115 protein-coding genes and 1 other annotated feature (1 of these 116 running past the window's edge) are annotated in these 115,343 nt (G+C 30.4%); of the genes, 87 read left to right on the top strand and 28 right to left on the bottom strand.

What is annotated here, in order from left to right; genetic code table 11:
• The 7 genes from treR to O3884_RS02580 form a co-directional block, all read left to right on the top strand.
• Positions 1 to 524, top strand: the 3' portion of a protein-coding gene (gene treR / locus O3884_RS02610; protein ID WP_060913493.1) for a trehalose operon repressor. 199 nt of this gene lie to the left of the window's left edge; the window shows 524 of its 723 coding nt (coding positions 200–723); its start codon lies off the left edge, out of view; its stop codon occupies positions 522 to 524.
• A 305-nt stretch (positions 525 to 829) separates the two neighbouring features.
• Positions 830 to 1,210 (top strand): class Ib ribonucleoside-diphosphate reductase assembly flavoprotein NrdI, encoded by a 381-nt coding sequence (gene nrdI / locus O3884_RS02605; protein WP_294681534.1) that lies wholly within the window; start codon positions 830 to 832, stop codon positions 1,208 to 1,210.
• The gene (nrdE, locus tag O3884_RS02600; protein WP_294681536.1) at positions 1,197 to 3,287 is read left to right on the top strand and encodes a class 1b ribonucleoside-diphosphate reductase subunit alpha; all 2,091 of its coding nucleotides are present in this window, start codon (positions 1,197 to 1,199) and stop codon (positions 3,285 to 3,287) included. Before nrdI ends, nrdE begins: the two co-directional genes overlap by 14 nt.
• A 24-nt stretch (positions 3,288 to 3,311) precedes the next feature.
• On the top strand, positions 3,312 to 4,280 hold the full coding sequence (nrdF, locus tag O3884_RS02595; RefSeq protein ID WP_294681538.1) for a class 1b ribonucleoside-diphosphate reductase subunit beta: 969 nt from the start codon (positions 3,312 to 3,314) through the stop codon (positions 4,278 to 4,280).
• A gap of 9 nt (positions 4,281 to 4,289) precedes the next feature.
• A complete protein-coding gene (locus O3884_RS02590) occupies positions 4,290 to 4,856 on the top strand; it encodes a histidine phosphatase family protein (RefSeq protein ID WP_294681541.1) in 567 nt (188 codons plus the stop codon).
• Between the two features lie 89 nt (positions 4,857 to 4,945).
• A complete protein-coding gene (locus O3884_RS02585) occupies positions 4,946 to 5,509 on the top strand; it encodes a histidine phosphatase family protein (protein ID WP_294681543.1) in 564 nt (187 codons plus the stop codon).
• A gap of 105 nt (positions 5,510 to 5,614) precedes the next feature.
• Positions 5,615 to 5,843, top strand: a binding site (T-box leader).
• A 65-nt stretch (positions 5,844 to 5,908) separates the two neighbouring features.
• Positions 5,909 to 6,826 carry a homoserine O-succinyltransferase gene (locus O3884_RS02580; protein ID WP_294681544.1) on the top strand — a complete coding sequence of 306 codons (918 nt, stop codon included), beginning with the start codon at positions 5,909 to 5,911 and terminating at the stop codon, positions 6,824 to 6,826.
• 54 nt (positions 6,827 to 6,880) lie between these two features.
• Here O3884_RS02580 and O3884_RS02575 read toward each other — a convergent pair whose 3' ends face one another.
• Genes O3884_RS02575 through efeO form a run of 5 tightly spaced genes read right to left on the bottom strand, consistent with a single transcriptional unit; the run spans position 6,881 to position 11,589 of the window.
• Positions 6,881 to 7,075: a twin-arginine translocase TatA/TatE family subunit gene (locus O3884_RS02575; protein WP_294681546.1), complete on the bottom strand. Its 195-nt coding sequence runs from the start codon at positions 7,073 to 7,075 to the stop codon at positions 6,881 to 6,883.
• Positions 7,075 to 7,788, bottom strand: coding sequence for a twin-arginine translocase subunit TatC (gene tatC / locus O3884_RS02570; RefSeq protein ID WP_294681548.1), 714 nt, complete (start codon positions 7,786 to 7,788; stop codon positions 7,075 to 7,077). Before tatC ends, O3884_RS02575 begins: the two co-directional genes overlap by 1 nt.
• Before the next feature lie 10 nt (positions 7,789 to 7,798).
• Positions 7,799 to 9,505: an FTR1 family iron permease gene (locus tag O3884_RS02565; protein WP_371451435.1), complete on the bottom strand. Its 1,707-nt coding sequence runs from the start codon at positions 9,503 to 9,505 to the stop codon at positions 7,799 to 7,801.
• On the bottom strand, positions 9,474 to 10,709 hold the full coding sequence (gene efeB, locus O3884_RS02560; RefSeq protein WP_294681551.1) for an iron uptake transporter deferrochelatase/peroxidase subunit: 1,236 nt from the start codon (positions 10,707 to 10,709) through the stop codon (positions 9,474 to 9,476). Before efeB ends, O3884_RS02565 begins: the two co-directional genes overlap by 32 nt.
• Position 10,710: 1 nt before the next feature.
• Complete coding sequence (gene efeO, locus O3884_RS02555; RefSeq protein ID WP_294681553.1) at positions 10,711 to 11,589, bottom strand: iron uptake system protein EfeO; 879 nt, start codon at positions 11,587 to 11,589, stop codon at positions 10,711 to 10,713.
• Positions 11,590 to 11,982: 393 nt separating this feature from the next.
• Here efeO and O3884_RS02550 point away from each other — a divergent pair, with 393 nt between their 5' ends.
• The 6 genes from O3884_RS02550 (at position 11,983) to O3884_RS02525 (ending at position 16,736) form a co-directional block, all read left to right on the top strand.
• Positions 11,983 to 12,684 (top strand): nicotinamide mononucleotide transporter family protein, encoded by a 702-nt coding sequence (locus tag O3884_RS02550; RefSeq protein ID WP_294681556.1) that lies wholly within the window; start codon positions 11,983 to 11,985, stop codon positions 12,682 to 12,684.
• 324 nt (positions 12,685 to 13,008) lie between these two features.
• Entirely contained in the window at positions 13,009 to 13,935 is a 927-nt protein-coding gene (locus O3884_RS02545; RefSeq protein WP_371451432.1) for a helix-turn-helix transcriptional regulator, read from the top strand.
• A 48-nt stretch (positions 13,936 to 13,983) separates the two neighbouring features.
• Entirely contained in the window at positions 13,984 to 15,036 is a 1,053-nt protein-coding gene (locus O3884_RS02540; protein WP_294681560.1) for a hypothetical protein, read from the top strand.
• Between the two features lie 2 nt (positions 15,037 to 15,038).
• The gene (locus O3884_RS02535; protein WP_294681562.1) at positions 15,039 to 15,227 is read left to right on the top strand and encodes a hypothetical protein; all 189 of its coding nucleotides are present in this window, start codon (positions 15,039 to 15,041) and stop codon (positions 15,225 to 15,227) included.
• Positions 15,228 to 15,287: 60 nt separating this feature from the next.
• Positions 15,288 to 15,710 carry a hypothetical protein gene (locus O3884_RS02530; protein ID WP_371451429.1) on the top strand — a complete coding sequence of 141 codons (423 nt, stop codon included), beginning with the start codon at positions 15,288 to 15,290 and terminating at the stop codon, positions 15,708 to 15,710.
• A gap of 87 nt (positions 15,711 to 15,797) precedes the next feature.
• A complete protein-coding gene (locus O3884_RS02525) occupies positions 15,798 to 16,736 on the top strand; it encodes a hypothetical protein (protein WP_371451428.1) in 939 nt (312 codons plus the stop codon).
• 53 nt (positions 16,737 to 16,789) lie between these two features.
• Here O3884_RS02525 and O3884_RS02520 read toward each other — a convergent pair whose 3' ends face one another.
• Both O3884_RS02520 and O3884_RS02515 read right to left on the bottom strand, forming a co-directional pair.
• A complete protein-coding gene (locus O3884_RS02520; RefSeq protein ID WP_371451426.1) occupies positions 16,790 to 17,524 on the bottom strand; it encodes an HAD family hydrolase in 735 nt (244 codons plus the stop codon).
• Positions 17,525 to 17,599: 75 nt separating this feature from the next.
• Complete coding sequence (locus O3884_RS02515; RefSeq protein WP_371451424.1) at positions 17,600 to 19,291, bottom strand: M3 family oligoendopeptidase; 1,692 nt, start codon at positions 19,289 to 19,291, stop codon at positions 17,600 to 17,602.
• A gap of 255 nt (positions 19,292 to 19,546) precedes the next feature.
• Between O3884_RS02515 and def the strand changes: the two genes are divergently transcribed.
• Together def and O3884_RS02505 are read left to right on the top strand one after the other, a co-directional pair.
• Complete coding sequence (def, locus tag O3884_RS02510) at positions 19,547 to 20,101, top strand: peptide deformylase (RefSeq protein WP_294681574.1); 555 nt, start codon at positions 19,547 to 19,549, stop codon at positions 20,099 to 20,101.
• A 98-nt stretch (positions 20,102 to 20,199) separates the two neighbouring features.
• Positions 20,200 to 20,634, top strand: coding sequence for a YehR family lipoprotein (locus tag O3884_RS02505; protein WP_294681576.1), 435 nt, complete (start codon positions 20,200 to 20,202; stop codon positions 20,632 to 20,634).
• A 42-nt stretch (positions 20,635 to 20,676) separates the two neighbouring features.
• On the opposite strand, the gene prfB is transcribed toward O3884_RS02505, so the two are convergent.
• The gene (prfB, locus tag O3884_RS02500; RefSeq protein ID WP_371451422.1) at positions 20,677 to 21,795 is read right to left on the bottom strand and encodes a peptide chain release factor 2; all 1,119 of its coding nucleotides are present in this window, start codon (positions 21,793 to 21,795) and stop codon (positions 20,677 to 20,679) included.
• Positions 21,796 to 21,953: 158 nt separating this feature from the next.
• Positions 21,954 to 22,397 (bottom strand): DUF1307 domain-containing protein, encoded by a 444-nt coding sequence (locus O3884_RS02495; RefSeq protein WP_371451420.1) that lies wholly within the window; start codon positions 22,395 to 22,397, stop codon positions 21,954 to 21,956.
• A 281-nt stretch (positions 22,398 to 22,678) separates the two neighbouring features.
• On the opposite strand from O3884_RS02495, the gene hrcA reads away from it, so the two are divergent.
• The 7 genes from hrcA to O3884_RS02460 all read left to right on the top strand — a co-directional run bounded on the left by hrcA (position 22,679) and on the right by O3884_RS02460 (position 30,963).
• Positions 22,679 to 23,692 (top strand): heat-inducible transcriptional repressor HrcA, encoded by a 1,014-nt coding sequence (gene hrcA / locus O3884_RS02490; protein ID WP_004263317.1) that lies wholly within the window; start codon positions 22,679 to 22,681, stop codon positions 23,690 to 23,692.
• Positions 23,693 to 23,705: 13 nt separating this feature from the next.
• A complete protein-coding gene (gene grpE, locus O3884_RS02485; protein WP_003143977.1) occupies positions 23,706 to 24,278 on the top strand; it encodes a nucleotide exchange factor GrpE in 573 nt (190 codons plus the stop codon).
• Between the two features lie 380 nt (positions 24,279 to 24,658).
• On the top strand, positions 24,659 to 26,482 hold the full coding sequence (dnaK, locus tag O3884_RS02480) for a molecular chaperone DnaK (RefSeq protein WP_371451417.1): 1,824 nt from the start codon (positions 24,659 to 24,661) through the stop codon (positions 26,480 to 26,482).
• 76 nt (positions 26,483 to 26,558) lie between these two features.
• The gene (gene dnaJ / locus O3884_RS02475; protein WP_294681590.1) at positions 26,559 to 27,710 is read left to right on the top strand and encodes a molecular chaperone DnaJ; all 1,152 of its coding nucleotides are present in this window, start codon (positions 26,559 to 26,561) and stop codon (positions 27,708 to 27,710) included.
• Positions 27,711 to 27,985: 275 nt separating this feature from the next.
• Positions 27,986 to 28,933 carry an HD domain-containing protein gene (locus O3884_RS02470; protein ID WP_371451415.1) on the top strand — a complete coding sequence of 316 codons (948 nt, stop codon included), beginning with the start codon at positions 27,986 to 27,988 and terminating at the stop codon, positions 28,931 to 28,933.
• A 17-nt stretch (positions 28,934 to 28,950) separates the two neighbouring features.
• A complete protein-coding gene (locus O3884_RS02465) occupies positions 28,951 to 30,012 on the top strand; it encodes a hypothetical protein (protein ID WP_371451414.1) in 1,062 nt (353 codons plus the stop codon).
• Positions 30,013 to 30,102: 90 nt separating this feature from the next.
• Positions 30,103 to 30,963: a S66 family peptidase gene (locus O3884_RS02460; RefSeq protein WP_371451413.1), complete on the top strand. Its 861-nt coding sequence runs from the start codon at positions 30,103 to 30,105 to the stop codon at positions 30,961 to 30,963.
• A 17-nt stretch (positions 30,964 to 30,980) separates the two neighbouring features.
• Here the strand turns inward: O3884_RS02460 and O3884_RS02455 are convergent, their stop codons facing one another.
• Positions 30,981 to 31,844 carry an NAD(P)-dependent oxidoreductase gene (locus tag O3884_RS02455; RefSeq protein ID WP_371451411.1) on the bottom strand — a complete coding sequence of 288 codons (864 nt, stop codon included), beginning with the start codon at positions 31,842 to 31,844 and terminating at the stop codon, positions 30,981 to 30,983.
• Positions 31,845 to 32,006: 162 nt separating this feature from the next.
• On the opposite strand from O3884_RS02455, the gene O3884_RS02450 reads away from it, so the two are divergent.
• The 4 genes from O3884_RS02450 to O3884_RS02435 all read left to right on the top strand — a co-directional run bounded on the left by O3884_RS02450 (position 32,007) and on the right by O3884_RS02435 (position 35,040).
• Positions 32,007 to 32,909: a 1,4-dihydroxy-2-naphthoate polyprenyltransferase gene (locus O3884_RS02450; RefSeq protein WP_371451410.1), complete on the top strand. Its 903-nt coding sequence runs from the start codon at positions 32,007 to 32,009 to the stop codon at positions 32,907 to 32,909.
• A gap of 86 nt (positions 32,910 to 32,995) precedes the next feature.
• Entirely contained in the window at positions 32,996 to 33,502 is a 507-nt protein-coding gene (locus O3884_RS02445; protein WP_271965992.1) for a YceD family protein, read from the top strand.
• A 32-nt stretch (positions 33,503 to 33,534) separates the two neighbouring features.
• A complete protein-coding gene (gene rpmF, locus O3884_RS02440; RefSeq protein ID WP_003147267.1) occupies positions 33,535 to 33,711 on the top strand; it encodes a 50S ribosomal protein L32 in 177 nt (58 codons plus the stop codon).
• A 222-nt stretch (positions 33,712 to 33,933) separates the two neighbouring features.
• Positions 33,934 to 35,040, top strand: a complete 1,107-nt coding sequence (locus O3884_RS02435) for a Gfo/Idh/MocA family protein (RefSeq protein WP_371451408.1) — start codon at positions 33,934 to 33,936, stop codon at positions 35,038 to 35,040.
• A gap of 65 nt (positions 35,041 to 35,105) precedes the next feature.
• Here O3884_RS02435 and asd read toward each other — a convergent pair whose 3' ends face one another.
• The 3 genes from asd to thrC form a co-directional block, all read right to left on the bottom strand.
• A complete protein-coding gene (gene asd, locus O3884_RS02430; protein WP_371451407.1) occupies positions 35,106 to 36,182 on the bottom strand; it encodes an aspartate-semialdehyde dehydrogenase in 1,077 nt (358 codons plus the stop codon).
• An 88-nt stretch (positions 36,183 to 36,270) separates the two neighbouring features.
• Positions 36,271 to 37,152: a homoserine kinase gene (gene thrB, locus O3884_RS02425; RefSeq protein ID WP_371451405.1), complete on the bottom strand. Its 882-nt coding sequence runs from the start codon at positions 37,150 to 37,152 to the stop codon at positions 36,271 to 36,273.
• Entirely contained in the window at positions 37,152 to 38,624 is a 1,473-nt protein-coding gene (gene thrC / locus O3884_RS02420) for a threonine synthase (RefSeq protein ID WP_371451403.1), read from the bottom strand. Before thrC ends, thrB begins: the two co-directional genes overlap by 1 nt.
• A gap of 257 nt (positions 38,625 to 38,881) precedes the next feature.
• Here thrC and O3884_RS02415 point away from each other — a divergent pair, with 257 nt between their 5' ends.
• From O3884_RS02415 to O3884_RS02405, 3 genes are all read left to right on the top strand, one after another.
• Positions 38,882 to 40,036 carry a homoserine dehydrogenase gene (locus tag O3884_RS02415; RefSeq protein ID WP_371451401.1) on the top strand — a complete coding sequence of 385 codons (1,155 nt, stop codon included), beginning with the start codon at positions 38,882 to 38,884 and terminating at the stop codon, positions 40,034 to 40,036.
• Between the two features lie 137 nt (positions 40,037 to 40,173).
• Positions 40,174 to 41,481, top strand: a complete 1,308-nt coding sequence (locus O3884_RS02410; protein ID WP_371451399.1) for an aspartate kinase — start codon at positions 40,174 to 40,176, stop codon at positions 41,479 to 41,481.
• 72 nt (positions 41,482 to 41,553) lie between these two features.
• Positions 41,554 to 42,192 carry an NAD(P)H-dependent oxidoreductase gene (locus tag O3884_RS02405; RefSeq protein ID WP_371451397.1) on the top strand — a complete coding sequence of 213 codons (639 nt, stop codon included), beginning with the start codon at positions 41,554 to 41,556 and terminating at the stop codon, positions 42,190 to 42,192.
• 52 nt (positions 42,193 to 42,244) lie between these two features.
• Here the strand turns inward: O3884_RS02405 and O3884_RS02400 are convergent, their stop codons facing one another.
• Positions 42,245 to 42,880, bottom strand: coding sequence for a YigZ family protein (locus O3884_RS02400; protein ID WP_371451395.1), 636 nt, complete (start codon positions 42,878 to 42,880; stop codon positions 42,245 to 42,247).
• 152 nt (positions 42,881 to 43,032) lie between these two features.
• Between O3884_RS02400 and O3884_RS02395 the strand changes: the two genes are divergently transcribed.
• The 3 genes from O3884_RS02395 to O3884_RS02385 are packed head-to-tail and all read left to right on the top strand — an operon-like array spanning position 43,033 to position 44,885.
• The gene (locus O3884_RS02395) at positions 43,033 to 43,350 is read left to right on the top strand and encodes a PadR family transcriptional regulator (RefSeq protein ID WP_040464235.1); all 318 of its coding nucleotides are present in this window, start codon (positions 43,033 to 43,035) and stop codon (positions 43,348 to 43,350) included.
• Positions 43,343 to 43,951 (top strand): DUF1700 domain-containing protein, encoded by a 609-nt coding sequence (locus O3884_RS02390; protein WP_371451393.1) that lies wholly within the window; start codon positions 43,343 to 43,345, stop codon positions 43,949 to 43,951. Before O3884_RS02395 ends, O3884_RS02390 begins: the two co-directional genes overlap by 8 nt.
• Entirely contained in the window at positions 43,944 to 44,885 is a 942-nt protein-coding gene (locus O3884_RS02385) for a DUF4097 family beta strand repeat-containing protein (RefSeq protein ID WP_371451391.1), read from the top strand. Before O3884_RS02390 ends, O3884_RS02385 begins: the two co-directional genes overlap by 8 nt.
• Before the next feature lie 111 nt (positions 44,886 to 44,996).
• On the opposite strand, the gene O3884_RS02380 is transcribed toward O3884_RS02385, so the two are convergent.
• Positions 44,997 to 46,274 carry an LCP family protein gene (locus O3884_RS02380; RefSeq protein WP_371451389.1) on the bottom strand — a complete coding sequence of 426 codons (1,278 nt, stop codon included), beginning with the start codon at positions 46,272 to 46,274 and terminating at the stop codon, positions 44,997 to 44,999.
• Between the two features lie 199 nt (positions 46,275 to 46,473).
• Between O3884_RS02380 and mutM the strand changes: the two genes are divergently transcribed.
• From mutM to O3884_RS02350, 6 genes are all read left to right on the top strand, one after another.
• The gene (gene mutM / locus O3884_RS02375) at positions 46,474 to 47,331 is read left to right on the top strand and encodes a bifunctional DNA-formamidopyrimidine glycosylase/DNA-(apurinic or apyrimidinic site) lyase (RefSeq protein ID WP_371451388.1); all 858 of its coding nucleotides are present in this window, start codon (positions 46,474 to 46,476) and stop codon (positions 47,329 to 47,331) included.
• 16 nt (positions 47,332 to 47,347) lie between these two features.
• A complete protein-coding gene (locus O3884_RS02370; RefSeq protein ID WP_371451386.1) occupies positions 47,348 to 48,196 on the top strand; it encodes a YitT family protein in 849 nt (282 codons plus the stop codon).
• Positions 48,197 to 48,265: 69 nt separating this feature from the next.
• Positions 48,266 to 48,598: a hypothetical protein gene (locus tag O3884_RS02365; protein WP_371451385.1), complete on the top strand. Its 333-nt coding sequence runs from the start codon at positions 48,266 to 48,268 to the stop codon at positions 48,596 to 48,598.
• Positions 48,599 to 48,660: 62 nt separating this feature from the next.
• Entirely contained in the window at positions 48,661 to 49,212 is a 552-nt protein-coding gene (gene rnmV, locus O3884_RS02360; RefSeq protein WP_060913534.1) for a ribonuclease M5, read from the top strand.
• Positions 49,212 to 50,072: a 16S rRNA (adenine(1518)-N(6)/adenine(1519)-N(6))-dimethyltransferase RsmA gene (gene rsmA, locus O3884_RS02355; RefSeq protein WP_371451382.1), complete on the top strand. Its 861-nt coding sequence runs from the start codon at positions 49,212 to 49,214 to the stop codon at positions 50,070 to 50,072. Before rnmV ends, rsmA begins: the two co-directional genes overlap by 1 nt.
• A 10-nt stretch (positions 50,073 to 50,082) precedes the next feature.
• On the top strand, positions 50,083 to 50,364 hold the full coding sequence (locus O3884_RS02350) for a nucleotide pyrophosphohydrolase (protein ID WP_294683026.1): 282 nt from the start codon (positions 50,083 to 50,085) through the stop codon (positions 50,362 to 50,364).
• Positions 50,365 to 50,474: 110 nt separating this feature from the next.
• Here O3884_RS02350 and O3884_RS02345 read toward each other — a convergent pair whose 3' ends face one another.
• Positions 50,475 to 51,689 carry an MFS transporter gene (locus tag O3884_RS02345; protein WP_371451380.1) on the bottom strand — a complete coding sequence of 405 codons (1,215 nt, stop codon included), beginning with the start codon at positions 51,687 to 51,689 and terminating at the stop codon, positions 50,475 to 50,477.
• 796 nt (positions 51,690 to 52,485) lie between these two features.
• Between O3884_RS02345 and trpX the strand changes: the two genes are divergently transcribed.
• The 7 genes from trpX to O3884_RS02310 all read left to right on the top strand — a co-directional run bounded on the left by trpX (position 52,486) and on the right by O3884_RS02310 (position 59,020).
• Positions 52,486 to 53,490, top strand: a complete 1,005-nt coding sequence (gene trpX, locus O3884_RS02340) for a tryptophan ABC transporter substrate-binding protein (protein ID WP_003143973.1) — start codon at positions 52,486 to 52,488, stop codon at positions 53,488 to 53,490.
• Between the two features lie 152 nt (positions 53,491 to 53,642).
• Positions 53,643 to 54,518 (top strand): ABC transporter permease, encoded by an 876-nt coding sequence (locus O3884_RS02335; RefSeq protein WP_371451378.1) that lies wholly within the window; start codon positions 53,643 to 53,645, stop codon positions 54,516 to 54,518.
• Positions 54,519 to 54,521: 3 nt separating this feature from the next.
• The gene (locus O3884_RS02330; RefSeq protein ID WP_371451377.1) at positions 54,522 to 55,295 is read left to right on the top strand and encodes an ABC transporter ATP-binding protein; all 774 of its coding nucleotides are present in this window, start codon (positions 54,522 to 54,524) and stop codon (positions 55,293 to 55,295) included.
• A gap of 245 nt (positions 55,296 to 55,540) precedes the next feature.
• Positions 55,541 to 56,206, top strand: a complete 666-nt coding sequence (locus O3884_RS02325) for a response regulator transcription factor (RefSeq protein WP_371451375.1) — start codon at positions 55,541 to 55,543, stop codon at positions 56,204 to 56,206.
• Positions 56,196 to 57,539 (top strand): sensor histidine kinase, encoded by a 1,344-nt coding sequence (locus O3884_RS02320; protein WP_371451374.1) that lies wholly within the window; start codon positions 56,196 to 56,198, stop codon positions 57,537 to 57,539. The genes O3884_RS02325 and O3884_RS02320 overlap by 11 nt, the downstream gene beginning before the upstream one ends.
• A 267-nt stretch (positions 57,540 to 57,806) precedes the next feature.
• Positions 57,807 to 58,379, top strand: a complete 573-nt coding sequence (locus O3884_RS02315; RefSeq protein WP_371451373.1) for a PepSY domain-containing protein — start codon at positions 57,807 to 57,809, stop codon at positions 58,377 to 58,379.
• 83 nt (positions 58,380 to 58,462) lie between these two features.
• Positions 58,463 to 59,020 (top strand): PepSY domain-containing protein, encoded by a 558-nt coding sequence (locus O3884_RS02310; protein WP_371451372.1) that lies wholly within the window; start codon positions 58,463 to 58,465, stop codon positions 59,018 to 59,020.
• 112 nt (positions 59,021 to 59,132) lie between these two features.
• Here the strand turns inward: O3884_RS02310 and O3884_RS02305 are convergent, their stop codons facing one another.
• Together O3884_RS02305 and O3884_RS02300 are read right to left on the bottom strand one after the other, a co-directional pair.
• Positions 59,133 to 59,660 (bottom strand): hypothetical protein, encoded by a 528-nt coding sequence (locus tag O3884_RS02305; protein ID WP_371451370.1) that lies wholly within the window; start codon positions 59,658 to 59,660, stop codon positions 59,133 to 59,135.
• 13 nt (positions 59,661 to 59,673) lie between these two features.
• Positions 59,674 to 59,991 (bottom strand): hypothetical protein, encoded by a 318-nt coding sequence (locus tag O3884_RS02300; RefSeq protein WP_294683017.1) that lies wholly within the window; start codon positions 59,989 to 59,991, stop codon positions 59,674 to 59,676.
• 185 nt (positions 59,992 to 60,176) lie between these two features.
• Between O3884_RS02300 and upp the strand changes: the two genes are divergently transcribed.
• The 9 genes from upp to O3884_RS02255 all read left to right on the top strand — a co-directional run bounded on the left by upp (position 60,177) and on the right by O3884_RS02255 (position 67,421).
• Entirely contained in the window at positions 60,177 to 60,806 is a 630-nt protein-coding gene (gene upp, locus O3884_RS02295; RefSeq protein ID WP_003144032.1) for a uracil phosphoribosyltransferase, read from the top strand.
• Between the two features lie 156 nt (positions 60,807 to 60,962).
• Positions 60,963 to 61,691, top strand: coding sequence for a F0F1 ATP synthase subunit A (gene atpB, locus O3884_RS02290; RefSeq protein ID WP_060913548.1), 729 nt, complete (start codon positions 60,963 to 60,965; stop codon positions 61,689 to 61,691).
• A gap of 77 nt (positions 61,692 to 61,768) precedes the next feature.
• Positions 61,769 to 61,984, top strand: a complete 216-nt coding sequence (gene atpE / locus O3884_RS02285) for a F0F1 ATP synthase subunit C (RefSeq protein ID WP_003143965.1) — start codon at positions 61,769 to 61,771, stop codon at positions 61,982 to 61,984.
• A gap of 53 nt (positions 61,985 to 62,037) precedes the next feature.
• A complete protein-coding gene (gene atpF / locus O3884_RS02280) occupies positions 62,038 to 62,562 on the top strand; it encodes a F0F1 ATP synthase subunit B (protein ID WP_371451367.1) in 525 nt (174 codons plus the stop codon).
• Complete coding sequence (atpH, locus tag O3884_RS02275) at positions 62,562 to 63,101, top strand: ATP synthase F1 subunit delta (protein ID WP_371451365.1); 540 nt, start codon at positions 62,562 to 62,564, stop codon at positions 63,099 to 63,101. The genes atpF and atpH overlap by 1 nt, the downstream gene beginning before the upstream one ends.
• Before the next feature lie 27 nt (positions 63,102 to 63,128).
• Positions 63,129 to 64,631 carry a F0F1 ATP synthase subunit alpha gene (gene atpA / locus O3884_RS02270; protein WP_060913551.1) on the top strand — a complete coding sequence of 501 codons (1,503 nt, stop codon included), beginning with the start codon at positions 63,129 to 63,131 and terminating at the stop codon, positions 64,629 to 64,631.
• 34 nt (positions 64,632 to 64,665) lie between these two features.
• Positions 64,666 to 65,538 carry an ATP synthase F1 subunit gamma gene (gene atpG / locus O3884_RS02265; protein ID WP_294683013.1) on the top strand — a complete coding sequence of 291 codons (873 nt, stop codon included), beginning with the start codon at positions 64,666 to 64,668 and terminating at the stop codon, positions 65,536 to 65,538.
• 39 nt (positions 65,539 to 65,577) lie between these two features.
• A complete protein-coding gene (gene atpD / locus O3884_RS02260; protein ID WP_294683012.1) occupies positions 65,578 to 66,993 on the top strand; it encodes a F0F1 ATP synthase subunit beta in 1,416 nt (471 codons plus the stop codon).
• A 20-nt stretch (positions 66,994 to 67,013) separates the two neighbouring features.
• Positions 67,014 to 67,421 (top strand): F0F1 ATP synthase subunit epsilon, encoded by a 408-nt coding sequence (locus O3884_RS02255; protein WP_371451363.1) that lies wholly within the window; start codon positions 67,014 to 67,016, stop codon positions 67,419 to 67,421.
• Positions 67,422 to 67,571: 150 nt separating this feature from the next.
• Here the strand turns inward: O3884_RS02255 and O3884_RS02250 are convergent, their stop codons facing one another.
• From O3884_RS02250 to O3884_RS02240, 3 genes are all read right to left on the bottom strand, one after another.
• A complete protein-coding gene (locus O3884_RS02250) occupies positions 67,572 to 70,838 on the bottom strand; it encodes an amidase family protein (RefSeq protein ID WP_371451361.1) in 3,267 nt (1,088 codons plus the stop codon).
• Between the two features lie 232 nt (positions 70,839 to 71,070).
• Positions 71,071 to 73,188 carry an amidase family protein gene (locus O3884_RS02245; protein WP_371451359.1) on the bottom strand — a complete coding sequence of 706 codons (2,118 nt, stop codon included), beginning with the start codon at positions 73,186 to 73,188 and terminating at the stop codon, positions 71,071 to 71,073.
• A 211-nt stretch (positions 73,189 to 73,399) separates the two neighbouring features.
• Positions 73,400 to 74,248 (bottom strand): 5'-nucleotidase, lipoprotein e(P4) family, encoded by an 849-nt coding sequence (locus tag O3884_RS02240; RefSeq protein ID WP_004263342.1) that lies wholly within the window; start codon positions 74,246 to 74,248, stop codon positions 73,400 to 73,402.
• A gap of 425 nt (positions 74,249 to 74,673) precedes the next feature.
• Here O3884_RS02240 and O3884_RS02235 point away from each other — a divergent pair, with 425 nt between their 5' ends.
• The 10 genes from O3884_RS02235 (at position 74,674) to O3884_RS02190 (ending at position 84,440) form a co-directional block, all read left to right on the top strand.
• Positions 74,674 to 75,930, top strand: a complete 1,257-nt coding sequence (locus O3884_RS02235) for an ABC transporter substrate-binding protein (protein ID WP_371451356.1) — start codon at positions 74,674 to 74,676, stop codon at positions 75,928 to 75,930.
• Positions 75,920 to 76,789 carry an ABC transporter permease gene (locus O3884_RS02230; protein ID WP_371451354.1) on the top strand — a complete coding sequence of 290 codons (870 nt, stop codon included), beginning with the start codon at positions 75,920 to 75,922 and terminating at the stop codon, positions 76,787 to 76,789. The genes O3884_RS02235 and O3884_RS02230 overlap by 11 nt, the downstream gene beginning before the upstream one ends.
• On the top strand, positions 76,782 to 77,564 hold the full coding sequence (locus O3884_RS02225) for an ABC transporter permease (RefSeq protein ID WP_371451352.1): 783 nt from the start codon (positions 76,782 to 76,784) through the stop codon (positions 77,562 to 77,564). The genes O3884_RS02230 and O3884_RS02225 overlap by 8 nt, the downstream gene beginning before the upstream one ends.
• A complete protein-coding gene (locus tag O3884_RS02220) occupies positions 77,552 to 78,193 on the top strand; it encodes an ABC transporter ATP-binding protein (RefSeq protein WP_371451350.1) in 642 nt (213 codons plus the stop codon). Before O3884_RS02225 ends, O3884_RS02220 begins: the two co-directional genes overlap by 13 nt.
• Positions 78,193 to 79,047, top strand: a complete 855-nt coding sequence (locus O3884_RS02215; RefSeq protein ID WP_371451348.1) for a nucleoside hydrolase — start codon at positions 78,193 to 78,195, stop codon at positions 79,045 to 79,047. Before O3884_RS02220 ends, O3884_RS02215 begins: the two co-directional genes overlap by 1 nt.
• A 409-nt stretch (positions 79,048 to 79,456) precedes the next feature.
• Positions 79,457 to 81,121 (top strand): ABC transporter substrate-binding protein, encoded by a 1,665-nt coding sequence (locus O3884_RS02210; protein ID WP_371451346.1) that lies wholly within the window; start codon positions 79,457 to 79,459, stop codon positions 81,119 to 81,121.
• 50 nt (positions 81,122 to 81,171) lie between these two features.
• On the top strand, positions 81,172 to 82,140 hold the full coding sequence (locus O3884_RS02205; RefSeq protein WP_371451344.1) for an ABC transporter permease: 969 nt from the start codon (positions 81,172 to 81,174) through the stop codon (positions 82,138 to 82,140).
• Between the two features lie 17 nt (positions 82,141 to 82,157).
• Positions 82,158 to 82,958 (top strand): ABC transporter permease, encoded by an 801-nt coding sequence (locus tag O3884_RS02200; RefSeq protein WP_371451343.1) that lies wholly within the window; start codon positions 82,158 to 82,160, stop codon positions 82,956 to 82,958.
• An 8-nt stretch (positions 82,959 to 82,966) separates the two neighbouring features.
• Positions 82,967 to 83,773, top strand: coding sequence for an ABC transporter ATP-binding protein (locus tag O3884_RS02195; RefSeq protein ID WP_371451342.1), 807 nt, complete (start codon positions 82,967 to 82,969; stop codon positions 83,771 to 83,773).
• A 1-nt stretch (position 83,774) separates the two neighbouring features.
• Positions 83,775 to 84,440 carry an ATP-binding cassette domain-containing protein gene (locus O3884_RS02190; protein ID WP_371451340.1) on the top strand — a complete coding sequence of 222 codons (666 nt, stop codon included), beginning with the start codon at positions 83,775 to 83,777 and terminating at the stop codon, positions 84,438 to 84,440.
• Between the two features lie 92 nt (positions 84,441 to 84,532).
• Here the strand turns inward: O3884_RS02190 and O3884_RS02185 are convergent, their stop codons facing one another.
• Complete coding sequence (locus O3884_RS02185; RefSeq protein WP_371451338.1) at positions 84,533 to 86,293, bottom strand: glycerophosphoryl diester phosphodiesterase membrane domain-containing protein; 1,761 nt, start codon at positions 86,291 to 86,293, stop codon at positions 84,533 to 84,535.
• Positions 86,294 to 86,517: 224 nt separating this feature from the next.
• Between O3884_RS02185 and O3884_RS02180 the strand changes: the two genes are divergently transcribed.
• From O3884_RS02180 to O3884_RS02090, 19 genes are all read left to right on the top strand, one after another.
• A complete protein-coding gene (locus O3884_RS02180) occupies positions 86,518 to 88,020 on the top strand; it encodes a sucrose-specific PTS transporter subunit IIBC (RefSeq protein WP_371451336.1) in 1,503 nt (500 codons plus the stop codon).
• Positions 88,010 to 89,320 carry a GH32 C-terminal domain-containing protein gene (locus O3884_RS02175; RefSeq protein WP_371451335.1) on the top strand — a complete coding sequence of 437 codons (1,311 nt, stop codon included), beginning with the start codon at positions 88,010 to 88,012 and terminating at the stop codon, positions 89,318 to 89,320. The genes O3884_RS02180 and O3884_RS02175 overlap by 11 nt, the downstream gene beginning before the upstream one ends.
• A 1-nt stretch (position 89,321) precedes the next feature.
• Positions 89,322 to 90,260: a carbohydrate kinase family protein gene (locus O3884_RS02170; protein WP_371451334.1), complete on the top strand. Its 939-nt coding sequence runs from the start codon at positions 89,322 to 89,324 to the stop codon at positions 90,258 to 90,260.
• Between the two features lie 119 nt (positions 90,261 to 90,379).
• Positions 90,380 to 90,961 carry a methyltransferase domain-containing protein gene (locus O3884_RS02165; protein ID WP_371451333.1) on the top strand — a complete coding sequence of 194 codons (582 nt, stop codon included), beginning with the start codon at positions 90,380 to 90,382 and terminating at the stop codon, positions 90,959 to 90,961.
• A gap of 27 nt (positions 90,962 to 90,988) precedes the next feature.
• Positions 90,989 to 91,132: a methyltransferase gene (locus O3884_RS02160; RefSeq protein WP_371451332.1), complete on the top strand. Its 144-nt coding sequence runs from the start codon at positions 90,989 to 90,991 to the stop codon at positions 91,130 to 91,132.
• 360 nt (positions 91,133 to 91,492) lie between these two features.
• Complete coding sequence (locus O3884_RS02155; RefSeq protein ID WP_274460044.1) at positions 91,493 to 92,170, top strand: response regulator transcription factor; 678 nt, start codon at positions 91,493 to 91,495, stop codon at positions 92,168 to 92,170.
• Entirely contained in the window at positions 92,163 to 93,389 is a 1,227-nt protein-coding gene (locus O3884_RS02150; protein WP_371451331.1) for a sensor histidine kinase, read from the top strand. The genes O3884_RS02155 and O3884_RS02150 overlap by 8 nt, the downstream gene beginning before the upstream one ends.
• Before the next feature lie 207 nt (positions 93,390 to 93,596).
• Positions 93,597 to 93,863 carry a hypothetical protein gene (locus O3884_RS02145; RefSeq protein WP_371451330.1) on the top strand — a complete coding sequence of 89 codons (267 nt, stop codon included), beginning with the start codon at positions 93,597 to 93,599 and terminating at the stop codon, positions 93,861 to 93,863.
• Between the two features lie 158 nt (positions 93,864 to 94,021).
• Complete coding sequence (locus O3884_RS02140) at positions 94,022 to 94,477, top strand: DUF4064 domain-containing protein (protein ID WP_371451329.1); 456 nt, start codon at positions 94,022 to 94,024, stop codon at positions 94,475 to 94,477.
• A gap of 524 nt (positions 94,478 to 95,001) precedes the next feature.
• Entirely contained in the window at positions 95,002 to 95,388 is a 387-nt protein-coding gene (locus O3884_RS02135; RefSeq protein WP_371451328.1) for a hypothetical protein, read from the top strand.
• 16 nt (positions 95,389 to 95,404) lie between these two features.
• Entirely contained in the window at positions 95,405 to 96,352 is a 948-nt protein-coding gene (locus O3884_RS02130) for a polyprenyl synthetase family protein (protein WP_371451327.1), read from the top strand.
• Positions 96,353 to 97,519: a tetratricopeptide repeat protein gene (locus O3884_RS02125; RefSeq protein ID WP_371451326.1), complete on the top strand. Its 1,167-nt coding sequence runs from the start codon at positions 96,353 to 96,355 to the stop codon at positions 97,517 to 97,519. It begins immediately after the preceding gene.
• Between the two features lie 38 nt (positions 97,520 to 97,557).
• On the top strand, positions 97,558 to 98,313 hold the full coding sequence (locus tag O3884_RS02120) for a GNAT family N-acetyltransferase (protein ID WP_371451325.1): 756 nt from the start codon (positions 97,558 to 97,560) through the stop codon (positions 98,311 to 98,313).
• Positions 98,314 to 98,533: 220 nt separating this feature from the next.
• Positions 98,534 to 99,472: a serine hydrolase gene (locus O3884_RS02115; RefSeq protein ID WP_371451324.1), complete on the top strand. Its 939-nt coding sequence runs from the start codon at positions 98,534 to 98,536 to the stop codon at positions 99,470 to 99,472.
• Positions 99,473 to 99,715: 243 nt separating this feature from the next.
• On the top strand, positions 99,716 to 101,176 hold the full coding sequence (locus O3884_RS02110) for a DEAD/DEAH box helicase (RefSeq protein ID WP_371451323.1): 1,461 nt from the start codon (positions 99,716 to 99,718) through the stop codon (positions 101,174 to 101,176).
• Positions 101,177 to 101,349: 173 nt separating this feature from the next.
• Positions 101,350 to 102,726, top strand: a complete 1,377-nt coding sequence (locus O3884_RS02105) for a polysaccharide deacetylase family protein (protein WP_371451322.1) — start codon at positions 101,350 to 101,352, stop codon at positions 102,724 to 102,726.
• Between the two features lie 146 nt (positions 102,727 to 102,872).
• Positions 102,873 to 104,141: a competence/damage-inducible protein A gene (locus O3884_RS02100; RefSeq protein WP_371451321.1), complete on the top strand. Its 1,269-nt coding sequence runs from the start codon at positions 102,873 to 102,875 to the stop codon at positions 104,139 to 104,141.
• Positions 104,142 to 104,212: 71 nt separating this feature from the next.
• Complete coding sequence (locus O3884_RS02095; protein WP_371451320.1) at positions 104,213 to 104,509, top strand: DNA topoisomerase IV; 297 nt, start codon at positions 104,213 to 104,215, stop codon at positions 104,507 to 104,509.
• 188 nt (positions 104,510 to 104,697) lie between these two features.
• On the top strand, positions 104,698 to 106,866 hold the full coding sequence (locus tag O3884_RS02090) for a hypothetical protein (protein WP_371451319.1): 2,169 nt from the start codon (positions 104,698 to 104,700) through the stop codon (positions 106,864 to 106,866).
• Between the two features lie 45 nt (positions 106,867 to 106,911).
• Here O3884_RS02090 and O3884_RS02085 read toward each other — a convergent pair whose 3' ends face one another.
• Positions 106,912 to 107,238, bottom strand: a complete 327-nt coding sequence (locus tag O3884_RS02085; RefSeq protein ID WP_371451318.1) for a thioredoxin family protein — start codon at positions 107,236 to 107,238, stop codon at positions 106,912 to 106,914.
• 272 nt (positions 107,239 to 107,510) lie between these two features.
• Between O3884_RS02085 and gorA the strand changes: the two genes are divergently transcribed.
• Both gorA and O3884_RS02075 read left to right on the top strand, forming a co-directional pair.
• Entirely contained in the window at positions 107,511 to 108,863 is a 1,353-nt protein-coding gene (gene gorA, locus O3884_RS02080) for a glutathione-disulfide reductase (protein ID WP_371451317.1), read from the top strand.
• 132 nt (positions 108,864 to 108,995) lie between these two features.
• Complete coding sequence (locus O3884_RS02075) at positions 108,996 to 109,730, top strand: DUF4097 family beta strand repeat-containing protein (RefSeq protein WP_371451316.1); 735 nt, start codon at positions 108,996 to 108,998, stop codon at positions 109,728 to 109,730.
• Between the two features lie 56 nt (positions 109,731 to 109,786).
• Here O3884_RS02075 and O3884_RS02070 read toward each other — a convergent pair whose 3' ends face one another.
• From O3884_RS02070 to cysS, 5 genes are read right to left on the bottom strand one after another with little or no spacing between them, the layout of a single operon-like run.
• On the bottom strand, positions 109,787 to 110,311 hold the full coding sequence (locus tag O3884_RS02070) for an NYN domain-containing protein (protein WP_371451315.1): 525 nt from the start codon (positions 110,309 to 110,311) through the stop codon (positions 109,787 to 109,789).
• Between the two features lie 21 nt (positions 110,312 to 110,332).
• Positions 110,333 to 110,773 (bottom strand): GNAT family N-acetyltransferase, encoded by a 441-nt coding sequence (locus tag O3884_RS02065; protein ID WP_371451314.1) that lies wholly within the window; start codon positions 110,771 to 110,773, stop codon positions 110,333 to 110,335.
• The gene (gene rlmB, locus O3884_RS02060; protein ID WP_294682832.1) at positions 110,766 to 111,581 is read right to left on the bottom strand and encodes a 23S rRNA (guanosine(2251)-2'-O)-methyltransferase RlmB; all 816 of its coding nucleotides are present in this window, start codon (positions 111,579 to 111,581) and stop codon (positions 110,766 to 110,768) included. The genes O3884_RS02065 and rlmB overlap by 8 nt, the downstream gene beginning before the upstream one ends.
• Positions 111,565 to 111,996, bottom strand: coding sequence for a Mini-ribonuclease 3 (locus O3884_RS02055; protein ID WP_294682834.1), 432 nt, complete (start codon positions 111,994 to 111,996; stop codon positions 111,565 to 111,567). Before O3884_RS02055 ends, rlmB begins: the two co-directional genes overlap by 17 nt.
• Positions 111,981 to 113,378, bottom strand: coding sequence for a cysteine--tRNA ligase (gene cysS / locus O3884_RS02050; protein ID WP_371451313.1), 1,398 nt, complete (start codon positions 113,376 to 113,378; stop codon positions 111,981 to 111,983). The genes O3884_RS02055 and cysS overlap by 16 nt, the downstream gene beginning before the upstream one ends.
• A 248-nt stretch (positions 113,379 to 113,626) precedes the next feature.
• Here cysS and O3884_RS02045 point away from each other — a divergent pair, with 248 nt between their 5' ends.
• A complete protein-coding gene (locus O3884_RS02045; RefSeq protein WP_371451312.1) occupies positions 113,627 to 114,505 on the top strand; it encodes a YitT family protein in 879 nt (292 codons plus the stop codon).
• A 168-nt stretch (positions 114,506 to 114,673) separates the two neighbouring features.
• Positions 114,674 to 115,321: an ATP-dependent Clp endopeptidase proteolytic subunit ClpP gene (gene clpP / locus O3884_RS02040; RefSeq protein ID WP_314092081.1), complete on the top strand. Its 648-nt coding sequence runs from the start codon at positions 114,674 to 114,676 to the stop codon at positions 115,319 to 115,321.
• Positions 115,322 to 115,343: the final 22 nt, after the last annotated feature.

Raw genomic sequence — 115,343 nt, 5'->3', positions numbered from 1 at the left:
TTGATGTTCATAGATATAGACTACCAGTAACAGGGCTTTTAAGTTTTAAAGAACGTCGACAATTTCAAGACGTTGAAGCAACTACTAAGGTAATAGTAAATGAAGAAGTTGAGGCTCCAGATTTTCTAGTACGCCTTGGTCTTGTGAAACGTGGAGAAAAATTAATTTACTTAGTTCGCCAAAGAATTGTTGATGGCGAAGCAGTAATATTAGATAAAGATTATATTAGAAAGAGTGCAATTGGAGAATTACCTACAGACCGTGTAGAAGAATCATTATATGAATATTTAGAAAATGACTTAGGTATAAAAATTTCATATGGAAATAAAGATTTTAAAATCGAACCGGTTAGTGAAGAAGATTCTACATATATTGATTTAAATGGTCATAAACATATCGCAGTGTTACGAAGTGATGTATATACGGAAGGAACTGATTTTCTTCATTATACAGAAAGTCGTCATAGAGTCGATAAATTCCATTTCTCAGAATTTGCTAGAAGAAAATCTAATAGAATTAATTAAATTATTAATAGAAGAGAACTTTGAACAATATTATTTGTTCTGAGTTCTTTTTTGCAAAATTTCAAGTGAAAAATTCTTAAGTAATTTTTTTTACTATAATATTTTTCACTATAATTTTGTCTAAAAGTTAATAAATGAACTAATGAAATATTAAATAAGTATAGAAATTTTGAAAAATATTTTCATGGATTTTCAAAGCAAAATTAATCGTTGAAAAAATGAAAAATAGAGTGTATAATAAATATATGTTTGAAATTTCCAGGAAATAATCCTCGGAAATATTTTTGTGGGAGTGTGAGGAAATAATGAAGATTATTGTTTATTCATTGACTGGAAATTGTAAAAGATTTGTAGACATGTGTGAGATTCCCAAAGAAGATGTAATTTATTTACAGGATATTGATTTTGATGTGGATTTCGATTATATCCTTATAACACCAACATTTGGCTTTGGAGAAGTACCGGTTGCGGTTGCTAGTTTTTTAGAAGAGAACCATAATCATTTAAAAGGTGTTGTTGGTAGTGGAAATAAAAATTGGGGTGAACGATTTGCCAATGCTGCTGAAATTATTAGCAGTGAATATAACATTCCGTTACTAATGAAAATTGAATTACATGGTAATAAAAAAGATATAAGTGAATTTAAAAAAATATATTTGGAGAGTGTAAAGAATGGAGAAATTTAACCATATTGAACTAAATAATGAAGTAACAAAAAGAGGCGATAATGGATTTTTCAAATTAGAAAAAGACGTGGAAGCTATTGAAGAATTTCTTCGTGAAGTAGACTTTCGTACAAAGAAATTCAGTTCAGAGATTAAAAGACTTAGATATTTAGTAGAAGAGAATTTCTACTATAATATCTTTGATAAATATATTGAAGATGAAATTTTAGAATGTTTAGAATTAGCTGCGAACTTCAAGTTTGAATTTAAGAGTTATATGGCAGCAAGTAAGTTCTATAAGGACTATGCATTAAAAACAAATGATAAAAAACAATATTTAGAAAACTTTAACCAACACGTATTTATAGTAGCTATGTACTTAGCTGATGGTGATGTAGCTTTAGCGAAAGAGCTTATGATTTCAATGCTTGAACAGAGATTACAACCAGCAACACCAACATTCCTAAACTCAGGAAGAAGTCGTCGTGGTGAGTTAGTATCATGTTTCTTATTAGAAGTAGGTGATTCACTTAACTCTATTAACTACATCGATTCAACTGCTAAACAACTTTCAAAAATTGGTGGGGGAGTTGCGATTAACTTATCGAAACTACGTGCACGTGGTGAAAGTATTAAAGGTATTAAAGGGGTAGCTAAAGGTGTTATTCCTGTAGCTAAATCCTTAGAACAAGGTTTTGCATATGCAGATCAACTTGGACAACGTCCAGGAGCAGGTGCTGTGTACTTAAATATCTTCCACTATGATGTATTAGAATTCTTAGATACTAAGAAAGTTAATGCCGATGAAGAATTACGTCTTCCAACGATTTCTACAGGTATTATCGTACCATCATTATTCTTTGATTTAGCTCGTGAGAATAAAGATTTCTATATGTTTGGGCCTCATTCAATTTATGAAGAATATGGTTTAGTGTTAGATGATATTGATATTGCTAAATACTATGATAAATTTGTAGCGAATGAAAATATTATGAAGCGTAAATTTGATGCTCGTGATATGCTTAACTTAATAGCACAAACTCAATTACAATCAGGATACCCATACTTAATGTTCAAAGATAATGCTAATAAAAATCACGCACTTCGTGAAATTGGACAAGTTAAGATGAGTAACTTATGTACTGAGATTTTCCAATTACAAGAAACTTCAGTAATTAAAGATTACGGTGAAGGAGATATCATTAAACGTGATATTTCTTGTAACTTAGCGTCATTAAATATCGTTAATGTAATGGAAAGCAAAAAAATTAAAGAATCTATTTACTCAGGTATGGATGCATTAACATTTGTAAGTAATTCTACTAAAATCAAAAATGCGCCAGGTGTAGTAAAAGCTAATGATGAATTCCACTCTGTTGGATTAGGAGCTATGAACCTTAATGGATATTTAGCGAAAAACCTGATAGCTTACGAGAGTGAAGAAGCAAAAGATTTTGCTAATGTCTTCTTCATGATGATGAATTACTATACATTAGAACGTTCAATGCAAATTGCTAAAAAACGCAATGAAACATTTAAAGACTTTGAAAAATCAGATTACTATAATGGAAGTTACTTTACAAAATATATTGAAAATGACTACTTACCTGTAACCGACAAAGTGAAAGCACTATTTGAAGGGATTTATATTCCAACAAAAGAAGACTGGAGAAGTCTAAAAAATAGAGTAAAAGAAAATGGTTTATATCATGCATATAGAATGGCTATTGCACCAACTCAAAGTATCTCATATGTTCAAAACTCAACATCAAGTGTATTACCAATTGTTGATAAAATTGAACGTAGAAGTTATGGTAATGCTGAAACATTCTACCCTATGCCATACTTAAGTCCAAAGACTCAGTGGTTCTATAAATCTGCATTTACTATGGACCAAATGAAACTTATTGACTTAATGTCAGTTATTCAAGAACACGTAGACCAAGGTATTTCTGTGATTTTATTCGTAAATTCTGATATTACAACAAGAGAACTTGCAAGATATTATATTTACGCACATCACAAAGGATTGAAATCACTATATTACACAAGAAACAAACTACTTTCAGTAGAAGAATGTACTTCTTGTTCTATATAGAAAAGAGAGGAAAAATTACTAATTATGAAAGCAGTAAACTGGAATAAACAAGATGACTTAACTTTCATGTATTGGCGTCAAAATATTGCACAATTTTGGGTTGATACTGAGTTTAAAGTGTCAAAAGATATTAAAAGTTGGAATGAAGATTTAAACGATAAAGAACGTGAAGCTTATAAAAAAGTATTAGCTGGTTTAACTGGTCTTGATACTCAACAAGGTGATAAAGGTATGCCACTTGTATCTTTACATACTGAAGATATGAGAAAACAAGCTGTTTATAGCTTTATGGGAATGATGGAGCAAATTCATGCGAAAAGTTATTCTACGATCTTTACATCATTAATTCCTTCACAAGAAACAGACTACTTACTAGATGAGTGGGTTCCAAGCAATCCAGAACTTCAATTTAAAGCGAAATTAATCGAAGACTATTATATGAGATTATTTAAGCCAGAAGTGCCAACATATGACTTATACATGGCTCGTGTAGCGTCTGTATTCTTAGAAAGTTATATTTTCTACAGTGGATTCTTCTATCCATTATATTTAGCTGGACAAGGTAAAGTAACTACTTCTGGAGAAATTATTCGTAAAATCTTATTAGATGAAACTATCCACGGAAGCTTTACAGGATTCGATGCTCAAGAAATCTTTAGAACTCTTACTCAAGAAGAGCAAGAACGTGCTGAAAAAGAAATGTATAAACTACTATTAGATTTATATGAAAATGAGTTGAAATATACTAAAGATATATATGATGAAATTGGTTTATATGAAGAAGTAAAAGATTATGTTGAATATAATGCTAACCGTGCATTAGCTAACCTAGGATATCCTGGATACTTCGAAGATAAAGAAATCAATCCAATTATTGAAAATGCGATGAATACAAATACTAAGAACCATGACTTCTTTAGTGTTAAAGGTGATGGATATGTAGTTAGTATGAATGTTGAATCAATCGAAGATGAGGATTTCATTTTTGAATAGGTAAATGATATGAAAATTTTATTAGTTAGACATGGTGAAACAAACTATAATAAAAACAGATTAATCCAAGGCCATAGCGACATTGAATTAAATGAGACTGGTAGAAATCAAGCGACTTCTGCAGGAGAAAAGCTAACGAATCACAATATTGATTATGCTTTTAGTAGTCCTTTGAAAAGAGCAGTAGAAACAGCAAGACTTATGCTTGATAACTCTAATAATAGTCAAAATATTTCTAAAGTGATAACTACCGATGAGCGTTTAATCGAAAAATTCTTTGGAGATTTTGAAGGAAGTACATTTGAGGAGTATTTTACTGCGCTTGAAAATAATCAAGGTTTAGAGTCAGTTGAAAAAGATGAAGATGTTTATGAGAGAGCTAGTTCATTTTTTACTGAAAAATACTTAGATCATAAAGATGATACAATTTTAGTAGTTTGTCATGGCGCATTAATTCGTGTATTTTTAAGAACATTAGGATTATATCCTGAGTCTAATATACTAATTAATAATACTGCATTAAATGTGGTACATTATGATGGACATGAGTTCGTATTAGAGAAATTTAATATTTAAAATTATTAAGGGAACGGCTAAGAAATCATAGTTTTATAGAAATTGATTTAATTGGTCGCTCCCTAATTTTTTAATAAGGAGATGAGATTATGCGTATTATTTTAGCAAGACATGGAGAAACAGATTATAATAAAAATAAATTAGTTCAAGGTCATACAGATATTCCTTTGAATGAGGAAGGAATTCGTCAAGGGATTGCTGCAGGGAAAAAAATAGAAGGATATACTATTGATATTGCGTATAGTAGTACTTTAGGAAGAGCGTTTGATACTGCTAGATATATGTTAGACAATTCAAATAGTGAAGATAATAAAAAATTAGCTGTAATTAAAGATAAAAGATTAATTGAGAAGTCATACGGCGAGTATGAAGGAGTCTCTTTTGCCGAGTATGGAGCTGGTCTTAAGGCTGGAGAAACAAGAGGAATGGAACTAGATTCTGATGCTGCTGATAGAGTAGAAGCATTCTTTAAAGAAAAGCATGCAGAACACCCAGATAAAACGATATTAGCAGTATGTCATGGTGGTTTAATTCGTTCTTTCTTAACTCAAAAAGGTATTAAAGAAGTTGGACGTGGAGTTATAGTGAATACTTCAGTTAGCGTCCTTGAATACGATGGTAATAAATTTGAACTTGTAGAGTTTAATAAATAAGTTTAGTTTTTTTTCTCAAAAATAATATCCAAGAGATTTATATTTTTGAGACGCTTTCTATTGACAAATAGTGTTAAATTCTTTATACTATTAAGTAAATTAATATGTAAAACATTGAAGAGATAAGTAGATTATAATTGATTCAAAACAGAGAGCTTTCGGTCGGTGTAAGAAAGTAAGATGAGATGTAATTGAAAATGGTCTCGGAGTAATAATTATCTAATAGGTAATTACGTTAGTGCGCGATATAGCACAGCGGTATGAACACGTACCGATTAAGGTGGATATTTATATCCATAAACATGGGTGGTAACACGATAAACTCGTCCCTATTGCATTAATTTGTAATAGTGGCGAGTTTTTTTATTTAAGATAAAGAATAGTTAAGGAGATAATACAATGCCAATATGTATTCAAAATGAATTACCGGTAAAGAATAAATTATTAGAAGAAGGAGTAGTCGTAATAGAAGAGAATAGAGCTAAAAATCAAGATATACGACCATTGAAAATTCTAATTTTGAATCTGATGCCTAAAAAAGAAGAAACTGAGCGTCAATTACTAAGACTTTTAGGTAACTCTCCGCTTCAAATTACAGTAGAATTTCTTCATACGACAAGTCATATCGCAAAAAACACAGCACAGTCTTACTTAGAGAAATTCTATAAAACATTTGATGAAGTGAAAGATAAATATTATGACGGACTTATTATTACAGGAGCACCTGTTGAACAATTAGAATTTGAAGATGTAAATTACTGGGGAGAACTGAATAGCATTTTTGAATGGAGTAAGACTCATGTCTTTTCAACATTAAATATTTGTTGGGCAGCTCAAGCTAGTTTATACTATCACTTTGGTGTTAAAAAAGAACAAGTAGATGATAAGATATTTGGAGTTTTTGAACATGATGTTCTTATAGAAAATCATACATTAACACGAGGATTTACAGATACTTTCTTAGCCCCTCATTCTAGACACACTAAAATTGAAGAAGAGAAACTACCTACTATTTCTGAACTTGATGTATTAGCGAGATCAGAAGAGGTTGGGACATTAATCGCTGCGACTAAAGATCTTAGAAAGGTTTTTGTAACAGGGCATATAGAATATGATGCAGATACACTTCATAATGAATATGTACGTGATAAGAATAGTAATCTTCCAATCGAAGTTCCTGTGAATTATTACCCAGGAAATGATGATACGAAGGCACCTAAAAATAGATGGCGTGGAGTGGCTTACTTATTCTACCACAACTGGTTAAACCAAGTTTATCAACAAACACCATATGATTTAACAGATTTAGGAAAATAATATAAAAGAAATAGACTTTACAGATATGCTTAAAACATATTGTAAAGTCTTTTTCTAGTTATCTTTTTTTTCGTCTTTTTTATCTGAGTTTTCCTCTTCTGTCAGTCCCGAAATTGATTTTTTAAATGATGTGAACATTTTTCCAATTGATTCTCCAAGTTCAGGTAGACGTTTAGGACCAAAGATTATTAGAGCAGCTATAATAAGTACTATAACTCCAGGAGCTCCTATATCACGTAAAAATCCCATTACTTTTCACCTCTTTTGTTGTATATATACTTGCTAATAATAATGCTAATTTCATAAATTAAAATTAATGGTATTGACATAACGATATCACTTATAAAGTCAGCAGGTGTAATAACTACTGCTATTACAATTAGTATAAAATATGCATATCTTCTATTTCTAGTTAAGAAGGTAGGTGTTAATATACCTAATGATGTTAGGAATGCGACAATAACAGGAAACTCAAAAAGTATCGCTATCGGTATTGTCGTATTAATGACGAATGATAGATAGTTTTGAGCTGTTAATTGAGTATTGAATAAATCATCTCCTATAGAAAGAAGCACATTTAAGATAGCAGGAGTTACTAGAAAGAACCCGAAAGCTAATCCTACTGAAAAACAAATGAATACCGCCGGTATATAAGCTAGTAATGCACGAGCTTCTCTTTCTTCTAATGCAGGTTTTATAAATGCCCAGATTTGATAACAAATAAATGGTATCGAGAATGTGAAGGCACAAAGTCCTGCAAGAGTTAGATATATCCATAGTATATCATTAGGTCCAAGAACAATCAATTTATTATTAAAATTACTAGTTAAAAATTTATAAATATCCGCTGACCATAATAAACTAACTATGAAAGAGACAATAAAAAACACAAGGCTTAGTATTAGTCTCTTTCTAAGTTCGGTTAGATGATCCACGGTAGAAACTTTATCTCCATATTTCATCGCGAGTTACCTATTTATTTTTAGATTTTTCATAGAATATGCTAATGGCTACAACAATAATATAAATAAGTTGAGCTATTACTACTTCAAAACTAGGATAAATTCCTAAAATTTCAATAGTAGGTAGATAATCTATAATGTGATTTGATAGGATATCAGTTATTTGTAAAGCATGTATACTTACTCCAAGCATTTTGAATCCTAGAATGTATATTAACCAAGATAACACTAGGAATACTTTGCTGATAGATAATTTTCCAGAAGCTTTAACCATGATTATACCGATAATTATTAAAGCGACAATAGCTAGTACTATCCCGATTAGTAGGTTAGCAGTAGTGATTAATGGCATAATACCAGCATAGAATAAAATAGTTTCTGCCCCTTCACGGAAAACAGCTAGGAAGCTAAGTGTAAACATAGAAATAAAGCTTCCAGTAGAAAGTACTAGATTTAACTTTGTATCCATATATTTCTTCCATGCTTTTACAGAACTTTTACTATGTAGCCAGATTCCTATACCTATCATCATGATTACTGCGAATATACCAACAACACCTTCGATGATTTCACGGTTAGTACCAGATGATAGAGCAGGGAATGAGTATTTTAAAATAACGGCTGCTAGTATACTAGTAAGGATACCTACTAAGGCACCTGCATAAATCCAAATTAAGCCTTTTTTCTGTTTAGCAGCTTTTAATGCGCTTGCTAAAGATAAGACAATTATTAATGCTTCAACACCTTCACGAAGTAAAATTAGCATAGAATCTATAGCAGTATAGTTAGATTTTGTATCGATTTTAGAAAGCTCTGAGATTAAGTTCTTAAGCTGATCTTGATACTTTTGTTCACTACCTTTAACCATAATGATAGGAGTTTCGCTCTCTACTTTTGTATATAGTGAAGCGTTACGTGTACGTACTTCTCCTTCAATAACGGGCCATACTTCAATGAATTTCTTCATTTTCTGTGAACCTTGGGCTTTGTTACCTTCTTTAAAGGCTGCAAGACTATCTTCAAGAAGTTTTATCCCTTGATCAAGCGTTTTAACTTCTGAATTTTGTTCTAGTTTTTTTCCAGCAAGGAAATCGTCTAGGTAAGTTTTTAAATCTGTTAAATATAATTTTGTAGTTTGATAGTCATAAGGCTCAACTTCCATAGAACTACGTAGAAATGACATTGTTGTTTCTACTTTTCCGTAGTAAGCAGGTTCAAGTGTTCTTACGATACCTTCATTACGAACCCAAGCAGCATTATATTTAACATATTCTGCTTTCATAGTTTCAACATCTTTAGTGTCAATTGCCTTTTCTAATTTATCGAAAGCGGGGTAAAGTTTTGTTTTAAAAGCTTTTTTCTCGGCTTCAACGTCTAAAGGATTTTGTTCATTTTCAAAAGCAAGTAGAGCAGTTGATAATTCTCTAAGTTGCTCTTCATTTATATCATTTGATTTTAATGTTTGTTTAACTTTTTTTCCAGCTTCAGAATCTGAATTCTTCGTTATTTCAAATTCTGTTTTAAATTCTTCAATTAATTTTTTAGCTTTGTCTTGTTCGTTATTTTTTATTGCAGTATTAGCATCGGTAATTTTTATAAAAAGATTACTGTACGATTCTTTCGCTACGATATTTTTTAGAAATGGTGAACTAAAACTGAAAAGTACTATAAAAGCTAAAATAATTTTAGTCAAATAGTTTTTGGCCAATATATTCACCCTCCTTAATTCCTCCAAAACATGCGAATAAACCACTTCCGATGTGAGTTATATATTCATTCATCTTATCTTCGTTTCCTAAACTATTTTGAATAGTAATAAATTGTTTTGGGTCTTTTTGGAAAGAGATAAATAGTAGACCAGAATCGAATTGTCCTGTAGTTTCATTAATACCGTCTGAATAAGAATAAGAACGTCTTAATAATTCTACGCCAGGTTTATGTGCTAAGTGGACGTGTGAAGTTACAGGAATTAAAGGTTTCCCATCTGGACCTTTTTTATTAAGATCAATTGGTGCGAATTCATCAGTTTCTCCGAAAGGAGCACCACTATCTTTATATCTTCCAAAAGTATTTTCCTGTTCATTTAGACTTGTTCTATCCCATGTCTCAAGGTGCATTTGGATACGTCTAACGGCCATGTAGCTACCATCTTTCATCCAGTTGTCCTTATCGCACCATACAATCTTATCAAATTGGTCTTCTTTAGTTGCATTAGCAGTACCGTCTTTAAATCCGAAAAGGTTACGCGGTGTTTCAAGACGATTACCAATAGCAGCAAAACCAGATTGACTCCACTTCATAGTTACAGTAGAGCGAGCCTTTCTAACCAGGTTACGTACTGCATGGAAGGCTACCTGTTCATCATCTGCACATGCTTGAATACAAATGTCCCCACCTGTATATTTTTCTTTTAGTTGTTCTCTTGCGAAAGGAGGTAAGTCTTTAAATTCTTCAAGACTTTTATTCTCTAAGTTCATTTTCTTTAAGAAACTTGGACTAACTCCAAATGTCAGAGTTAAACGATAGGGGTTTAACCCTACCGTTTCTCCAGTATCTTTTGGTGGTAAATAATGGTTTTTAAGGGCGGGTTCAACTAGTTCACCGTTCATTAATTTTTCACTATATTTAGTCCATTGCTTAAACATGTCGATTACATCATCACGCTTAGTTGAGTGTAAATCTAGTACGACAAAATAAACACATTTTTGCATAAGAGTAGTAATTCCAGCTTGGTGTTTGCCATAGAATGTAATTTTTTCTTCTCCATCAGCTATAGCTCGGTTATTCTCAGCTTTGTTTGCGAAAAATCCACCAAGAGCAGAAGCTCCAACAACTGCTCCGGCTCCAGTCATTCCTGCTTTTTTCAGGAAATCACGTCTTGTTATTTTTTTGTCAATCCATTTTTTACCAGATTCTTCCATATTACTTAGCCTCTTCGTCTAAAATTACACCCATTTGAGAAAGTGGTTCTCCTAATTTTGTTACTGCTTCAGAAAGTTCTTTAGTATTTTCTTTAGTTAAGTCAGTGTATAGTTTGTAGTGTTTTTCATCAGTTTTATATTTGTCTAATAAGCTGTTTATTGTAGCGAATTTTTCAGTTAAATCCTTAGCTAATTTACTATCTTTTTTCTCGATTAAAGGTTTGAAAATCTTAAAGATTTCTTCAGCACCTTCGATGTTAGCTTTAAAGTCGTATAGGTCAGTGTGAGAGTAAATTTCTTCTTCTCCTGTGATTTTTTGTGTTGCAACTTCGTTAAGTAAGTCAACAGCTCCAGTTACCATTAAATCAGGAGTAACTTCAACAGTAGCGACTTTAGCTTTTAATTCTTTAATGTCTTTTACTAGTTGGTCTGCGTATTCTTCAGTACCTTTAGTAGTATTTTGTTCCCACATAATTTTTTCGATTCTGTGGAATCCACGCCATCCTTCTTCTGTTTTGTTTTCTTCTAGGTAGTCAGCAAGACGGAAGTCGATATTCACATCTAGTTCACCAAAACTTTCTGCGATTGGCTCTGAACGCTCATAAGCCATACGAATTACAGGATATTGTTTTTTAGCTTCTTCAAGATTTCCAGCTTTAATAGTTTCAGCGAATTTTTCAGTATCTTTAAGTAGAGTATCTACTTGGTTTTCTACGAATTTTTTATAAAGCTCAGTAGCTTGTTTAAGTTGTTCTTTTGTACCTTTAGATGTATCAACTTGAGCAGTTTTGTTTTCTTCTTTTTTATCAGTTTTAGCAGCACATCCGCTAATAACGATAGTACCAGCCATAAGGGCCATAAATAATTTATTTTTCTTCATTAATAAATATACTCACTTTCAGATTTTTTCTACTATAAATTATAATCATTATCAGTTAGAAAGTAAAGTGATAAGAAACAAATTGATATAAAAAGAAAAGTTTTACATGGTGAATAAAATAGTTATAAGGAAACTAAATAATACAATTTCTTTTTTTATGCATCAGATAAAAGTTTAAGATAAAGAGCAATGATGTATTTAATTTTTAAAAATATATTTATGTTACATAATAGTTAAGCGAAAATGCGAAAATTTATTGATTGAAAGTGGAAAATGTTTGGTGTATAATGAAAGTAGATTTTTAGTAAGCGTTATAAAAAAGCTACTAAGAACCTAAAAAATTAAGGTTACATTAACTTAATGTGATACATTTAAAAAGGAATAAAAGGCTTTATGAAACAAAAATTAAAAATATTCGCAACATCAAAATGGTTTGATTTACTAGGGGTTGTTTTAGTAATTAGTATTGCTATTGCATCAGGTTATTTAGCAACGAGATTAGATAAATTCGTTGATTGGGGTCCATGGACTGCACTCGTACCATTTGGACTTATTTCTGTAATTAATGTTGGTATCTCAATGCTATCTACAAGATTTACAGGAAAATTAAGTAAACTTGGTAACTACTTAGGTATTATTAATGCCGTATTATCAGGAGTTATTGATTATATCCTAGGTAACAAAGCTGCGATTATCACATACCCTGTAACATTTTTAATCTATTTGGGTGCGATTTATGTATGGAATAAATCTACAGATAAACCAAATACAATGTCAAAAGCAAAATTATATACAGTTTTAACAGCAATTGCGATTCTTTCATTTGTATTCTCATATGCTACAAACTACATTGGATATCATGGTAAGATGAGTACTCTTGCATATATAACTACAATTGCATTTGCATTCTCATTAATGGGTAATGGATTAAATACATTTAAGCTAACTACACAATGGCCATTCTGGTTACTATATAATATTGTTCAACTTACAAAAGCAGTAGTTCAAGGAAACTTCGCTAACGTTGGTAAATATATTTTCTATATCATTAATAGTGTTGGAGCACTATTTGTGTGGAAAGATTCTGAAGAATAAAATAAACTACAATTATATATTTAAAGCTGTTGACAACTGTAATGATGCAGGAGTCAACAGTTTTTTTATTTGATAATAACATTTAGAATTAGATTATTAGTGGTAATTTGAAATGAAAAGACTGAAATTGTATTTAGAATAAAATAAAAAAATCATTTTTTAAAAAAAATGGACAAAATATGTCTAATTTTCAATGTAAAATATGTTTATATAAAAGGGTTATTATTATTAAACAATCATAAGAAAATAGGTTGAAAGTGAATATTTAATAATGTATAATGAAAAATAAGACTTTAAGCGGTTGATGAGGAAGAGGCGAATAATTTGAGTGATTCAAGAGATAAGAAGTTTCGTGGATTAGAAATATACGATAGACTTAGACGAGGCGAGAGGCTGGTAAAAGAAAACTTAGCTAATGAATATGGAGTTTCTCTTAAAACTATTCAAAGAGATATTGATGAATTGCGTGATTATCTTTTTGAGAAGAAAGAAGAGATTGGAGAATTTGAAATAATAGTAAAGAACAAAGAGTATATTTATACAGCTGTTAGCGAAAGCGATAATACTCTTACTCAACAGGATATCTTGGCGTTAAGTAAGATTTTATTAGAAAGTAGAGCATTTAATAAAAAAGAGATGTCTTTATTACTAAAGAAATTACAGAATCAATTAAGTCGTGAAAGTAAGATACATGTAAGAGAGTTGATTAATAATGAAGATTATTATTACACTGAACTTCAACATGGAAAAGATTTACTAGAGGTATTGTGGAGTCTGTCGAATGTAATTAGAGAAACAAGAGTTATAACCTTTGATTATACTAGAATGGATAAGAAACAAACTAAAAAAGAAGTACGCCCTATTTCTATTATGTTCTCAGAATTTTATTTTTATTTAATAGCTTATGGAATAACTAGTGAAGAAGATGTACCACTAGTCTTTCGAATAGATAGAATGAGTAATATTAAATATAAAGATGAAACTTTCTATATTCCATATAGAGACAGATTTGAGGACGGGGAATTTCGTAAGAGAATCCAGTTCATGTACGGAGGAAAACTAAAGAAATTCACATTTGAGTTTAGTGGTCCATCACTTGAAGCAATGTTAGACAGATTACCAACAGCAAAGGTCATAAAATCAGAAGATAAAGTTCATACGATTGTGGCAGAAAGCTATGGTGATGGAATAAAAATGTGGCTTAATAGCCAAGGAGATAACGTAAAAATATTAGAAGAGAGAGAGATTTAGAGATAATATTTGTGAAATATCTGGTATTAATATGTACGGAGGAAATTAATGGATAATAAAGATGTAGTTATAGATGTTAAAGCTAAGGAAATTATAAAGGATGATGGCAATGAAATTATAGTCGAATATAGTGAAGAGAATAGTCGTTATATAGACAATGTAGGTTTGAAAAAATACTTTAATAAGAACAAAAATACTATTTTGAAAAAAATGGAAAATATACTATATGAGGCACCAGTATTTATTAATACTTTAAAAGCTATGATTCCTAAAGAATCTCTACAAGCTGTGCTAACAGATGATCAAAAAGAAAAATTAAAAAAGGGAGCAATAGAGTTTGTTACTAAAAAGGATGGTTCACTAATAGCTAAATTAAGAGATTGTGATACGAAAAAAATGGTTGCTAATATAGAATTAAAACAATTTAAGGAGTTCCCAAAATTTAATGAAGCCTTAGCAGATTATACTGCTCAATTAAAAATGAAGGAAATTGCCGAAGAAATTAACCAAATTAAGTTAGCGGTGGAAGAGGTGCGAGTAGGTTTAGAAAATGACAGACTAGCATTAGCTTATAGTTGTCAACAAAAACTGATTCAAGCCATGGAGATAAAAAATGAAATTTTAAAACAACAAGCATTATTAAGTGTTATACATTCTGCAGAAGATTCAAGAAATCTATTAATGCTTAGTCAAAGTTCAAATTTAAAATTTATAAGTGAACAGCCTGAAAGCACTATTGGAAAATTTATTAGAGGATCAAAACAAGAAGATATAGATATGAGAATTTCAGAAATAAGAGAAAATTTATCTGCTTTAAATATAACATCCTTAGTTTCGGCGATAGGATATCAAGTTTTAGGTGAAGAAGAATCAATGAAAAAGAGTTTGAATTATTATAGGAATTATCTAGATAAATCTTATTTTAAAGTTGAAGGATTGATTGAACGACTAGATTCTATGGACTCGTTACCTGAAAATTATTGGACGAAGAAAGTGCCAAGTTTAGAAGCTAATATTAAAGAATTATCTTATAATAGTGAAAATAAGTTATTAATTGAAGAAAAATTAGAAGATAATATATTTTATATAGAAGGAGAATAAAGGTGTCAAAAATATGTAAAGGAAAAAATTGTAATAAATTATTAAAAGAAGGATATAAATATAATAAATGTGAAGCGTGTCGAAATAAAAACAATGGAAAAATAAAGACTATAATAAAAGGAGTTACTGCAGCAGGAGCGGTAGTAGTTCAAATAGGTCTATTAGCTTTAAACGCTAAAAATAAAGAGTAGTTTTTCCCACATTCTGTCCAACCTCTTTAATATACTAAGTATATTAAGGAGGTTTTTTATATGGATACAATTAATTTTACTACTTTAACTAATGTAGAAAGGATACTATTAACAGCTGATTTTGACTATTATCTAAAAAAGTATAATTCTAATATTCCTAAAATAAGAAATGAGATAAATAAGCTACTGAGAGGAAAGGAATTATCGGTTTTAGATCGTGTAAATTATAGAATTTCATTTAGTTATGATTGTGATATATATTTTAGGGAAGAGTTCTTAAAAATTTTCTCTATAAAAAAGTTTTATAAGTTTTTTGGTTATAAGATATACTACAAAAATATTGTAGGGCTAGATTATAATCATAATAAAAAAGAATGTACTATTAAATATTTTAATAAGGGAAGAGTATATGAATTAAAATTTTCTGCATATCTAGAGCAATATAAGATATTATCAAACTTATATAAAAATATTGTATGTTAATTTACTTCTAGTAAAATATGATTTTCTATGAGATAATAATTTTATAAACCACAGAATTGGGATATTTTATATTAGAGGAGAATATATATGAAAAAAAGTATTGCTATATTTTCAAGTGTTATTGTTACACTTATCATTTGTGCTACAGCTTACTATTTTATGTTTGGTAGCGGAAAAGATAAGAAGGTAAAAGAAGAGTATCAAAAGTATGTTGATATGATTAATATCAGTCATGATTTTGAAGCTGGAGCAAAAGGCTTAGAAACTTTAACTACTGATGTTGCTCAAAAGGTTATTCCAACTATCAAGACTGATATAAAAGTTGCAAAAGAGGTTAGAAATACTTCTATCAGTCTAAACGATAAAAAGGTTGACGAAGCAAAGGATAGTTTAGATCGTGCTAAAAAGCTTGATACAAATTCAAACTTTTCAGCTGCTATAAACTGGTTAAATGCTGATATTGAAAACTATAAGAGAGCAGAAGAAGAGATAAAAAATATTAAATTGGATGTGAACTTTAACAAGGATCTTTCTCAAATATTAGAAAAATATAAGTTCAATAATAATAGTTTAAAACAATTGTTAAGTGATGTGGGTAATAAGCTTTATGATAAAGCTCAAGAAGCCGCTCAAAAGGCTAAGGAACTTGCCGAAAAAGCAAGAGAGTTTGAACGTAAGAAAAAAAGATCTGATGTAGAATTAGGTGGTCCGAATCCTGCGTTATTAAATGATAGTAATTCATTGCCTGCAGATGCTCAAGGAATAGGTGGAGCAACAAGTGAAGAAGGAGCTAGAAAAATGAGTTCTGACCTTGTTAATCGATATAAAGGATATCTTCTAAAAAAATATAATGGAGAAAAAATTGAATGGTCTGTAAATGGCAAGAGCTTCAAACTTATTAAGGAAGATGGAAGTAAGATTACTTTTACTACTCAACCTCAGCTTTATAAAAGAGTAGGAAATAGATTGGTTTCTGGAGTTAATCTTAATAGTGAAGAAGGTTCTGAATTCCTATATAATACTTAGAATTAATAAAAAACTCAAGGTATGACATAATGTCGATTACCTTGAGTTTTCTTCTATATTTCTACAATATCTATATTAGCTTTTGTTTTATAAATAACGTCTTTACGTTCAATAAGAATAGTAGCTTTTTCAGATAGTTCTGGATTTTCTTTGATTTTACTTAGTAATTCACGACTCGGGTTCATGGCTACCGGATTGCCAACACGTCTTAACATGTTGTAATCACCATTGGTATCTCCATATGCGAAAGATTGATCAAGATCAATGTTATATTCTTCAACTAATCTATCTATAGTTTTGTTTTTACTATCTGCATCCCACATTGGAATTACTTCACCTGTAAATTTCTCATCTTCTATAATGTATTTACTACCTATAGCTAAAAATGCATGATGCTTTTTACCCATCGCTTCTACAAGGTAATCAGGACTTCCCGAAATGAAGATGATAAGGTGTCCATTTTTCTTGTGTTTTTCTATAATATCTCGTGTGAATTTATATACACGATCAGCTTTAAGTTTCATTACTTGTTCAGTCGCGAAGTCGATATATTTTTTATGAAGACCTGTAATTGCTTGTACATATGCTTCAGAAACACCGAAAAGGTAGTTATCATAGTCTTCAAATCTCTTATCCCAGTTAATGTAGCTATCTTTTACACCATTTAACCAATATTTTTCATCTACAACTTCATATTTTATTAATTTTTTAAAATGTTCTGTCATTAGAGAATCTCTATAAAGAGTTCCGTCAATATCAAAAAATGCCGCTATCTTTTTTTCTTTCATATTTTATCCTCCTAATATTAAAAATAAAATTATTTCTATAAAGTTAAAGACGAGATTTACTCGCCTTTAACATTACTAGAATTTTGTTGCATCGACAGAGTCAATGTATTTTCTAAGTTCTGGAACAATATTTGAAATAGTTCCGTCTTCGAATGGATTTTCTAAGTTAGCTTCTTTTACTAACTCTAAGAATGGTTTAGTACCACCTAGTTTACATAGGTGTAGGTATTCTTTCCATGCTTTTTCTCTATTTTCGTTAGCTTTTTTCCAGAATTGGAATGCGCAAACTTGAGCTAGAGTGTAGTCGATGTAGTAGAATGGGACACTGAATAAGTGACCTTGTCTGTAGAAGAATAGTCCTTCATCAAGTTCTGGAATATCTTCATAGTAACGAGATGGTAAGTATTTTCTTTCGATTTCTAACCATTTCATACGACGTTCTTTTGGAGTTAGCTCTGGATTTTCGTATACTTCATGTTGAAATTCATCAACAGTAACACCATATGGTAAGAATTTGATTGATGTTGCCATGTGGTAGTATTTGAATTTCTCTGTTTCATCTTGGAAGAATAAGTTCATCCAAGGCCAAGTTAAAAATTCCATACTCATTGAGTGGATTTCGCAAGCTTCATATGTTGGCCAAACATAATCTGGCATGTGATGTCTACTTTGGAAAACTTGGAAAGCATGTCCAGCTTCGTGAGTTAGAACTGTAACGTCATGAGGTGTTTGGTTAAAGTTAGCGAAAATAAATGGTGCTTTGTAATTTGGAATAAATGTACAGTAACCACCACCAGCTTTTCCTGGTTTTGTATCTAAATCTAATAAGTTATTTTCAGTCATAAATGTGAAGAATTCATCAGTTTCAGGTGATAATTCTTTATACATAGTTTTAGCATAGTCAACAAGTGTTGGACGATCCCCTTTTGGAGTAGGGTTACCTGATTTGAATGTTACACCTTCATCGTGGAATGAAAGTTTTTCAAGTCCTAGACGGTTAGCTTGAGCTTTTTTAAGTTCCTCAACTACAGGAACGATTTCCTCAAAAATTTGTTTTCTGTAGTTTGCTACGTCTTTTGCATTGTAGTCTGTTCTGCGTAAGCGTAGGTAAGCGACCTCTACAAAGTTATCAAATCCAAGTTTTTTGGCGATACGAGTACGAACTTTAATCATTCGGTCATAAATGCTATCGTATTGTTCTAAGTTTTCTTTAAAGAATTTAGCTACGGCTTGGTTAGCTAATAGACGAGTTTCACGGTTAGCGTCTTGTGTGTATTTAGCCATACCACTTAAGTTGTGTTCACCACCATCAAATGGAATTTTAGCGCTTGAAGTTAGTTTAGTATATTCTGAAGAAAGTTTGTTTTCTTCTTTTAAATCTTCAATGATTTCATCGCTAAATACTTTTAGAGAAGTTTCGATTAGATTGAAGTAATGTTCTCCAATTTCTTTTTTCAGTTCTTCTTTGAATTTTGAATTGAATATTGCTTCGTCAAATTTGCTGTAAAGAGAATCTAATTCAGGACCAAATTCGTCCCAGAATTCTTGTTCAGCTTCATAAAATTTATCAGTTGTATCAATTGTTACACGAATCTCTGATAATTGTGCCATAGTACTTACGTCATCACGAAGTTTATTATATTCATTAAAAATTTCTAGTGTTTCTTCGGCACTATTTGCAGAGTTTAATCTTTCTACTAATGTTTTTAATTGTTCTTTTAATTGATCTGTATTTGGTCTTGTATATTGGTAATTTTCAAAAGTCATAATACACCCTCCTAAAAATTTCATTTATAAATTATCAATAATATTATCATATCACGAAATTAATAAAAATACAAAAATAAATTTCAGAAAACTTTTTAATATAGAAAGAAAATTATTGTGATATTTTGTGTGAAATTAATATTAAAATACTGTAAATAAGGAAACTTTGACCTTTGACATTCTTGTTTATTTATGAAATAATTAAGTATGTACGAAGATACCGTAATAAATAATTAGAAATAAAGGAGAAAAGATTTGATTACAACTAAAGATATAATTATTGATCCACACGCAACACTTAGAGCACGTGCTGAAGAAGTAAAAAGTCCGATTTCAGACGAAGACAAAGCAGTTTTACGTGGATTATTAGAGTATGTTATTGCTTCACAAGATGATGAAAAAGCAGAAAAATTAGGACTAAAACCTGGAATAGGGTTAGCTGCACCGCAAATCAATGTTTCAAAAAGAATGATTGCAGTGCACATTCCAGATGAGGAGTTCCCAGAAGACACAGTTTCTTATGCACTATACAATCCAAAAATCATCTCAAATTCAGCAGCAAAATGTTACTTAGCTGGTGGAGAAGGGTGTTTATCTGTAGATAAAGATATCAAGGGATATGTTCCTCGTTATTCAAAAATTAAAGTAGTTGGTTATAATGAAAATGATGAGAAAGTTACTTTAACTTTAACAGATTTACCAGCAATTTGTTTCCAACACGAAATAGATCACTTAAATGGAGTTATGTTCTACGATCATATTAATAAAGAAAATCCATTTGATGTTCCAGCAGAATACGAAAAACTATAATAACAAAGAGCGATACAAATTTGTATCGTTTTTTTTGTTTTTATTGGTTTTAAACTGTGGTATAATATTGTTATCTAAAGGATAGGAGAGTTTATAAAATGAAAAAGATATTACAAATTATATCAGTTTTTTTATTAGTATTTTTAGTAGGATGTTCTGAAAAAGAAGGTAGTAAGGTTTATGTTAAGAAACAACCTGGTGTACAAATGGAAATTACACTTTACTATAAAGGTGATGTTGTAACAAGACAAACAGCAAAAAATATTATTACTTATTCTGAATTAGGACTAACTAAAGAAACCTTTAAAAAACAAGCGGAGAAACTAGGAGAAAAGTTCAAAGGTATAAAAGGTTTAGAAGACAAGGTTGATTATCAAGATAAATTTGCTATAGAAACTGTAACAGTTGATTATTCTGTAGCTGATATTAATGAATTAAAAGGTCTTCCATGGCCAAGTTCTGGAGATAAAAAAGTAAGTCTGAAGAAAACAGAAGAAAAACTTATAGAAGAAAGATTTGATGAGAAAAAATAAAAAATAATAGACCTATCGGTACACACCGGTAGGTCCATTTTTCTATAATATCTCTTTTTCTTTCATATTGTAATGTAGATAAGCATCGATAAAGTCAATTATCTCACCATCCATTACTTTATCTACTGTAGATACTTCATAGTTTGTTCTGTGATCTTTTACCATTGTATATGGAGTAAATACATAAGAACGAATTTGTGATCCCCAACCGATATCCTTTTGTTCACCACGAATTGCTGCTAATTCTTTTTCTTTTTCTTCTATTTCACGTTGATATAGTTTTGATTTTAAATTTTTCAACGCAGCATCTTTATTTTGTATTTGACTGCGTTCAGATTGTGATTGAACGACAATACCAGTAGGAAGGTGAGTGATACGAACGGCAGAGTCAGTAGTATTAATATGTTGACCACCAGCACCTTGAGCACGATAAGTATCAATTTTTAAATCTTCATTATTAATTTCTATATTGATTTCATCTTCATTAAATTCTGGAATTACATCAATTGAAGCAAATGATGTATGTCTTTTTCCTGATGGATCAAAAGGTGAGATACGAACAACTCTGTGAACTCCTTTTTCTCCTTTTAATAAACCATACGCAAAGTCACCCTCAATTTTTATTGTTGCTGATTTAACTCCAGTGATGTCACCAGATTGATAGTTTAAGTAGCTGTATTTTAATCCTTGCTTTGTGAAGAATCTTTCATACATACGTAACATTAATTCTGACCAGTCTGTAGCATCAGTACCACCAGCCCCAGCATGTATTTCTAGTATAGCGCTGTTGTTATCATATTCTTCTGAGAATAATAATCTAAAGCTAAAATCTTCAACGCTTGATTTAAGATTGACTACTGTTTCTAGTAAATCTTGATAAATTTCTTCATCATCTTCATCTTTTAAAAAGTCAACCATTTCTTCAGAGTGCTCTAAATAGTCTATCATTTCACTAAATTCATCAAGTTCTTTTTTTATACTTTTTGATTCCGTAACTAGTAGACTAGCTGCTTCGCTATCATTCCAAAAATCGGCCTCTAGCATCATATTTTCAATTTCAGCAACTCGTTCAGTTTTATCTTCTATTTTTAATGAAGTTTTAAATTCCGTTATTCTTTTGTTAATTTCTTCGAGTTCTTTTCTAAGTTCAATAAGTTCCAAAATTTTTACCTCTATTAACTTCTTTCGTTTACTTATTATACAAGAATTTTATTGAAGATACAAGGAAGGTAGGAGAAATCACGCTATATTTTATAAGAAAAAAGTGTTTATCAGCAAGATTAAAAGTCCTAACTGATGAACACTTTATTTATTAGATATTATTTTTTCTCTATAGCACCATTTTTCTTAAGGTTTTCTTCTATGTAGCTTAGTTTTCTTTCTTCATCTAAAGAAGATGTTTTGAAATGCAAGCGATCCTTATCTTTTTCGAAGTTTATTTTAGTAAAATCTAAATCCCAAGTAATAACTACTTTTCCATCTTTCTTTTCAATAGTGTAAGAAAGTCCATTGATATCTTTATTCTCTTGGTCGATAGATGTCTTTATACTATTGTAGGCTGCTTCTTCATCAGTTCCTAGGTCAGTGATATTAGAAATAGTTTTTAATCTATTAACAACCTCTCCTTTATAAGTTAATGTTGTTTCATTTTCTTGATTATTTCCATATTTTGTAGTAAATACTTTTGTTTTTTCACTTGAGCATGCTGTTAGTATAAGTAGAGAAGATAAAAGTATAGTGCAAAGTCTAAATATTTTCTTCATTATAAAAAACTCCTTTTCTATTGATTAACCTTTATTATATCATAAGTGATGAGAATTTTTGAAGGGTGTTCTTCTTATTATTTGTTTCAATATAAACTTTTTAAGACTCATTTAAAACATGGTATTGCAAGGTTTTTCTTACATGGAAAACAGAAAGGTCAAAAAAAGTCAAAAATATTTTAAAAAATCTATTGACTTATTTTGACCTTAATGATATTATTATATATGTGATTAGCAGTCAGATAGTTAGAGTGCTAAAACACAAAATTGGAGAATAGGTGATGACGATGTTAATAGATAGACAAGTACTCATTCTTCAATCTATAGTCGAAAATTTTATTACGACTAATCAACCTGTAGGTTCTAAGCAAATTGCTCAAAATATTGATTTCAGTTCGGCAACGATAAGAAATGATATGAGTAAATTAGAAAAAGAAGGGTTGATTAAAAAGACTCATATTTCATCAGGTAGAGTACCTTCGGAAAAAGGTTATCGCTATTATGTAGATTACATAAAAAAAGATTATGAATTATCAAATAGTGAGAATGAAAAACTTAAACAACTCTCTGGTGGTGATATAGTATCGGAAAATAACTATTTAGAAAAGAATGCAATAGTCCTATCAGACTTAACGGATTGTACGGCGGTCATATTAGCTCCGACAAAAACGGATAGGCGCATTAATAAGATAGAGGTTATTCTTCTAAGTAGTCGTAGTATTCTCGTTATATTAGTAACAAACATAGGAGAAGTATTCCAACAAAACTATAAACTTGATGCGGATTTCACTGCAGAAGATATAGCGGAGATTAATAAACTTCTTCAAAGTTACTTCTATGATGTGGATATGGCAACAGCTCACGTAATGATTCACGGTGAGTTAGAAAAATATCTAAAGAATAAAGTTAACAACTACGATATGATAGTGGTAGCTTTAAATAGATTGTTGCAGAATAAAATTAAAAAGACTGTAGCATTAGGGGGTAAGTACAATTTACTTAAACAACCCGATATAGACAATGTAGAAAAATTAAAAGAAGTAGTATCGCTCTTAGAAGATGATAAGATAGTCGAGCTTCTAGATAATAATGAAGTAACAGACAAACCATCTATTAAAATAGGAACTGAGCTTAAGCTTGGGAATATAGATGATCTTTCGTTAGTGTCTAGTAGTTATAACACATCTAAAGGTCAAGGTGTAATAGCCGTGTTTGGACCAAAGAGAATGGACTATTCAAAAATCATGACACTTATAGCTTGTGTTCGTGATAATTTAAATAATAATTTGAAATAATTAGGAGGTAGAGATGGCTACTGAAGAACAAAAAGAAACTCTACAAGAAGAAGTAACAACAGAAGAAACTGTTGAGACTGAAGAAACGACAGATTTAAAAGAAGAAGTAGTTGAAAAAACTGCTGAAGAATTACTACAAGAACAAATTGAAAAACTGCAAGAAGAAGTAAAAGCTTCAGAAGATAAATACTTACGACTTTATGCAGAGTTTGAAAACTTTAAACGACGTAAAAATCAAGAAATTGACACTATAAATGCTTATAAGAGTCAAAAAGTGATTACAGAAATCTTACCAAGTTTGGATAACCTAGAACGCGCTTTACAAGTTGAATCAACTAATGAAGAAGTACAAACGGTTCTTAAAGGTGTACAAATGGTATACGAAGGATTACAAGCAGCGCTTAAATCAGAAGGTGTTGAACTAGTAGAAACTGAAAATGCTCAGTTCGATCCAAACTTCCACCATGCAGTAATGCAAGGAGAAGAAAGTGACAAAGAGAGCGGAGTAATCTTAGATACATTCCAAAAAGGTTACAAACTAAAAGATAGAGTAATCAGGCCAGCAATGGTTAAAGTAAACTCGTAAAGGCTACATCGTTAGCATTTCAAGTATTGTAAATACGAAGAAATGGTTACGAGGAAGCTTCTCAGAGATACTCAAAGAATAAGGAACGCAGAGACGAAATGATTTGAAAGTATCGACTGAGCCTTAGTTTTTTCGAATCTAGAAGGTGAAGAAAAAAGTTAGGAGTAAGAATCGCACAGCTACACCAAGAATGAGGAACGAAGTGACGAAGTGATTGGTATGTAGCCACTGCGTCAAAGAATAAGGAACGCAGAGACGAAATAATTTAAAAATATCGACTGCGCAAGTAAAAGTAACATTAGACTTTGTTAGAGTGAATAGATCATTTTAACAAATAAATTTGAAAATATAGTTATTATAAATTTAAGGAGGACAAGAATATGTCAAAAATTATAGGTATCGACTTAGGAACAACTAACTCATGTGTATCAGTATTAGAAGGTGGGGAAGCTAAAGTAATCCCTAACCCAGAAGGTAACAGAACTACACCTTCTGTAGTAGCATTCAAAGGTGATGAAATTCAAGTAGGGGAAGTAGCAAAACGTCAAGCAATCACTAACCCTAACACAGTAATTTCTATTAAACGTCACATGGGTACAGATTACAAAGAAGATGTAAATGGTAAAAAATACTCACCACAAGAAATCTCAGCAATGATCTTGCAAAACTTAAAAGCAACTGCTGAAGCTTATTTAGGTGAAAAAGTAACTAAAGCTGTTATTACAGTACCAGCATACTTCAACGACGCTCAACGTCAAGCAACTAAAGATGCAGGTAAAATCGCTGGATTAGAAGTAGAACGTATTATCAACGAACCTACTGCAGCAGCATTAGCATACGGATTAGAAAAAACAGATGTAGATCAAAAAGTATTAGTATTTGACCTTGGTGGTGGTACTTTCGACGTATCTATCTTAGAATTAGGAGATGGAGTATTCGAAGTATTAGCTACATCAGGAGATAACTTATTAGGTGGAGATGACTTCGACCAAGCTATTATTGATTATCTTGTAGAAGAATTCAAAAAAGAACAAGCTATCGACTTATCTCAAGATAAAATGGCAATGCAACGTCTTAAAGATGCAGCAGAAAAAGCTAAAAAAGACTTATCTGGTGTAACTTCAACTCAAATTTCATTACCATTCATCTCAGCAGGAGCTAACGGACCAGTTCACTTAGAAAACACATTAACTCGTGCTAAATTTGATGAGCTTACTCACAGCTTAGTAGAAAGAACATTAATTCCAACTCGTCAAGCACTTAAAGATGCTGGATTAAAACCTAGTGAAATCGATCAAGTAATCTTAGTTGGTGGATCTACTCGTATTCCAGCAGTACAAGAAGCTGTTAAAAAAGAAATGGGTAAAGAGCCTCATAAAGGAGTAAACCCAGATGAAGTAGTAGCTATGGGTGCTGCAATCCAAGGTGGAGTAATTACAGGTGATGTTAAAGACGTAGTATTACTAGACGTAACTCCATTATCATTAGGTATTGAAACAATGGGATCAGTTATGACAGTATTAATCCCAAGAAATACTACAATCCCAACTTCTAAATCACAAGTATTCTCTACAGCTGCAGATAACCAACCAGCAGTAGACATCCACGTATTACAAGGTGAACGTCCAATGGCATCTGATAACAAAACTCTTGGAAGATTCCAACTTTCAGATATACCACCAGCACCACGTGGAGTACCTCAAATCGAAGTTACATTCGATATCGATAAAAATGGTATTGTAAATGTTACAGCTAAAGATCTTGGAACTCAAAAACAACAAAAAATCACTATTGAATCAAGTAGTTCATTAACAGATGAAGATATCGATAGAATGGTTAAAGAAGCAGAAGCTAATGCTGACGCTGATGCTAAACGTAAAGAAGAAGCTGATGTACGTAATGAAGCTGATCAACTTTCATTCCAAGCAGATAAAGCGTTAGAAGAAGCTAAAGATAAAGTAGACCAAAGCTTATTAGATAACATTAAAGCTAAAAACGATACATTAAAAGAAGCTATTAAAAACAATAACTTAGAAGAAATTAAATCTGCTAAAGATGAATTAAACAAAGCTGTTCAAGAAATGACTATGAAACTTTACGAACAAGCTAATGCTGCAGCAGGAGCTCAAGGTGCAGATGCAGGAGCAACTTCATCAAACAACGATGATGATACAATCGATGCAGACTTCACTGAGAAAAAATAATTAAATAAATAGTCCAAGGGCTGGTAGCGTTATGCGCTAGCCCTTTGTTAAATAATTAATTATAGGAGAGATTAAGATGGCTAAAAGAGATTATTATGAGGTGCTTGGCGTAAGTAAAAGCGCAAGTGCAGCTGAAATTAAAAAAGCATATCGTAAATTATCAAAACAATATCACCCAGATATCAACAAAGAGCCAGGTGCAGAAGATAAATTCAAAGAGATTTCTGAAGCATATGAAGTACTGAGTGACGATACTAAAAAAGCTCAATATGATCAATTTGGTCACGCAGCATTTGAAGGTGGAGCAGGCCAAGGTGGATTTGGTGGCTTCGGTGGAGGTTTCTCTGGATTCTCAGGTAGTTTTGATGATCTTGGAGATATTTTCTCAAGCTTCTTTGGTGGAGGAGGATCACGTCGTAATCCAAATGCTCCACGTCAAGGAGAAGACTTATTACACCGTATTCGTATAAGTTTTGAAGATGCTGTATTCGGTACGAAAAAAACTATTAAAGTTCGTAAAGATGTAGAATGTGATCATTGTCACGGAAGTGGTGCAAAAGATTCTTCATCTGTAAATACTTGTCACAGATGTAATGGTAGTGGACAAGAAGCGGTAATTCGAGATACTCCATTCGGACGTGTGCAGAGTCAACATACATGTTCAGAATGTCAAGGACGCGGTAAAATTATTAAAGATAAGTGTGCGCACTGTTTCGGTAAAGGATACAATAACCGTGAAGTAGAATACGATGTTGAGATTCCAGAAGGAATTAGCTCAGGACAACGCGTTCGTCTTCGTGGTAAAGGTGGAGCAGGAGAAAATGGCGGTCCAGCAGGTGACTTATTCATAGAGGTAATCGTTGCTGAAGATTCATATTTCCACAGAGAAGGTGATGATATCTATACAGAATTGAAACTTTCTCCAGCACAGGCTGCTCTTGGTACAAAACTTGATGTACGTACTTTAACAGGTGAGATTGAACTTAATGTTCCAGCAGGAACACAGCACGGACGTAAATTCCGTTTAGCAGGTAAAGGGGTTAAGAGTGTAATGGGGCATGGTCAAGGAGATCACTTTATCGTGGTATCTATTGAAATTCCTAAAAACTTATCAACTAAAGAACGTGAGTTATACCTTGAACTTGCAAAATTAAATAATGAAAAAGTTGAAGAAGATGAAAGCTTTTTAGATAAAGTTAGTAGAAAAGCAAAAGATCTATTTGACTAATAAAGATAAAGAAGATCTAAATTACAAAAAAGTATATATGAAAATTCATAAATACAGTGGTCTATTTATATAAAATCTTGCTTTTAAAAAGCATTATAGATATTCAATAAATTTTTTGGAGTGACTCTGAAAAATCAATTTCTTTGAAATTATGATTTTTTAGTCACTCCTTTTTCGTTTTGTTATGTAATCTACCATATTTATTTGAATTTTTTTGTAATACAAAGTAAAATATAAGATGGATATAAAATATACTAGAAAGAAGGAGTGAGGATATGTTCATAAACGAATTTAAAACTGATCAAGAAATTAGTATGTTTTTATTATTGGATAATGTTGTTCGTGGAGTAGCGTCAAGTGGGAAACCATATTTAACACTTTATCTAAAAGATAAAACAGGTAGTATTGATGGTAAGATTTGGGAAGTAAAAGAAGAAGATAGTGACAATTTAAAAGCTGGTAAGATGATACATGTAGAAGGAACTTTACTAGATTATCGTGGTAAGCTTCAATTAAAAATAAAAAACTATAGAATGGCAACTGACAGTGATAATATAGATATTCAAGATTATATTCAAACAGCACCTGTTCCAAAAGATGTAATGATAAATGAGTTAAATTACTTCTTAAAAGAAATAGGAAATGATAATTTAAGAACTGTAACAATTGAGTTGTTAAATAAATATAAAAAACAATTTATTAGTTATCCTGCAGCTAAATCAATGCACCATGATTTTTATTCAGGTTTGATTTATCATACTACAACGATGTTAAAAATAGCGAAAGCTTTAGTAGCTATCTATCCATCATTAAATAAAGATTTATTATATAGTGGAATTATTTTACATGATTTAGGAAAAACTATCGAGCTAAGTGGACCTGTAGGAACGTCTTATACATTAGAGGGAGAACTACTAGGACATATAGTTATTATGAGTGATGAAGTAGCTCGTATGGCTGATAAATTGGGAATTGAAGCTGAGGAAATTACACTTTTAAGACATATGATTCTTGCTCATCATGGTAAATATGAATTTGGTTCTCCAAAACTACCAATGATTAAAGAGGCTGAGATTATTCATTTTATCGATAATATCGATGCTAGAATGATGATGTTCGAGAAAAACTTAGCGAATGTTGAACCTGGAACATTTAGTGATAAATTATTCGGTTTAGAAGGAAGACACTTCTATGTGCCAACGTTCGATAGAGAAAATAATTAAGGAAAAGAGAAAAATATATGAATAAAGGAATAAAGTATATATTAGGTTTTGCGGCGATATTTGTCGCGGCAGTAATATGTGTATTTGGAATTATCAAATACGAAGAAATGCAAGAGAATTCAGCATCTAATAACAGTTCAAACTTAGGAAGTGCTGATGGTAAAAAATTAGATAAAGAAACAACAATAATTATTGAAAAAATATCTTCTTTAAATGATATTGATGCACTTAATTCAGAGTTACATTTATCACAATCAGTTGTTGATATTTTGAAAAAATATGCTCCGACTGTGTATTATACAGTTGATAATAGTGACGGCTTTGATAAAATTTATTTCCGCTTAGGTGGATACATTATGGATCGTAATGTAAGTGGTATTAATGAAATTATTGGTTCTTATAAAATTGATGATGGGAAACTAACATCAACAGGTGACGATTTAGGTAAAGTGGGATCTAAAATCAATGGTGATGATTTAACATGGAAGCAACTTAACTTAAATAATAAAGTTCACGACAAAGATGCTGCAAAAGCTGTAGCTGATAAATTCTTCTCTGTTAGTCTTGGAGGAGGAGTAGACAGTATGTTAGGTATTTTTGCATATTCTTCTGATTTTAGTAAGCATGTTAAAGATGCTCAATTAGGACTTACAGTTGTTCCAATGTCATTAGCTGAAATCACTGATATGTATAATGCTGCAACTCCAGATACATATAATGCTGATCAGGTTTATAAAAAAGTTTCAGGACTGAAAGAAGCTAAGTATAGAGAAGTTGATGACAGCTATAAAGGGAATGAATCTAAGTATAATAAGAGTATTGGTAATGGAGAGGTTCTTTACTTCAAGAAAGATAAAATGTATCTAGCAGCCTTTGGAGGAATTGGTGGAGCTATGGGAATGACCTTAACGTCACCAGATAAATGGACTGAAGAAGGAGATAGAATAATAATCCCGTTAATAAATAATTTTGAAGGCGGAAGAATTAAAGGGAAAATGGTTCTTCGATTAAATAATAAAGTATATGAAGGTGGTCAAAGCCGTTCTAAATACTATATTGAAAGTCGAACAGATAATTAATATAAAAAAATTAGTGAAAAGATGGGATTTACTCCTGTCTTTTCTTATGCATATTAAAATAATCTTTATGATGAGGAAAATTAGTAAGGTATGATATTAAATAGAAATGACAAGATAGCGTTGGTAGTATGTTCAAATGGAAAAAATATTGAAGATGATGGTAGATTACAAAAATTAGAGGATATTTTAGTAGAGATAGGCTTAGTACCTGTCTTTACTAAATATATCTACAAAGATAGGTTTGGATGTGGAGCTAAAGCAGAAGTTCGAGCTGAGGAGTTAATGTCTTTCTATAAAAATAAAGAAATAAAAGCAATTTTTGATATTTCTGGGGGAGATATTGCAAATGAGGTATTAGATTATTTAGACTATGATGTAACAAAAAGAAATTATAAACCTTTCTTTGGTTATAGTGATTTAACAACAGTCTTAAATGCTTTGGGTAGCCAAACAAATGAAGTGAATTACTTGTATCAAATACTAAATATTATAGAGAGTGAAGAAATCAAAACTAGCTTTGAAAATACTTTTATGAAAAATGAACAGACTCTATTTAATGTTGAATGGAAATTTCTACAAGGAAGTAGAATAGAAGGTGAAGTGATCGGAGGAAATATTAGATGTTTCTTAAAACTAGTTGGAACAAAGTATTTTCCCGAAGTGGAAAATAAAGTGTTATTCATAGAAGGATTAGGAACTTCTATAGAGGGATTAGCAACACATCTTGCCCAGTTAAAGCAAATCGGAGTCTTTGATAAAATTTCAGGATTATTAATAGGAACTTTTACAAAAATTGAAAAAGAAATTTCTGTAGAAGAACTATTTGAACATATTCAAGAGTATGTACCGTCTTCTTTAGCGATAGCTAAAACTCAAGAAGTTGGACACGCGAGAGACTCTAAAGTACTAAAAATAGGAGAAAAGATATATATTAAAAATGAGTTGATCTAGCAGATCAACTCATTTTTTTATAGTTTATACCATTTAGAAATTGCTTGAGTTCCGTTTGTGTTGCGAACTTCTTCTTCTAATTCATTGTAAATTTTATATGCTGTTTCAAGTCCAGGAAGATTGATGTTCATTTTTTCACATTCTTCTAAAGCTAGTTTCATATCTTTAATAAAGTGATGAGTAAAGAATCCAGGTTTGAAGTCTCCATTTAGAATACGTGGTCCGTATGAAGTCATTGAGAAGCTTCCTCCAGAACCTGTTGATACTGTTTTGAAGAACGAGTCTAAGTCTAAACCGACCTCTTTAGCGAATTTAAAGCTCTCAGCTACAGAAATCATAGTTGTAGCTATTGCAATCTGATTAGCAAGTTTTGTATATTGCCCTTTACCAGCTTCACCAAAATAGGTAATATTTTTACCTAGTTTTTCAACTAATGGAAGAACAACTTCTTCGAATACTTTCTTATCTCCACCAGCCATGATTGATAGAGTAGCATTTCTTGCACCAACATCTCCACCTGTAACAGGAAGATCAAGTGCATATGCACCAACTTTTAGAAATTCATTACTAATTTTTTCAGCTAGAGTAGGAGAAGAAGTCGTCATATCTACAAATACTTGTCCTTTTTTAGCTGTTGTGATAAGTCCATTTTCACCTAAATAAACTTCCTCAACATCTTTAGGATAACCCACTATTGTAAATACAACATCAGCAAATTTAGGTGCGTCTTTAATTTGATTAAGAAGTGTAGCTCCACGTTTTACTAAGTTGTCAGTTTTACTCTTTGTTCTGTTATAGACGTAAAGTTCATGACCTGCATCTAATAGATGGCCAGCCATGCTTTCCCCCATAACTCCAGTTCCAATCCATGCAATTTTCATAGGAAATGCCTCCAATAAATAGTTTTATGTTCTTTAATTATATCATAAATCGATGAAAACGTTATGCTAAATGATTATAGTATAGAAGGAAAGATATTTAATATCATAGCACTTAAAAATATGGTATAATATTCAAGGTAAGAAGATAACTAGGAGGATATTGTGAATAAAAGTAAATTAAAAGAATTTTTTATGTGTACAAGACCACATAGTTATCCAGCATCAATAGCACCGGTTTTATTCGGCGCTACTTATGCTTTAGGATATGAGATTAAGTTTTCAATTTTAAAATTTATATTGTTTTTACTGGCTTGTTTGTTGATTCAAGCGGCAACCAACTTGTTTAATGAATACTATGATTATAAGCATGGATTGGACAAGGTTGATTCCGAAGGTATTTCTGGCTCGATAGTCAAGGGGGATCTGAGCCCTAGAGAAGTTATGGTAGGAGCCTTGGTATTATATGCATTAGCTTTTGTACTGGGATTAATTTTAACTTTTATGACTAGTTTTTATGTATTATTAGTAGGGTTAGTATGTATGCTTGCTGGATATTTTTATACAGGTGGAAATTATCCTATAGCTTATTCTCCTTTTGGAGAGGTTGTTTCTGGATTCTTTATGGGGACTATAATAATTGCTTTATCATTTTACTTCCAAACTGGATTTGTAAATGCTGATATTATTGTAGTTTCGTTACCTCTGTTCATCATGATTGGGGCTATTTTATTAGCAAATAATATCCGTGACTTAGACAATGATAAAGAATCAGGAAGAAGAACTTATGCGATTCTAGTTGGAAGAAATAATGCGATTAAAACAATGGCAGCTAGCTTTTTCGTAGTATATTTATTAAATGTTTTATTTATAGTTACTAAATATGCTTCGTGGTGGAATCTACTGGTGTTTGTTACTATTCCTTTAGCGATAAAAATCATTAAAGGTTTTAGTGCGAATAATCACAAAAAAACAATGGCACCGTATATGGTACTGACAGCTAAGTTAACGATTTTTATAGGATTCATAATGTCGTTAGCGAATATACTGAAATATTTAATCAATTAAAAAATAATAAAAAGAGTCAACTTTTTTTGTTGACATCTTAAACTAAAAGATATATAATAAATAATGTGTTTATGAGGTGATATTTAATGAAATGGTTAAGATCTTCGTTATTCAAAAATAATAGTGATACTTTTGTTTTTGAAGAAAATATAAATGTTAAAGTAGCACACTATGATAGCTCTCTAAAAGATATTAGAGACGTTGTTGTTAGTGGAAAATTAACTCGAGGTGGACAAGATAAAATCTATGCCGATCTATTAATTAAAGGTAACTTCGAAATGATTTCAGGAAAAACACTAAAAGAAGTTGTTGTTCCATTTGAAATTGAAGAGAGAGAAGAATACGTTGATAAGTCTGTATTTGCAGGTGAAGAGGTATTCGATGTTAATTTAATGGATATGTATATTGATTTAACACCTTTAGTGAATGAGCTTATAATTTTAAATATTCCAATAACTACTTCTGATGAAGAAGAGCTAGAGATGGTTTCTGGTAATGACTGGGAATTGGTTTCTGAAGAATCTTTAACTGATGTTAAAGAAAAGAAAGAATCACCGTTTGCAGCTCTTAACGGACTATTTAAAGAACAATAAGAATTATTTAAAATAATTGGAGGAAATTAACTATGGCAGTTCCTTTTAGAAGAACATCAAAAACAGCTAAAAGAAAAAGAAGAACTCACAAAAAACTATCTGCACCATCAATTACTATCGATGCAACAACTGGTAACTACGTAATGGGTCACCGTGTTGATAGAAAAACTGGTATGTACAAAGGTAGACAAGTTCTAGACGTTAAATAATTTAAATATTACCAACCCCTAAGGAGGTGTCCTTAGGGGTTTTTTATGTTTAAAATTAAGGTAGAAAATGAATATATGAGATTTGCATCTGAAGATTTAAATTTATATTAAAAATGAACAGATAATAAATCTTTAAATTTGTATTAGTAAGTTGTATAATAAATATAAGGACATATAATATTATTTCTTAATTGTTTAGGAATATGAAAAGAGGGGTTTGATATGATAAATTATGGAATTGTCGGAACAGGTTATTTTGGTGCAGACTTAGCGCGCTCATTAGAGAAAATAAAAGATGCGAAGGTAACTGCAGTTTTTGATCCGGAAAATGGGGAGAAAGTTTCTAAGGAACTGGAAGCAGAGAATTGTTCAACTTTAGAACAATTGGTAACAAGAGAAGATGTAGATTGTGTTATCGTCGCAACACCGAGTAATTTACATCGTGAGCCAGTATTATTAGCCGCTAAGAATGGTAAACATGTATTCTGTGAAAAACCAATCGCTTTATCTTATGAAGATTGTAAGGTTATGGTTGAAACTTGTCGAGAAAATAATGTGATTTTTATGGCAGGTCATATTATGAACTTTTTTAATGGAGTACATCACGCAAAAGAATTGATTAAGCAAGGGAAAATAGGAGATGTAATATTTTGTCATGCAGCAAGAACAGGATGGGAAGAAAAACAAGAAACTGTTTCTTGGAAAAAAAATCGATCACAGTCTGGAGGACACTTATACCATCACATTCATGAACTTGATTGTATTCAATTTATTATGGATGGTCTACCCGAGCAAGCAACTATGATAGGTGGAAATGTATGTCATGTTGGCGAAAATTTTGGTGATGAAGATGATTTCTTAATAGTTAATCTGGAATTTTCTAATAAACGATACGCAGTACTTGAATATGGGAATGCTTTTAGATGGGGTGAACACTATGTCCTTATAGAAGGTACAAAAGGAGCTATAAAATTAGATTTATATAATACTAGAGGTACTTTAAGAGTAGTAGGAGAAGGAGAGAGTTATTTCTTAATCCATGAATCAAAAGAAGATGATGATGACAGAATGGCTATTTATACAGGTAGAGGAATGGACGGAGCAATAGCTTATGGAAATCCTAATGTACGTTGCCCTCTTTGGTTACAAAGCTGTATAGATAAAGAAATGTTGTATTTGCATAATATTTTGAATGGAGAAAAAGTATCAAAAGAATATGAAAAACTATTAAATGGTGTCGCAGCTCTAGAGTCAATTGCGACTGCTGATGCATGCACATTGTCTTTAAAAGAAAATAGAAAAGTAAAGTTGAGAGAAATAGTAAAATAGAAACTAAAAGACTAATAATAACAAATACTCCAAGAGAAGTTCTCCTGGAGTATTATTTTATAATATTAATCTAAGTATCCTAATTTTTTGATTAGTTCTGCAGTTAGTACAGCTCCACCAGCTGCTCCACGTAATGTGTTGTGAGAAAGTCCTACGAATTTGTAGGCGAATAGGTTATCTTCACGTAAGCGACCTACAGTAATTTGCATACCTTTTTCATTGTCACGATCAAGTACTGGTTGTGGACGATCGTTTTCTTCATAGTATTTAATGAATGGTGTTGGAGCTAATGGTAAGTCGTATTTAGCAATTTCAGGAACATGATTTTTAATTTTTTCAACTAAAGTTTCTAGTCCTGGATCATTTTCTAAATTGAATGATACACAAGCTAGGTGTCCGTCAAGAACTGGAACACGAATACATTGAGCTGATAGTTTCATAGAGTTATCTGGAACGATTTTTCCATCAACTACTTTACCGAAGATTTTAAGTGGTTCTTTTTCACTTTTCTCTTCTTCTCCTCCGATGTACGGAATGATGTTTTCGATCATTTCAGGCCATTCGTTGAAAGTTTTACCACTTCCTGAGATAGCTTGATATGTGCAGATAGATGCTTCTTTAACACCGTATTCTTTAATTGCTTCAAAGATAGGTACATAACTTTGAATTGAACAGTTAGGTTTTGTAACGATGAATCCTTTTTTAGTTCCAAGACGTTCTCTTTGCGCAGGAAGAACATCAAGGTGAGCTGAGTTAATCTCTGGAATAATCATCGGTACATCGTCTTTGTTTCTATTTGCAGAGTTGTTAGAAACAACAACTACTTCGCGTTTAGCATAGTCTTCTTCAAGTTTGATTAAAGATTCTTTATCAAGGTTAATTGCACAGAATACCATGTCAATTCCTTCAGAAATTTCATCAATTTTGTATAAATCTTCAACAACTAATTCTTTAGTGTATTCAGGTACAGCGTGGTCTAATTTCCAACGGCTTTCCATAAGCTCTCCATATTTTTTGCCGGCAGAACGAGGTGATGCTGCTAATTTAACCACGTCAAAGTATGGGTGATTTTCTAATAATACTAATAGGCGTTGACCTACCATTCCTGTTGCCCCTAATACGGCCACTCTTGATTTTTGCATAATAAATTTCTCCTTTATTTATATAAAATTATTTCAAAAAGAACTTCCTCTCTGCAATAGAAGAAGAAGTTCAAAAATTTTTAGCATATTAATTTAGAACTACTGTTCCTTCTTTATCAACTTTTAGTAAAATTGCTTGCCAGTTATATTTTAATTTAGCAAGTTCAGTTTTAATTTTTTCTATATTGTTAGTATCGCTAACTATATTCATAAGTGTAGAACCACTTCCAGAAATGAAAAATGCTGAACTATCAATTTTCTCACAAATTTCTCTAACTTGGTGATATTCATGTATTATTTCTTTTCTATAAGGTTCGTGGATTTTATCTCCCATAACCTTTTTAAGAAGTTCTAAATCATGAGTTTCAAATGCTTTAATAACAGATCCAATACGTGACATTGAATAAATCGCATCTTGAAGTTTGATTTCTTTTGGCATTACCTTTCTAGCTTCTTCAGTAGAAGTTTCGAAGTTAGGAATTAATGCTAAGAAGTTAAATCTTTCATCGACTTCATATCTTACAGTTACCGCTTCTTTACTATCAGTAGTACAAGATGAACTTAAACTTCCGAAAATAGCTGGTGAAACATTATCAGGATGTCCTTCAATTTCGTTAGCTATTGTAAAGATTTCTTGTTTATCAATAGGTGTATCTGTTAATAAGTACGCACCATAAATTCCAGCAACTACACACGTAGAGCTACTACCTAAACCACGACTAATAGGTACATCATTATCGATTGATATTCTAACACCTGAGATTTCTTTGTTTAACTTTTTAAGTGTAGTTAGTAATGTTTGATAAACTAGGTTATTTTCATTTGAAAAACGTTCTTCAAATCCGACGAATTCTAGACCGCTGTCTAATTTTTCGAATTTAAATGTAGTGTAAAGTGTTAAAGCAACACCAAGGCTATCAAATCCACATCCAACATTCGCAGAAGTGGCGGGAACACGAACACTTACCATTATAGATCACCTAGTTTCTCTAAGATGTATTTTTTCATATCTTCTTTATTAATTACATCTTTGTGTCTAATTTCTTTTTTATCAAGATCTCTTAAGTTTTCAGGGATAACAACTTTTGTTTTCTCATTAAGTTTATTCATAAGAGTAAACTCATCTTCACCTTGAGTTTCAAATAGAGAAGAGTAGACACTTTCTGTGAATTTATATGGAGATGCTGTTGATAATACGATGTTAGCATGTTCATCATCTAAGTTCTCAAGAAGAACCTTATAAGCTACTGCAGTGTGTGTATCTAATAGGTAGTTATCTTTTTCATAGATAGCTTTGATAGTTTCTTTAGTTTGTTCATCATCAGCAAAGCCAGCTTGGAATTTATCTTTAATCTTAGCAAGAACATCACCAGTAACTTCGAAGCGACCAGTCTCTTTTAAATCTTTCATTAGCTTAGCGATATATTCATTATCACAACCACTTACGTAGTAAAGTAGACGTTCTAAGTTACTAGAAATTAAGATATCCATACTTGGTGATACTGTTTTTAAGAAATCTCTATTCTTATCATATACACCAGTCGTTAAGAAATCATAAAGCACGTTATTGTTGTTACTTGCACAGATTAATTTGTTAACAGGTAAACCGATTTGTTCAGCATAGTAACCAGCAAGAATGTTACCGAAGTTACCAGTAGGTACAACAAAGTTTACTTTATCGTTTAATTTAATTTTATTTGTATTCACTAAGTCTAGGTATGAAACAACGTAGTAAACTACTTGAGGAATAAGACGTCCGATGTTGATTGAGTTTGCACTTGATAATTTAATGTTTTTAGAAAGTAATTCTTTTTTGAATTCTTCATCAACAAATAGTTCTTTAATTCCACTTTGAGCATCGTCAAAGTTTCCGTGAATTGCACAAACTTTCGTATTCTTTCCTTCTTGAGTTTGCATTTGTGTTTTTTGTACTGTACTTACACCATCGTTAGGGTAGAAGACCATGATTTTTGTTCTATCTACATCCTTGAAACCTTCTAAAGCTGCTTTACCAGTGTCACCACTAGTTGCAGTTAGAATAAGAATGTCATTTTTATCTTCTACTTTAGTAAGTGCAGTTTTTGTTAGTTGTGGAAGAAGTGATAGACCAACATCTTTAAATGCACTAGTAGGTCCGTTGAATAATTCAAGGATATATCCATCTTTTAACACTACTAGAGGAGTTATGTTTTCATGAGAGAATTTACCTCTATATGCTTCTTCAACACAGTTTTTAATTTCTTCATCACTGAAATCAACAAAAAGTCTTAGGACAGCTTCAGCCACTTCGTAATAACTCTTTCCGATTAGTTTTTCTAAGTCTAATTTATTCTTTCCTAAATCTCTTAAAACGAAAAGTCCACCTTCTTCACTTAAACCTTGAAGAATAGCTTCGCTTGGATTTAATTTTCTATTAATATCTCTTGTACTTTCGTAAATCATTTAAAATCTCCTTGCTTTATCGTTGTATATATGATACAATGTTCTTTGTAAAAATACAAGTGTTTTTTATAAAAAGAACTTTTTATTTTTTTTATAACTATAATTTTACACCATAATAGGTTATAAAAACAGTCAAAATAATCAAAAAATTGAAATTTTTTGAAAATTCTTGATATTAAATAATTGACATAAAAAAATTACTTGTTAGACTTTTAAATATAATTGAAAATAAATATTGAATTTAGGAGAAAATAATTATGAAGATAGCGATTTTAGGATATGGAACTGTAGGTAGTGGAGTGTACGAGATTATTACTAATGGTAAATCATCGGAGCTTGAAAAAATAGAAGTAAAAAGTGTCTTCGCTAGAAGCCGTGATAAAATGCATCTAGCTACTGATGATATTAATGAAATTATTAATGATGAAGAAATTTCGGTAGTTGTTGAATGTCTTGGAGGGCTTAATCCTGCGTATGACTTCATCAAGAGATCTTTAGAGAATGGGAAACATGTAGTTACAGCAAATAAAGCTGTTGCTGCTAAATATTTAGATGAATTTGTTGAATTAGCTGAGAAAAATAATGTGAAGTTTATTTTTGAAGCTAGTGTAGGTGGAGGGATTCCTTGGCTTGTAAACTTAGAAAGAACTAGACGTGTTGATGATGTAAAACGTGTATATGGTATCTTTAATGGAACAAGTAATTTTATTCTTGATAATATGTATAGAAATAATCAAGAATTCGATTCTACACTAAAAACAGCACAAGAGTTAGGGTATGCAGAAGCTGATCCAAGTGCCGATGTTGACGGTGGGGATGTCGTGAATAAGATTATCTTAAGTAATGCACTTGCTTTTGATATTCATGTTCAACCTGATTTTCCTACATATTCTATGAGAAATATTACTAAAAATGATATTGACTATTTAAAACAATATGATTTAGCTGTTAAATATATTGGAGAAACAAATGTAGAAGATGGTAAGTACGAAACTTCTGTAATGCTTTCTATTTTTGGGAAAGAATCTCAAGAAGCGGCAGTACCTCTAAATAACAATATTATTTCTCTAGATGGATCATTTATTGGAGAACTTAAGTTTTATGGACAAGGTGCAGGGAAATTCCCAACAGGGAATGCGATTGTTCAAGATATAGTTGATATTAATGAAGGATCAACAAGAGTTGATGTTGTAATTAAGAATAATCTATCTTATTCAGAAGAATTGACTAGAAGAAATTATTTAGTTCGTTCATCTGTAGAATTATCAGGGGAATTGATAGAAAGTGTAGAAGAATATAAAGGTAACTTCTATGTTAAAACAAAAGAAATTTCATTAAAACAACTTACTAATTTAGTTGCTGAGGTGAAAGAAAAAGATAACAAATTTGTTGTTGCTAAATTTCATAAATAATCGTTATATAAAATAAAATGATTATTAGAAATAAAATTTAGATTTTTCAGAAAATTCATTGATTTTTTTGTAAATAGTTATATAATATATATTAGTGATAAATTATACAAATAACATTGATAGAAAAAGGAGAAAAGATGGTTAGAGTATCAAAATTTGGTGGGAGTTCGGTAGCGAGTGCTGAACAGTTTAAAAAAGTAAAAAATATTGTGGAGTTAGACGATGCACGTCGTTTTGTTGTAGTAAGTGCTGTAGGGAAAGCAAATAAAGAAGATAATAAGGTAACAGATTTATTATACCTATGTTATGCACATACTAAGTACAATATAAATTTTGATAATATCTTTAAAATGATTGAAGATAAATTCGTAGCAATCAAAAATGAATTAAACTTAAAATTCGATATTGAAGGAGAACTGGCTAAGTTAAAAGCGGAGATTAGTAAAGGAATTGATGAAGAGTACCTAGTAAGTCGTGGTGAGTATTTAACAGCTTTATTAATGGCTGAATATTTAGGATATCACTTTGTAGATGCTAAAGACTTAATTTTCTATAATTATCAAGGTGAGATTGACTTTGAAAAAACTCAAGAAGCTTTTGATGCTGTTGTAAAAGAATATGATCGTCTTCTTATTCCAGGATTCTATGGAAGTAGACCAAATGGAGAAATTAAGATTATGACTCGTGGTGGAGGAGACGTTAGTGGAGCGATTGTTGCTAATATCGCAAATGCTAGTGTTTATGAGAACTGGACTGACGTATCAGGAATATTAATGGCAGATCCTCGAATTATTGAAAATCCTCACGAAATTAAAGTTATTAGTTATACAGAACTTCGTGAACTTTCATATATGGGGGCAAGTGTTCTTCATGAAGAAGCAATCTTCCCAGTTCGTGATAAAGATATCCCTATCCAAATTCGCAACACAAATGACCCAACTGCTGAAGGAACTATTATCTCAGATAATAAACACCTTGACGAGAAACAAATTGTTACAGGGATTGCAGGGAAAAAAGATTTCTCTATTATTACAATTAAAAAACGTCACATGGCAAATGAAGTTGGCTTAATTGGGAAAGCTCTTAAGATTTTTGAAGACTTTAATGTTAGTATTGAGCATATTCCTAGTGGAATCGACTCATTCTCAGTAGTTGTTGAAACTGGTAATGTGAGACCATTTATTCATGAATTAGTTGCAAAAATTAAAGCAGTTCTTGAAGCAGACGAAGTGAATGTTACTCACGAAATTTCACTTATCGCTACAGTTGGTGAGAGAATGAAAAATACAAAAGGATTATCTGGCAGATTGTTCAAAGCTTTAGGGGAGGCTGGGGTAAATATTGCATTGATTTCACAAACTAATGATGAAATTAATATTATCGTAGGTGTTCATAACGATGATTATGAAAAAACTATAAATACTATTTATTCAGAATTCAAATAATATTAATAGCTTCTTGTCTAACTTTAGATGAGAAGCTATTTCTAATAATAAATTATTTTTTGAGGTGAAAGTATGAAAATTTTACAGATTATGTGCCATCCAGATTATAATGGAGAGCATAGAGTTTCTAATATTTTGGCGAAAATTGGTGAAGATAAATTAATTGAAAAAGGTTTTAGTAGTATAGAAAAGATTAATTTATATGATCCGAGTATTCATATTCCGGTCATGGATAAGTTTATGTTCAATTATGAAGGAGAAAAATTAACAGAAAAAGAACAATATGATAAAATTAGGCAAAAAGAGATTCTAAATCAATGGAAAAATGCTGAAGCAGTTTTTATTTATATGCCGCTTCACAATTTTAACGTAGTATCGAAATTTAAAGATTATATTGATAATATAGTAATAGTAAATGAAACTTTTAAATGTGAGGTAGAGTCTTTAATAGGATTAGATGATTCTAATAAACAAATAACCTTTGTCATAACAAGTGGGGGAGAATTTGATAAGCATATTCAATATACTAATCTGGACTTTGCAGTTCAATATGTCAGGGGAATATCTAGCGTAATAGGAATAGATAAAGTAAAAGTTCTAAGAGTAGAAGGGTTAGATTTAGCCTTTAATAATAAAGAACAGTTAGTTAAAAAAGCTATTTTCGATTTGAACGAGTGGATAGAAGAATTTTCGAGAAAGAATAAAAAATAAGCTAAGAAGGAATAAGAGACTGTATAATATGGTTTCTGATTCCTTCTTAGCTTTATTTAATATCAAATTCTAGTTGTTTCTCTTTTGATGATAGAATTTTGAATTGGCCGTTTGTTAGGTTAGCAATCCAATTTTCAAAGTTATTATAATCTTCCTGCATAACATATATCGTATAAACAATTTTGTCGGTATATTCTAGGTTGTTTACGATAAAATTAGTTTTTCCAATTTCATACTCTATTTTTCCGTTTAGACTATAATCTAGCTCTAGCCTAACTTCGAATGCATCTTTTCGTTCTACTAATGTTGCATTTTTTAGTGCATTAATTACACCACCACCGTAGGCTCTAACTAAACCACCGGTTCCTAGCTTAGTTCCACCGTAGTATCTGATAACTGTTGCACAAACATTTTTTATTTCATTTTTTACTAGTACATCTAACATCGGAGCTCCAGCAGTTCCACTTGGTTCACCATCATCGTTAGCACGAGTAATTTCGTTATTGTCACCATATACATAACAAGAACATACGTGTGTAGCATCGTAGTGTTTTTTCTTCATTTTTTGAATAAATTCTCTAGCTTCTTCTTCGCTATTGATTCTAATTAGATGAGTAATAAATGTAGATTTTTTCTCAACAAATTCATCGTATGAATCTTCTTTAATTGTAATGAATTTCTTCGTCATAGTACCTCCCTATAGATTTTAGTTTTATAATATACTTTATTAATTATGATGTATTATAAATAAAATGTCAATAATTAGAATGTATTTCTCATCATACTACTTGACAAATTATACTATGCAATGTATAGTATAATGTGAAAGGAGATATTTGTATGGAAGCTCAATTAAAAAGAGGTTTATTGGAAATATGTGTTCTTGCTACTTTACGTAATTCTGAATCATATGGGTATAAAATTATAAAAGATGTTTCAAATGTAATTCCTATATCGGAATCAACGTTATATCCAATCTTAAAACGCTTGGAAGCAAACGATTGTGTTACCTCATATTCGGTGGAACATAATAGTAGACTAAGAAAATATTATAAAATTACAGATGTTGGTCTTAATAAAATTCAGGAATTTCTTATAGACTGGAAAGTAATAAGTAATGCACATAAATATATATTAGGAGATGAAAAACATGAATAAGACACAGTTTTGCGCTCTTTTGGGAAATAAATTAAAACCATATTTATCGCCAAAAGAGATGTATAAAACACTCAATTTTTTCGAAGAAATGATTGATGATCGTATTGATGAGGGCTTAAGTGAAGAAGAAGCTGTATCACAATTAGGGGATATTAATATCATCGTTGATCAAATTTTAGATGAACATAATATTGAGAAAAAACAAACAAAACTAGTATGGAGGTTTGTACCACGAAAAATCCCTACAGAGCTCGGCTTTATTATTACCGTATTATTACTTCCTGTTTGGATAACTATATTTGCTCTAGGTACTAGTCTTTTTATAGTTATTCTATCTATAATATTCAGTATTGTACTTACTATTATAGCTATTTTCATTGGTGGAATCTTATTAATATTAAAATCCCCATTTTATCTTATTTATGAAAGAAATATTTCGTATTTCTTAGATACTTTAGGATTTGGATTTGTTAATACAGGGATCGGTTTAATTGGTATTTATTGGTTGCTAAAAATGCATAAAAAATCGCGTCGAGATGGTGTAAGCATTAGAACAATTTTCGTGAAGATTTTCAAAAAAGAGGTGTATATAAATGAATAAATTTATAAAAATTTCTATTAGTTTTATAATTTTTGGACTAGTATTGATTGGATTAGCAACTTACTTAAATAATGGTCATATACCTAGATTTTCTTCTAATTCCGAGAAAAAGAATTATTCAGTCTCAGTTAATGATGTTAAAAACTTAGATATAGATATCATTGATTCTGATGTAACTTTAGAAGAAAATACTTCTTCTAAAAATATAGAAATAGAATACTATACTGCTCTAGAACGTAAAGTTAATATAGAGCACATAGGAAATAAGTTGTCTATAAAAGAAAATAAAAATATTGTTGGTATTAATTTCAATATTTTTTCAGAAAAAAGAAAACTTATTATAAAAATACCTAAATCTTCTAATATCGATATCAATTCAGTTAATAAAATAGGAGATTATTTTATCAAGAATCTAGATATTAAATCTCTTATAATTAATAGTAAACTAGGTGATGTATATATAACTAATATTTCAGCTTCAGATGCTGATATTAAATTAGCAACTGGAAATTTAAATATAGATAACTTAAATAGTAAAAATAATTCTCTAAAAATTAATGTTGCTACAGGAAATGTTAAATTAAATAATATTAATGATTTAAAAGATATTAGTGTTGATAATAAAACAGGAGATACAGATCTGTCATCATCAACAATAAAAAATATTAATATAACAAATAAACTAGGAAATATTAAGGTAAGTAATCTTCCTAGTGAAAGTTCAGACAATATTAACTTAAAAACAACTACTGGTAATATTACTTTAAGTAATCTTACTGCAAATAATTCTATTACTCTTAAGACTACTACAGGTGACATCATAGCTGAAATAAATGACGATGAGTCAAATTTCACAAATAGTTCAAATAAAAAGAAACAGTTATTCACTTCTTCGGAAACTGGAACTGTAAATGTAAAATTTTCAAATAAATAATTAATATCCCATCAAAAATAGTTTTTGATGGGATATTAATTATTCTTGATTATTATTTATGCCAGTATATTGATGGGCATTTGTTGTAGCAGTAGTTGTATTATTTTGTTGCTAATTACTATTGTTAGCATTATTTTCAGTATTACCATTTTCATCAGGTCTGTTTTCATTACTTACGGTAATATCATTTTTTAAATCTTCTTTAGTAAGTCTTTCCGGAAGATTTGCTAGTAAGTCTTCAGGTGACATTATTGTAAGATTAGTAGCTTGATATGTTTCTGGTAAGCGAAGATTATCTATTTTATATTCTTTAAGTCCGATTGCAATATGTCCTTGATAATATATATTTAATAGATCAGTCGCTTTCGGAAGCGGTAAATCAAGATTACTTCTTAAGGCAGATGAAGCGTACAGAAGTGACAATGGACGTGGATAGTAATAATATACTCCGTTATAAGTCACATCGTAACCATCAATTCTATGTGATACAATCTCGATATCATCATTGATAAACATCTTAATAGCTGAAGAAATTTGAGTTGTAGTTAAGTTATGTTCTACATTATCACCAGCAATATTTATAACATCGTTAATTTTTGATAGCGCGTTTAAACTTTTTGCTTTATCAATAAGAGCGTGGATAGCCTGAAGTTGACGTTGACCACGTTCGATATCACTATCATAATATCTACTACGTGTAAATGCAAGTGCTTGTTCACCGTTCAGTGTATGCCAACCTTTAGTTAATTTAACAGTATTTTCTTCACCATTGGCATTTTGCTCATCCATGTCAAATGGAACATATAAATCAATTCCTCCAAAAGCATCAACAGTTTGTTCGAATGCTTTAAAGTTTATTAATACATAGAAGTTAATCGGTGTATGTAATAAGTTTTCTACTGCATTAGTAGTTCCTTTAACATCATTATAAGCATGAGCATGAGTTATTTTATCATAGAAATAAGCACTGTCATTATGTTCGTCATCTTTTTCTCTCATAAGACTAAGTGAATCACGTGGGATACTTACCATATCCATACGTTTTTTATCTTTATTCACAGTCGCTAAGATCATTGAATCTGTTCTACTATCTTCGCGTGTCTGCCCCTGAGCTTTACGATCATCATTCATATCGATACCTAGGATTAATACTGAGAATTTCTTGAAGTTAGGATCAACTTCTTTAAGATAATCTACATTCTTATACCCTTTTTGAGCAGAACTAGAAAAGTTATAAATTGTATATGCGGTAAAGCCGCCAATCCCAAGTATTAAGAATGTTAAAATTGCATATAATATTTTTCTAAGACCTCTTTTTTTAGGAGGTTCGCCTCCGTTTTTGTAAGAGGGTGTACTAATTCTTTTTCGTCTAGACATTTTTTCTTCCATTTAATATTAGACCCCTTTTTTTCATTTAACTTTTTTATTATACTACATAATAAGCCTTAACGCTATAATAATGCGGAAAAATAATGAAAAAAAACTGATAATTTTGTATACTGTGACTTGAAAGAAAGTTGGAATTCTTTGAAATTTTCAAATATTTGTATTAAAATAAAATAATAAGTACAAAAAATAGGAGTGCATTATGCCAGAATTACCAGAGGTTGAGAATATAAAATTTGGACTTGAAGAAGTAGTAATAAATAAGAAAATTGTAAATATAAAATATTCTAATGTTGTTGAAGATAGTCATAAATCAGGTAAAATGGCTATTGTTAAACAGGAACTTAGATCTTTTTCAGATAGTGTCAAAGGTAAAGAAATTGAAAAGTTATCACGTAGAGGAAAGTATTTATATTTTACATTAAATGAAGGATATATTATTACTCACTTTGGAATGACAGGGGCATTCTTTTTAGTTAAGGATATAGCTGAAATTACCAACAAAAATTATTATAAACATCAACATGTAATCTTTGAATTATCTACTGGAGAAAAATTAGTCTATAGTGATATTAGAAGATTTGGCGAACTTAGGTATATTGATGATATAACGAAATTTAAACCATTTGTAAATCTTGCGCCAGAGCCATTTGATAAAAAAGCCAAAAAATATTTCTTAAATAAATTGGAAGAAAATAAATATAGGGATCAATCTATAAAAGCACTACTCTTAGAAGGAAATGTATTTTGCGGTTGTGGTAATATCTATGATTGTGAGGTATTATACCGTCAAAAACTTCATCCACTAACAAAAGCAAGTGAACTTTCTAAAAAGAAGAAGGAAAGTTTATTTAAAGAATTGGTTGATATTTTGGATTTTGCAATTAAAGAAGGTGGTTCTACCATTTCAGATTATGTTCATGCTGATGGTGGAGAAGGGAATATGCAAAACTTCCACCAAATTTATGGGAAAAAAGTTTGTCCTCTAGGACATGAGGTGGAAAATGTAACAATAAAAGGACGTTCAAGTCACTTTTGTCCTACTTGTCAAAAAAAATAAATAAAAAGGAGAATCAATGGAAAGCAGAATAGAATTTTTAAAGAAATATATAAGTATAATTATTGGATCATTAATTTTTGCAGCGGGATTAGAATTTTTCTTAATTCCAAATAATATATTAGATGGTGGAGTAATTGGGGTATCTATTATTGCACGTCATTATTTAGGATTACCACTTGGGATTTTCATACTAATCTTTAACATACCATTTCTATATTTGGGATATAAACAGATAGGTAAAGGATTCGCAATCGCTTCTATTTTTGGAATTGTTATCTTATCTTTTGCAACTTCATATTTTCATAATTTTCCACCACTTGTTACAGATCCATTCTTAGCATGTATTTTCGGGGGGATAATACTTGGGATAGGAGTAGGATTAGTTATTAGAAATGGAGGTACGTTAGATGGAAGTGAGATGTTTTCTATCTATGCTACTAAAAAATTACCGATTTCTGTAGGTGAAATGGTCCTTGGGATAAATGTTATTATCTTTATCGCGTCTGGGTTTGTATTCACATGGGAAGCGGCATTATATTCTATGATAAGTTACTTCGTTGCATCTAAAGTAATGGATATCGTTATTGAGGGGCTTAATGATTCTAAATCGGTTATGGTTATTACGAGTAACTATCAAGTAATAAGTCAAGAAATTCAAGACAGATTAGGTCGCGGTGTAACTCTATTACATGGAGAAGGTGGTTATTCAGGGCAAGAAACAAAAATCATCTTTTGTGTAATCACTCGTATTGAAGAATCAAAACTTAAAAAAATAGTCTTTAGAAATGATAAGAATGCCTTTCTATCGATTGGAACAGTTAGTGAAGTAAGTGGAGCTAACTTTAAGAAAAAAGATATACACTAATAAATTTCCTTTGCAGGTTTTTCTGCAGAGGATTTTTTATGATATAATTAGTATAAAGAGGTGGGGATTATGGAAGAATTATATAATTATCTTAATAAGAGTGAGAAGGTTTATTTGTTAGAAAGAAGAAAAACGGTTAAATTTTGGCATATACTATTAGACCTTGTGGGCCTTTTATATTTGGCTGGCTCATATGGGAGTGATAAGACTTACGATTGCTACTTGGTTAAGTTTGAAAAATATTGGGAAATATTAGTGTGTAAAAAAGGAAAAGCACTAGAGAAAATTAAGCTTAAAGATAAATTTGAAATAAAAAAGAACTTTCTTTGTGATGGTTATAAGTATAAAGTTCACCATGAAATTACACATGAACTACATAACTATTTGAAATATTCGTGCTAGTATGAGCAAAAATTGTCTAAATATGTTATAATAGACTGATGAATTTTTTAAAGGATAATAAAATGAAAATCAAAGAAATAATAGTAGTAGAAGGAAGAGATGATACTAATAGGGTAAAAGAAGCAATAGATTGTGATACATTTGAAACTAATGGATCTGCCCTAACTAAGAAAAAAATAGAACGTCTAATCTTTCTAGAAAAAACAAGAGGATTAATAGTTTTAACGGATCCTGATTATGCGGGAAAAAGAATTAGAAGTATTATAGAAAAAAATATCCCTACGGCGAAACATGCATATATTTCAAATAAAAAAGCCGTAGATAGTAAAGGAAAAATAGGAATAGAAGCTGCGAGTAAAGAAGATATTATAGCGGCTATAAAAAATCATTATACACCGATGGATGAAGTGAAAAATGATATAAGTAATGAAATATTGATAGAGTTAGGTTTAGTAGGAGGATCTACTTCAAAAGTTCTAAGAGAAGAACTTTGTGAAAGGTTAAATATAGGATATACCAATGCTAAACAATTACTAAATAAACTTAATATGTATAATATTTCTAAAGAACGTTTATTAGATGAAATGACAAAAATAAGTAAAGGATTAAAATAATGATAGGAACACCTAAGAAAACTTTTGAGATACTAAAAAAACATGGATTCACGTTTAAGAAGAGTTTAGGACAAAACTTTTTAATAGATGCGAATATCTTAAATAGAATTGTTGATGGAGCTGGAGTAAATGGAAATGTAGGAGTAATAGAAATTGGACCTGGGATTGGTTCTCTTACAGAAGCGCTAGCTAAAAAAGCTAAAAAAGTAATTTCATTTGAAATTGATGGTAGACTTTTACCGATTTTATCAGAGACACTTGCTGATTATCCTAATGTTGAGATTATTAATAATGACATCTTAAAAGTTGATGTTGATAAGATAATCGCTGAGAAAATGTCAGATTGTGAAAAAATTATGGTAGTAGCAAACTTACCTTACTATATTACAACTCCAATTTTAACTCATTTAATCGAGAATACTGAGAAAATTGATGGTTATGTAGTTATGATGCAAAAAGAAGTTGCTAATAGACTAAATGCGAAGGTAGGAACAAAAGATTATAACTCATTAACAATTTTATTAAATTACTATACTGATGTTGAGTATCTATTTACTGTACCGAAAAAAGTATTTGTACCAGCACCAAATGTTGAAAGTGCAGTTGTAAAAATTATGACAAAAGAAACTCGCGAATTTGAAACTGATGCTAAGTTTTTTAAATTCGTACGTTCATGTTTTGTACAACGTAGAAAGACTTTATTAAATAACTTAATTTCAAGTTATGGTAAAGATAAAAAACAAGACTTACAAAATGCTTGTGTGGACAGTGATATTGAGCCAGGTAGAAGAAGTGAAACTCTAAGTTTAGCAGAATTTTATAATCTATATAATAATTTAATAAATAATAGCTTAATCTAAAGGGTAAAACATGGAAGAATTAAAAACTATAATAACCGAATTTAGAGGAAAAAGAGGATGGGAAAAGTATGATACTTTAGAAAGGTTCTCTAAAAGTATTTCAATAGAAGCGGCAGAATTACTAGAACATTTCCAGTGGAATGAGGAAGGAGATAATATTCAAGAGATAAAAGATGAATTGGCAGACGTGCTTATCTATGCTCTTGCAATGTGTTATCACCTAAATGAAGATCCTAAGAAGATAATTAAAGAAAAACTAGTTGATGTCGCAAGACGATATCCAGAAAAATAAAGAGGAAGAGGTGTGAGTAATGCTCATACCTCTTTTATGCAATATGAAAATTAATCTATATAAAAAAAGTAGCCCTTCATTAGGACTACTTTTTAAAGTTTTTAATATTACTATCGACTAGTTTTAGTTTTTAAGACGCGTACTTCTTTACCTTTGTAGAACATTGCGTAAAGAACTGTTACTCCGATTGTGATAACTGCACATAGAATATAAATTCCTTGATATGATAAAACTCCGTGAACAGTACCTAGAGCGTAAGGTCCAAATCCAAGACCAAGATCTAATCCAATAAAGTAAGTAGAAAGTGCAATTCCGACTTTAGTAGAATCAACAAGTTTTAAACAAACAGCTTGTCCATTTGACATGAATGTTCCATAACCTAAACCGATTAACGCACCAGAGAATAGTAACATGAAGCTACCATTTGTGAAACTTAACATTAATAATCCTAAAGTTAAGAATACAAAACTTGGATACATAACAGCATTTTCACCACGAGCATCGAAGATACGACCTGCAAATGGACGAGTAGCTGTAATAATAAGTGCATATACTACAAAGAAGAAAGCTCCTGCAGTAGATAAGTTTAAGCTATCAGCATAAATTGATAAGAATCCTAGTACACTTGAATATGCTAAACCTATTAAGAAGGCTACAGTAGAGATGAATAATACTCTGTATTCAATAAATGTATTTAATGACCAACTGTTTAGTAATTTTTTTTGTTTTTCATCTAATTGAATATTTTTTACTGGGAATAAGAAACAAGCAATTGTAACCGCAACTGATAATACAATTGCTAAGATGATAACTGCGTTGAATCCAGTAATTGGTAATAATAACATACCGATAAATGGTCCGATAGCAGCGGCTAAACTTGTGCTTAAACCGTAGTAGTTAATACCTTCACCATTACGTGTTTTAGGAATATATGCTGTAACAATTGCGTTTGCTGCAGTAGAAATAGTTCCGTAAGCAAATCCATTTAAGAAACGAACAGTATCTAAAATAATAATGTTTGATGAAATTAAATATGCAGCAGTTGTAATTAAGTAAATTAAAGCACCAAATCGTAAGATTTCTTTACGACCGATGATTTCTAATTTCTTACCGATATAAAGACGAGCGACAAGTGTTCCAATAATATAAATACCTGCGGCAAAACCTGCTTGTGCTGCAGTAGCACCTAATTCAGCAGTTGCATACTTAGCTGTAATAACTACAAAACAATAATAAATTAAAAATACGATAAAGTTAATTGTAGTTATTGTAATAAATCCTTTGTTAAATAATTTTTCTCTTTCTATAGCTGAATGGCTATCCATAAAAATTCTCCTAACTTATTTTTAATAACATATATTAATAATACTCCTATGAAAATGTATTTTCAAGTGTAAATTTTCATAAAATTGATATATTTTCAATTTTATTTTCATGGAAAATACAATTAATAAGAAGTAATATATCCGCTATATATAACAGTATTATCAATGGTTTAGGAGGTGTATTAATTTTAAAATACTAATTCTATAGTTATGAAAACGACTTATTTTCATGGTTTTCAAAAATGAGTTTGAATGTGAATTAATATAAGTAATACAGAAATATTAAATAAAGTTGGGTTAATATATTTATAATATTTTTTTTTGAAAATAGTTTATCATGAGGGGATTAAGTAGTATAGTTTTACATAATGAAATATTGTATTTTTTGAATTATCAGAATTTTTATATTTTTTTTGAAAAAATATATTGACAATAAAAAAAAGTGTTGCTATAATGTAAACAAGAATTAAACGTAAAGGAGAAAAAAGATTTATGAAACTGTATCAAGTTGACACGCTACAATTAAATATTCGTTGGCAAAGCCACTAGATACTGAGTCGATCTTGTTTCTTTTTAACATAGATACGGCTCTCAGGTGAGAAGTAAGTATCTATGTGGATTATTTGTGATGGAAAAATCGAGGCCACATAGAAATATCTAGGTGGTTTTTTATATTATTAAAAATTATACGTAAGGGCCACTAGATATATGCTAGTGGTCTTTTTATATAGATACGCTTCTAAAATTTGATTACAAAAAATATTATTATAGATAAAAGTAAAAGGAGATTATTAAAATGAAAGTAAATAAAATTTTTGTAGCATTCGCGGTATTATTAGTTTGTGTATTAGGTTATGGATTCTTCTCTAGTAAAAAAGGTGAAGAAACTAAAAAAGTTGATAACAAAGAAGTGAAAGTAGGGGTACTTCAATTACTTAGTCACCCAGCTCTTGACCAAATTTACAAAGGTTTAGAAGATGGACTGAAAAAAGAAGGATATGAAGTTGGTAAGAATTTAAAAATTGATCTTCAAAATGCTCAAGGTGATCAAAGTAACTTAGCAAGTATGGGTCAAAAATTAGTTACAGATAACAACGATATTTTAGTAGGTATCACAACACCAGCTACTTTATCATTATCAAATGCAACTAAAGATAAACCAATCATCATGGGTGGTATTACATATCCAGTTGAAGCAGGATTAATTAAAGCTGAAGATAAACCAGGAAACAACATTACTGGTGTTAGTGATAGAACTCCGATTAAACAACAACTTGAAATCATGAAAAAAGTTTTACCTAACATGAAAAAAGTTGGTATTCTTTATACAGCTAGTGAAGATAACTCTGTAAAACAAGCTCAAGAAGCTGAAAAATTAGCTAAAGAATTAGGATTAGAAGTTAAAGTTTCAACAGTAGCTAATACAAATGATATTCAACAAGTAACAGAAAGTCTTGCTTCACAAACTGATGCAATCTTTGTTCCAATTGATAACACAATCGCTAGTGCAATGGCAACAGTAGTAAAAGTAACAGACGCTAAGAAAATTCCGGTATTCCCATCTGCAGACACAATGGTAGCTGATGGAGGACTTTTAGGACTAGGTGTTGACCAATATCAAATCGGTGTTGAAACAGCTAAAGTTGTAGCTAAAGTATTAAAAGGTGCAGATACTAAAGATATGCCAATCGTACTTGCTAATGAAGGGGTTATCTACCTAAATGAAGCGAAAGCAAAACAATTAGGAATTGAAATTCCAAAAGAAATTAAAGATAAAGCAAAAGTAGTAGATAAAAAATAATATTATTGATATTATATTATTAAGAAGCTATTTGAATTATGAATAATTAAAAGGAGCGACTCATCAAATCAATAGAAAAAATTATTGTTTATGAGTCGCTCTAAATTATATAAAATCAAATTAGAAGAAATATTAAATAAAAGAGGTGCAGGATGGATTTATTTATTTCAGCGATTTCTCAGGGGATGCTGTGGGGAATATTATCGCTTGGATTGTTTATAAGTTTTAGAGTTTTAAATATTGCGGATATGACTACTGAAGGTGCGTATCCTTTAGGAGCAGCTGTCTGTGTTATTTGTATACACAATGGAATTAACCCTATTGTAGCTACATTAATTTCTATAGTGGCAGGTATGTTAGCAGGGCTTGTTACTGGATTCTTAATTACCGTTTGTAAAATCCCAAGTTTACTTGCAGGAATTTTAACAATGACTGCATTATTATCGGTGAACCTTAGAATTATGGGTAGACCAAATTTAAGTTTAATCAATAAAGATACAATTTTCAGTAAGATTCAAGGATTAAACTTACCAACTCATTATGATACTGTATTTGTTGGAATTATTCTTTCTGGATTAATTATTATCGCTATGTCTTTATTCTTTTCAACGGAATTAGGTCAGAGTTTAATTGCAACAGGAGATAATGAGAAAATGGCAACAGCATTAGGTATTTCTACAAAAACAATGACGATCTTAGGATTAATGCTTGCTAATGGAATTATTTCTTTAGCTGGTGCGATTTTAGCACAAAATAACGGTTATTCAGATGTAAATAGTGGGATTGGAGTTATAGTAGTAGCTTTAGCAGCAATCATTATAGGAGAAGTAATCTTCAAAGATGTATCTTTCACAACAAGATTAATTTGTGTAATCTGTGGTGCGATAATTTATAGATTACTGTTAGTAGGAGTGTTAAAATTAAATATTATTGGAGCAAATGACTTTAAACTGGTTTCAGCTCTAGTAATTGCTATATTCTTAACTCTACCTCAATTAAAATTAAAAGCTAAGAGAAAGGATGCGTAGAAAATGTCATTTATAAAAATTAATAAAATAGATAAAACATTCTTTCCTGGAACTATTAGAGAGCAACATGCTTTAAAAAATGTTAGTCTTGAAATAAAAGATGGTGATTTTATTACTATTCTTGGTGGAAATGGAGCAGGAAAATCAACTTTTCTTAATGCCTTAGCGGGTTCGTTCTCACTAGATGGTGGAGAAATCTTAATAGAAGGAAAAGATGTAAGTAATATAGTAGAACACAAGAGAGCAGGATTCATAAGTAGAGTTTTCCAAAATCCACTTGATGGAACAGCTCCTCGTATGACTGTTGCACAAAATATGTCTTTAGCACTACGACGTGGTAAAGTTAGAGGTTTTAAACCTGGGACTACTAAAGAAGATAGAAAACTTTTTAAAGAGTTACTAGCGACTTTAGACTTAGGACTTGAAGATAGATTAGATAGTGAGATGGGATTGTTGTCTGGAGGGCAACGTCAAGCTATTGCACTTTTAATGGCGACTATGACTACTCCAAAACTTTTACTTCTTGATGAACATACTGCAGCATTAGATCCTAAAACTCAGAAAAAAATAATGGAACTTACTCGTGAGAAAATTGAAGAGAAGAACTTAACAGCTTTAATGATTACTCATAATATCCAAGATGCGGTAAAATACGGTAATAGAATAATAGTGCTGCACCGTGGTGAATTAGTTCGAGATATTAGCAAAGAAGAAAAAGAAAAACTAGATGCAAAAGCATTATACGAGTTACTTTATAACTTGGAAGAAAGTGAATAGAACCTTATGGGGGTGACTTAACAAAATTGAGTTTAAGTCGCTCCTTTTTTCATTTTAGATTCATCTTTTTACTTTATAATCTATAGTAAATGAAATTATAAAAGGGTTGCCTCAAAAGACCTGAATTTTAACAAAGTGGCTCAACAAAATCTTATTTCTTAAGGAATCACGATTTTGAGTCACTCCCTTTACATTTATATGTGAATTAAGTAAAATATAGTAGAAATTTAGTTAAGGAGATTATTATGAAAATACTTGTTGTTGAAGATGAACGCGATTTGAATAGAATAATTACTAAGCATTTAAAAAAGAATAATTATAGTGTAGATAGTTGTTTTGATGGTGGGGAAGCATTAGATTTTGTGAGTTATAGTGAGTATGATTTGATTATTACCGATATAATGATGCCGAATGTTGATGGTTATGAGTTTATAGCGAGACTTCGTGAGAGCAAAAATCATACACCTGTTATTATGTTAACTGCTAAAGATACTTTAGAGGATAAAATTGTTGGTTTAGATAGTGGAGCTGATGATTATATAGTTAAGCCGTTTGAATTTGATGAATTACTTGCTAGAATAAGGGTTCTAATGAGACGTAACTATGGTCTAGCAACTAATGTTATTCAAGTCGACGATGTTGTACTTGATATCTCCAAAAAACAAGTTACTAGAAATGGTGAGAATATAGGATTAACAGGTAAAGAATATGAGGTATTAGAATATCTTATGAAAAATAAAGAGAGTATTCTAAGTCGTGATCAGATTCTTAATCATGTATGGGATTATGATTATGACGGGGCTTCTAATATAGTAGATGTTATTATAAAAAATATTAGAAAAAAATTAGATAACGGTACAGATAAGACTATTATTTACACTAAAAGGGGGCTAGGATACTTTGTTAAATAAAATTAAGAAATTATCGATATTTCCATTTAGAAAAGTATCATTAACTTTCAAAATCACTTTATGGTATACAACATTTATAGTTTTATTAATAGGATCACTGATAGTCGGGACATTTTTAGTTAGTGATAGTGTTGTTGAAAAAAATAGTGAAAAGAAATTGATAGAAGAGGTAGCTGAAATCTCAAGCGGATCTGATAAGTTTACCCCATATGAAGATGGTGTCACGTTATCAGTCTATGATAAAGATGGAAATCTCATTGCAGGTTCTGTACCTAGAAATTTTAAGGTTAATGATTTTAGTCTAGGAGTTATTTCTGAATATAAAGATGTAAATAATAATAAGTATTTATATTATGATTCAGAAACTAGTTCTGCTAGATTAGGGAATGGGAAATATGTGAGAGGTATAGTGCAAATTACTAATAACATTAACGGTTGGATATTACCGTTAATAATTGGTGTGGGTAGTCCATTTGTCATTTTAGTTATAATGTATGGTGGATACTTGATAATAAGGAGTTCATTGAAACCTGTAAGAGATATGACCGAAACTGCGGATGCTATCGCAAAAAGTAATGATCTTAGTAAAAGAATTTCTATAGAAAATGGAGCTGATGAAGTTCACAAGTTAGGTAAAGTTTTTAATGAAATGTTAGAAACGCTAGAAAATTCATCAAAAAGAGAACGCCAATTTAGTTCTGATGTGTCACATGAACTTCGAACACCAATTTCTGTAATAATGGCAGAAAGTGAATATGGAGCTAAATATACAGATTCTGTAGAAGATGCTAAAGAATCGTTTGATGTAATTGAAAGACAAAGTAAGAGAATGACTTCTATGATTAATCAAATTTTAGAATTATCTAGATTAGATAGTCGTTTAGAGATTCCAAAGGAAGAACTTCTTTTATCTGATAAAATAAAACATACATTAGAAGACTACAAAATTTTATTTGATAATAAGAATATTAAGTTATCTATTAGTATAGAAGAAAATATCATAGTTCATGCTAATGAAGCTTTAATTATGAGAATGATAGATAACTTATTGTCTAATGCTTTAAAGTATGCGGAAACAGAAGTAACAGTTTGTCTAGCCAAAAGAAATAGAATAATTCTTGAAGTTGCTGATGATGGAATAGGAATAAATGATACTGAGAAAAAACATATTTGGGATAGATTTTATAAAGTAGATAAATCTAGAACTACAACAGAGGATAATTCTTCGGGGTTAGGATTATCTATTACGAAAAAAATAGTAGAATTACATGATGGGAAAATAGCGGTATTAGATAATAAACCAAAAGGAACAAAATTTGTAGTGAATATATAAGAATAATGAAGCACATCTTTAAAATAGGAAGGTGTGCTTTTAATATAATAGAAATTCAAAATTAATGAAATCTTCATTTAGCGTTCATAAAACGAAGATATAATAAAAATATCGAAATTGATGAATAAAAATGAAATCTTCATTTAGCATTCATGAAACAAAGATATAATAAAAATATCAAAAGGAAAGGATAAAAATGAAATCTTCATTTGAAATTCATAAAAGAAACATAAAATAAGAATATAAATAAAAAGAGGTAAATTAAAAATGACTAAAAATATTAATAACAACGAAATCGAAACAATTGAAGGAACTTATGTTGAAACTATCGAAAATGATAACCAATATAATGAGCAACCTAAAAAAACAAAAAGAAACTTTTTAAAACCATTAATTATCGGAGCTTTAGCTGTTGTAGTGACAAGTGGAGTTGGAGCTTATGCTTATGATAAATATGAAACTGCGCAAAGAACTAAAATTCAAGATGCTTACTCAAATATTAAGTTGAATACAGGAAATCAAACTAATTCAAATGACAATAACAATAGTGGAAATAATAGCTCAAATAATAATACTCAAAATAACAATTCACAACAAAATACTCAAAATGTAAAATCACAACAAGAAATTCGCTCAATTGTAGCAGATGCAATATCGGTACCCGAACAAAACATTAACTTTGTAAAAATCAAATCTAAATACGAGGATGATTATGCACCACAAAATAATGGAGTATCTTTATATGTTTATAAAGTTGAAGCAAAAGCTAACGGATTAGAGTATGATGTGGTAGTAGATGCTGTTTCAGGAAAAGTGTTAAAAGTGAAAATTGATGACTAGAAAAAATAGTATTTTAATCTTCATCTAAGATTCATAAAAGAAATTTATAATAAAAATATAAAGAAAAAAGAGGTAAATGAAAAATGACAGAAACTAAAAGAAAAAGAAACTTTTTAAAACCATTAATTATTGGAGCGATAGCTGTAGTAGTAACGGGTGGGGTAGGTGCTTATGCATATGATAAGTATGAAACAGCACAAAGAGCCAAAATTCAAGAAGCATACTCGAATGTAAAAATGAATGTCGGAAATCAGATAAATCAAAATAATAATAACGGAAACAATAATAACAATAATAACAATAGTAACAATGGGGAAAATGGGGCAAACAGTAATTCACAAAATACTGACCAATCTTCTAATGTTCAAAATAATAATAACAATAATAGTACTCAACAAAATGTACAAAATGCAAAATCACAACAAGAAATTCGCTCTATAGTAGCACAAGCAATTTCAACGCCAGAACAAAATATTAATTTTGTGAAAATCAAACCTGAGTATGAGGATGACTTTGCATACCAAAATAACGGAGCACCTTTATATGTTTATGATGTAGAAGCTCGTGCAAATGGGTTAGAATATGATGTGGTAGTAGATGCTGTATCAGGAAAAGTACTAAAAGTAGAAATAGATAACTAATAAAAAAATAAACTGATAATCTAGAAATAAAATCTAGGTTATCAGTTTTTTATATTTATAGAAGCAGTTTTACATATAAATTAAACGCTATTTTCACTTCTATAATATTCATTTATTTTTTGTTATTGTTATAAACATAATAGCCAATAAAAATAGCGACTATTAAATATAAATTAAAATTAGGATTAGCAATATAAAATAGCATTGCCTTATAAGATAGACGCATTAGTAATCCTTGAATAATCGATGGTGCAAAAAGTAAAACTAGGATTATAGAATTATCCATCTTTCTTGCTAATAATATTATAAAAATTAATATTAGCAGAAGAATTAGTATTGCTAAATACCTATTTACAATAATATTAAATGCAGTTGGAAATTTGAAAGGATTAAAAAATATCAATAAAGCTATTAATAATACCAATATTGTAATTATAGTATTTTTAGTGCGTTCATCAAGTTTGCTTCTGTTAGTATACATAAAAATATAACTTAGATAGAATCCACCAAAAATTAAGACTCCAACAATAGCTGCTTCTAATAAATTTAAAGCCATGAAAGGATTAGCTAATATTGGTGATAGATAAAAAAGTATATATATACCAGTTGCTATTAGTAAATTACGTTTAAAAATAGTCATATGATCTCCTTATTTATTTTATTAATGCAGTTAAAGCATAGGCAACAAAAGAAAATACTATTATAAGAAGTATTAAAACTAAAGCACTTGAATTAAATATAAAAAATAAAGGAAGTGCTAAAATAATGCTTAGAAGCGGTGTGTAAATTGTTCTCTGTCCTAGGAAGGTAACTAACATTGTGATTGCAAATGAAGAAAATCCATAAGCTAATATCAAAATAAAACCAGCTTTATCACTAGTTCCATTATAAAATTTCAAAAAAAGTAGGGGAACAATATAGTATAAAATACTAGTCAGTAAAAATGTCCCTAATAATGTTTTTCTTTGCATGATAAAATCTCCATAAATATTGTTTATATTATTGTAATATTTTATATAGTATAAGTCTAGTAATATAACAAAACTAATAAAAAAATATTTATTGAATGGAGCAAAATATTTTCGGATATCCCTTGTTAAAATGAAATAATTAGAGTAAAATAAATATAATAATAATACAAAGGAGAACTATAATTATGTCAAAAGTTCATGTTTTTGATCATCCATTGATCCAACATAAATTATCTTTCATTAGAGATAAAAGAACGGGTTCTAAAGACTTTAGACAACTTACTAATGAAGTAGGTTCTTTAATGGCTTATGAAATCACTCGTGATCTTCCACTTGAGGATGTTGAAGTAGAAACTCCAATCCAAACGACTACTTGTAAACGTCTTGCAGGTAAAAAGATTGTATTCGTTCCAATTCTACGTGCAGGATTAGGAATGGTAGATGGATTAATGAATTTAATCCCATCTGCGAGAGTAGGTCACGTTGGGCTATATCGTGATCCAGAAACTTTACAACCACATGAGTATTTTGTTAAAATACCTAGCAATCCAGAAGAACGTCACTTTATCGTTGTTGATCCAATGTTAGCAACTGGTGGTTCAGCGATTGCCGCAATCGACTCATTAAAACAACGTGGGGTTACTGATATTAAATTTATGTGTCTAATAGCAGCACCAGAAGGTGTGAAAGCATTACACGATGCTCACCCAGATGTAGATATTTTTATCGCTGGTTTAGATGAAAAACTAAATGATCACGGATACATTGTACCAGGATTAGGGGATGCTGGAGACAGAATATTCGGAACTAAATAATAGTAGATTATTTTTAATTAAATCATATAAAATTTAAGAAATCGCTAGCAAATATTATAAAATCATATTATAATATGATTATGTATTTCTAATTTTTTATATTACAACAGATTTAGAAATCTAAAAGTTACTTAAGAAAAGAGGTGAGGGGAATATATGGAAAAACACACATATCTTATTACCAAATTATTTGGCTATGATATAACGGTTAATATTCCTAGTGTAATCACAACTTTAATAACAGTATTACTTACCTTTGTTATTGTGATGTTTCTAACTAGTAGAATAAAATTAAGACCAGATAGTAAACGTCAAAATGCGGTTGAATTACTTGCGTATTTCGTTAGTGATAATGTCATCAAAGGTAATGTTAACTGGAAAAAATATGGTAAAGGATTATGGGCGACAGCTCTAACAATTATTTCACTTGTTGCAGTAGCAAATACTATAGGTGTTTTAATAGAAGTTAGTTACAATGAAGTAGTCTATGTCAACTCTGTAACTGCGGATCCAACATTTACTTTCTCTCTTGCATTATTAGTGATTGTCTTTACTCATTTTGCAGGAATTAAGTATAAAGGAGTTAAACACTATTTTGGTACATATACTTCTTCAGGTATAGGTATTACACCTTTCAAGGTTATTGAAGAGTTCACAAACTTAATGACTTTTTCAATGCGTTTATTCGGTAATATCTATGCAGGTGAAATATTATTAGCACTATTAGCTACACTTACAACAGTAGGATTCTTTGGTGCAATAGCTGGTATGGCAGGATTAGTGGTATGGAAAGGATTCTCTCTATTTATAGGATTTATCCAAGCATACATCTTTACTGTCTTAACATTCATTTATTTATCACATAAAATTAGTGATGAACACTAATTTGAAAAATGCACTAAAAGTGCAAAAATCTAATAATTAATAAAATTCATTTATTATCCAAGGAGGAAAATATAATTATGGTAGAATTAATTGGAGCAGGTTTAGCAGCAGGTTTAGCAGCAGTTGGTGCTGGTATCGGTAACGGATTTTTATTCGGTAAATTTATCGAAGGTGTATCTCGCCAACCAGAATTAGAGTCAAGATTAAAATCAAATGCTTTCGTATTATTCGCACTTGTAGAAGCAGTACCTATCTTAGCTATCGTTATTTCATTCGTTATCTTAGCTAAATAATTTAGTATAATACTGTAAACAAAAGAACTATGAAGAATAGGAGCATTTAGTAAATGGAAAATTTAGTATTTTTAGCTACTGAACACTCTTCTCATCAAGGTTTTAATCTAGGAAATATGGCTATTAACATTGTAGCTGTATTAATCTTATTAGTATTACTGAAAAAATTTGCTTGGGACAAACTTATTGATATGTTAGATGAGCGTCAAAGACTAGTTGAAGGTCAACTTGATGATGCTGCTAAAAATCAAAAAGAAGCACTAATTTTACTTGAAGAAAATCAAGAAAAATTAAAAAATGCGCAACAAGAAATCAAAGTTATGATGGAAGATGCTCGTGAACAATCTAAGATTGAAAAACAAGCTATTCTTGAAGAAGCGCGTAAACAAGCAGAACAATTAAAAGTAAATGCTCAAAGGGACATTGAGGACGAGAAGAAAAGAGCACTTGAAGAAATCAACAAACAAATCGCTGATTTATCAGTGCTTGTAGCTTCGAAAATTTTAGAAAAAGAATTAGATGGCTCAACACAAAGTGAATACGTTGATAAAGTCATTAAAGAGGTAGGGGTGAAATAATGAGTAAGTCAGTATTAGCTAATAAAATTGGATATTCATTATTTGAAGTTGCAAAAGAAAATAACACACTAGAAGAAGTTTCTTATGAGTTAAAGGAAGTTGCAAAAGTAGTTAATGGGAACCCTGATTTTGTTACATTGATGAACAACCCTAATTTAGAAAAAATAAAAAAAATTAACTTGATTGATGCATCATTTGCAGGAGTAAATAAATATGTTGTGAATGTTGTTAAAATCTTAGCAGGTAATCTGCAAATCTCATTAATTAATTTCGTTTTAGAACAATATACTGAACTGTTTAATAAACATTCAAGAAATGTTGTTGTTAAAGCTGAATCAGCTTCACCTTTAACAGAAGAACAGTTAGAAAATCTAAAAGAAAAAATTAAAAATGAGTTACAACTAGAAAATGTAGAAATTAATAATTTTGTAGATGAAAGTCTGCTAGGTGGTTTAAAACTTACTTATAATAATAAAGTAGTTGATGCTACTATTAAGGCGAAATTAAATGCTATAAAATCAAAAATTTCTTCAATCTAGAAGAAGTTGAAACAAGGAGGGACATAAATGGCTATTAAAGCTGAAGAAATTAGTTCATTACTAAAATCACAAATAGAAAATTATCAGTTTGAAGTTAAGTCAACAGATGTCGGTACAGTTATAGAAGTAGGGGACGGTATTGCTCGTGTATACGGTCTTAATGAAATAATGAGTGGTGAGCTTGTAGAGTTCACTAAAACAGGGGTTATGGGGCTTGCTCAAAACCTTGAAGACACAAATGTTGGTATCGTAATTTTAGGTCCAACTACTGATATTAAAGAAGGAGACGAAGTTCGCCGTACTGGACGTGTAATGGATGTACCTGTAGGTGAAGAACTAATTGGACGTGTAGTTGATCCATTAGGACAACCAGTTGACGGTCGTGGGCCAGTTAACACTACAAAACGTCGTCCAATTGAATCTCCAGCAGTAGGTGTAATGGGACGTAAATCAGTATCTGTTCCATTCCAAACTGGTATTAAAGCGATTGACGCATTAGTACCTATCGGACGTGGACAACGTGAGCTTATTATCGGAGATAGACAAACAGGTAAAACTGCAGTTGCTATCGACTCAATCTTAGCTCAAAAAGGACAAGATGTAATTTGTATCTATGTAGCAATAGGACAAAAAGAATCTACAGTACGTAGTGTTGTAGAAACTCTTAAAGAACACGGTGCTTTAGACTACACTATCGTAGTAACAGCATCAGCATCTCAACCAGCACCACTTCTTTACATCGCACCTTATGCAGGGGTTGCAATGGCAGAAGAATTTATGTTTAATGGTAAAGATGTAGTAATCGTATATGATGACTTATCTAAACAAGCAGCAGCTTACCGTGAGTTATCATTACTATTAAAACGACCACCAGGTCGTGAAGCATATCCAGGGGACGTATTCTATCTACACTCACGTCTTCTAGAACGTGCTGCTCGTGTAAATGAAGATTTCGGTGGAGGAAGTATCACAGCACTACCATTCGTAGAAACTCAAGCAGGTGATATCTCTGCATATATTCCAACAAACGTAATTTCGATTACAGACGGACAAATCTTCTTACAATCAGATTTATTCTTCTCAGGTATTAGACCAGCGATTAACGCCGGACTTTCAGTATCTAGGGTAGGGGGATCTGCTCAAATTAAAGCGATGAAAAAAGTATCAGGTACTTTACGTCTTGACTTAGCATCTTACCGTGAGTTAGAAAGCTTTGCTCAATTCGGTTCTGACCTAGATCCAGCGACTCGTGAAAAACTAGAACGTGGTAAACGTACAGTTGAAGTTTTAAAACAAGACTTACACAAACCAATTCCAGTAGAAAAACAAGTTATGATTCTATATGCTTTAACTCACGGATTCCTAGACGATGTAGAAGTTAAAGATATTCACAGATTTGAACAAGAATTATATTCATACTTAGATGCTCATGAAAATGAAGCAGTTAAGCACATTATTGAAACAAAAGACTTACCATCAACAGAAGTTATGGATGAAGTAATCGCTGCATTCAAAAAAACTTTTGCCTAAGATGATAAGTAGTAGAGTAAAGGTGGTGAACTAATTGGCGTCACTAAGAGATATAAAAAACAAAATCAATTCTACTAAGAAAACTAGTCATATTACAAAAGCGATGGAGATGGTTTCAACATCTAAGCTTTTAAAAGCACAATCAAACACGCAAAAATTTAATCCATACATGCAAAAAATGCAAGAAGTGATGGGGACAATTTTTGGAAAAAGCTCTAGTATTAAACACCCTATGTTAGAAAAAAGAGAAGCTAAGAAAACTCTTTATGTGGTAATTACTAGTGATAGTGGTTTATGTGGAGGATTCAACTCAAACGTTATTAGAAACTTTGTTAATACTGTTAATGAAAGACATACTAATAGCGAGTATGGTATTGTTGCTATAGGTAACTATGGTGCAGAATTCTTCAGAAAAAATGGCTATAATGTAGTTGATAGTTATAGAGATATACCAGATGAGCCAAGTTTCACTCAGGTTAAACAAATTACTAATAAAGTTGTAGGGTACTTTATTGATAAAGAATATGATGAAATTTATTTACATTATAACCACTTTGTTAGTATGATCCAACAGGTTGTTACTGAAAGTAAAGTTCTACCTATTGACAATACAGACAAATTTGCAAATTCTGAGGAACAACAACCTACAGGAGCTTACGAATTTGAGCCTGGTGAGACAGCAGTACTAGATGTAATACTACCTCAATATGCTGAAAGTATGATTTATGGAAGTATATTAGATAGTAAAGCTAGTGAGCATTCTGCAAGAAAAACAGCAATGAAAAATTCGACTGATAATGCAGGAAATATTATTGATACACTTACGATTAAATACAATCGTGCAAGACAAGCTGCAATCACACAAGAAATTACAGAGATTGTAAGTGGAGCAGCAGCAACAAAATAGTAATGAGAAAGGAGAAGCTATTAAGTTAGCATACAACATATGAATAAAGGTTATATTCTCCAAGTTATGGGACCTGTAGTAGATGTTAAATTCGAATCAGGGCATATGCCAAATCTATTAAACGCTTTAGAAGTTTACATAGAAAAAGGCGATGGGAAAAAAGAAAAATTAGTTCTTGAAGTTTCTCTAGAAATTGGTGATAACGTAGTAAGAACAATCGCTATGTCATCTACTGATGGATTAAATAGGGGAGCAGAAGTAGTAGATACAGGAGCACCAATTACAGTTCCTGTAGGTAACTACACATTAGGTCGTGTATTCAACGTTTTAGGTGAAGCAGTTGACCACGGTGAAGAAGCAGGAGCAGAAGTTCGTAAAGATTCAATTCACAAAGAAGCTCCAACATTCGAAGAATTATCAACTCACGTTGAGGTTCTTGAAACAGGTATTAAAGTTATCGACTTACTTGCGCCATATATTAAAGGTGGTAAAATCGGTCTTTTCGGTGGTGCGGGAGTTGGTAAAACAGTTCTTATCCAAGAACTTATCAACAACGTTGCGCAACAACACGGTGGATTATCAGTATTCACAGGTGTAGGTGAGCGTACTCGTGAAGGAAATGACTTATACTATGAAATGAAAGATTCTGGTGTTATTAACAAAACAGCCATGGTATTCGGACAAATGAACGAACCACCAGGTGCTCGTATGCGTGTAGCATTAACAGGATTAACAATGGCGGAATACTTCCGTGATGAAGAAGGACAAGACGTACTTCTATTCATCGATAACATCTTCCGTTTCACACAAGCAGGTTCTGAGGTTTCTGCGTTATTAGGACGTATGCCATCAGCCGTTGGTTACCAACCAACACTTGCTACAGAGATGGGACGTTTACAAGAACGTATCACATCAACTAAAAAAGGTTCTGTTACATCTATCCAAGCGATTTACGTACCAGCCGATGACTATACTGACCCGGCTCCAGCGACTACTTTCGCTCACTTAGATGCAACAACTAACCTTGAGCGTGCGTTAACAGAGATGGGTATCTACCCAGCCGTTGACCCACTTGCTTCTACATCAAGAGCATTAGCTCCTGAAATCGTAGGAGAAGAACACTATCAAGTTGCGACTAGAATTCAAAGAACTCTTCAAAAATATCGTGAATTACAAGATATTATCGCCATCTTAGGTATGGATGAGTTAAGTGATGAAGATAAGAAAACAGTTGATAGAGCACGTCGTGTTCAATTCTTCTTATCTCAAAACTTCCACGTAGCTGAACAATTCACAGGTCAACCTGGTTCATACGTACCAGTATCTGAATCAGTACAAGCATTCAAAGGAATCCTAGATGGTAAATATGACCACATTCCTGAAGATGCATTCCGTCTAGTTGGTGGAATTGAAGACGTATTAGAAAAAGCTCGTAAACTAGGAGTAGAAGTATAATACAAATAGGAGGTAAATAAATGAATACTTTAAGTGTAAGCATTGTTACTCCTAATGGAGAAGCTTATAGCGCTAAAGAAGCTTCTATGGTTGTATTGGGAACTACAAGTGGACAACTTGGTGTAATGGCTAACCATGTTCCTATGGTTGCATCATTAAAGATTGGGCCTCTTAAAGTGATTTTTCCCGATGGACGTGAAGAATATCTAGCTGTAAGCGAAGGATTTGTGGAAACACATAAAGGCGAAGTAACTATTATAGTTCAAACAGCAGAATTAGGTAAAGATATCGATGTTGAACGTGCTAAAAGAGCATTACAACGTGCAGAAGATCGTCTTGCTAAAAAAGAAGAAGGTCTTGATGTAAGACGTGCAGAACTAGCTTTAGCTAAAGCTTGTGCTCGTCTGAAGGTAGCTGAACAATTATAAGAAAAAATGTAGTTCATATTTATTATGGACTACATTTTTTGGTTATATACTAAGATCGCTTCATATTATGATCTGAAATTTATAAAGAAATAAAAAACCTCGGAATTTAGGTTTCATAATAAAACTTATTTCCGAGGTTTAATATTTCAATTAATTATTTTTTCTACGTTTTAATAATCCAACTATAGCAAGAAGTGATAGTCCAATTGCAGTTAGAGATTTACCTGTAGTTTCACCAGTTTTTGGAAGAGTTTTTGGAGTATTAGTAGGAGTTGAATTTGCTCCTCTAGTGTCTATTACTGTGAATTTTTTCTCTTCTTGAACAGCTGATGAATTAATATCTTTTTCGCTTGAAGCAAATGCTGTTTTAATTTTAGCAACAATTGCGAATTTACTAAAGTGATCAACTGTAAATTGTAAACTATTGTTGGCTACAGATGAAGGAACAAGTTCAATAGAATTGTCTTCTTTAATATGATAAACTAGTATATCTTTGTCTTGTTCGCTTTGAAGTAAAGCAACTTTTACTGTTCTTGGAACATCAAGTTTTACTGTTTTATTATCTTTTTGTAATTCTAAATCTACAACTCTAATTGATGTAATATCTTTTTTGTTTTTAAAATTGTTGTTTGCATCAGCAATAATTTTATCTTTTAAGTCTTCTAAGTTTACATCTTTTGTGATATCTTTTGCTTCAAAAGTAATGTCCTTAGCATCTGCTGGATTTAAATCTACGCTAATATTTTTATTTTTTGATTTAATAGTAACAGTAACTGTATTGTTACTAATGTTTAGTTCTGGTAGCTCTGTGACAGTAGGAGCATCAGTAGTAGTGCTGAACTCAGAAACATTACCATCTTTATCAACAACAACTTTATTACCATTTTCAGAAAGACCATTGATTTTGCCAGTGAAAGGTTTAAGAGCATCAGCTACAGGAGCAACAGTAGGAGTATTGAATTCAGAAACATTACCGTCTTTATCAACAACTACTTTATTACCATTTTCAGAAAGGTCATCAACTTTACCAGTGAAAGGTTTAAGAGCTTCAGAGGTAGGAACATCAGTAGGAGTATTGAATTCAGAAACATTACCATCTTTATCAATAACTACTTTATTACCATTTTCAGAAAGGCCATCAACTTTACCAGTGAAAGGTTTAAGAGCATCAGCTACAGGAGCAACAGTAGGAGTATTGAATTCAGAAACATTACCGTCTTTATCAACAACTACTTTATTACCATTTTCAGAAAGGCCATCAACTTTACCAGTGAAAGTATTAGCAGTTTCAGAGGTAGTCGCATCAGTAGGTAGGGAATACTCAGAAACATTACCATCTTTATCAACAACTACTTTATTACCATTTTCAGAAAGGCCATCAACTTTACCAGTGAAAGGTTTAAGAGCTTCAGAGGTAGGAACATCAGTAGGAGTATTGAATTCAGAAACATTACCGTCTTTATCAATAACTACTTTATTACCATTTTCAGAAAGACCATCGATTTTACCAGTGAAGGGTTTAAGAGCATCAGCTACAGGAGCGTCAGTCGGAACAGAATACTCATATTTTGTACCATATTCATTTTCTCTGACTTTATTTCCATTTTCAGGTATTACTGTATTTCTCACAGCAGGGTGTAATATGAATTGATTATTGTCTTGGAATAATTGTCCCATTTCAAGAAGAATCTTCTCTGAATTGTTTCTTCCTGCAAACATAACTCCAAGAGGAAGGTTGTTTTCACTCTTATAAACTGGTAATGAGATAGAAGGGTTTCCTGTTAAATTGAATAACCATGTAAATGGAGTTCTTCTCATCATAGGTTCCCATTGTTTGACAAGTAAATCGAATCTTTCTTTTGGATCTTTAATATTATTGATATTATAAAGTTTTTCTTCAACTGCAGGATCGACATATGGATCTATTTTTTTATCATTAGATGGAGCTGTAACAGCATTTGTTGCCATTAAGAATAAATCATATTTTTTATAGAATTCGTTCATTTGATTTATATATTCTGTGGCAGGTTTAGCTGAAGTTACATCAGTATTAGCAGTTTTTCCCCTAGAAGAAGATGTTCCTAATGCATAGGTAGCAGGATCTAAATCACGTTTGTTTTCTTCTGTTGCAGTTTTTGCAGGGACAGTATATGCTCCACCAATTGCACCTATTGTATATGTTCTAATACCTTCATAACCATTAATAGGAAATTCATTTACTTCTTCAACTGTGAAGCCTTGTTTTCTTAGGAACTCCACGGCTTTTAGAACAGCTTTCTTACCATCTTCACTTAATTCAACATCTTTTAATGGTGTTTTAAGTGAATAAGCAATTTTTAATTTTTTTAAATCAGTTGGAACTTCTTCCAGCGTTTTCGGTTTACTAATTTGTGTTTTATCAAAATAAGTTTTGGCGTCTTCAATTGTTTTTACTAGAGGGAATTTAACTACATGTCCAGTTGGTTTTAGACCAATTAATCCAGTCCATGAAGCAGGAATACGAATTGATCCCCCAGCATCACTTCCACTTGCGATTGAAACCATACCACTGGCTACAGCTCCAGCACTTCCTCCTGAAGAGCCTCCAGTATTACGACTAGGATCCCAAGGATTACCTGCGGGTCCAAATAATTTAGAATCTGTAATATTTCTAGTTCCTAATTCAGGATAGTTAGTTTGACCAAGTATAACAAATCCTAGTTTTGCGAATTCTTTTGCTACAGCTCCACTGAATTTTGATACTTTTCCCTTGTTAAAATAGACACCATTTGAAGCATCACCATCTTTTACTTGATCTAATCCTTTAATAAGTGTTGGAACACCCAAGAATGGTTGTTCTTCCCAGTTTATAGGATTTGCAGCAAGATTACCTGCTTTAATTCTATCATCTATTTCTTTTGCAGTTTTATATGCTTCGTCAACTAAAGCATTAGGTATTTTTCCATTTTCTGTAGTAAGAACAGCGTTTAATTTAGGATTTTCTTCTGCAATAACTTTGTAAGCTAAGTCAACAAGTTCTGTACTAGTAACTTTTTTCTCACGAATTAGTTTTGCAAGTTCAAGAGCGCTTTTTTGTTTATATTCAGCTACAGTGAATGGAATTGTTGGTTTAGAAAGTTCTTTGCTTTCAACACTAGCACTGTTTGTTGAATCATTGTTACTTGAAGTAGGTTCTACATTGTTACCTGAAGTAGCAGCACTAGCAGATGGTGCTACAGTTACATTATTAGTAGTATTGTTATCAGTATTACTCACAACAGTAGGTTTTTCATTCGTACTAACTGTATTAGTCACATTAGCCGGTGCTGTAGTTTTATCTTCACTAGCTTTAGCTTGATTATCGTTAGCTATTACTGGAAATAAAGTAGCAGCTGCAAAGGCAGGTATAAGTACGTATTTAATTTTGTTTTTTTTCATTTTTAGCTCCTATTTTAAATAATTGTTAAAACCTTGAAAAAGCTTTCTACATACAATTATACTCCGATACTAATTATCAATCAAGAAAATAATTTGATGAAATGAAAAAAATATTAGTGTGGTTTTCTATTTAGATAGTGTATCATTTGAGGGAGAGAAAAACATTTTTTGAAAATAAAATAAATACGGTTAATTACTTGAATTAACCGTATTTGTATGTATTTACTTAATACTAATTATTTTTTTTACGTTTTAATAATCCTATTAAAGCAAGGAATGAAAGTCCAATTGCTGATAGGAAGTTGTTTGTGCTTTCTCCTGTATTTGGAAGAGTTCTAGGAGTTGAATTTGATTTAGTTGAGTTTGTATTTACTACTTTTTTCTCTTCTTTAACAGAAGTAGATTTTGAATTTTCAGATTTACTTGGGGCAGTAATATCTCCATTGTTGATATTTAATGTTGGTAATTCTGCAACAGTTGGTGCGTAAGTTGGAACTGCATATTCAAATTTAGTTCCATCTTCATTTACTCCTACTTTATTTCCATTTTCTGAAACATTTGTACTTCTAATAGCTGGATTCATTTTGAATTGGTGTTTATCTTGGAAGTATTGACCAATTTCTAAAAGAATTTTTTCAGAATTATTTTTAGCCGCGAACATAACTCCAAATGGTAGATTTTTATCACTTAGATATGTTGGTAGTGAAATCGCAGGATTTCCAGATAAGTTAAATACCCAAGTATATGGAGAACGTCTAGTCATTGGTAACCATTGTTTAGTTAATAAATTAAATCTTTCTTTTGGATCTTTAATTTTGTTAATATTATATAGTTGTTCTTCAACTTCTGGATCTACATAAGGATCAACCTTTTTGTCATTTGATGGAGCGGTAACTGCGTTAGTTGGAACTAAGAATAGATCATATTTTTTATAAAATTCATTCATTTGATCTATAAATGTAGATAATGGTTTTACTGAAGAAATATCAGTGTTAGCATTTGGACCCATATAAGAAGATGTTCCTAATGCATAAGTCGCAGGATCTAGTTGACGTTTGTTTTGTTCTGTTACGTTTTTAACAGCGGCAACATAACCTTCTTCACCAACAGCACCTACAGTATATGTTTTAATTCCTTCGTATCCATCGATAGGAAATTCTTTAACTTCTTCAACAGTAAATCCTTCTTTTCTTAGGAAGTCAACTGTTTGTAAAATAGCTTTTTTACCAACTTCACTTAATTCAAGATCTTTAAGTGGAGTTTTTAGAGTATATGCAATTTTTAATTTTTTAATGTCTTTAGGTGGTTCGATTAATGTATCAGGTTTGCTAATCTTAGTTTTATTAAAGAATGCTTTAGCATCTTCGATAGTTTTTACTAGAGGGAATTTAACCACATGTCCAGTTGGTTTTAAACCGATAAGACCAGTCCATGAAGAAGGAATACGAATAGATCCTCCAGCATCACTACCACTAGCTATAGGTACCATACCACTAGCTACGGCTCCAGCACTACCACCTGAAGATCCTCCAGTATTACGGCTAGGATCCCATGGATTACCAGCAGGTCCAAATAATTTTGAATCAGTAATATTTCTAGTACCAAGTTCAGGAGTGTTAGTTTGTCCAAGGATAACAAAACCTAATTTAGCAAATTCTGTGGCTACAGGACCACTCTTATCTGCTATTTTTCCTTTATTTAGATATACCCCTTTAGTATAATCACCATTTTTTAATTCATCAAGACCTTTGATTAAAGTTGGAACACCTAAGAAAGGTTGTTCTTTCCAATCTACAGGATTAGCAGCTAGTTTACCAGCGCTAATACGATTATCAATTTCTTTAGCTGTTCTATATGCTTCATCAACAATAGCTTTTGGAATTTTCCCATTTTCTGTTGTTAGTACAGCATTTAATTTAGGATTTTCTTCTGCAATAACTTTATAAGCTATGTCAACAAGTTCTGTACTAGTAACTTTTTTCTCACGAATTAATTGAGCAAGTTCTAAAGCACTTTTTTGCTTATATTCAGCTACAGTTAATGGCGCTTTTGTTTTAACAGTTTTGTTGTTAATAACACTTGCACTATTAGTTGTTTGATTGTTATTTACAGTTGTTGGTTTTACACTGTTAGCTGGACTAGCAGAAGTAGTAGGTGTTGTTTCTGCAACATTATTAGTAGTAGGAACACTAGCAGGTTTTGCACCAGTAGTTTCTGGTTTACTAATAGTTGAAGGTGTAGCAGATTTATCCTCATTAGCTTTTGCTTGATTATCGTTAGCTAAAACAGGGAATAGCGCTGCAGCTGCAAATGCGGGTATAAGAACGTATTTAATATTATTTTTTTTCATTTTTAACTCCTATTTTAAAATAAATATTTAAATAAATGATTGAAGCTTGAAAAAGCTTCCTAACTACGATTATACTCCGATAGTGAGTATCAATCAAGTAAATAATTTCCTAAAATACAAAAAAATATAAGTGACTTAATAATATTTTTTTATAATCATATCTTAAGTCACTTATATTTTTTATTTAAATTAATTTGTTATTGTTCTTAAATTAGTATCCTTTTAAGGCGTTCATACGAGCTTCAGATTGTCCTTTACCGTCTTTTTTCTCACCTTTGTATACTGCAGATTCCCATGATCCGTACATAGGGTTAGGGAAGATGATGAATTTATCACCAAATTCAGCTTTTAATTGTTCGAACATTTTATCTCTGTCCTCTTCTGATTTAGTTGAGAATTCAGCGAAGTCAACTAAGTTATCCCCAAATAACATAACAAGGTTAGTGTGTTTTAAAACTTCTTGACGACGCCCTTCTTTAGATTTATCACCTTCTTTTTTGAACATTAGGTGATCGCGACCTTGAACAGGTAGTCCTTGTGCTTCAAGGTTTTTAATAGTCGCATCTACTTGAGCATCTGTTCTATCTGAGATGTAGTAGATTTGAACTTTGTTTTTATCTGCAAATTGTAAGAATTCTTTAGCTCCAGCTACAGGTGTCGCTTCTGCTTTTTGAACCCATTCATCCCATAATTTAGGATTAAATGCAGTTCCATCTTTTATCATTTTTACTTGGAATGGAATGTTGCTTAATACTGTTTCATCAATATCTAATACGATAGAATAAGGTTTATCAGTAGGCTGTTTTAATAATTCTTTTAATTTATTAGTAGCAACGTTATAACCTTGTTGGTATAATGCGTCTACTTCAGCAGCGTTCTGATACCATAGTGATCCCATTGTATTTTCTCTTGATCTAAGTTGATCGTAAGTAAGAGTTATTTTATTATCTCCACTCTTATTTTCTTCTTTTTTTTCTTCAGTTTTTTGTGCGCATCCAGTTGCAAGAACAACTGTAGCTAATACTGAAGAAATAGACATAACAAGTTTTTTATTTTTCATAATATATATAGCTCCTTTTGTTATCTACATATACAAGTATATTGTATAAATATAAAAAATTCAATGAGAATTTATTTTTAAAAAATTCATAAATTAAATATTTTTTTATAGAAAACAAAAGTTATCTAAGAAAACGCTTTATAAAATGATAATTAAATAAAAATAATAATATTATTTTTTTAGGTGGTTAATTAGCTAATCTTAGAAAAATTATTTATATTCTAAAATATATAAATAATAGTGAAATATTGCTGAGAAAGAATAATAAAAATCATTAAAATAGCTAAAAAGTAGGAAAATATATACTTTTAGGTCTTTTTAATTACTTTATTTACATATTGTAAAATTAAATTGTTTATTGTACCATATAATTGTACGAGAAAAGAAAATGTTTTCTCAACAAAATAAGAAAGGAATAATATATTATGAAAAGAATATTTAAGTATGTTGCTATGTTGCTTACAGCGGTATTAGTTGTTCTAGGGATAACTGCTTGTTCGCCAACTAGCAAACAAAGTACAGAATCTACTCAGGTTCAAGATTTAAGCTTTGATCAATTAAAAGAAAAATCAAAAGGAACTACAGTAAACTTCTACGGTTATGGAGGAAGTGAACTGACTAATAACTGGGTAGATAAAGAACTTGCTCCAATGGTGCAAAAGAATTATGATATTAAAGTTAATCGTGTTGGAATGAACATCGATGAAGTGTTGAATCTTATGATTAATGAAGATAAAGCAGGGAAAAAAGATGACGGAAGCGTTGATTTAATTTGGATTAACGGTGAAAACTTCTACACTGCTAAAAAGAATAATTTATTATTTGGACCATTTGCTAATAAATTACCTAACTTCGAAAAATATATTGATGCAAACTCAAATGATGTTAAAAGCGATTTTGGTTATCCAACAGAATTTTACGAAGTTCCTTATGGTAAAGCACAATTTGTTATGATTTATAATTCGGACAAAGTAAAAGAAGCTCCTACAAGTTTAGAAAAATTAAAAGAGTATGTTAAAGCTCATCCAGGAAGATTCACATATGCAGCTATGCCTGATTTTACATCTTCAGCATTTGTAAGAAATGTAATTTCAAATACAGTAGGTTATGAACAATTTATGACTATGGAAGCTGATTATGAAACAGTTAAAAAAGCTGTTAAACCAGCGATGGATTATTTAAAAGAAATCAAACCATATTTATGGAATCAAGGTAAAACATATCCAGCTGATACTCCTGCTTTAGATAATATGTTTAAAGATGGTGAAGTTGACTTTACAATGAGTTACAATCCTAATTCAGCGTCTGCAAACATTGAAAAAGGAACTTTCCCTAAATCAACTAAAACATTCTTATTTGATAAAGGAACTATTGGAAATACGCACTTTGTTGCAATAGCTAAAAATTCTAAGAATAAAGCTGGTGCAATGTTAGTTGCTAACCAAATTATTTCTGCTGAAGCACAATTATCTAAATACAACCCATCTGTATGGGGAGATATGCCTGTATTCGATATTAATAAATTGAGCAGTGCAGAAAAGAGCCAATTAGATGGAATTAAACTAGGTGTCGCTACTTTACCACAAAGTGAATTAGTTAAAAAACGTATTCCAGAAATGCCTGCAAAACTAGTTCCAATCTTTGAAAAAATTTGGGAAGAAGAAGTTTTAAATGCTAAATAAAAAAACAAAAATTATAGTTATGGTAATTCCTGCCATAACTATAATTTTATCCATATTATTATTATCGTTATATACAGGAATAAGTCAAAGTTTAGGGTATTTCCCTGAAATAGGCATGACAGATATAACGTTAGATTTTTATAAAAAAATACTGCAATCCAAAACCTTTTTACTGAGTATTAAATTTACTTTTATATATTCTTTTGTATCAGCTATTTTATCTATAATAATAGGAATATTAATATCAATAATTATTAATAAATATAACAGTAAATTAGCTGAAAGAATAATGAATATCCCAATTGTTGTACCTCATATGATATTTGCATTAGTCGTTATTCAATTATTATCACAAACAGGCTTGGTTTCTAGATTAGTGTATAGTATGGGGTTATTGAATAGTCAGGAAAGTTTTCCAATGTTATTATTTTCTGAAAATTCTATTGGAATAATAATATGTTATTTGATAAAAGAAATACCGTTTGTTACTGTAACATTAGTTGCTGTACTGAGAAGAATAAATAGTGATTATTACAAACAGGCTAGAAGTCTAGGTGCATCTAAATTTAATGTCTTTAAGAAGATAACATTGCCATTAATGTTACCAAATATATTTTATATGTTCATTATTGTTTTTATATATGCATTTGGTGATTATGAAGTACCACAACTATTAGGTCCTAGTTCTCCTAAGTCACTAGCAACACTGAGTTATAATGCATATACTAATCCGTTATTGAGTGATAGACCGGAAGCGATGGCATATAATATGGTAATTTTTGGTATTGGTATTATTTCAACAATCGTAATGATATTTATATTTAAAAAAATGGTTAAAGTTGGTGAAATCAATGATTAAAAAGATTTTAGAAGGTAGTATAATTATATTTTTTTCAATATTATTGTTACAATTTGTAGCATGGGCATTTGTTGAAAATTGGAATTACCCTAATATTTTTCCAAGTGAAATTTCATTTAGGATGTGGGATACGGCATTAAGTCAAAAAGAATTATCTATTCTTGGGTTTAGTGTATTACTTTCGATAACAGTAACATTTCTTAGTGTAGTCATTGCTTATCCAATAGCAAAGGCTTTAGCATTATACGAGATTAAATATAAGGGAATTATTAGGTTTATTTTGATAATACCATTTTTAATTCCTATGACCTCAATATCGATGGGTATTCATCTATCATTTATCAAGTTAGGTATAGCAAACAATGTAATTGGAGTAATTTTGTTAGAATTATTTGTATGTATACCTTATGCCGTTTTAGGACTTGAACCTATAATAAAAATTGTAGGGGATGATATAGAAAAACAAGCAAGAAGTTTAGGTGCTAGTAGTTTCATGACATTTAGAAAAATTACACTTCCACTTATATCACCAGGTCTGGTAATAACGTCCACTCTAGTATTTTTAGTATCTATTAGTCAGTATTTTGTAGTGTCTTTAATAGGAGGGGGTAGTGTTAAAACATATACCTTAATTATGTTCCCTTATATTTATGCTAAAGATAGACATATTTCATCAATTTATGGAATAATCTTTTTAGTAACATGTATGATTGTAATTATGGTGTTTAGATCCGTGATAAGTTGGATATATAAGGAGAAAAAATGGAAATTTTAACTTTAAAAAATATAAGTTTTTCATACAAGGATAAGGTGATTTTTGATAATTACAATTTTGTGATGAATAAAGAAGAGATTATAGCTATGATTGGTCCATCAGGTTGTGGTAAATCAACCCTGCTAAAAATAATAAATGGATTAGAGACGGACTATAGTGGAGATGTGCTTTTGGATGGAGTTAATGTAAATAACATTCCTGTAAATAAAAGGGATATTGTTCTAATGTTCCAAGATAATTTATTATTTCCACATATGACAATTTTCGAAAATATTGAATTCTCACTTAAAATGAAAAAGTATCCTAAACATGAAATTAAAAAAATGGTAGAGGAAGTTGCGAAGGATATTCATTTACAAGATAAGTTAAATAAGTATCCTAAAGAATTATCAGGAGGACAGCAAAGGAGAGTTGCTTTAGCACGAGCGGTTATTTCAAAACCAAAATTATTGCTGCTAGATGAACCTTTTACTGGATTAGATAAAGAGATTAAATTAGAGATTATGAATTTAGTGAAGATTATAAGAGAAAAATATAATACCTCAATAATCTTTGTTACTCATGATTTATCTGAAGCGGAATATTTAGAAGCGAAATACATTGAGTTTAAACAAGGAGAGAGTCTTTAATGAAAGTAATTTATGATTGTGATAATACCATGGGGATTAACTATAGAGATATTGATGATGGATTAACTTTGCTGTATCTTTATAAAAATCCTAATGTTGATTTATTAGGCGTTTCACTTACTTTTGGGAATGATATTTTAGACAAGGTAATAGAAAGCACAAAGGTATTAGTTTCTAAGTTTAATATAGATGTTCCAGTTTATTTTGGGAATAAAAATGAGGAGAATTTTTTAGAAAATTCTGCAGCAAAGTATATTGTAGAAGAAACGAAAAAATATCCAAATGAAGTTACAATTTTGGCAACTGGATCTTTAAAAAATATTGCTGATGCGTATCTTTTGGATAATAAAGTATTTGAAAGAGTAAAAAATATTGTTATTATGGGAGGTATTACTGAACCATTGATAATAAATGGAAAGGTAATGAATGAATTAAATTTATCAGTATCCCATAATAGTTCATTTGAGGTACTTTCAAACGTGAAGAGTCCAGTTATCTTAACGGGAAATACTTGTTTAGACTCTAAATTATTCTTAGATGAAGTTAAGAGTATAATTTCATCTTTTAAAGGCTATAGTGTAGAATTATATGAAGAATGTAAACAATGGATAGAATATCATAGTCAAGACTATAATATTGATTATATAATAATTTGGGATCTATTAACTGCGGTTTATGTCACTAACCCTGAAATTTTCGAGCATGAAGAGCACCAAGTAGAGATAAATAGGGATTATTTAAAATTTGGTTTCCTAAAAATAGCAAAATGTAACACTAAGAAAATAGTTATACCGAAATTAGAGGATAGAGAAAAATATATTGAGATTGTAAAAAAAACATATGAATTGAAATAAATGTGAAAAATCTATTGTTAAGTAATTTTAACAGTAGATTTTTATTTTTTAATGGATTAATTTTGAACAGTCTAAAATAATATGATTACAAAATTTAATTTAATATAGAAATTGTTTAAAGTATGACATAAAAAAATTATTATTTTTCTAAATATATAAATAATGTAATTTTGTTTGATTAATAATTTGATAATATCAATAATATATGATAAAAAATGTAAAATATCGCCTTTATAAATAGAGATTATGTATACTAACGAGTATTGAAAGCGTATTTAAAATATTGTATTATAAAAGATGTATAATATAACTAATAATTACTAATAAAATTTAATATTTAAAAATTTTTAAAAATATAAGTTAAAGTAATTAAAGGATATTATAAATTAAAATAAAGAGGTATTAAATTATGAATACAAAAAAAATAATTACTTTAATAATGATGGGGGCATTAACTATAGGTACAGTTGGATGTGCAAATAATAGTAACAATGGAGCAACAAGTGGAAAGCATAGAGATACTATTGTTTATGGGATTTCTACTTCTCCTTCTGGTGTATTCAATCCATTATTAGCAGACTCAAAATATGATGATGCTGTAGATTCAGTTGTTTATAGCTCGCTATTAAAATTAGACAAAAATCAAAATGTAGAGCCTGATTTAGCTGAAAGTTATAAAGTATCTGATGATAATCTAAAAATCACATTTAAATTAAAAAAAGATTTAAAATGGAGTGATGGTCATAAATTAACGGCAGAAGATGTTAAATTTACATTGAAATCACTAGCTCACAAAGACTATCAAGGTGCAAACTATAATTTTGTTAAATCAATTGTAGGGGCTGAAGACTATAACACAGGGAAATCAAAAGAAATTCAAGGTATCAAAGTAGTAGATGAAAGTACAATTGAATTATCATTTGTTAAAACATATGCACCAGCATTAATTAATATCGGAACAACAGGAATTATTCCAGAGCACATTTGGAAAGATGTTGAACCAGGTAAATGGAAAACAGCAACAGATAAGTTGAAAAAACCTGTGGGAAGCGGGCCGTATAAATTAGAATCATTTACAGAAGGAAGCGAAGTTAAATTTGTAAAAAATGATAATTATTATGCTGGAAAACCAAAAACAGAAAAACTAGTTTATAAAGTAGTTAACGATGATACAGTAGGAGCAGAATTGAAAAATGGAGGAGTAGATATAGCTGATGTTTCTAATTTGAAAGATGCTGATAGAAAAGAGTTAGAAAAAAATAAATTTGTGATGAAAAAATATGCTAATAATCTATTCCAATACATGGGAACAAATTTAAGAAATAAAACTCTTCAAGATAAGAATATTAGAGAAGCATTCATCTATGCTTTAGATAGAAAATCTATGGTAGATAAACTATTAGAAGGTAATGGTACATTAGTTAATACACCTATGTTATCTTCATCATGGGCATATCCTAAAGCTGAAAAACTAGAAAAATATGACTTTAATGTTAAAAAAGCTAAAGAATTGTTAGAAAAATCAGGATATAAAGATACAAATAACGATGGTTATGTAGATAAAGATGGTAAAAATCTGGAACTCACTTTAGATGTTCCAACAGGAAATAAATTAAGAGAACAAACTGCTCAAATTATTCAAGAGAACTTAAAACAAGCAGGGGTTAAAATTAATATAAATACTATGGAATTCAAAGCGTTAATGCAAAAAGTAGTTGCAAATCACGAATTTGAGTTATATATGATGGGAAACAACTTACCTGCTGATCCAGATTTAACATCTTATTGGAGCTCAAAAGCTGTAAGTGATGTTAAAGGTAAAGAAGGATGGAATATATCTGGATTGAAGAGTGCAGAAGTAGATAAATTCTTAGAAGATGGTATTAGTTCATTTGACATAGAAAAACGTAAAGCCGCTTATGAGAAATTTGGAATTTACATGAATAGAGAGCTTCCATGGATTTATTTATACGAACAAAATATCGTTAAAGCATTTAATCCAAAATTAAAAGGTTTCGAACCTTCAACATTAAGAGACTTTTCTGACGCAGCTAATTGGGAAATAGAAAAATAAAAAAATGAGAACAAGAGGATGTGTCTGCATCCTCTTGTTAGTAATTAGAGGTGATATATTTGTTAAAGTATATTTGTAAAAAATTAATATTGTCCATTTTTGTTATATTTGGAATATCATTAATAATATTTGTTTTAATAAATTTGCAACCAGGAAATCCGTATAGCTCAATGATTAATCCGAATGCCTCACCAGAAGTTTTTGAAAATATACTTAGGAATTTGGGATATTATGATCCATTGTATATTAAATATTTTAAGTGGTTGGTTAATATGTTAAATGGCGAGTTTGGATATTCGATAAACTTTTCTCGTCCAGTAACAGAAGTAATATTTAATAGACTTCCTAATACATTGATATTATCAGGCGTATCGATAATATTTACGCTTATTATTAGTATATTACTAGGATATGTTTCAGCTGTAAAAGAAAATAGTATATTAAATAAGTGTATATCAATTTTTAGTTTTATAGGTATATCAATTCCTACATTTTTTGTCGGATTACTTGCTATAAAATGGTTATCTTATGATTTAGGGATTTTTCCAACTTCTGGAATTTCAGATGTCAGGGAGAATAATGAAGGGCTTGCTAGAGTATTTAATGTATTATACCATACGATATTGCCTGCACTAGTATTATCATTAACTCAAGCAGCAAGTTTCACACAATATATAAAAGAAGAGTTTATTTCAGTAAAAAATAGTGACTATATATTGATGGCGATATCAAAAGGAGAGTCATATAAAAGGGCTATGATTACTCAAGGATTCAGAAATATGTTAAATCCAATTTTAACTTTATTATTTATACAAATTCCAACGCTATTTTCGGGAACGTTAATAACAGAAACTATATTTGTTTGGCCTGGTATCGGAAAATTAAGTTATGATGCAATACTAAATCGGGATTATCCTTTAATAATGGGAATACTCTTTATTGCTTCAATAATAATTATAGTGTCTAATTTAATAGCGGATATTTTATATGTTATTAATGATAAAAGAATAAAGTATTAGGAGGTATAACATAAAATATGAAAAATAAATATTTGTTATATATAGGAATGTTAACTATGGTAACAATAATACTATCTACAATAACGCTACCTTTTATGATTTCATTGGATTTTGAGAAAATAGATTTGTTTAGTTTGAATACGCCTCCATCAAAAGAGCATTTATTAGGCACAGATTCATTAGGTCGTGATGTATTTTCTAGGATTGTTTATGGTGTAAGGGTCTCCTTATTGGTAGGTGTACTTGCGACATTTTTCCAACTTATAATAGGTGTAGTGATAGGTGTTTTTGGAGGATATTTTAAAGGGAAAATTAGTTTATTTATATCAATAATTATTGATGTATTTATGAGCTTTCCTTTTTTAATAATTGCTATTGTAATTTCTTCTATTTTAGGGCCAAGTATAGTAAATGTAATTATTATAATTAGTATTTTTCAATGGACTGAAGTAGCAAGGATAGTACGAGCAGCAGTTTTAAAAGTTTCTGAAGAAGATTTTGTAAAAAGTTCTAGGATCATTGGTTTTGATTTTATAAGAATTATTAGATTTCATGTAATTCCAAATATTTTGAAACAAATAATTGTAGCATCTACTATAGCAATGGCTAATGCTGTATTGATTGAAGCTTCGTTAAGTTTTTTAGGATTGGGTGTAAAACCACCAATGCCTAGTTTAGGAAATATATTGGAATCTGCTCAAAATATAACAGCTATTCAAAATTATTGGTGGCAATGGATTCCTGCCGGGATAATTACAGTTCTTATTGTTTTTAGTATAAATTCAATTGGTAGAGGTTTAGAACAGATATATAAGTAGGAGGGAAAATGTTAGAAGTAAGAGATTTAAAAATTAAATTAAATGATAAGATATTGGTAGAAAATATAAATTTTGAGTTAGAGTCTGGAAAAGTTCTTGCATTGGTAGGAGAATCTGGAAGTGGTAAGAGTATTATATGTAGAAGTATACTGGGATTAAATAAGTATATGAATGATGAATTAATCACAGAAGGGAAAATATTCTTTAGAGGTATGGATTTATTAGAGATAAAAGAAAAGGAATTTTCTAATATAAGAGGTAAGGAGATATCTATGATATTTCAAAATGCAATATCTACATTAAATCCACTTAGAAAAATTGGGAATCAAATAGCGGATATTTTCAATATTCATTCATCCTTATCAAAAGCTGAAATTAAAAGTAATGTTTTAAATTTATTAAAAGATGTAAAATTAGAAAATTACAAGGATGTATATAATATGTATCCTCATGAATTAAGTGGAGGCATGGCTCAAAGGATAGTTATAGCAATTGCAATAGCACTAAAACCCAAACTTATTATAGCTGATGAACCAACCACTTCTTTAGATTCGAGAACACAAGAAGAAATTTTGAATTTATTATTAGGTCTTTCTAGAAAAAACAATACCGCTATATTATTTGTAAGTCACGATTTAGAAGCGACTAGATTAATAGCTGATGAGATAATCTTACTGAAGAATGGAGAGATAATAGAATCACAAAATGTATATAATTTTTTCAATTCACCTAAAAGTTCATACGCTAAAAAATTATTAGACTGTACAATTTTGAAAAAGTTACCTAATAATAGATTTTATACAGGAGATGATTAGAGTGCTAAGAGTAGAGAATATATGTAAACAATTTAATGGTAAACAAGTATTATCTAATATATCATTTTTACTAAAGAAGAATGAAATATTAGGGGTATCTGGTGTTTCAGGTATTGGGAAATCGACTTTAGCTAAAATATTAGTAAATATTGAAGAGATGGATAGTGGAAGAGTATATTATAATGATGAATTAATTCTTAGTAATTCTTTTTCTATTTTTCAAGATAAAAAAAGAGGGAAAAGAATCCGCAAAGAAATACAGTATATATTTCAAAATCCATATTCATCGTTAGATAAAAAACAAAAGATAGGAAGGATATTAGAGGAAAGTATACAGGTGCAATTCTCATTAACTAAAACTGAAGTATTAAATAAGATTAATGAGTTATTAAATAAATGTAACTTAACAACAGATATATTATCAAAATATCCTCAAGAATTAAGTGGAGGACAATTACAACGAATCAATATAATAAGAGCATTGTTATTAGAACCTAAGATATTAATTTGTGATGAAATAACAGCTTCTTTAGATGTATTTATTCAAAATGAAATTTTGAATCTGTTATTAGATTTAAAAGATGAATATAACTTAAGTTACTTATTAATTACACATAGTAATGTTATTTTGGATAAATTTTGTGATAGAGTTATCGAATTAAAATAACTGAGTATAAAATATTAAAAGAGTATTAAAAAATCACAGGATAATAAAAATCATCGACTGAAATATTATGATAATTTCAGTCGTGTTTGTTATTAAATATTGATTAGTCGTAATATTTTATCGTAATAGGAATAATTATTTTCTAGAATATCTTTTTCATCTTTCACAAGTTCAGGTTCATCGGTAATTATTCCATCAGCGGGGCTTTGTAAGTATCTAGTTATTAGTGCTGAGTCATTGATTGTCCATACAAAAACTTGCTTATTTTCTTTTCTAGCTTGTTCCACTAGACGATCTCTATATGAGAAATCTTCTATTACGAAAAAGTCAACATTACTATGGTGAAAATTTCCGAATTGAAGAGGAATAACATAACCAGTTTCCAAGTTTGGTGCTTTTGTTTCTAACTCTTCCATAACTTTAGGATTTAGTGACATAAATTTATAATTTTCAAGTTTTAACCTCTTTATTTCATCAATTAATATGTCTATATAATTAGATGGTTCTGCTCCATGAGGTTTAAGTTCGATTACAAGCTTCATGTTTAATTCTTTCGCTTTATTTACAAATTCTTCTAATGATGGAATTTTACTAGTATAATCACCTTGTTTAATTATTAGACCTACTACTTCATCAAAATTCATATCTTGAACTCGCTTATTCAATCCTGCAAGTCTTTTTAAATTATAATCGTGCATAACTACAAATTTATTGTCTTTTGTTAGAATAATATCAAATTCTACGTAATCAGCACCAACTTCAGCCGCCCCTTCAAGTGCTTCTATTGAATTCTCTACACCTTTAGCAACATATCCACGGTGAGCTATAGTCTCAATGTTTTTGTTAACACCGTTTCCGTACATATTAAAACCATTCACAAGAACCGCAACAACTATAATTACTGTGGTCAATGTTACTACCAATCTTGATTTTTTCTTGTTCTCATTAAGATTATTAACAAGTTTTTCGGATATCTCATTATGATCTATTAGAACAGTTATTAATGAAGTTATAACCGTTACTTTTGATATTACACCTAAAAAGAAGATAATTCCACTTATCGAAGAGAAAAATAGTGTTTGTATAATTGAATTATTACCGTCATTATCTAAATAGATACAAATGTATGTAATTACACCAGTTAAAACTGCAGCAATTAATAAATATATTATTTCAAATAATAGTATAGTTAAGACAAGTTTTCTTTTGCCAGTTTTTGTAAGTTCCCAACTTCTTTTTATACTATCCAGTATATTTTCATCTCCGACAGCAGTTAGTGGAAGGGTGAAAATTAGTCTAAGATTCAGGTAAGCAAAAACTATCATAATTAATCCCCATACAATAAGTCCACTGTTAGTTTTCATAATTTCACTACTTATAAACTTTGGTATAAATAAATTCTTTGCAAGAACAGATTTCACTCCAAGATTTATCGTAGGTATAGTTATTAAAAAGTAGAATATAAAGAATAAGGTTTGAAAACCTGCAAGATTTTTTGTCTTAGTCCACGCATTGTCTAATATGCTTCGAAATGAATATTGTTTTTCTGTTAATTGACCATAGATGGTAAAGGTTAGTATAGAAAACTCAATAAACATAAAAAATGCTACAATAAGAACTAGTAAGTTTAAAATCACAAAACTATAGGGATTAGTAAGGATATGTAAAATATTGTTCTTATCTAAATGTTCTTCGCCTGCAAGTGTAAGAGCGAGTTGGAAGATTCTAGATATAAGCCATAAACCACAAATAAGCATTAGCTGAATAATTGCGGCAATAGATATATATGTAAATTTATAGCGATTTATATTTTTTAGTACATTGGAAAATAAATTATAAATCTTAAAATCCATGATAACCTCACTTTCTATAGTATTTTTATGCTATTTGATTATATCAAAATTACTAGTCTCAAGCAAGGATAAGAAGCTTTAAAAAATATTCATGGTAACGTTACTTTTTTCTCTTGACATTTATATTAGAAGAGGTGTACAATAAAAAAGTAACGTTACCATTATTGTTTGGTAAATGTTAAGAGTCATTATATAAATTAAAAAAATACAAAGGAGAAAGAACTATGGACTTAAAAAAAATTGTTAAAGAAGTTGTTGAACATAGTGGTGGTGAGGAAAACTTACGCTCGGTTGTTCACTGTGCAACTCGTCTTCGTTTAGAATTAAACGATGAAAAAAAATACAATAAAGAAAAATTAGAAGATATTGAAGGTGTTAAAGGTGTATTCTTTAACAATGGTCAACTTCAATTAATCTTCGGAAGTGGTCTTGTTCAACAAGTATACGCTAAGTACAATGAGGTATACAAAGGTGGAGCTTCAAGTGAAGAAGAAGGTGAAAAAACTACTTCTAAAAAACCAAAAGGGAATCCACTACAACGTTTTGTAAAAATGTTAAGTGATATTTTCGTTCCGATTATACCAGCAATCGTTGCTGGTGGTCTTTTAATGGGGATTAACAACGTATTAACAGCTAAAGATTTATTCTACACTGGTAAATCAGTTATTGAAGCTAACCCAGGTATTGCAGGTCTTGCTGATATGGTTAACGTATTTGCAAATGCACCGTTCGTATTCTTACCTGTATTAATTGGTTTCTCTGCTACTAAACGTTTTGGAGGTAATCCATATCTTGGGGCAGCACTTGCTATGTTAATGGTTCATCCGGATGTAATGAATTTTTATGTATTTGGTAAATTAGATCCATCTACAAACCAACTTCTTGCTCCAGCTTTAGATATCGTTAACCAAAGTGGTCAAGCAGTTGATGGTCTACAAAGACTTACAACTCTTCAATACTGGGATGTATTCGGATTTAAGATTGCTAAAGTAGGATACCAAGGAACTGTATTACCAATTCTAGCAGCTGCTTGGTTATTAGCGACAATTGAAAAATTCTTACGTCGTGTAACTCCATCATGGTTAGATAACTTAACTACACCATTAGTTTCATTATTTGTAACTGGATTCGTAACATTCGCATGGATGGGACCTGTTCTTCGTGAAGCTGGTACTTTACTAGGTCAAGGATTACAATGGTTATACATGCAAGGTGGATTCGTAGGAGCGGGTATTTTCGGTTTATTCTACGCACCAATCGTAATCACTGGATTACACCAAAGTTTCTCAGCTATTGAAACTCAATTACTAGCTGCAACAGGATTAACATTTATATTCCCAATCGCATCTATGTCTAACGTAGCACAAGGTGCAGCGGTTCTTGCAGTATTAGTATTCTCTAAAAATACAAAAATGAAATCAATCTCATCAGCATCTGGTATTTCTGCATTATTAGGTATTACAGAACCAGCTATGTTCGGGGTTAACTTAAGACTTAGATATCCATTCTACGGGGCTATTGTAGGAAGTGCGGTAGGAAGTGCTTGGATTGGATTAAACAAAGTATTTGCATCAGCATTAGGAGCAGCCGGTCTTCCAGGATTCTTATCAATTCCAGCAAACCACTGGTCAACATTTGGAATTGGTTTAGCATTATCATTCATCGTTTCATTCTCAGTAACAGCATACTTCTTCAAAACTAAGAAGGAACTTGTAAATGCTAGCTAATAACTGGAAACAAAATCTTCATTTAGAACCTACTAAAGGTTGGCTAAACGATCCGAATGGATTAGCTTACTTTAAAGGTAAATATCATATTTTTCACCAGTATTCTTATGAAGTAGAAGGTGGTTTAAAACTATGGTATTACTATACTAGTAGTGATTTAAAAAATTATGAAGATCTTGGCGTATTCCTTACACCAACTATAGAAGAAGAAAAGAGTGGTGTATATTCGGGAAGTGCCAATATAGAAGATGGAAAGCTTGTCTTCTATTACACAGGAAATGTGAAATATAAAGGTGATTATGACTACGTTCATGAAGGCCGTGGTCATAATACCATATCTTTTGAAACGGAAGATGGAATTAATTTTACTGAGAAAAAATGTCTGTTAACAACAGACGATTATCCTAATATGTCAAATCATGTTAGAGATCCTAAAATATTTGAAAAAAATGGAAAAAACTATCTAGTTCTTGGAGCTAGAGATAGCAATGATTATGGATGTTTATTAGTATTCGATAAGGATACTCTTAAACCATATAAAACTATTTACTCAGAAAAAAATCTAGGATTCATGTGGGAATGCCCAGATTATTTCGAAGTAGATGGAAAAGAAATATTTATGTTCTCACCACAAGGAATTACAAGAATGTATCCAAATTATGAAAATATGTATCAAATTGGATATTCTGTAGTAGAAGAGGGGATTGAGAATGTTGATAAATTAGATAACTTCACGTTATTAGATTATGGACATGATTTTTATGCTTCACAAACATTCTTAGATGAAGATAATAATCGAGTACTTATAGGTTGGATGTATGTTCCAGATAGTAGCTATACTAATCCAACTACGAAGTTTGGTTATCAAAACTGTATGACCGTGCCGCGTGTAGTGAATTACAAAGATGGTAAAGTTAGACAAACGTTACACAAATCGGTTAAAGATTTATTAGGTAGCGATATTAAATCTAATGACTTTAACAAAAATACATGGTATTATAAACAAGAACATGGTAAAGAATTTGAAATTAGCGTAGCTGATTTTAAAGTAAGCTATGACAATAAAGAATTAAAAGTTTCTTTTGGGACTAGTGGCTATGGAAGAGATGATAGAAAATATAAACTGGATTTAGAAAATGTAGAAATAGTATTTGATAGTTCATCTATTGAATTATTCGCAAATGATGGCTCTTTTGCACTTTCAACAAGATTTTATCCAGAAAACCATAATGTTAATATCTCAGCTACTGATTATTTAGCGAAAGAACTTGGAGCAATTGAAATTAGAGAGGAGAACTAAAATGGCAGTTTTATGTATAGGAGAAATGCTAATTGACTTTATTGGAGAAGGTGTAGGAACAATCGATAAAGTAAAATCGTTTAAAAAAGAGGCTGGTGGATGTGTGGCTAATGTTGCTTGTGTTGCACAAAAACTGGGGCATAAGAGTTATTTATTAACATCATTAGGACAAGATGGTTTTGGTGATTTTCTAGAAAATACTTTAAAAAATGAAAATGTAGATTGTAAATATGTAAGTCGTAAAGCTGATAGTTTTACACCATTAGCATTTGTTTCTTTAGATGAAACTGGAGATCGTTCATTTAGTTTTTACTTTAAAGGTTCATCAACATTAAGAATTAGCAAAGAAGATGTTGAAAAAGTTGATTTATCTGAAATTGAAGCAATTCACTTCGCAAGTATTGCAATTCAAGAAGAATCAAAAGATAGCCATCATTTATTACTGAAAAAAGCTAAAGAAGCGGGAGTGTTAATTTCTTTTGATGTAAACTTACGATTCAATCTTTGGGATGATCATAAGGTGTATCTTGAAACTATTAAAGAATTCTTACCTTATGTTGATGTAATTAAGGTTGCTGATAACGAATTAGAATTCTTAACAGGAACTACTAATATCGAAGAAGCATTGAAAAAAGACTTTAGTCATATGAAAGTTGTTCTTTATACTAAAGGAGAACACGGTGCAGAAGTTTATTATGAAAATCATAAGGTAGTAACTGAAATACCTAACATAAAAGCAGTTGATACTACTGGGGCTGGGGATGCTTTTGCTGGTTCATTCTTATCGAAACTATTAAATAATGAAGATCTTAATAACATTTCAGAAGAAGAATTAGCTCAAATGGCAAAATTTGCGACAAACTATGCTAGTTTAACAACTACAAAAACAGGTGCAATTTCAAGTTACTTAACAGAAGAAGAATATAATAAATTAATATAATTTTCAAAAAAATAAGTCCTAATTAGGGCTTATTTTTTATTAGATAGAAAAATTAAGGTGCGTATGATAAAATTAATAATGATGATGAAAAATAAATAATAAAAAAAGTTGGTGTAAGTATGCAAAATAATATTAAAATAAGATTATCAGTTGATAACTTCTATGATAATATTTCTAAAAATAAACAAAAGACAAAAATTGATCCGAAGCAACTGAGTAAATCTCTAGGATATGATGAAAAAATTATTAATGAATTTCCTGATGAAATAAATATGGGGCTTTCTTGTGGTAATCCAATTAATCACTTGAAGATTAAAGAAGGACAATCTTTAATTGATTTAGGATGTGGAGCTGGAATGGATATTTTCATAACAAAGATGAAAAATTCAAAAGTAGGTACACTATATGGCTTAGATAGATTAGATTCTATGCTAGATAAAGCTAAGAAAGTTAGGGATAATAAGGGATTTGATAATATTGAATTTATTAAAGGTGAGTTAATAAATATTCCTTTAGCAAATAGGTCAGTTGATAGAGTTATTAGTAACTGTGTTATCAATCTTGAACCTGATAAGCAAAAAGTATATGACGAAATTCATCGTATTTTAAAGGAAGATGGTATGTTTGTAATATCTGATATTATTTTGAAAAAAGAATTGCCATTAGAATGGAAAAATTCTAGTAGAATGCACTGTACTTGAGTGGCTGGTGCTCTTCTGGAAGAAGAGATGGCTGAGATTATTGAAAAAGCGGGATTTCCGAAGTTTCAAATCATTAATTCAGATGTAACAGATGAATATGCAGAAAAATGGGGATATGGAAAAGAAATGAAAGATTATATCCAAAGTGGACTACTTATTGGAAGAAAATAATTATTTTGGCTAATGTTTTAGAAAACGTTAGCCATTTGTTTTGACATGTATAGACAAAATAAGTTAAAATATTAAAAAATGGATAATAATTAAGAAAAAATTTTTTCTAATTTTATTGTTCAATAGAGAATAAAATTTGGAATTTTGATATAATAGACAGTATAGATAACTTTTTTCAATAGTTATGTTATAACGAAAAATTAAAAAAGTATATAGAACGACTTAGATTTTTCTAAGAAAAAACTGCTAATATATATTTAGTATTTTAAATAATAGTTTAAACTTGATTTTAGTTAGTTTATATATAATGATTTTATATTGGAAAAAACAACACAAAAATATAGTAAGGAGTGAAAGTCAATGAGGTTATTATTGGCAGAGGACGAAAGAGACTTAGCAGATGCTCTAGAAGCAATGCTGAAACACAATAATTACTCAGTCGATGTAGTAAATAATGGACAAGATGCATTAGATTATCTAATGTTAGATGATTATGATGGAGCTATTCTTGATGTTATGATGCCACAAATGGACGGAGTAACAGTAGTAAAAAAACTTAGAGAAAATAAAAAAAATACACCAGTATTATTACTTACAGCTAAGTCAGAAATCGAAGACAAAGTATATGGATTAGATAGCGGTGCAGATGACTATTTAACAAAACCATTTGTTACAAGAGAATTATTAGCAAGGGTACGTTCTATGACGAGAAGACAGGCTACATTTACTAGTAACGTACTAGAATTAGGAAATGTTAGTTTAAGTAAATATACATTTGAATTATCTACAGAAAAAGATAAAGTAAGATTATCTAATAAAGAATATCAAATGATGGAAATGCTTATGAGAAATCCTGGGAACGTTATTCAAACTGAACAATTTTTAGAAAGAATCTGGGGTTATGACAGTGATTCTGAAATTAATGTAGTATGGGTTAATATTTCTTACTTAAGAAAAAAACTAAAAGCATTAGATGCTAATATCCACATTAAAGCAACAAGAAATGTAGGTTATACATTGGAGATGCTAGATGTTTAAGAGTCTTAGGAGAAAATTCGTAACTACTGCTGTTGGTAGTGTGGCTGTCGTAATAGCGATACTTGCAATAGCATTAAACTTTATTAATTTTAATAAACTAGAAGAAAGAATAGATACAACATTGCTAGATGCTTCTAGATCACAAGCATTGATAAAAATTTTTGCAGAAGATGGCGATGATTTGGTAATTACTAAAAATTCATCAAGTGCTACAGAATATAATGGTTTTTCAATTGCTAAAGTAGATAATAATGGTAGAATAATTAAAGCATACCGAGATGATAGCTTAATAGCGGATCAAGATGCTTTGCAAAGCAAAGTAGTTGAAGCATTAGAAAAAGGAAAAACAAGCGGATTTATAGGTAGTTATAGATTCTTAAAAGTAAAAACAAATGTAGGGGATTTAATATTATTTTTAAATTGCCAACGTGAACTTGATTCTTATGAATCTTTTGTGAAAAATAGTGTTTTAATTTCAATAGGAGTAATACTATCAGTACTTGTTTTAATTATTCTAGTATCAAAAAGGGTAATAGCACCAATACAGGAGACATATTTAAAACAAAAACAATTCATAACAGGAGCTAGTCACGAGTTAAAAACACCGTTAGCTATTATTAGTTCTAATGCTGATGTATTAGAGATGATGAATGGTGATTCAAAATGGACGCAAAATATACATAATCAAGTAGATAGATTGTCTAGTTTAGTTAATAGCTTAGTAGTATTTAGTCGTATGGAAGAAAAAGATACAGTAGAAAGAACCCACTTTGACTTATCTGAGGCATTGAAATTAAGAATTGAAGATTTTGATGAATTAGCTAACTTCCAAAAAAAGAATATTGTAGCGGATGTCGATCCTAACCTGAATTACTATGGAGAAAAAGATTCTATAATTCAGTTAATGGACATACTGTTAGAAAATGCAATTAAATATGCTCCAGAAGATAGTGATATATCGGTTAAACTTAATAAGAATAGAAAATATGCTACTTTAAAGGTTTCTAATAAAGCCAATGTACAAAAAGGTGATTTAAGCAAAGTTTTTGATCGTTTCTATAGATTAGATGAATCGAGAAATAGTGCGATAAAAGGTTATGGTATAGGATTATCTATGGCACAGCTTATAGCAGAAAAACACAAAGAAACAATTCAAGCATATGCACCAGAAGATGGAATCTTCAAGATTGAAGTGCGATTTACATTAGTTGATAGATAATAAATTATTAGTAATCCTCTAAACCGTTTTGGTTTGGAGGATTATTTTTTATAATGACGAACAATGTAACTATATGAAGAAGAATTATAGAAAAATTTGTAATTATAAAAAAACAATGCTATAATGTACAAAAAATAGAATTATATTGAAGTTGGATAAGATTAAAAAGTTCATTGGGGCTATAGATGAACATAAAGGAGAAAAACTATGTTTGATGTATTTTTTGATTTCCTAATTGGGGTTGTTGATGATGCGAAAAAATCACTAAAAAAATTGGGTAGAATTCAAAGAATTATAGCAGTTATTTTTTACTGTGTTGAGGTGATAACCCTTTTAATTATAGCTATGTTAACGATTGATGACTATCAAATTACAAGGGAGATATTATATTTATTCGGTTTATTCATTATTGTAGGATTATGCCATATATTATTTAATAAAAAATATCTAAATAGTAGTGAAGTAAAAGACTAAAAAGAGGATAATTGATGTCTCTAAATAGTGAAATTTAAAGATTATCATTTTAGTATAAAATTTGCAAATTAGTTTAATTTTCATTGTAACATGATAACGTTTTATGTTATAATTAGTAAAAAGGAAAGACCTTTGATTTTATAGAAGGAGGGTTTATTATGAAACCATTCAAAAGAACAGTAGAAAAAGTATTGGCGTGGATTGCTAATATTATATTAATAGTATTAACAGGATTTTTAGCTTATGGCTCATTCTTTAAGATTTCACTTTTAAAAGATAACCAAGAATTTTTAAATCTTTTTAAAGAAGAGCTTGCTAAAAATCTTAATGGGGTAAATCTATCAGCTGAACAACTTCTTGATTATACGATTCAAGGACTTAAGATGTATTCAGTTCTATTAATAGTACTAGTTGTAGTTGCATTATTAGCGACATTCTTAATGAAAAAACGTATTTTATCTGGAATACTTTTCTTAGTGTTAGCGATTGTAGTGGCTGTTGGAACAGTAGGGGTATTAGTACCTGTATATTTATTATATTTCATCGTAGCAATTATGCTATTTGTTAGAAAAGAAAGACCAGAGGAATATCAAGAAACAGTTAATTATTTGTAAGGATAAATTAAAGTTCAGGAAAATTTTTATGGTTGGTAATATTCTAGTTTTTTGTCAATTGTTTATAGTTTTATATAGTTTTTATATAAACTTTAAAAATTCGAAGTATATGAAACAATCTAATTGGCATAATAGTATTATTTGTTATGTATTTCTAGGTATGATTAGCAATAATATTGATAATGTCTCAACTAAAGCAATTCTTACATTAGTAATGTTTTTAATATTAATAAGTGACTTTAATACTATAAAAATATTAAGAAATAATGATACAGAAATAGTTGTAGAAAAAATATAGCTATTTATTCTGATTAATTGTATAGAAATATTATAAATAAGAGTGTATTTTAGAGTAATTTTAAAATTATGATTTTCTTAGAGTTATGATTTTAAGATTACTCTTTTTTATTATCTTAATGAATATGTAATATATAAAATTTTTTATGTGAAATTTAGTTAATCAAATTTTAATTAATCACGATATTGTGGTATAATTTATAAAGATAAAAAATGAAGGACTTACTATGAAAAAATATAATTATAATGAAAGATTAATAGAAAAATTAAATATTACTTCTTTTATAGAAAAATATAATTTTAATAATGAATTATATAATACAGCAATCTTTTGTGCACTTAGTTCAATTGATAGTCATAAATTAGAAGGTGATAATATTGAATCAAAATCACTTTTACTTGGTGATTATTTTAGTTTTGAGTATTATAGTTTGTTGATAGGTAGTTTAGATAAGCTAGCTAACCTTACAGAAACTATGCAGAATGGATATTTACAGCTAATTGCTAAAGAGATTAGTGAGGATGAATTTTATCTAAGTGTTATAAAGACTTGGTTTGACTTCTATAATGTTGAATTTCAAGAGTCTGATAGTAAAATGGTAACCTTTGTTTAAGTTAATGGAGAATAAAATGTTAAAACAGTATGATACGTTGGTACACGAGGTGTTAGAAGATATTTTCGAAATTACTAAAAGTAATAATGAACAATTAGATGAGATTGTAAAAAAGTATTTTCTAAATGGGGGTAAAAGGGTTAGAGTACTTCTTTTACTAATGTGTGCTAAATTAGGAAATTTTGAACTAAATAAAAAAGACATTATTAGAATGGCTAGTATAGTTGAAATAATTCATACTGCTAGTTTAATTCATGATGATATTATTGATGATGCTGATACTAGACGTGGCAGTGTTACGATGAATAAAAAATATAGCAATGAGTTTGCTCTTCGTGTAGGAGATTATTTATTTTCTGTAGTTTTAAAAGAAGTGGCTAAGTTTGAAAATGAGAAAATACATTTATATTTAGCACAAACACTTAAAGAACTATGTATAGGTGAACTTATCCAAGCGGATGGCTTGTACGATATTAAAACAAGAAGAATAGACTATCTTAAAAAAATTAAGAGAAAGACTGCAATATTAATAGCTTTTGCTTGTGTAGCAGGGAGTATAGTTTCGAATGCTTCTGATGAAGATATAAGAAGTGCTTTTTCATACGGTTATTATTTGGGAATGAGTTATCAGATAATTGATGACTATCTTGATTTCGTAGGAGGAGCACAAAATCTTGGTAAAGATGTAGGACAAGACTTAATGAACGGTAATATTACATTACCAGCTTTATTAGCCAAAGAAGAAAACCCAGAGCTATTTTATAACTTTACAAAAGATTCGAGTAGTGAAGAAAAAGAAGAAATAATAAATTATATAAAAAATAACGATAAAGTTTTATCAGAAACATTAACTGTAAGTAGACGATATTTAGAAAAAGCTCAGAAGAGTATCGATAATATTGATTCAACTGTAAAAACTGAATTGACTTTTATTATGAATAAGTTAGCAAGGAGAGAAAATTAGATGGATATACAACAATTTTTAGAGGAATTAAAAGATATAGATTTTTCTGCTTTAGATAGAGAACAACAAGAGGAATTTCGTACAATACTTTTAGATAATGGATTATTTGATGAGTGTTTAGAATTATCTAGAATTATTTATGAACAGAATAGAGAAGACGATACTGCAATTGAAGGATATGTTCACAATCTTCTATATCTAGATAAGAAGGATGATGCTTTAGTAGTATTATACAATTCACCAAAAACACCTTCAATCTTATATCAAGAAGGATTGATTTATTTAGAAGATGAACTATATGAAATAGCTGAAGATAAGTTCTTAGCAGCTAGAGCAGGAACAGATTTTGATGAGGCTATTCGTGCAATTGATAAAGAGTTAGTAGGGATTTATTTATCAACAGGAAGAGAAGATAAAGCTAGAAACTTAAGTGAGAGAATTTTCTATGAAGAACCATCTTTAGAAAATTTCCAAACAGCATTTGATAATTTATATGCTCTAGGATTATTTGAAGAGGCTATTGACTTCTATAATCAAAATGGAAGAGGGTATGAGGATGCAGGAATTCTGTTCTCATTAGCATTTGCTTATAATCAAATTCAGAATTTAGAAAAATCAAAAATGCACTTATTAAAAACTATAGCAATCGATCCTGATTTCACAGAAGCATATTTACACTTAGGGCATATGTCAAAAGGTGACGAAGCTAAGAGATATCTAGAAAAATATATTGAGCTACAGGGAATGGCTATTAGCGGTTACTTGCATCTGATTTCATTATATAAAGATGATCAACAATATGATAATATCCGTACTTTAATGCAAGAAGTATTAACAGCGCAAGGTATCTCAGAAGAAACATTATTTATTGCTATAAATGCACTTAAATCATTATATGAGTATGATAAAATCTATGATTTATATAATGGAAATTCATTGATAAAAGATGATCCAATTCTTTTAGGCGCAGCTTTAAATGCTCTGTCAGAAGAGGAAGATTATATTGACTTTGTTGAGGAAGAAGTAGTTACATATTTTGATGTTTTACACGATGATCCAACGTATGTAGAAACTTTAAGAAATGTTTATGACTTAACAGGAAGCTCAAGAGTACTTGAAATAATCAATCATTTTGAACATCATCATGGACCTCATGGTCATCATTAATACAATGAAAAATACATTAAGAATAGGAGGTGCTAGTTATGGATTATAGTTTTAAAGATATTTATTCACCAGCCAAGTCGGTAGTTGAAACAGATAGTTATGTAATTTATCAAACGTTAAAATCAAAATTATATTTTAGTGGAAATTATCTATTAATGAAAAAAGAACCTACCACTGTAGATGAACTTGAATATTATATTTCCTCTTGTAGAAATTTCTTTAGAGATAAAGGTGTGAATTTTATTCATTTAGCAGCAATGGAAAATGTTACATTATCGAGAAAACTAAAGAGATATTTGAAAAAGGAAAGTTTTAGTGAAATTAACCTGAATTTATATTATTTAAACACTAGAAATTTTGTAGAACAGGAGCCAAGTGACTTTGCAGTCGAATATCTACAAAAAATTGATTTAAATAGATATTTAAAATTTCAATATAAAATAGATATTGAAGCTAGTAATGAAGAATGGGCTGAGCATAATCAGACTTTACTTTATGAAAATATTAGGTCTGAAAGTATTAAACAGCTTGTAGCTAAAGATGGTGAAAAGATTGTTGGCTCTGCTAATATTATTGTGAAAAATAATTTCTTTGAAATCGATAATCTATATATAGCACCAGAATATAGAAATCGTGGAATTGCTAAGCACATTATTAACTTTGCAATAAACAATGAAAGAAAAGAAAATGTTATTTTGGTAGTTGATGCCAATGATACTCCAAAATATATGTATGAAAATATGGGATTTTCAAAAATATCAGAGCAAGATTTTTATTTGAAAACCAATGTGTAAAGTTATAGAAGGGTTATTCAAAAAACTTTGGATTACTCTTTTAACAATTGAATTAAGTCTTTAATAAAAACACGGATATTGCTAGAGTGTTAAAGTAGATATTTTTTAATCAAAATGTAAATTTTATTTTTAAGAATATTTTCGTGAAATTATTGTTAAAACAGTTGTTATGTAGTAAACTAGAATAAGAATATTATAGATAAAGGATGTGAGTAAAGTAGTGAAGAGAACTTGGAAGCGAATTTTAAAGTTTTTAATTGAATCAACAGCAGTGATTTTAATTATTTACGGTGTATTTTCAGCAGGTGCACATATTAAGGCTAAAAAAGACGCTATTAAACAGCAGGAACTTGCTCAACAAGAAGCTCAGAAAGAAGAAAATAAACAAGAAGAACCAGTGGTTGAGAATAAAAAGCTAAGTGAAATAGAATTGAATGAAGCTATGGAAAATCTAATAGAGCAGTATAAAGGAAATAATGAAATAGGTATTGTCTATAAAAACTTTTCTACAGGATACAGATATGCACAAGAAGATAAGCATTACTTTACAGCAGCTAGTACGATAAAAGTAATATATGCGATGAAGATATATGATCGTATTAGAAATGGTGAGATATCAAAAAATGCAGATATAGAATATAATGAAAAATTCCTAGAAGAAGGTAATGGGCAAATAACTAATAGTCAAAAGAAAGATAGTTATAAATTAGAGTATGTACTACAAAATATGATTCAATATTCTGATAATACTGCTACAAATATGTTGATAGGTAATAGTGCGACAGCGGCTGATTTAGTAGTTAAATATCTTGCTAGTCTTGGAGCGAAATTACCACAAGAAGAAGCTCAAAATAATAAAATTACTCCAGCTATGATGGAGTTGGTTTGGACGAAGTTATATAAAGAACGTGATAAATATCCTGAATTAATAAAATACCTTGAGGATTCTGAAGACGGAGAATGGATTAAAGACGGTATACCAAATAAAAAAGTAGCAAGTAAGTATGGTGCGATAGATACAAATTATCATGATACTGCAATAGTTTTTGGTGATAAGGATTATATGTTATTAATATATACGAATAATCTAAGTAAATCGGGACAAAGCATAAAAAATATTGCTAAGAAAATTGATGAAATCACAAATAATAATATGTAAAAAAACATATGGTGTGAAAATTATTTGTTAATATATGAATGGATGATAGCATAGTGGTTAAATACCTACTATGCTATTATTTTATTTTAGATATAAGAAATAGATGTATAAATTGAAATGAAAGTAATATGATTTTCTATGTAGTTTACCCTTATTTCTTTATTATTTTCAATTTTCATGCTATAATTAACAGGTTATATAAATAAGACAGTATATAAAATTGAATAAATTAAGGAGAAACAAATGACAACATTTGAAGAATTAGGGGTTAGTCAGGAAACAGTTCAATCACTAACCAATATGAATTTCATATCTCCAACTGGTATTCAAACAGAAACAATTCCATATGTATTATCTGGAGTTGACATATTAGCACAAGCACAAACAGGATCAGGAAAAACAGGTGCTTTTGGAATACCGTTAGTAGATACAGTAAGGCGAAATGATCAATTACAATCATTAATTCTTGCGCCAACAAGAGAACTAGCTCAACAAGTAGGAGAACAACTTCGACTTATGTCAAGAGCGAAAGGATTAAAAGTCAGCATCGTATTTGGTGGAACAAGTATTGAAAGACAAATTCAAGATTTGAAAAAACGCCCACAAATTATAGTAGGGACACCAGGACGTGTAATCGACCATATTAATAGAAGAACGATAAAATTAGAAACATTAACACATTTAGTATTAGATGAAGCAGACGAAATGCTAAATATGGGATTCATCGAAGATGTTAGATTTATTTTATCGAAGATAACTTCAAGACATCAAACATTATTGTTCTCTGCAACCATGCCGAAAACAATAATGGAACTTTCTAAAGAATTTATGAAAGACTATAAACTTATCAAAACGATGAGTGATGAGGATCTTAAGCCAGATATTACAGAGTATGCTACAATTGCTAGAGAAAATGAAAAATTAGAAACTTTAGTTGGATTTTTAGATGTTCAAAATCCAAACCTAGCTATTGTATTTGGAAGAACTAAACGTCGTGTTGACGAATTAGCGAGTGCTTTAATCGCTAAGGGGTATTTAGCAGAAGGACTACACGGAGACATTACTCAATCTAAACGTTTAGAAATTTTACGTAAATTTAAAAATAACTCATTACAAATTCTTGTTGCTACTGATGTAGCAGCACGTGGTATTGATATTAGTGATGTTACTCATGTTTATAATTTTGATATTCCTCAAGACGTAGAAAGTTATACTCACAGAATTGGTAGAACAGGTAGAGCAGGTAAATCAGGAGTTGCAATTACATTCTTAAATCCAGTTGAAATGCCATACTTAAAAGACATTGAAAATTCTCGTGGAGAGAGAATGAAAATGTTACGTCCATATTCACAAGATGAAGTGAAAAAATCACGTCATAATAGATTATTTGATGAAGTCATTTCAGAAATGGATAAAAATCATGTAGAGTTTAATAGTTTAGCAAACAAACTTTTAGCTGAAACTAATGCAGAGAAAGTTATTACTATATTATTAAGTAAATTAATAAATGATAAAAAAGAAGTTGATGTAGAATTATCGTTTGAAAAACCTCTTCCTAGAAGGCAAGATAAGGGAAGACGTTCGAATAGAGGAAATGACAGACGTCGTCGTTCTGACAATAGAGATAAGAAAAACCGTAATGAACGTCGTGGTACAGATAAGAAATTCTTCGATAAAAAAGGTCGTAGAATGCAGAATAAATAAACATAAAAAAGGTATTAGCATTATTGTTAATATCTTTTTATCTATAAAAAAATAGTTGTATACTTTTGTTTAAATTTTACTGGAGTAATTTAATTGTTTAATGTATAATAATTAATGGATGGGATTGGCCCAAAAGATAAATTGAAGAAAATATATTAAGGAGGGAACGAATAATGAAGAAATTAGGTATTCTATTAGCTGTGTTATGCATGATAGTATGCACGTTTTTATTATTTTTTGGAGATAAAGCATATCAAAAATGGCAAAACTATAATTTTCAATCTGAGGTAAAAAAAGTAGTTGAAGATGGAGATAAATCTGAGTTAGCTAAAAACAGTAGTGTTAAAGCGGGATGGTTAGGAGAAAAGTATGTTAAAGTGTATTCGCCAAATTCAAACACTGAACAAGCTAATGAAATTAAGGAACGTTTAAATGATGCTACCAAAGGATTGGTAGAAGGGAGTTTAAACTTCGATAAGGATATTAAAGAAATAGTATTTTATGGAGTAGAAGAAAAAGAATCGAATTTTGCTAATGTAAATGAAGTAAATGTAAAGAAAATCTCACATAAAGTAGAATCAAGAAAAGTTGAATCTGCTAGTGAATCAATAATCTCAAGTATTTATTTAGATAAAGATAATAAAGAATTCACATTATCTAGTTTATTTAGTTCACCAGATACTGCTAAACAGAAGTTTTTATCTAAAATAAAACAACAACTAGCCGTAAAAGGGTTGTCTGAAGAAGTCATTAATCAAAATATTATAAATCTTCGAGATCAAGATATGGCTACATGGAAATTCAACTATAATGAATCTAAGTTCAATATTAATGTAGAGTCAAATAAAGAAGATATTAATTTAGTAGAAATACCTGTTAATGATTTATTTAAATATATTGATGAAACATATCTTAAAGGTCAGGATCTAGAAAAATATAATGAGTATATTAAGAAGAGAAGTAGAAAAGCTGTAGCTTTAACATTTGATGATGGTCCAAATCCTAATACTACGCCTGTTGCTTTAGAATTATTGAAAAAATATAATGCAAAAGCTACATTCTTTATGGTAGGGAAAGCAGTTGCTGGAAATGAAGATATTATTAAGCAAGTTGTCGCAGAAGGTCATCAAATCGGAAATCATTCATGGAGTCATCCATTATTAACTAAGATTAGTTTAGAACAAGCTAAAAGTCAGATCAATGATACTACTGAAGCTTTGAAAAAGGCAAGTGGACAAGATGTTCATATAATGAGACCTCCATACGGTGGAATCAACTCTGCTATTCAAGCAGCTGTAGATCAGTCATTTATATTATGGGATATAGACACACTTGATTGGAAGAATCGTAATACTGCTTCAATAATGAAGGAAGTTCGAAAAACTCAACCAGGTTCAATAATATTAATGCATGATATTCATCAAACATCAATTGATGCTTTACCTACAGTACTTCAATACTTAACAGAACAAGGATTTGAATTGGTAACAGTTGATGAACTAATGGGAGATCAATTAGAATTACATCAAAAATATACAAATAGAGAATAGAATAATAAGAAAGTTCAATGAATTAGTTCATTGAGCTTTTCTTTTTATAATGAAAGTACTTTAGGACTAGATTATTTATTTTTCTGTTATTATGATGTAGAATAGAATTAAGAAAAGAAAATTAGTATATTTTGCGAGGTTTATTTATGAGAGTTGAAATAGTTTCTGTCGGAACAGAATTATTATTAGGTGATATAGTAAATACTAATACAGCATATCTATCAAAAGAACTAGCCGCACTTGGATTAGCAGTGTTTAGACAAACTACAGTTGGGGATAATCGAGAAAGATTACTTAAAACATTAGATATTGCATTTTCAGAAAATGATACGGTTATAATTACTGGTGGATTGGGACCTACTGATGATGATATAACTAAAGAATGTGCAGCAGAATATTTTGGAAGGGATTTTTATTTTCATGAATATTCATGGGTGAAAATTCTTGAGAGATTGACAAGATCAGGTAGAAATGTAATTACAGAAAATAATAAGAAACAAGCTATGATTCCCGAAGGAGCTATAGTATTAGAGAACTTCTGTGGTACAGCTCCAGGAATAATAATTGAAGAAAATAATAAACGTATTATTTTAATGCCTGGCCCTCCAAGAGAAATGAGAGATATGTTTGAGAAAAGTGTCAAACCATATTTAGAAAAATATAGTAAGAAACAATTTATTTCAAAATACGTAAGATTTTATGGTATTGGTGAATCACTTTTAGAAACAAAAATCAAAGATATAATGGATAGACAGACAAATCCTACTCTAGCATTATATGCGAAAACGGGTGAGGTACTATTAAGAATTACTGCGAGTGCTGAAGATAAAAATGAATGTGAGAACATGATAAATTGTCAATTGGAAGAAATAGAGAGTAGAGAAGGTGTAGGTGAATATATTTATTTAGTTGGAGATGAAGATGTCTCTAGTTCACAAACTGAATTGAATAGTGTAGTAGCTAATCTTCTTATTGAAAATAATTACACAATTTCCATAGCAGAATCTCTTACTGGTGGAAAAATAGCAGAAATGCTAGTTGAAAAAAGTGGAATTTCAAAATCATTACTAGAAGGGGTGGTATGTTATTCAAATAATTCTAAGATTACGACTTTGGGAGTAAAAGAACAAACTTTAGAAAAATTTGGTCCGGTTAGTGAAGAAGTTGCTCGAGAGATGGTCTTAGGAGTAGCGAAGAGATTAAATAGTGATTTTGCTATTGCTACAACTGGTATAGCTGGACCAAATAGTGATGAAAGTGGAAAGCCTGTTGGATTAGTTTACATAGCTGTATATGCTCAAGGAGATGTTTCTGTTACAGAGTGTTTATTCGCAGGAGATAGGGAGTTAATTCGCTTTAGAGCAAGCGTAGAAGCACTTGATGAGGTAAGAAAAAATATTTTGAAAAAACTATAGTTTTTGCTTGAAAAAAGTTAAACTATTATGTATAATTATGATAATAAAAAAAGATATTTAAGGAGATTTTTATGTATACAATGAACTTATCTAGTTTGGAGTCACCGGATCCCAGGTACGGGCAAGATGATGAATATTCCCAGGACTTCAATACTGAAATAGACTATGAAGATGAAATTTTATCAGATTACGCTGATGAAAGTTATAATGAAGTAGAGTTCTCTACTCCAGATGAGGAGTTTCTAGATTACTCTAATGAAATGTTCCTATACAAGGAGTATTCGTACGATTTTGCGGATGATTACGAATATGATGAAGTTAGTATATCTAATGATCAAATAATGTTAGAAAATATAAGTGAAGCTTAAAATAACATTAATAAAACACAGACCTATAAGTGATACACTTATAGGTCAATTTTATGATATTTAAACCTATATAGCAATGAAAAGTATTTTAAAGTTATATGGTAATATTTAGTTTTATTTTAACGATATTTTATATAATTGTGATTATAGAATATGGTATAATAGAAATTAATAAGAAAGGAGGAGAAATGTTGAAATATTGTAAATTTATAAGTTCTGGGCTACTATGTTTTAGTTTAATTACAGTCACAAGTTCAGAGACGAAAGCAGATTATTTTACAGATTACAATACAACTGTAATGGATACAGTACTAAGGGATAATATATTTAATTTTGACTTATTCTCTAGAAGTAGAAGTTACTCTCTTCCTGTTATAAAAAATAATCTAATTCAGAGTAATATGGAAGAATTGGAATATAGTGCAGAATTATTAAGTTATAAAAAGAATGCTTATAATTATCTAGTTTTCTACTCTCTTGATAGTAATAACATTCCAAATGAATTGTTCAGAGTACAGTTAAAGAAAAGTGGAGCTGGAAAAATAGTTGACAAAAGTTTATTAAAACTTTTTGTTCCGAATAGTAGAATAATAATGAATGTCATGAGTTATGACATGGATAGTAAAGGAAATATAGAGAATCTTGAATATTCTAAATCAAGTCAGGTATATTTTACTAAAAAAAATATTAATCTAGTAGTAAAAGAAGGTAAAAAAGAGGTAGTAAATAGAACGGTTGAATTAAGAAATGCCCCTAAGGATGATAAGGTCTCAGTTTTACCATATGAAGTGGAACAGTATTATCGACCTGATAAATATTATAGTTATACAAAAGCTAAAATATTGGTAGACGGTAAGGAAATCAGTTCAGAGAATATAGAAGTTCCATATTTATCGAAAAAAATAGAAGTGGAATTAGCTCAGGATAAAGATTACTGGAATAATGTAAAGCTTGAATATCCATCGGAATTTAAGAAAAATAATAAAGAGTTTTTAATTAAACAGGGAGTATCGTTTGCTAACTTCATCAAAGAAAATGAAATTAAGGAAATTTCTGGTAATGATTCGAGTTATCAATTTTCTGGTTATTATCTAGATGGCAAGGAAGTTTCAAATTCTCAAGTATTAGGAAATAATATAAAAATTGAAGCAAAATATAATACGAAAATATTATTGGATAACGGTATTACTAAGAAAGAAGTGACGTTGTTAACTGGTCAGAAACTGAGTGAATTAGACACAAAATTCTTTGAAAAAGAAAAATATCATGTTGACAGTTATACTATTATAGATGCAAAGGATAATTCAAAAATTAATGAAGTTAAGGACTTATCTGAAGTTAGTATCGATAATAGTATTATAGTAAAAGCAAATTATAAAGAAAATACTAATACTATTAAAATTCGTCAGGATGATTATAATAAAAGATTCGGTAAAGTTGATGATAGTATAAAAGATAAGGACATAGAGTGGCCTGAAACTAAAAAAATAGGGGAGTTACTAGCAGAACTTCGTAAGAAAATTAAACCTAGTTCAGGATATGAGGTTCTATTCAGATCTAATAAGAAAGTGATTAGTGATGATGATTACATCACAGCTGAAACAGTGTTAGAGATATACTTTAAAAAAGTCGATAGTGAATGGGTGACTGTTAAGTTTGTAGGACGAGGTATTGATAAATTCTTGTCTGATGGTCAAGATGTACTAGTAGGCTCTAGAATAGATAGTATGATAAACTTACCAACGGCAACTGGAGTTACAGAGCAGGAGTTCTTAGGTTGGCAGGCAAATAGCGATTATTTAGTAGCTGGTGAAAATTCAGAAAATATCAGAGTTTCTAAAAATAAAATATTGCAAACGAATGAATTAGGCGCTGTTGTTACAGAAAAAGGAAAAGACATTGAATTTACCGCAGTATATAGAAAGTTATTCAATGTAGAGTTTGAAAAAACTTTTGAAGGGAACATTAATCTTTCTAAAGGAACTTCTAATGTTTTAAGAGTTGATGAATTTAATAGTATAGGTGATGCTACAAAAAATAATAAAATAATAGTAGCACCAAAATCAGGTTATACATTATCTCATTTTATTGCAAATAAAACAGTAAAAGTAAATATGGATAAAGGAACAAAAGAGATTTTTGCAGGTCAAAAAATAGCGGAAAACGATCTTTATAACATTGTTCCTACATCAGATTTAAAAATCACTCCAGTGTTTAAATTAAGTGTAATTCCATCAACACTTGAAGAAATGTTAGAAAATAATAAGATAAAAACTGTTGATGATGCATTAGATCTAAAATTTGAATCAACTGAAAATATTAAAAAAATATTGGGACCACTTTATTATTTAAGGTAGAACTAAAAAAGGCTTAGCAAAATGCTGAGCCTTTTTATAGTTTTGTTATATTTTCTCTAAAAATTGTTCTACTTCTTTTTGTGTTTTAGCAAGTCTTGATACGAAACGACTAGCTTCAACATTATTTTTGTAACCTACAAAAGATGGAATACCAAAAATATCAAGAGCTTGTGCTATTTCTGGAAAATCATCACGATTAACGTAGACAAATTTTATCTCTGGAAATTTGTTCATCGTTTCTTCTAGATAACGGTCTAACATGATGCAGTCAGGGCACCATGTTGCAGAAAATACAAAAACAATTTTTTCATTTTCTTCTTTCAAAGTTTTAAATTGTTCTATAGATTCTAATTTTTCTATATAGTTAAACATATAATCACCTCATTTATGGGAAAATTATATCATAAAAAGAAGTAATTATCATTAACAATGCTTGTGTGGTTTAAATAAGAATGGAAACTATTGAAAATCATTGATAACTATGTAATTTTCAATTTTTGATTACAAATGTAAGCATATCTATTGAATTAAATTGTTAAATGTTGCATAATATGAAATATAGAGATTAAGTTTAACTTAAGAAAAGTTAAGGAAACACTAATCTTTAGTTGATAAAAGCTATACTATATTATAGAGGTGAAAACATGGTAAAACATTATGATTATATTGCAATTGGTGGAGGAAGCGGAGGAATAGCTTCAATTAACCGAGCTGCAATGTATGGTGTAAAAGGATTGTTAATCGAAGGTAATGAATTAGGAGGAACATGTGTAAACGTTGGATGTGTTCCTAAAAAAGTTATGTGGCATGCGTCACAAATTTCTGAAAGTTTAAAACTATACGCAAATGATTATGGATTTAGTTTTGGAGATGTAGAATTTGACTTCTCTAAATTAGTAGGTAATCGTTCTGCATATATTGATAGAATTCATGGTTCTTATGAACGTGGATTAAACAATAATAAAGTAGATCTAGTAAGAGGATATGCTAAATTTGTAAATAAAAACACAGTTGAAGTTAATGGTGAACAATATACAGCTGATCACATTTTAATAGCGACTGGTGGACAACCAACTATTCCTAATGTTGAAGGAGCTGAGTTTGGTGTTACTTCTAATGAAGTATTTGCACTTAAACAATTACCAAAACGTATCGCTGTAGTTGGTGCAGGATATATCGCAGTAGAACTTGCTGGGGTATTCAACGGATTAGGTGTTGATACTCATTTATTTGTACGTCGTGATCGTCCGCTAAGAACTTTTGACAAAGATATAGTAGACACTTTAGTGAAAGTAATTAATGAAGAAGGTCCAACTCTTCATACAAATGCTATTCCTAAAAAAGTTGTAAAAAATGCTGATGATAGTGTTACTTTAGTACTTGAAGATGGACGTGAAACTACAGTTGACTTATTAATCTGGGCAATTGGTAGAAAACCATTATCTGGAAATCTTAACTTAGAAGCGGCAGGTGTAGAAGTGGATGAGCGTGGATTTATTCCAACAGATAAATACCAAAACACTAATGTAGAAGGAATTTATGCAGTAGGTGATGTAACAGGTCGTCTTGCTTTAACTCCGGTTGCTGTTGCGGCAGGGCGTAGATTATCAGAAAGATTATTTAATAATAAACCTGAAGAGCACTTAGATTACACTAATGTTGCTACAGTAGTATTCTCACACCCAGCGATAGGTTCTATTGGATACACAGAAGAACAGGCTATTAAAGAGTTCGGTGAAGAAAATATCAAAGTATATAAATCTTCATTCACTCCAATGTATTCTGCAATAACTAGTCACAGACAACCATGCTTTATGAAACTAGTAACTCTTGGGGAAGATGAGAAAGTTATTGGATTACACGGAATTGGATATGGTGTTGATGAAATGATTCAAGGTTTTGCTGTCGCTATTAAAATGGGCGCAACAAAACGTGATTTTGATAACACAGTAGCAATTCACCCAACAGGTTCTGAAGAATTCGTTACAATGAGATAATTATATAAAAATAAAAAGCAGGAGAATTTTAAAGGGTTTGATTTCTTGGAAATCGATCTTTTGGGATTGCCTGCTTATTTTGTTTGACATTAATATTTAATAGGAGTATGCTGAACGTAGGAGGGGATTACTATGAAAAAATTATTAAAAACAGTAATTATTGGAATATTCACAGTATCAATAGCTACAGGTTGTGTAAGATATAGTAAAGAGGATACAGAAACAAAAGTTACAAAAGATTCTTCAAATAAAGTATTTAAAGAATGGATTGGAGAAAAAGGGATAGATAGTATTAAAATTAATACGGTGAAAAATAATGTTAAAATCTATTATCACAATAACGAAACAATTCTAGTAAAAGGGAATTTTAAGGGGAAATATAAGTATAGTACTAATAACAATCTGCTAGATATTAATTCATCTGCAGAGGAGGTGGGAGATAATAGTCTAACAATCTATCTTCCTAAAAAAGTATATAAAAGCATTACTATAGAAAACAAAGACGCTACTTCAAAAATATTTGATGTGAATGTTGAAAACTTAGCTATTAAAAGTAATTATGAGATAGTTGTTGATGGCGTAGAAGTGGAAAATCTTAAATTGTCTACTGATAATAAAAAGGTACAGATTATTAAGGATACTATTAAAAATGCAGTAATTGAAACTAAAAATAATGCGAAAATTATTGTAGATCAAACAAAAGTTGATTCTGTGAATATGGCAACAGATTCTGGTGATATATTTGCTAAGATAATAGGGAATAAAGAAGATTATCAGATTAATTACAGCAAGAATATAGCAGCTGCTAAGGAAAAACAAATAACAGCAATTTCAAATAAAGGAAAAGTTGAAATTAGCTTTATGTAGCCTTAACAAGATAATAAAAAATAAGAGATGGATTTCCAAAATGTCCATCTCTTATTTTAAAATTTCCCATTTTTTATGAAATTTTCTAGTTTTCTTCTATCTTTATCGCTCATTCGAATATGTCTATTTTTTAATTCTCGAGAATTATGTTTTCTAGTCATTTTAGAAACGCTTTGTTTCCTATCTTTTAACTCTTTGATAAACATATGACAGTCTCTTAGAATAGCTCCGTACCCAAGAGTAGTATCACGCTCATCGTTATCATCACTTACAACAATAATATCTATGAAGTGATCGATTCTTAGTTCACGAGTTTTTCTTTCTATCCATTGATCAGCACGTTCGCCAGTTTTTGTATAAACAATACTGATAGGTGGTTCTTCTTTTATATATTCTTTTGCACGAGTTAGATAGGCATCAAATACACAGTAGACGATGTAATTATTTCCTCCTGCATATTCACGTAACATATCAATTAGAATATCACGTTCAGTAGGGAAGGTAGAGCTTTTTATTAAGTTATATTCCTTCATACGAAAAAGTAGATTATAACCATCAATAAATAAATATTGTTTTTTCATAAAAAAGCCTCCTTTGTAAATCTAATTAATTACTTTCCTCATATCAACATGCTCAATTCCAGCGTCTAAATATATTGTATCATTAACTCGGTTATAACCTAATGATTCATAGAATTTTTCAGCTTGAATTTGAGCACTTAATTCTATAGTTACTTCTCTTTTTAAAATTTCTTTGGTAGTAGTTTCACAGCCGATAATAAGATCACGACCGATACCTTTACCACGATAATTTTCATCTATAGCAACACGTCCTATGTGAATAATGTCTTTATCAAGATCGATAAGACGTGCGACTCCAATAAGTTTATCATCACTAAAATATCCAATATGAACAGTATTTTCGTTATGATCTTTTTCATCTAATTCTAGTTCCAGTGGAACATTTTGTTCTCTAACGAATACTTCAATACGAAGAGCAAAACCAAGGTTAAGCTCTTCTTTAGATTCTAATATTTTAATCATTAGATTTTATTCTTTCATACATAATGATTCCAGCTGCCACAGAAGCATTTAAGCTTTGGATTTTTCCTAGCATAGGTAGGTGATATAAGAAGTCACATTCGTTAGTAACAACTTTACTCATACCTTCACCTTCGTTCCCAATTACAATAGCTAAAGGTACATCTTTTGCAATTTTTGTGTAATCTTCAGAACGTTCTGCTAATGTTGTTCCAGCAATCCAGAATCCTTTTTCTTTTAGCTTTTTAATAGCATCAGTTAAATTTGAAACACGAATAACAGGCATATGTTCAATTGCCCCAGCAGATGCTTTAACCGCAGTTTGACTAACTACAGCGGCACGACGTTTAGGAATTATTATAGCTTTAACACCACTTGCTTCAGCAGTTCTAATAATCGCTCCAAGGTTATGTGGATCTTCAATATGATCTAAAATTAGTAGAGTAGTATCCTTATTAATCTCTAGATTATTTACTACTTCGTCAAGTTCATAGTAAGAATATGGTGCTACATAGGCGATAACTCCTTGGTGACGTTCAGTAGTTGAGTTATCTAATTTACGCTTTGGTACTTCTTGGCAAATAATTTTTTTCTCATTTGCGATGGCAAAAATAGATTTTAATCTTCCTTTTTCAATACCTTCTTGGAATAAAATTTTATTAATTTCGCGTCCTGATTTAATTGCTTCTAGTATAGCGTTACGGCCAGCAATTACTTCTTTATCTAAATCAACCTCAGGCGTTTGGACTTGAGATTTTTGTTCTTTGTTTTTTAGTCTTAGTTCTTTATAGTGTTTATTGTTTTTCTTCATATAGTCTGATTATGTAGTTAAACATTTCCTCCAATCTTTCAAAGTTTTTTTCTAAATATAAATAACCGAATACAGCCTCTAAACCTGTAGCAAGTTTATACTCCATAATACTTGCATTCTTTGCTTTAGAGTTGTTTTTTTGATTTTTAGCACGGTTATAAATTTTTTCTTCTTGTTCTGTTAATATACTATTATTTAATATGTTTTCCATAAAACTTGCTTGAGCTCTCGCTGATACGATTGTAGATACTGTTTTGTGAAGATCATTTATTTTTCCTAAGTGATTTTTCATAACGTATTCTCTACTCATAATATCATAGATGCTGTCTCCAATGTAGGCAAGGGTTAAAGCTTGCATTTGATTAGGATTAGCGAAGTTTTTTTCAGTAAATTTAAAAGTTATATTTTTTTCCATCGTACACCTTGTTTAGTATCTTCTAAGATAATTCCTTGTTCTTTTAAATCATCTCTGATCTTATCAGCTAACGCAAAGTCACGGTTTTTACGAGCTTCTTCACGTTCAGCTATTAAACTTTCGATGTGTTCACTATCAAGTGTATTATCTTCTTTTACGTTTATTCCAAGAATCGAGCTATAAGTTTCAAATGCAGCGTTGATTAGCTCTAGAGTTTCTTTGTTGACAGCTTCTTTTGCCGTATATGAATTAGAAATTCTCACGATTTCATACCAAGAAGAAAGTGCGTTTGCTGTATTGAAATCATCTTGCATATACTCTTCAAATTTGTTTAATTCTTCTGTAACTGCTGCTACAACTTCTGTATCAAGTTTTTCTTCAGTCATATCATTATTTAATCTGAATTGTAGGTTTTGATAAGAAGTTTTAATTTTTTCATAGTTTGTTTTCGCAAGTTCAATATTTTCTAATGTGTAATTAATTGGAGTTCTGTAGTGAACTGTTAACATGAATAAGCGAAGTACCATAGGATCGATTTCAGCAATAATATCTTTTACTAAGCGGAAATTCCCTAAACTTTTACTCATTTTGACATTATCTATATTAATAAATGCATTATGCATCCAATAGTTGCTGAATGGTGCATGGTTATGACATTCAGACTGTGCAATTTCATTCTCGTGGTGAGGGAATGTTAAGTCTTGTCCACCAGCGTGAATGTCGATTGTATCACCTAGAGTTTCTTTTGCCATTACTGAACATTCAATATGCCAACCTGGACGTCCTTCACCGAATGGGCTATCCCATTTTACTTCACCTGGTTTAGCTTTTTTCCACAATGCGAAATCTAGAGGATCTTCTTTATGTTCCCCAACTTCAATACGAGCACCGCTAATTAGGTCATCGATAGATTGTTTACTTAATTTTCCGTAATCTTCTTTTTTACGTGTTCTAAAATAAACATCACCGTTTGCTTCATATGCATAACCTTCCTCAACAAGTTTTGCGATGAAGTTAATTATTTCTTGCATGTATTCAGTAACACGAGGGTTTTTCGTTGCTCTCTTACATCCAAGTGCATCATAATCTTTAAAGAAGGCATTAATGTACTTGTCAGTTAATTCACTTGTAGAAATGCCTTCTTCATTACTAGCCTTAATAATTTTATCATCAACGTCTGTAAAGTTAGAGATAAAATCTACTTCGTAGCCACTGTGTTCTAAATATTTACGAACAACGTCAAAAACGATGATAGGACGTGCATTACCAATGTGAATATAATTGTAAACAGTAGGTCCACAAACATACATTCTTACTTTATTTTCTTCAATTGTTTTTAAAATTTCTTTTTGTTTTGTCAATGTATTATAGAGTTTAATCATATATAGCTCCTTTTAAAAGGGAGAATTGCAAATAGAAAATTATTTCTAAAAAAATTATCTAAAAAACAGCTCCCAAAATTCTTCAATATCATAATAACTAAAAAAGTCTATTACTTAAATTTTAACACAAAATGCCTATAAAATGAATTATTTCTTAATGTTTTATAAAAGATAATCAATTTTTAATTGTTTTAAATATTGATTTGTATTAAAATATATACAGGATAAAAATAAAGGATAAGGATATCATGAAATTATCAGATACGATTTATACGACTGATCAACATAAACAGTCGAAAAATGTTTTTTTAATAGTACTTGGAACAATTTTATTTTCAATATATGCTGGTTTATTAATACCGGTAAATAATATTGGAGCAGGTGGAGCCTTAGGGTTAAGCCTAGTAATAAATAAACTAACAGGAATTAAAATCGGTACTGCACAGTTTGTTCTAAATGTACCGTTATTTTATTTAGGATTTAGATATATTGGCCGTAAGTTCGTAATTCTTACAGGAATTGTGATAAGTGTATCATCGTTTCTAATAAATAATTTACCAAAAATTATACCACCAGTAAATTTAGGAGATTCTCTCGTTGCCGCAATTTTCTGTGGAATCATTTCCGGACTAGCAATGTGTTGTCTTTTAGTAGCAGGAGCTTCAACTGGTGGAACAGATATTACAGGGAAATTCATCTCATCACAGTTTAACTATAGTTTACCGACTGTATTTCTAATTCAAGACATTAATATTTATACGATTGTATGGATCTTTTTTGATATAAAATATGTGATGTATGCACTTGTTATGAGTTTTGTACGTAACCAAACGATGAAAGGTGTTCAGAAACTTTTCTCTGCTTATATTCAATGTACAATTATATGTAGTAATCCAGAAAAAATGGTTGAGGTAATAAATAATACTCTACATAGAGGATCTACAATAATGGATGTAGAGGGTGGTTATTCACACGAGAAAAAACGAATGATAATTTTAGTCATTCAACAAAATGAAATGCATCTACTGCGTAAATTGGTAGCCAAAAATTGTCCAGAAGCATTTATTACTGTAAGTGCTGTAAATACAATAGTAGGTAACTTTAAAGAACATTCGTATAGATTATAGTAACGTGGATAGTACGACTTAAAAACATAGTTTTTTGAGTCGTATTTATTTATAGAAAGTACAATGTTTTTGGAGAAAATGAAGAAAGGTTAGAAAGGGAAAAAAGTTGCTAATTGACCATTTTTGATATATAATATCTAGTGAAAACGAAAATTAGGAGGTAAGAAAATGAATTTAATTCCTACAGTAATAGAGCAAACTTCTCAAGGGGAAAGAGCATACGATATTTATTCAAGATTATTAAAAGATAGAATTATCATTCTAGGTTCTGATGTAAATGATCAAGTAGCAAACTCAATAACAAGTCAGCTTTTATTTTTAGAAGCACAAGATAGTGAAAAAGATATTTATTTCTATATTAATTCACCAGGTGGTAGTGTGACAGCTGGTTTTGCAATTTATGATACAATGCAACATATTAAATGTGATGTTGTTACTATTTGTATGGGGATGGCAGCTAGTATGGGTGCATTTTTACTTGCAGCTGGGACTATTGGTAAACGATATGCTCTTCCAAATGCAGAAGTAATGATTCACCAACCATTAGGTGGTGCACAAGGTCAAGCAACAGAAATAGAAATTGCAGCTAGACACATTCTAAGAACGAGAGAAAAATTAAACAAAATCTTAGCAGATAGAACAGGTCAAACTATTAAGACTATTGAACGTGATACAGAACGTGATAATTATCTAACAGCAGAAGAGGCATGTGAGTATGGACTAGTAGACAAAGTAATGTATCCAGAAAACAATAAACCTCAGAAAAAAGAAAGACCAAAAAAAGCTACTAAAAAAGCAGCCAAAAAATCAGAATAGATAAGAAAAAGGAACTGAGCTA

The sequence above is a fragment of the Gemella sp. 20925_1_85 genome (assembly GCF_041433735.1).
Classification (GTDB): Bacteria; Bacillota; Bacilli; order Staphylococcales; family Gemellaceae; genus Gemella.
Note: the sequence above shows the minus strand (reverse complement) of the source record. Positions and strands in the feature narration are given on the sequence as shown.

What these genes read in the sequence shown, in the direction of transcription:
- O3884_RS02125 (WP_371451326.1), top strand. Translation starts at nt 96,353, where the DNA reads ATGGATATACAACAATTTTTAGAGGAATTAAAAGATATAGATTTTTCT.
- O3884_RS02395 (WP_040464235.1), top strand. Translation starts at nt 43,033, where the DNA reads ATGGAAGCTCAATTAAAAAGAGGTTTATTGGAAATATGTGTTCTTGCT.
- O3884_RS02175 (WP_371451335.1), top strand. Translation starts at nt 88,010, where the DNA reads ATGCTAGCTAATAACTGGAAACAAAATCTTCATTTAGAACCTACTAAA.
- dnaJ (WP_294681590.1), top strand. Translation starts at nt 26,559, where the DNA reads ATGGCTAAAAGAGATTATTATGAGGTGCTTGGCGTAAGTAAAAGCGCA.
- cysS (WP_371451313.1), bottom strand. Translation starts at nt 113,378, where the DNA reads ATGATTAAACTCTATAATACATTGACAAAACAAAAAGAAATTTTAAAA.
- O3884_RS02100 (WP_371451321.1), top strand. Translation starts at nt 102,873, where the DNA reads ATGAGAGTTGAAATAGTTTCTGTCGGAACAGAATTATTATTAGGTGAT.
- O3884_RS02225 (WP_371451352.1), top strand. Translation starts at nt 76,782, where the DNA reads ATGATTAAAAAGATTTTAGAAGGTAGTATAATTATATTTTTTTCAATA.
- O3884_RS02495 (WP_371451420.1), bottom strand. Translation starts at nt 22,397, where the DNA reads ATGAAGAAAATATTTAGACTTTGCACTATACTTTTATCTTCTCTACTT.
- O3884_RS02235 (WP_371451356.1), top strand. Translation starts at nt 74,674, where the DNA reads ATGAAAAGAATATTTAAGTATGTTGCTATGTTGCTTACAGCGGTATTA.
- O3884_RS02550 (WP_294681556.1), top strand. Translation starts at nt 11,983, where the DNA reads ATGAAACAAAAATTAAAAATATTCGCAACATCAAAATGGTTTGATTTA.
- atpB (WP_060913548.1), top strand. Translation starts at nt 60,963, where the DNA reads ATGGAAAAACACACATATCTTATTACCAAATTATTTGGCTATGATATA.
- O3884_RS02325 (WP_371451375.1), top strand. Translation starts at nt 55,541, where the DNA reads ATGAAAATACTTGTTGTTGAAGATGAACGCGATTTGAATAGAATAATT.
- rsmA (WP_371451382.1), top strand. Translation starts at nt 49,212, where the DNA reads ATGATAGGAACACCTAAGAAAACTTTTGAGATACTAAAAAAACATGGA.
- O3884_RS02370 (WP_371451386.1), top strand. Translation starts at nt 47,348, where the DNA reads ATGGAAAGCAGAATAGAATTTTTAAAGAAATATATAAGTATAATTATT.
- O3884_RS02345 (WP_371451380.1), bottom strand. Translation starts at nt 51,689, where the DNA reads ATGGATAGCCATTCAGCTATAGAAAGAGAAAAATTATTTAACAAAGGA.
- atpA (WP_060913551.1), top strand. Translation starts at nt 63,129, where the DNA reads ATGGCTATTAAAGCTGAAGAAATTAGTTCATTACTAAAATCACAAATA.
- O3884_RS02155 (WP_274460044.1), top strand. Translation starts at nt 91,493, where the DNA reads ATGAGGTTATTATTGGCAGAGGACGAAAGAGACTTAGCAGATGCTCTA.
- atpH (WP_371451365.1), top strand. Translation starts at nt 62,562, where the DNA reads ATGAGTAAGTCAGTATTAGCTAATAAAATTGGATATTCATTATTTGAA.
- O3884_RS02590 (WP_294681541.1), top strand. Translation starts at nt 4,290, where the DNA reads ATGAAAATTTTATTAGTTAGACATGGTGAAACAAACTATAATAAAAAC.
- nrdE (WP_294681536.1), top strand. Translation starts at nt 1,197, where the DNA reads ATGGAGAAATTTAACCATATTGAACTAAATAATGAAGTAACAAAAAGA.
- upp (WP_003144032.1), top strand. Translation starts at nt 60,177, where the DNA reads ATGTCAAAAGTTCATGTTTTTGATCATCCATTGATCCAACATAAATTA.
- O3884_RS02135 (WP_371451328.1), top strand. Translation starts at nt 95,002, where the DNA reads ATGAAAAAATATAATTATAATGAAAGATTAATAGAAAAATTAAATATT.
- O3884_RS02170 (WP_371451334.1), top strand. Translation starts at nt 89,322, where the DNA reads ATGGCAGTTTTATGTATAGGAGAAATGCTAATTGACTTTATTGGAGAA.
- efeB (WP_294681551.1), bottom strand. Translation starts at nt 10,709, where the DNA reads ATGGAAGAATCTGGTAAAAAATGGATTGACAAAAAAATAACAAGACGT.
- rpmF (WP_003147267.1), top strand. Translation starts at nt 33,535, where the DNA reads ATGGCAGTTCCTTTTAGAAGAACATCAAAAACAGCTAAAAGAAAAAGA.
- gorA (WP_371451317.1), top strand. Translation starts at nt 107,511, where the DNA reads ATGGTAAAACATTATGATTATATTGCAATTGGTGGAGGAAGCGGAGGA.
- rnmV (WP_060913534.1), top strand. Translation starts at nt 48,661, where the DNA reads ATGAAAATCAAAGAAATAATAGTAGTAGAAGGAAGAGATGATACTAAT.
- O3884_RS02405 (WP_371451397.1), top strand. Translation starts at nt 41,554, where the DNA reads ATGAAAATTTTACAGATTATGTGCCATCCAGATTATAATGGAGAGCAT.
- dnaK (WP_371451417.1), top strand. Translation starts at nt 24,659, where the DNA reads ATGTCAAAAATTATAGGTATCGACTTAGGAACAACTAACTCATGTGTA.
- O3884_RS02470 (WP_371451415.1), top strand. Translation starts at nt 27,986, where the DNA reads ATGTTCATAAACGAATTTAAAACTGATCAAGAAATTAGTATGTTTTTA.
- thrC (WP_371451403.1), bottom strand. Translation starts at nt 38,624, where the DNA reads ATGATTTACGAAAGTACAAGAGATATTAATAGAAAATTAAATCCAAGC.
- O3884_RS02145 (WP_371451330.1), top strand. Translation starts at nt 93,597, where the DNA reads ATGTTTGATGTATTTTTTGATTTCCTAATTGGGGTTGTTGATGATGCG.
- O3884_RS02255 (WP_371451363.1), top strand. Translation starts at nt 67,014, where the DNA reads ATGAATACTTTAAGTGTAAGCATTGTTACTCCTAATGGAGAAGCTTAT.
- O3884_RS02505 (WP_294681576.1), top strand. Translation starts at nt 20,200, where the DNA reads ATGAAAAAGATATTACAAATTATATCAGTTTTTTTATTAGTATTTTTA.
- trpX (WP_003143973.1), top strand. Translation starts at nt 52,486, where the DNA reads ATGAAAGTAAATAAAATTTTTGTAGCATTCGCGGTATTATTAGTTTGT.
- O3884_RS02230 (WP_371451354.1), top strand. Translation starts at nt 75,920, where the DNA reads ATGCTAAATAAAAAAACAAAAATTATAGTTATGGTAATTCCTGCCATA.
- O3884_RS02540 (WP_294681560.1), top strand. Translation starts at nt 13,984, where the DNA reads ATGGATAATAAAGATGTAGTTATAGATGTTAAAGCTAAGGAAATTATA.
- O3884_RS02315 (WP_371451373.1), top strand. Translation starts at nt 57,807, where the DNA reads ATGACTAAAAATATTAATAACAACGAAATCGAAACAATTGAAGGAACT.
- O3884_RS02110 (WP_371451323.1), top strand. Translation starts at nt 99,716, where the DNA reads ATGACAACATTTGAAGAATTAGGGGTTAGTCAGGAAACAGTTCAATCA.
- O3884_RS02380 (WP_371451389.1), bottom strand. Translation starts at nt 46,274, where the DNA reads ATGGAAGAAAAAATGTCTAGACGAAAAAGAATTAGTACACCCTCTTAC.
- O3884_RS02210 (WP_371451346.1), top strand. Translation starts at nt 79,457, where the DNA reads ATGAATACAAAAAAAATAATTACTTTAATAATGATGGGGGCATTAACT.
- O3884_RS02530 (WP_371451429.1), top strand. Translation starts at nt 15,288, where the DNA reads ATGGATACAATTAATTTTACTACTTTAACTAATGTAGAAAGGATACTA.
- O3884_RS02240 (WP_004263342.1), bottom strand. Translation starts at nt 74,248, where the DNA reads ATGAAAAATAAAAAACTTGTTATGTCTATTTCTTCAGTATTAGCTACA.
- O3884_RS02180 (WP_371451336.1), top strand. Translation starts at nt 86,518, where the DNA reads ATGGACTTAAAAAAAATTGTTAAAGAAGTTGTTGAACATAGTGGTGGT.
- atpE (WP_003143965.1), top strand. Translation starts at nt 61,769, where the DNA reads ATGGTAGAATTAATTGGAGCAGGTTTAGCAGCAGGTTTAGCAGCAGTT.
- O3884_RS02105 (WP_371451322.1), top strand. Translation starts at nt 101,350, where the DNA reads ATGAAGAAATTAGGTATTCTATTAGCTGTGTTATGCATGATAGTATGC.
- O3884_RS02435 (WP_371451408.1), top strand. Translation starts at nt 33,934, where the DNA reads ATGATAAATTATGGAATTGTCGGAACAGGTTATTTTGGTGCAGACTTA.
- O3884_RS02075 (WP_371451316.1), top strand. Translation starts at nt 108,996, where the DNA reads ATGAAAAAATTATTAAAAACAGTAATTATTGGAATATTCACAGTATCA.
- O3884_RS02160 (WP_371451332.1), top strand. Translation starts at nt 90,989, where the DNA reads ATGGCTGAGATTATTGAAAAAGCGGGATTTCCGAAGTTTCAAATCATT.
- O3884_RS02580 (WP_294681544.1), top strand. Translation starts at nt 5,909, where the DNA reads ATGCCAATATGTATTCAAAATGAATTACCGGTAAAGAATAAATTATTA.
- O3884_RS02085 (WP_371451318.1), bottom strand. Translation starts at nt 107,238, where the DNA reads ATGTTTAACTATATAGAAAAATTAGAATCTATAGAACAATTTAAAACT.
- tatC (WP_294681548.1), bottom strand. Translation starts at nt 7,788, where the DNA reads ATGAAATATGGAGATAAAGTTTCTACCGTGGATCATCTAACCGAACTT.
- O3884_RS02415 (WP_371451401.1), top strand. Translation starts at nt 38,882, where the DNA reads ATGAAGATAGCGATTTTAGGATATGGAACTGTAGGTAGTGGAGTGTAC.
- mutM (WP_371451388.1), top strand. Translation starts at nt 46,474, where the DNA reads ATGCCAGAATTACCAGAGGTTGAGAATATAAAATTTGGACTTGAAGAA.
- O3884_RS02575 (WP_294681546.1), bottom strand. Translation starts at nt 7,075, where the DNA reads ATGGGATTTTTACGTGATATAGGAGCTCCTGGAGTTATAGTACTTATT.
- O3884_RS02385 (WP_371451391.1), top strand. Translation starts at nt 43,944, where the DNA reads ATGAATAAATTTATAAAAATTTCTATTAGTTTTATAATTTTTGGACTA.
- O3884_RS02095 (WP_371451320.1), top strand. Translation starts at nt 104,213, where the DNA reads ATGTATACAATGAACTTATCTAGTTTGGAGTCACCGGATCCCAGGTAC.
- O3884_RS02305 (WP_371451370.1), bottom strand. Translation starts at nt 59,660, where the DNA reads ATGACTATTTTTAAACGTAATTTACTAATAGCAACTGGTATATATATA.
- rlmB (WP_294682832.1), bottom strand. Translation starts at nt 111,581, where the DNA reads ATGAAGAAAAACAATAAACACTATAAAGAACTAAGACTAAAAAACAAA.
- O3884_RS02390 (WP_371451393.1), top strand. Translation starts at nt 43,343, where the DNA reads ATGAATAAGACACAGTTTTGCGCTCTTTTGGGAAATAAATTAAAACCA.
- O3884_RS02185 (WP_371451338.1), bottom strand. Translation starts at nt 86,293, where the DNA reads ATGGATTTTAAGATTTATAATTTATTTTCCAATGTACTAAAAAATATA.
- O3884_RS02410 (WP_371451399.1), top strand. Translation starts at nt 40,174, where the DNA reads ATGGTTAGAGTATCAAAATTTGGTGGGAGTTCGGTAGCGAGTGCTGAA.
- O3884_RS02365 (WP_371451385.1), top strand. Translation starts at nt 48,266, where the DNA reads ATGGAAGAATTATATAATTATCTTAATAAGAGTGAGAAGGTTTATTTG.
- O3884_RS02195 (WP_371451342.1), top strand. Translation starts at nt 82,967, where the DNA reads ATGTTAGAAGTAAGAGATTTAAAAATTAAATTAAATGATAAGATATTG.
- O3884_RS02165 (WP_371451333.1), top strand. Translation starts at nt 90,380, where the DNA reads ATGCAAAATAATATTAAAATAAGATTATCAGTTGATAACTTCTATGAT.
- O3884_RS02130 (WP_371451327.1), top strand. Translation starts at nt 95,405, where the DNA reads ATGTTAAAACAGTATGATACGTTGGTACACGAGGTGTTAGAAGATATT.
- thrB (WP_371451405.1), bottom strand. Translation starts at nt 37,152, where the DNA reads ATGGTAAGTGTTCGTGTTCCCGCCACTTCTGCGAATGTTGGATGTGGA.
- O3884_RS02525 (WP_371451428.1), top strand. Translation starts at nt 15,798, where the DNA reads ATGAAAAAAAGTATTGCTATATTTTCAAGTGTTATTGTTACACTTATC.
- O3884_RS02350 (WP_294683026.1), top strand. Translation starts at nt 50,083, where the DNA reads ATGGAAGAATTAAAAACTATAATAACCGAATTTAGAGGAAAAAGAGGA.
- O3884_RS02585 (WP_294681543.1), top strand. Translation starts at nt 4,946, where the DNA reads ATGCGTATTATTTTAGCAAGACATGGAGAAACAGATTATAATAAAAAT.
- O3884_RS02465 (WP_371451414.1), top strand. Translation starts at nt 28,951, where the DNA reads ATGAATAAAGGAATAAAGTATATATTAGGTTTTGCGGCGATATTTGTC.
- atpF (WP_371451367.1), top strand. Translation starts at nt 62,038, where the DNA reads ATGGAAAATTTAGTATTTTTAGCTACTGAACACTCTTCTCATCAAGGT.
- O3884_RS02335 (WP_371451378.1), top strand. Translation starts at nt 53,643, where the DNA reads ATGGATTTATTTATTTCAGCGATTTCTCAGGGGATGCTGTGGGGAATA.
- atpD (WP_294683012.1), top strand. Translation starts at nt 65,578, where the DNA reads ATGAATAAAGGTTATATTCTCCAAGTTATGGGACCTGTAGTAGATGTT.
- O3884_RS02150 (WP_371451331.1), top strand. Translation starts at nt 92,163, where the DNA reads ATGTTTAAGAGTCTTAGGAGAAAATTCGTAACTACTGCTGTTGGTAGT.
- asd (WP_371451407.1), bottom strand. Translation starts at nt 36,182, where the DNA reads ATGCAAAAATCAAGAGTGGCCGTATTAGGGGCAACAGGAATGGTAGGT.
- O3884_RS02330 (WP_371451377.1), top strand. Translation starts at nt 54,522, where the DNA reads ATGTCATTTATAAAAATTAATAAAATAGATAAAACATTCTTTCCTGGA.
- hrcA (WP_004263317.1), top strand. Translation starts at nt 22,679, where the DNA reads ATGACGATGTTAATAGATAGACAAGTACTCATTCTTCAATCTATAGTC.
- O3884_RS02120 (WP_371451325.1), top strand. Translation starts at nt 97,558, where the DNA reads ATGGATTATAGTTTTAAAGATATTTATTCACCAGCCAAGTCGGTAGTT.
- O3884_RS02220 (WP_371451350.1), top strand. Translation starts at nt 77,552, where the DNA reads ATGGAAATTTTAACTTTAAAAAATATAAGTTTTTCATACAAGGATAAG.
- O3884_RS02245 (WP_371451359.1), bottom strand. Translation starts at nt 73,188, where the DNA reads ATGAAAAAAAATAATATTAAATACGTTCTTATACCCGCATTTGCAGCT.
- O3884_RS02455 (WP_371451411.1), bottom strand. Translation starts at nt 31,844, where the DNA reads ATGAAAATTGCATGGATTGGAACTGGAGTTATGGGGGAAAGCATGGCT.
- O3884_RS02055 (WP_294682834.1), bottom strand. Translation starts at nt 111,996, where the DNA reads ATGGAAAAAAATATAACTTTTAAATTTACTGAAAAAAACTTCGCTAAT.
- O3884_RS02400 (WP_371451395.1), bottom strand. Translation starts at nt 42,880, where the DNA reads ATGACGAAGAAATTCATTACAATTAAAGAAGATTCATACGATGAATTT.
- O3884_RS02140 (WP_371451329.1), top strand. Translation starts at nt 94,022, where the DNA reads ATGAAACCATTCAAAAGAACAGTAGAAAAAGTATTGGCGTGGATTGCT.
- O3884_RS02070 (WP_371451315.1), bottom strand. Translation starts at nt 110,311, where the DNA reads ATGAAAAAACAATATTTATTTATTGATGGTTATAATCTACTTTTTCGT.
- clpP (WP_314092081.1), top strand. Translation starts at nt 114,674, where the DNA reads ATGAATTTAATTCCTACAGTAATAGAGCAAACTTCTCAAGGGGAAAGA.
- O3884_RS02065 (WP_371451314.1), bottom strand. Translation starts at nt 110,773, where the DNA reads ATGATTAAAATATTAGAATCTAAAGAAGAGCTTAACCTTGGTTTTGCT.
- O3884_RS02520 (WP_371451426.1), bottom strand. Translation starts at nt 17,524, where the DNA reads ATGAAAGAAAAAAAGATAGCGGCATTTTTTGATATTGACGGAACTCTT.
- grpE (WP_003143977.1), top strand. Translation starts at nt 23,706, where the DNA reads ATGGCTACTGAAGAACAAAAAGAAACTCTACAAGAAGAAGTAACAACA.
- nrdF (WP_294681538.1), top strand. Translation starts at nt 3,312, where the DNA reads ATGAAAGCAGTAAACTGGAATAAACAAGATGACTTAACTTTCATGTAT.
- efeO (WP_294681553.1), bottom strand. Translation starts at nt 11,589, where the DNA reads ATGAAGAAAAATAAATTATTTATGGCCCTTATGGCTGGTACTATCGTT.
- O3884_RS02200 (WP_371451343.1), top strand. Translation starts at nt 82,158, where the DNA reads ATGAAAAATAAATATTTGTTATATATAGGAATGTTAACTATGGTAACA.
- O3884_RS02300 (WP_294683017.1), bottom strand. Translation starts at nt 59,991, where the DNA reads ATGCAAAGAAAAACATTATTAGGGACATTTTTACTGACTAGTATTTTA.
- O3884_RS02215 (WP_371451348.1), top strand. Translation starts at nt 78,193, where the DNA reads ATGAAAGTAATTTATGATTGTGATAATACCATGGGGATTAACTATAGA.
- O3884_RS02460 (WP_371451413.1), top strand. Translation starts at nt 30,103, where the DNA reads ATGATATTAAATAGAAATGACAAGATAGCGTTGGTAGTATGTTCAAAT.
- O3884_RS02310 (WP_371451372.1), top strand. Translation starts at nt 58,463, where the DNA reads ATGACAGAAACTAAAAGAAAAAGAAACTTTTTAAAACCATTAATTATT.
- O3884_RS02045 (WP_371451312.1), top strand. Translation starts at nt 113,627, where the DNA reads ATGAAATTATCAGATACGATTTATACGACTGATCAACATAAACAGTCG.
- nrdI (WP_294681534.1), top strand. Translation starts at nt 830, where the DNA reads ATGAAGATTATTGTTTATTCATTGACTGGAAATTGTAAAAGATTTGTA.
- O3884_RS02445 (WP_271965992.1), top strand. Translation starts at nt 32,996, where the DNA reads ATGAAATGGTTAAGATCTTCGTTATTCAAAAATAATAGTGATACTTTT.
- O3884_RS02250 (WP_371451361.1), bottom strand. Translation starts at nt 70,838, where the DNA reads ATGAAAAAAAACAAAATTAAATACGTACTTATACCTGCCTTTGCAGCT.
- O3884_RS02090 (WP_371451319.1), top strand. Translation starts at nt 104,698, where the DNA reads ATGTTGAAATATTGTAAATTTATAAGTTCTGGGCTACTATGTTTTAGT.
- O3884_RS02515 (WP_371451424.1), bottom strand. Translation starts at nt 19,291, where the DNA reads ATGACTTTTGAAAATTACCAATATACAAGACCAAATACAGATCAATTA.